The following is a 115343-nucleotide window of genomic DNA, read 5'->3' on the forward strand; positions in this document are numbered from 1 at the left end:
GAGGCAAAAAGAATAAGTGGAGCGGTAGTTCAGTTGGTTAGAATACCTGCCTGTCACGCAGGGGGTCGCGGGTTCGAGTCCCGTCCGTTCCGCCACTTATCAAAGCCCCGTGATGAAAATCACGGGGCTTTTTTATATTATTAATATTATTGGGTTTTATGGATAATGAGCCATAATAGGTGGCTTGAAGCGTTATTTGAGGAAAACACAGTCTTACGTCTGCTTTAATTGGTTCTACAAGTATATTACTAAATCGTTTTAGGATAGAAAGTAACTGTTCACTATTTGGGGGGAGAATTTAAGCTATATTAATATCAAATATACGCTTTAAGGCTTTCTTGCCATTGGAAGTAAAAGTAACGTCTCTATAGCCTTTTGTTTTATCTATCCATTTGTTTTCTTCAAAGAATTGTAGCAGTAATGATCCTGCGAGCCCTCCTAAGTGCATACGTCTTTCACTCCAATCTAAACAAGCACATGCTATTTTCCGTTTTGTATGAGGAACAATATCTATCCCCAATTTTTTGAATTGCTCGGCACCAATTATGGATAATTTATTCTCTTTAGCCATAAACCAGCCATTTTTATCCATAAATTCATATATTTTAACAGCAATTTCTCCTGCCAAGTGGTCATAGCAGGTGCGTGCTTTTCGTAGATGTATAGGCGTTGTTATTGGGAGGGTATACTCCAATTTCATAGATACCCCCATTAATGTTTCTAATAATTCGGCAATGTCTGAGCCTGCAAGTCGATAATAGCGGTGCCTTCCTTGAGATAGACAACTAATTAAGTGGCTATTTAAAAGCTTAGCTAGATGTGCACTTGTTGTTGATGGCGCTATGTCTGCAACTGCGCTTAATTCTGTTGCTGTCCATGCTCTGCCATCCATTAATGCACACAAAATGCTGACCCTTGAAGGATCAGCAATTGCAGAAGCAACTTTTGCGATGGATTGTTCTAATGGTTCTTTTTCTTCAATGAGAATGCTATTTTTGCTGGGTATCATGGTTGGCTTTCCCATTGTTTCGTCACTTCAGCGGCTAACATATCATTGTCTGTTATTAATATTAGCCTATTATTATGGTCGCTATATTGAACTAAGATATTAATTTGGTGAAGTGCGAGTTGAGAAACAATTTCGCCGAGTTCACCTGGACGCTCTTGTTTCAATTTGCGGATAACCGGTTGTATAGTACTTTCAATCTGTAAACCCACAGTTGCTAAGGCACTACGCGCTTTTTCTGGCTGGGTAACAAGAAAGTGAGTGTGGCTTTTTCCTCCGATAGAAAAAACGCCACCGCCTTCAAGACCAACACCATGTTTCCCTAATGTTGTTGCTAACAGAGCTAGAGCACCTACTTGATTTTCAAGAATAACATGAATGTCATACATCAGAGCTATCCTCTTTATTGAATGAGTAATCCTTTAGTGTATGAGCAATTCGAATTCGATAATGGGAAAAAATGGCTTGTTGCCCTTCAACTTGCGCATTGATATGCATGAAATGGTTTTTCCATTTTTTTATAGCTTCCTCTGTTTCCCACCATGAAAGTGAGAGGATTTTTCCTTCCGTTGTGACAGATTGAAAACGCTCGACAGCAATGAACCCTTCAATATTCATAAGTTCAGATTTAAGTTTGGCTGCCAATTCGAAATAACGGTCTTTTTGCGCAGGTATTGGGGTGGCTTCAAAAATGACGGCAATCATAAAATACTCCTTAGTGTATAAAGCTCAACTATAAGGATTTAATTTATAGATACTTCGATGGTGAGCGAAATATTGAAAATAGGAATTTAAAAGATAGGGAAAAGAAGGCGGGTCATTTTAAGGACTGATATAAACTGTAACCCGCTATTGACCCTGCTACATCATAGACAAAATCATGCCAACTCCAACCGGTGCCCGCAGGCCTGCTATCATAAAGCTCTTTTGCTGTGCCAAGAGATACTGAAAACAGAATACCGAATATGGCCGCATCACGGTGTTGTATGTTTTGTTTATCTGCATAAGCATTGCCAGCTGCAGCCATAGCCGCTGAAAATGCAAAATGCTGAGCTTTATCTTTGCCTTGCCAATTATCATTAGCCCAATGGAAACCCTGACATCCTGTCAAAACGAGCATAAATAAGCTAATGATTAGTGACTTGGACATATTTGCTGGGATACCTAGAAAATTAAAGTAGCAAAATAAAAGCGCCACTGGTGTGACGCTTATTGTTTAAAATCTAAAGAATGCGGCTAATTAAGCGGTCGACTCGTATTCGACGTAGTCTTCGGATTAATTTCTTCACTTTAACTGGATAGGTTTGAATGCTGTCTAGTTCACGATAATGGCTAACAACTTTTGTATGCGTTCGGATACACGCTAGTTCGTGGCTACGTTGCTCTTGCAATTGTTGTTTTGGATCGTGAATTAATACTGCATTTTCAAGATCTAAGCCCCATGCGCGAGGGTTTAAGTTATTACCGGTGATCAACTGCCACTGATTATCAACCCACATACCTTTTAAGTGATAGGTATTATCGCCATCTTTCCAGAGCCTAACTGTTAATTGTTGGCTGTCAATAAAGCGTTGTAAGCGGCTGACAAAGCGACGTAGATTGATTTCGTAAAGATAGGGCAATGCACCTATAATTTTAAATGGTTCTTCGGGGGGGATATAAAAATCATTGGCGGTTTTGTCACCAATGATAATTTCGACCTCTTTACCATCACGCAGTAACCTGTTGATGATTCGGACTAAAACTGCGGGCAGATTAAAATAAGGTGTACAGATAGTTAATTTATTACTGGTCGAGCCCATTAAGTGGGTGATGACTCGGTTTAAATCATTTTTCTTACCAAGCCCGACAAAAGGGGTAACCGATAATGCGTCATTTGATGCATTTCCTGTAAATTGGTAAGAAGCGCCCCTTAAGCTTAAGCGAAATTGTTTGATTAAATGCTTAAACTCTGCTGTTTTAGGACGAGTTTCAGTATTGAGCAAATGAACCGCTTCGGCAGGCAATAATGATGCATCAATAAATTTTTTCATTGATGCAGTGAGTTGCCCATTTTTAATCAGGTGGTATCTGTCATAACGGTATCTATCATGACGTTGTAAATACACGTCATTAATACTCGCTCCGCTATATAGCAAGGTATCATCAAATAAAAAGCCTTTGAGGTGTAGTACACCAAGGGCTTCCCGTGTATTGACAGGAATACCATAGATAGGAATTTCGATATCAGGGTAATGCTGAGCAACATCATAATACCAATCGGCATTAGTTGCATTTGCAGCAACTCCTATACGCCCTCGTTGAGCACGGTGCCAGTCTACGAGAATTTTGATATCCAATGATGTATTAGCTTGTTTTGCAGCATATAGAGCATGAAGTACGTCTTTGCCTGCATCGTCTTTCTCTAAATACAAAGCCGTTATGTAGATAGTATTTTGAGCTTGAGAGATTTGCTTAAGCAGTTCATCACGAAAATCTTCTGTCTTATATAGCGTTTTTACATCAGCAACTTCTTGAGAGAGTTTTGGTAAACTTAACAAATATTGTTGATGTTTTGCTTGTTTTAATTTTGACAACATCACAGTGTAAATTTTCTCTTATTAGTCTAATAGCAACTCGCTTTGCGCACATTTTTAAGCGAATGATCTATGGATGATAGCATATTTAGCTAAACCATTTAGTATAAATTGACGACTTGTTTAATTACTATACAAGTTAAGCCGTGTCCTTAGATATTTCTATAAGTGAAGTGTCAGATTAACGACTCCGTCTTCAAATTGAACGTCAATCTCAAAGCCCAGTTTTTTCGCTAGGCTTATCATATTACGGTTTTCAGGCATGGTTATTGCTGTTAGTTTTTTAATGCCGTGGCTCCGAGTATAGTTAAGTAGCTTTTGCATGAGTTGATAACCGAGCGTTTGCCCCTTCATATCGGAGCGAACCAGTACTGCAAATTCGGCTTCTTGGTTATCAGGATCAGCCATTGCTCGCGTGACGCCAATAATTTCAGGCGTAGTATTTGGGTTTTTTACCGCAACGAAAGCCATTTCTCGGTCATAATCAATTTGTGTCATATTGGCGAGGTCATCGTGTGTGAATTCGCTGATCTCGCTAAAATAGCGATAATAAAGATCCTCTTTTGTCACTTGTTCTATAAAGGATTTTAGCAACGGTTCATCTTCAGGAAGGATCGGACGTAGCAAGCACGTAAGATCTTCTTTTAAATGGATTGTTTCTTCTAGTTCACTAGGGTAAGGGCGGATCGCTAGCCTTGATGTGGTCGCATCATCTGTTGGGCTTAATGTCATTGAGACATCAAGTAAAGTAAATTCATCTCCTGAAGCGAGCAATGGGTGGATGTCTAACCTTGTAATATTTGGGCAATCTATAATTAAATTTGAAACTCGCACTAATAAAGCTGACAGCCCTATAATATTTAAGGGTTCTAAAGCGCTTCGAGATTTGATTTTATAACTTTTGATAGCATTAATAACGAGGTAGCGAGCTAAAGCCATATTTAATGGTGGAAGAGCGACGGCAGCTTGGCTCTCTTGTTGCCACTCAATACCACCTTCTCCTAGCATGATGAGAGGACCAAAAACAGGGTCTAGCTCAACAGCAATTCTGAGTTCTTGGGCACCTGCTCGATTAGCCATACTTTGGACTAATAGCCCTTCAATTCGTGCATTAGGGAAATTTGTTGAAACACGCTCCATAATCGCTTTGGCGGCATCTTCTACTTCTTTAGCATTGCGCAAATAGAGCATGACCCCTTGTACTTCTGACTTGTGTACAATATCAGGAGAACGCAGTTTTAAAGCAACGGGGTAACCAATTTTTTCTGCAATTTCAATGGCTTCATTGCTAGAGTGCGCTATCCATGTGGGTAAACTATTTAACCCGTAGGCTTTTAAAATAGGTTGAACTTCATGCGTATCTAGGTGCAACTTATTATTTTCCAATGCTTGCTGAATATATTCATGAGCCTGTTGTGTATTAGCGGTGATACCTACTGGAAGGGCTGGCGTTTCTTTTAATTGTTTTTGGTTACGGCGATATTCCACCATATGCATGTAAGCGGTTATTGCCCCTTCTGGAGTACGGTAGGTTGGGATCCCCGCTTCACTAAATAGGCGACGAGATTCTTGAGATGAATATTCTCCACACCAGTTGGTTAAGATAGTTAGCCATTTTCCGCGTGGATGTTGCTTTATGGTTTTAATGATTTTTTCTGCCATGGTTTTGCTTTCAGTTATCGCACTGGGTGTGTGGATAAGCAATAAAGCGTCATGGTCGTGGCTGTCGAGCATTTTGTTCAATACATTGATATAGCGCTCAACGGTGGAGTCATCCCCTAGGTCAATCGGGTTTTTCGTCGATAAATCAAGTGGTAGCAGTGAACTTAATTCATTTTCTGTTTCAACACTTAACGTTGCAAGTTTGCCACTACGCAAGAGAAGTTCGTCTAGCGCCATCGCGGCAGGGGCAGAGCCATTGCTCATGATTGAAAGACGCTCACCACGTAATGGCGTCATATAGCTTAATGTTTCAACCGCAGAAAACATTTCGTGAGTATCCTGCACGCGAAGTAGCCCTGCACGCTGGATAGCAGCGTCATAAGCGGCATCTAGGCTCGGTTTATCGCCCAGAAGCTCTTGTGCTTTACGGGTTCGACCGCTTTTTATCACCAATATAGGTTTATTGCGTGAGGCGCTGCGAGATGACGATAAGAAGCGTCGTGCATCACTAATGCTTTCGAGGTACAACAAAATGGCACTGGTTTTGCTGTCACGCGCTAAATAATCGAGTAAATCGTCAATATCAATATCGATGCTATCACCCAAGGCAATAAAATAAGAAAAACCGATGTCTCGGTGCCTTGCCCAATCCAGAACGGTATTTGATACCGCAGCAGATTGAGAGATAAAAGCGAGTTTTCCTTTTAAGATTGGAATTGGTGAAAAACTCGCATTCAATCCCTGCCAAGGGGCTAAAAAACCTAGGCTATTCGGGCCTAATAAGCGAATTTGATATTGCTGTGCGACTTTTTTTAATTCATTAAACTGAATTGAAGGGGACGATAAAATAATCACCACCTTACAGCCTGCTTCCCCTAATTGCTGTAAACAGGTGATATTACGTGAGTAATGAGTGCAGATAACGGCAAGGTCAGGTTTGAGCGGTAATTTATCTATAGACGGATAGGCAAGCACGCCAAGGACAGAGTCTCGGTTTGGGTTAACAGGCAGAATAGGGCCTTTAAAGCCACTGGTAAGCAGGTTTTTCATCATAACCGAACCTGCACGGCCCGGATTTTCAGATGCGCCAATGACAACGATAGACTTTGGCCGGAATAAAGATTCTAACTGACTGACTAAACCCATGGTTGATAACCCTTTGCTTTGCTGAACGAGATAAGCGTCCAATAGATAAAAATTGGCTGAGTAATACTTATGAATACTATGCCTTATCTTTGCGATTGCGCTAGTTTATCTAGTGAGTTTAATTAATTTATACAAGCACGTTCACGTTTTATTAGCACGACGATCTAAAAGTTGTCATTTAATGGTACTGGGCTCGAAAAGAAAGCGGAAAACAGTACCAATAAATAGTTAGAGGTGGGATTCGGTAAGTAGCTTCTGTGCAATAGGGTGATGTGGTTTTCCTTCAAGATATTTTTGACGGAAAAGATTGAAATGGCTAAATAGTTGTTTTGACGCGTTTAAATCTCCCGCTAGTTCTAAAACGGTAGCAGCTACCTCAGCGGTACAATGTTGTTCTTCCCTTGATGGCGTACGTAGTAAATAATCCGTTCTTGCTTTGGTATTAATTGAAAGCATTGGAATATCATTAAGATAAGGACTTTTACGAAACATTTTACGTGCTTCTGGCCAGGTCCCATCGAGTAAAATAAATAAAGCGGGTTTATCCGACAAAGTAGGTTCATTGACCACGACACGTTCATTTTGAGCGTAGCTTTCTGGAAAAATAAGGTAAGGTTGCCTTGTAGTGTCTTGCAATGCCGCCAGTAGTTGCGCATCAGGCTCTGTTCTTGACCATTGAAAGGCCAAAGTGTCGGGTAAAACATCCGCAATCAATTTTCCTGTATTACTTGGCTTGAATACTTCGCCATCAAACATAATTAAGCAGAATTGGCTTTTTGCTTGTGACGATACGGTGTCTTGGCACAGGCACTGTGGAATAGGTAACAAGCAATATTGGCAACGTTTTACTCGGCAGCCCCGCGCTTTAAACGGTTTAGTCGATAATGCGAGGCGCTGTTGACGCAGGTGATAAACGGCATTCGGAGTCATGTTGAGTTATATTTTTAGGCCTAAAATGAAGGCGCATATTGTACGCAAAACGATTTCTATACGATAGAAGTATATTCAATAACTTTTAGATGAGATAATAGAGTGAATCGGTAGCGTAGCCATGCAACATCATGTAATCTTCGCGCCATAGCTTAGTAGGGGATAGTGATGAACGACTCGAATGATTTTAGTGGTAAAAACGGCAAAGTAAAAGTGATGTATGTCCGCAGTGAAGAGCAGGACAACAATACAGGTAATGATAAACGCCGAGGCGGTGGCCGTGACGATAGGCGTGGTAATGACAAACGTGGTGGCGATAGACGAGATGGTGCTCGCCAAGATCGTGGTGGTCGCTCAAATCGCCCTGAAGGCGGTCGTGAAGGTCGTCGCTCCGATAACCGTAATGATGCACCTCGTGAGCGTTCACCTTGGCGCACTGTTTCTAAGCCAGATAGCGAAGAGTTAGCGAATGACCATGGCGGAATTGTTGGTAAGAGTCAAATTGACCCGGAACAGTTGCGTAAGCAGCGCCAAGAAGAAACCCGTATCTATGGTGAGAATGCATGCCAAGCCATGTTTAAAAACCGCCCTGATGCGATTGTTCGCGCGTGGTTCTTGCAATCTGTCACGCCGCGTTTTCGTGATGCGCTAAAATGGATGGCTGCAAATCGCAAGGCTTACCATGTTGTCGATGACGAAGAGTTATCGAAAGCATCGGGAACTGAACATCATGGTGGCGTCTGTTTTATCATCAAAAAACGCGGTGGTATGAGTGCAGATGCTTACTTGCAGCAAGCGACAGGTAATGACTGCGTCTTAGCTCTGGAAGATGTGGGAAATCCACATAATCTGGGCGGTATTATGCGTAGTTGTGCGCACTTTGGTATCAAAGGTGTGATTTTGCAGGATGCTGGCATGCTGGAGTCTGGTGCGGCAATTCGTACCGCAGAAGGTGGTGCTGAGCACATTAAAGCGATTGATGCCGATGGGTTAACGGATACTTTGGATAAATTCCGCAAAGCGGGTTATACCATTGTGACGACTTCCAGCCATAAAGGCAGCCAAGATCTCGCAAAAGCGAAGTTACCTGCCAAAATGGTATTAGTTTTAGGCCAAGAAAGTGATGGTTTAAGTGATAGCACGTGGGACCAAGGTGATATGAGCCTGTATATCGGTGGAACAGGTAAAGTGGAAAGCTTGAACGTGTCTGTTGCAACGGGAATTATGTTGGCGCAGTGGTGGCAACAAAACCAAGTTAAATAATACTTTTCCGTTATAAGATATCTAAAGCCATACATAAAAGGATGTGTTTCCTGCTATGTATGGCTTTTTGATATCTGTCATCAAGACGACTTAGTGGGATGGGCTCATTAATGAGCGCCACCGTCTTTTGACCCCGCCCCAAATGGTGGCTTAGCGAACCAGACAATCACCATCAGTAGGATAAAAATTCCAGCTGAGAGCCAAAATATCTCATTGGCTGACATAATCAGCCCTTGGTCAGTAATGGTTTTAGCAAGGTAGGCTGCACTTTGCTGCTCATTCATGCCAATTTTCGCCAGCTCACTGTACATCTGTTGGGCATTTGGGTTGTATGGGTTAACAAACTCAGCAAGGTTTTCATGGTGCATTGACTCTCTTTGGGTCCACATAGTTGTGGTAATCGATGTCCCAATTGCTCCAGCTAAGGTTCGAGTAAAGTTGGACAAACTAGATGCAGAGGCCATTTTTTCTGGTGGTAGGCCAGATAATGTAATGGTTGTCAAAGGCATAAAGAAACAAGCGATAGCTAAGCCCTGCACAAATTGCGGCCATGCGGCTTCGGCAAAACTCATTCCAGGTTCGAAAGTATAAGCACGCCAATAGTAACAAACGGCATAGATAATAAAGCTGAATGTAACTAAGTAACGCATATCAATTCGGTTACCAAAGCGCCCTATAATTGGCGTAATCAGTAGCGGTAATAACCCTACAGGAGCAGAGGCTAGCCCAGCCCAGGTCGCCGTATAGCCATAAACCTCTTGCAGCAATTGCGGCAGTAAGACAATCGTCCCAAAATAGAGCATGTAAGCGAGACTTAAGGACAAACAGCCAATGGTAAAATTGCGTTCTTTAAACAGGGACAAGTCGATGACAGGATGGTCGTCTGTGAGCTCCCAAACAATTAAAAAGGCAATTGCGACAACGGCAATAACGGTTAGGACGATAATTTCAGTCGAGTTAAACCAATCCAACTCTTTGCCTTGGTCAAGCATGATTTGTAAAGCACCAATACCGACAACCAATAGTACCAAACCAATAGTATCAATACGCTGAATGGATATTTTAGTTTCACGGCCTTTTAAGGTACGCATGATGGCAAAAATAATCGCAATACTAAATGGCACATTGATAAAGAATATCCAGCCCCAATGGTAGTTATCACTAATATAACCACCAAGAATCGGTCCGCAAATAGGAGCAATAACGATAGTCATTGACCAAAGGGCGAGGGCCATGTTGCGTTTGGCGGGAGGATAATTATTAAGCAGCAAGCTTTGAGACAAAGGAATGAGCGGCCCTGCAACTAAACCTTGTAAAACACGGAATAAGATCAGCATTTCTAAGCTGCCAGAAATACCGCACAGCCATGAAGTTAAAGCGAATAAGCCTGTAGACCATAAAAATAGCCTGACTTCACCAATCCTACGCGCTAGCCAACCAGTGACAGGGATGGAGATGGCATTGGCAACACCGAAAGAGGTTATTACCCATGTCCCTTGTGAGTTGGATGCCCCTAAGTTTCCAGCAATGGTTGGAATAGCTACGTTAGCAATTGTGGAATCAAGAACTTGCATAAATGTTGCCAACGAAAGGGCAATCGTCATCCAGGCGAGTTTTGATCCCGTTAAAGGTGCTGTCGTCACGATTGCACCTCCACCTATTGATTTCCTAGGTTATTATTAATTATCTCAGTAACTATTTTGTCTGCAGGAGACATATCCACAGCTAATGCAGCGGTATGGTAAGCTGGTGTATCACGCATCCCTTTAGAAAGCACTTTGCCGTTTTTATCTAACGTATCAACTGTTACTTCGGTGGATAAACCGATACGTAGTGGATGCTCTTCAAGCTGAGTTTTATCTAAGGAAATGCGCACAGGAAGGCGCTGGACTACTTTGATCCAGTTACCACTGGCATTTTGTGCAGGTAATAAAGAGAATGCGCTACCTGTTCCCATATCAAGTCCCACAACAGTGCCGCTGAATACGATATCTTTACCGTAAAAGTCAGTCGTGACCTTCGCTGGCTGGCCGATACGCATATCTGCAAGTTGTGTTTCTTTAAAGTTCGCATCAATCCACATCCCCTCGGAAGGGACAATAGCCATTAACGGTGTTGAAGGGGTGATTTGTGAGCCTACTTGTACACTGCGACGAGAAACATAGCCATCAACAGGGCTGACAATTTTCGTTCGTTGTAAAGTCAGCCAAGCATTTCTAACTTGGGTCGCTGCTTGCTCTACAGCTGGCTGTTTTTCAATTGAGGTATTTAGAACGATGGCTTGATTCGCATTATATTGTTCTATTGCCACGTCTAATGCCGCTTTAGCACTGACAACGGCTTCTCTAGCGTGCTGCAGTTCTTCTTTACCAATAACATGGCTGCTGCCTAACACTTCTCGACGTTTTAAATCATTCTGTAAGCGGTTTAATTCAGAACGTTTTACCTGAATATTGGCTTGGAGCTGGCGGCTATTAACCATGTGCTGGCGGGTCTGACGGACGCTGTTTGCTAATTCTGTTTTTGCTTTATCTAGAGTTAGCTCTGCATCACGTGGGTCGAGTTCAACCAAAACGGTGCCACTTGTCACAAAATCGGTATTATCCACATTGACCGTCATGACGCTCCCGGAAACTTGGGATTGTATTTGTACTTGATTTCCTGCGACATAAGCGTTGTCTGTTGACTCATAGTGGCGAAGAACGAGATACCAGTAGACCGCCCAGCCAACGCCTATAATAATAAATAATAGTGTCAAAAAGATAAGCGCACTTTTGCGTTGTCTTTTTTTATTTCGTTGGGGAGTTTGCGTTTGTTGCATTTCCTCAGGGGAACTCATACTCGTATTTCTCCATTTCTATGGATAAGGATCACGGTTGTTTCCAGTAGTTAGGTGTTAACCACTGGAAACTGAGACTACAAATGATTTTGCTGTTTGATGGGATATCGTAAAGCATAAGGGTGAAAGGATAATGATATATTATTGGCTGAAAAGTTTTTTTTCACCGTTGAGCTTAAGAATGGCTCAAATACATTAACCTTACAAAAGTTATGGTCAATCTTTTATAGTATCCAGTTTTGTCAGTAATTTACGCATTAGCGTATTAAGTTGTTGTTTTTCATCAATATCTAAAACAGACCAAATATCAATTAATGCGCTGTGCTGAGGTGGTAATAGACCATTTAAAAATTCAGTCCCTTTTTCTGTGAGGTGTAGATGAAGGCAACGTCTATCATTGTGACTCTCTTTGCGTTCAATCCAACCATTTTTTTCCAGTTCATCTGCAATGCGTGTCGCATTGGTTCGTGAGGAACCAAGGGCAGCACTGAGTTCAGATGGCTGAATACTGCGGGAGTCTTTTGTATCAAGGATCATGAGCGCCATAAATAGTGTTTCATTAATACCTTGGGACCTTAACATATTATTTCGCGCTTCAAGTAATTTCCCATGAACATGCATGCATAGGCGTGTTAGGAGAATTTCTTGATACGGAATAGGGCTTTCACGTGAATCTTGCTGTTCTACACGAGTATTGAGTAACTCTTCAGTAGGTGTAAATGAACTTTCCATTATTGGGATACCTTATTAGTTTCAGTTGGTAAGATTACAACTGTCATCAACCATCTAAATGGTATATTAAAAGATAGAATTAGCAATTGTACTTAATTAATATCGCCGATTTTATTTTGATAATGATACATGATTCATAAATTTTATGAATGTAATTTACCTATTTTAGTATAGCGTACTAACTATTTTATACTGATAGTGTCACTTTTGGTTGCGAAATAACCAATTCAACACTTAATTAAAGGCTAATTTCAATCATATGAAACAATATATAATCACATGACATTAACTCAATACCATTTTTTTTGTTACCCAATAATTACAACTTAGATAGATACACTTATATCATAAGTATAACTACCTATTTTTGTATAATTAAAACATTATTTGACGTAACAGTAATTTGAGATTTTAACAGTTATACTACCTTCTTAAAGAGTCATTGTATTTGTTTAACTGTGTCATTCACTAATATTTACTTTGTTTATTATTACAGTTGATAACTATTGGTTCTATGATAAACGGTCTACTACTTCAACATATTGGTAGATAAGATTGAGGCACATAACTTCAATGTATTATGATTTTTTATCTATTTATGAGACCTCAAAAATCGTTCTCTCAAAATGCATTGATGCCAGTATGAGTAATAACTAGTCATCAGTTATGGTGATGATGGGATCAAAACGAATGCCAATAGCCCAAATGATTAAACTTAGGGTCGTCAAAATTGCTCCTGCAACTGCTACGCCTTCCCAACCTGCATGTTCATAGGCATAACCTGAAAGCAGGGAACCGAGTGCTCCACCTATGAAATAACTCGTCATATAGCCGGCCGTTAGGCGATTACGCGCTTCAGGTAATATACGATATAACGTACTCTGGCTCGTGACATGAACGGCTTGCACCGCAAGGTCTAGCACCAAAATCCCGATGATAAACGCGACGAGAGAATATTTAGCTAAACCGATGGGGATCCAGGACAATAGTAATAAAACCAATCCGATTGTTGTGATGATTTTTCCTTTACCTTTATCGACAAGATGCCCTGCTTGGGAGGCCATCAGTGCGCCTGCGGCACCGACTAAGCCAAATAAGCCAATAGTCCCTTCGGAGTAATTGAATGGCGGGCTGGCTAACAAAAAAGCCATTGCGGTCCATAATAAACCAAAGTTGGCAAATGATAATGCACCTAGGGAAGCTCGTACCGCAAGCACTGGGGTCCCAAAAAATAGTCGGCCAATAGAGCAAATAAGCTGAAAATAGTTTAAGTTGGTTTTTTGATGGTAACGAGGGAGTTTAATTGCTAGAACAATCATTAACAGCATTAATAATGCAAAAGCCACCCAATAGATAGCGCGCCAGCCACCGACCATAGCAACAGCGCCTGAAACCGTTCTTGCAAGTAGAATTCCCAGTAATAGCCCACTCATGATCATCCCCACCGCTTTACCGCGTTTATGTGGTTTAGCAATAGATGCAGCGAGTGGGATCAGGACTTGTGCAACAACCGAAAATAGCCCTGTCAGGGCAGTGCCTAAAAGGATTTGCCAAATATTATTTGAAAGCGCTGTAATTAATAACCCTAATGCCGAAAGAAAGGTCATGGTTAAAATTAAACGCTTGCGTTCAAACAAATCTCCCAGCGGGACTAAAAAAAGTAAACCTGCCGCATAGCCCAGTTGGGCCGCGGTGACAATAAACCCAGCCATATTAGTGGTTAAATTAAACTGCCCCGCAATGGTGTCTAAAAGCGGTTGAGCATAGTAATTACTGGCAACGACGAGACCTGTGGCAATGGCCATTAAAATAGTGAGGCCTGTTGTTAGCTCTGCAGTTTGGGTCTGTTTCATGAGGATTACCTATTATTAGCTAGGCGACTACTATAAACAAAATTTATTACCTTGGTTTATTTCTTTTTGTCATTGATGCAAAAAAGCCACCGGTTAGGGTGGCTAAGGTTATAATCGGGTTGTTTGTTCTTACTTAGCGGCTGCTTGCGCTTCCTTTACCCAACCGTCAAAAGTGGATTGGTGAGCTTTGATCCAAGCATTTGTATGGCGCTGAATGTCTGATTGTGATGCCTCACCGTTATGCATTCTTAAATTCTGCGCATTAATATCGGCAATAGGCAGCTTCATTACTTCAAATAATTTTGCTGCAGCAGGGTTATCCGCTGCCCATTTTTTATTGGCGACAATATGCATGGTATTTGGTGGGAAACCATAGTTTTTTCCGTTAGGTAATGCTGTATCTGTTTTTTCACCATTTGGCATTGATGAGAATGGCACTTCTAACCAGACCACGTCACGACCCGGCTTGAGGACATCACTTATCCAGTAAGGCGTCCACGTATAATATAAAATAGGCTTACCTTCTTTATATCGGGTAATGGTATCCGCCATCATCGCGGCGTAGTTACCTTGGTTATGGTCGACGGTTTTTTCTAGGTCATAAGCTTTTAAATGGTTATTAATAGCAGCTTCACAGCCCCAACCTGGGTTACATCCCGTTAAATCCGCTTTACCATTACCATTTGAATCGAAGAGTTTAGCAATTTTAGGGTCTTTGAGTTGTTCAACATTGGTAATGTTGTATTTCTCAGCCGTTTTTTTGTCGATAAGGTAGCCTTGAGCCGCATTGACAACATAGTTGCCTTGACGATAGAACACATTATCACCGCCAGCGGCGTCATATTGCGCATTATGTAAAGGAACCCAGCTGGTGGCTAAGTAAGTCGCATCACCGTTCGCAATAGATGCGTAAGCCACGTTATAGTCGACCTCTTTGATAGGCTGAACATCATAGCCGAGCTCTTCAAGGGCTTTCGCCACAATCAGTGTTTGGAACGTTTCCTCACTGATCGTACTTTGTACAGGGTTAATTTTTATCCCTTTGCCCGGAAGGTCGTCCGCACTTGCTAATGGGACGGTAAATATGGCTGTTAGTGCAGATGCAAGAATGATTTTATGTTTCATTATATTGTTCCCTCTGTTTTTTCGCAGCGAGCTTGGCTTTATAGTTAAGAGCCAAGTTAGGTGCCACGTGAATGGCACTCAGGTGAATGGAGGATATTTTGATTAATGGTTTTTTTTACAAAATGGGCGCATAACTAACCCAATAGGGCCTTTTTGATACCAACGACATGATGTTTTGCCGCGCGTATCTTGCCCCAAAGATTGGGTGAAACGGTCTAAAATGATAGCTAGAATAACAATACCGACCCCTCCGACAGACGCGAGACCCATATCAAGGCGACCAATACCCCGTAAGACCATTTGGCCTAAGCCCCCGACGGCGATCATTGATGCGATAACAACCATCGACAGCGCTAACATCAAGGTTTGGTTTACCCCGGCCATAATAGTTGGCATCGCCAATGGCAATTGCACTTTAAATAGCATTTGGCGGGGACTTGCACCGAATGATTCAGCGGCTTCAATTAAGTCAGCTGGGACTTGTTTGATCCCTAAAATGGTCAAACGAATGATTGGCGGTAGAGCAAATATTATGGTGACGACGACACCAGGTACATTACCGATACCAAATAACATAACAATCGGGACTAAATAGACGAATGCGGGTGTGGTTTGCATCGCATCAAGTAATGGGCGAATAACTTTAGCCGCTCTATCACTACGCGCTAGCCAAATACCTAGCGGTAGTCCTATCACAATACAAAATAGTAAAGACGTGAGGACCAGAGAGAGTGTCACCATGGCTTCCGACCAAGCCCCAATTGCTCCGATGGCTATCATCGAAATAAATGTGGCCACACCCATTGCACGTCCCGCTAATTGCCAAGCGAGTAACGCGAAAATGATAATGGCAACGGGGGACGGGAGTGAGGTAAGAAATTGTTCAAACCCACTCAAAATGAAATCAATAGGAGCACGTATTCCTTGGAATACAGGACGAAAGTTGAGGACAACCCAGTCAATTGCATGTGCAACCCATGAATCAAGGGGGATCAGCGTGTGCTGGAAGGGATCCATAATATTAAACTGGTCGGGTATGATGCTATCTGTTGGGGCGGCATCAAGCCAATCACTCGAACTGGTATCAGCAGGTGTTGTTGTGTCTGATGCATTGCCCCAAGGATCATCCGCAGACGTATTTATCTCGCTAGAGCTTGTCGCTGCCCATGGGTCATCAGCTGGTATATTTTCAGTACCTTGTGTTGGTGTATCAGTGACTTCAGTGTCAGCCCATGGATCTTGCTGGTTAGTGGTTGTTTCTTGATTTTGCTTACTCATTTGGTGTCTCCTTATCCAGCGCTTGTAACAGCATTCCTTTTGAAATCACGCCCAAATACCGGTTTTTTTCGTTAATAACCGGAACGGCGCAAGGGGCCTGTGCTACTGTAGAAATAACTTCATTTAAGGATGTATCACCTTGAATTGGTTCGATATCAGTTAAAATTGCGGCTTCAATACCTGCTTTTTCATGAAGCGCTTTTTCTAAGGATTCAACAGAAACCACACCGGCAAAGGTATGTCCTCGAGAGATTAAATAACCGTGATAGCGATCTTCATCGTTAAGGACTTTTAGCGCGGAGCGAGGACCAAAACCCGGTGCGATGTGCAATAGTGCATTTGGTCGTCTGCGTGCGATGTCCTTAGCACTGAAAACTTGGCTGATATTCACACCGCGGAAAAAGGTCTTAACGTAGTCATTCGCAGGGTTATTGAGTATCTCATCAGGTGTGCCGACTTGAACGACAACGCCTCCTTGCATAATGGCAATGCGGTCACCAATTCTCATGGCTTCATCAAGATCATGGGAAATAAAGACAATCGTGCGTTGTTTGTCCCCTTGCAAGGAGAGCAGTTCATCTTGCATTTCTGTACGAATTAGTGGGTCGAGGGCTGAGAATGCTTCATCCATTAACAGAATATCTGGGTCATTGGCGAGTGCTCTGGCTAACCCGATACGTTGGCGCATCCCGCCAGATAGCTCATCTGGATATGAATTTGCCCATTTTTCAAGGTTAACTTGCTCAAGCGCATTCATGGCTTTCTTATGGCGCTCTTCTTTTGGGATACCAGAAAGTTCCATGCCAAAAGCGGTGTTATCGATGACGTTCATATGTGGCATCAACGCAAAGGATTGAAACACCATACTAATTTTTGTTCGCCTAACTTCGCGCAGTGCTTTGTCAGAGATATTGGAAATATCTTCTCCGTCTATCATGACTTGCCCGCTAGTTGGTTCTATCAGGCGATTGAGGAGGCGCACCAAGGTCGATTTCCCTGAGCCAGAAAGTCCCATGACAACAAAGATTTCGCCTTCTTCAATCGTCAGATTAACATCTTGAACACCTACGGTAAGGCCTGTTTTTTCAAAGATATCATCTTTATTCATACCTGATTCTAATAGCTTAAATGCTTGATCAGGATTATCCCCAAATATTTTATATAAATTTTTAACTTGTAATTTTATTGCCATATATTATTTACCCAATTTTCAATCAACATGGAAGATAAATTACCTATATTGAATGTGATGAATTCTATAGTGATAGTTAACACTATGTTTCCTAACTATGCTTCCTAACTATGATTATCCTTTGAAAATTATTAGGGCAGAGATTCCTATATTTAGTTTAATGGGCTAGTTAATTATGGATTAAATTTAAATTCCTCCGTTTGAGTTATTAGTAAAATTTGCAAGCAATAAACCCTAGCATAATAAAATCAGCTGACAACCCTAGGTTAAGTATAATTAATCAAAAAATTAGAGAGGAATAATGATTTTATTAGTGTAAATAAAATCGATATCTAAGCTATATACTAATAACCTCTATAATATTCATGTTAGTGTTAACTCGCTGGTGAGATTGAATTTATTTAAAAATAATTTACTTTTAATTTATCAATGTGGGGATTACATGCTCTGTTCTATTTTTAGGTGAAACAGATGCTGGATTGATGGGTGAAAAAAAAGAAATTAACAGTGAATGCATTAATTAAATTTATATAAAATAAAGTGAAACTTGATTGAATTTAGAAATAAGGCCAGATTAACTCATTAAAAATGAATAATTGAACAGATATACATATAAAAAACGAACCTAATTGTTCGTTTGTTGAGCCAAAAAATACCATGACAAATAATTTTGTTATAATTCATCATGGTATGATTTTTATTGTGAGCTGTTTCTATTGATAAACTAAATTAACGATTTAGTTAAAAGTCCCAGTCATCATCTTCGGTACTGACTGCTTTACCAATAATATAAGATGAACCTGAGCCTGAAAAGAAATCATGATTTTCATTTGCATCAGGAGATAATGCCGATAATATCGCGGCACTCACATCGGTGACAGTATCTGGAAATAAGGCTTCATAACCTAAGTTCATTAATGCTTTATTTGCATTGTAATGAAGGAACTTTTTGACATCTTCTGACCAACCAACTGTGTCATAAAGTTCTTGGGTATATTTCACTTCATTTTCATATAAATCGAATAATAATGAAAATGTGAAATCCTTAATTTCTTTTTGAGCATTTTCATCGTATTGTGTTAATGATTTTTGGAATTTATAACCAATATAATAGCCATGTATAGCTTCATCACGAATAATTAAACGTATAAGATCGGCGGTATTAGTTAGCTTCCCTCTACTTGACCAATACATTGGTAAATAGAAACCTGAATAAAATAGAAATGATTCTAAAAAGACGCTAGCGACCTTTTTCTTTAAAGGGTGTGAATCACAATAGTAAGATAGGATGATCTTCGCTTTATTTTGTAATGCAATGTTTTCTTCACTCCAGCGGTATGCATCATCGACATCAGTCGTAGAGCAAAGTGTTGAAAATATTGAGCTATAAGAGCGTGCATGTACGGCTTCCATAAAGCTAATATTTGATAAAACCGCTTCTTCATGAGGTGTTTGAGCATCTGGCATTAAACAAGGCGCACCAACCGTATTTTGAATGGTATCTAGTAGCGTGAGGCCGGTAAATACGCGTATCGTTAGCTGTTTCTCTGCAGCAGTTAGGGTATTCCAAGAAGGAATATCATTAGATAATGGCACTTTTTCTGGAAGCCAAAAGTTACTGGTTAATCGGTTCCATACTTCTAAGTCTTTATCATCCTGAATGCGGTTCCAGTTAATGGCTTTTACTGGTGTGTTAGATGTGCTGGTGGTCATAAATATTTTCCTATTACAAAGTGCAAGATACGCAGCCTTCGACCTCTGTTCCTTCGAGGGCAGTTTGGCGTAATCGGATGTAATACAATGTCTTGATTCCTTTTCGCCAGGCATATATTTGCGCTCGGTTAATATCTCGTGTGGTGGCATCATCTTTAAAAAAGAGAGTCAAAGATAAACCTTGGTCAACGTGCTGAGTTGCCATGGCATAAGTATCAATAATTTTTTCAGAACCGATTTGGTAAGCATCTTGGTAATATTCTAAGTTTTCATTCGTCATAAAAGGAGCTGGATAGTAAACACGGCCAATTTTACCTTCTTTACGAATCTCAATTCGTGAAACAATGGGGTGGATGCTTGATGTTGAATTATTGATGTAAGAGATAGACCCTGTAGGCGGGATCGCTTGCAAGTTCTGGTTATAAATCCCATAGGTAATGACAGACTGCTTTAAGGCTTGCCAATCTTCACGAGTTGGAATTTCGATACCCGAACGTCGGAATAATTCCTGAACGGTTTGTGTTTTTGGTAGCCAAATATTGTTGATATATTTATCAAAATAATCACCAGAGGCATAAGTTGAATGTTCAAAACCAACAAATGCAGTTTTTCTTTCAATGGCTAATTGGTTTGACGTTTTTAATGCGTAATAGGTGACCGTATAAAAATAGATATTGGTGAAATCGAGCGCTTCTTCTGAGCCGTAATAGATATGCTCTCTTGCTAGGTAGCCATGTAAATTCATTTGCCCTAATCCAATCGCATGTGATTGCCGGTTACCTTCAGCAATGGAAGGGACAGAACGAATATCACTCATATCTGAGACCGCGCTCAGTGCTCTAACGGCAGCAGCTATTGATTGAGCGAAATTCGGTGAGTCCATCGTTTTAGCGATATTCATGGAGCCTAAATTACAGCTAATATCTTTACCAATTTGTTGATAGCTTAAATCGTCTTCATAAAGACTAGGGCGATTAACTTGCAGTATTTCTGAGCACAGATTGCTCATATTAATACGCCCTGCGATAGGATTAGCTCGGTTAGCCGTATCTTCAAATAAAATATACGGATATCCAGATTCAAACTGGATCTCAGCTAAAGTTTGGAAAAATTCCCGAGCATTAATTTTGTATTTTTTTATCGCTTTGTTATTGACCATTTCATGGTATTTGTCTGTAACACTAATCTCAGACATAGGGACACCATAGATGCGCTCAATATCATAAGGAGAGAACAAATACATGTCCTGGTTATCTTTCGCTAGTTGGAAAGTGATATCAGGGATCACGACCCCTAAAGAAAGTGTTTTAATCCGTATTTTTTCATCTGCATTTTCACGCTTAGTGTCAAGAAAACGCATAATATCAGGGTGATGAGCGTTCAAATAGACTGCGCCAGCGCCTTGCCTAGCACCGAGTTGGTTGGCATAAGAAAATGCATCTTCTAACATTTTCATGACAGGAACAACCCCAGAGGATTGGTTTTCAATCAATTTTATTGGGGCGCCTTGCTCCCGTAAGTTAGTCATCAGAAAGGCGACACCGCCCCCTCGTTTGGATAACTGCAAAGCTGAATTTACTGAGCGGCCAATGGATTCCATGTTGTCTTCGATTCTTAAAAGAAAACAAGAAATTAGCTCACCGCGTTGTTTTTTACCGCAGTTAAGAAAAGTGGGAGTGGCGGGTTGAAAACGCCCTGTAATGATTTCATCAACATATAATCTAGCGAGGGACTCATTCCCTTGTGCAAGTGTTAAGGCAACCATACAGACGCGATCTTCATAGCGTTCGAGATAGCGTTTGCCATCAAAAGTTTTCAGTGTATAGCTAGTGTAATATTTAAAGGCACCTAGGAATGTTTGAAAACGGAATTTGTGAGCGTATGCCTGTTTAAATAATGCTTTTATAAATTCAAAGTTATATTGTTCTAATACACTATTTTCGTAATAATTTTCTTGTACTAAAAAGTCTAATTTTTCTTTTAAATCATGGAAAAATACGGTGTTCTGGTTCACATGCTGTCGAAAATAGTGGTGAGCCGCTTCTTTGTCTTTATCAAATTGAATACGGCCTTCGTTATCATATAAATTCAACATCGCATTGAGTGCATGATAATCGACATCTGATGTATTTTGCATTTTATCCATTTGAAATAACTCTAGTTGTTTGTACGTTGCCAAAACGTTTTTAGGCCTCGTTGAACGGACTGAACATCTTTATCAGTACCAAGAAGTTCAAAACGATATAGGTAGGGGACATGGCATTTTTGCGCGATGATATTCCCAGCTATCGCATAGGCATCGCCAAAATTGGTATTACCCGCAGCAATAACACCACGGATAAGTGCGCGATTGACTTCAATATTAAGAAATTGGATCACTTCTTTTGGAACCGCACCTTTTGTTCCACCGCCACCGTAAGTCGGCAGTAGTAAAACATAAGGTTTTGTCGCAATTAGGCTACTTTTGTGATTGCCAATAGGTAACCGTGTTGCAGGGATATCTAGTTTTTCAATAAAGCGATGGCAATTTTCTGAGCGACTTGAAAAATAGATGAGTGATTCCGTTTCCATGACATCACCTAAGCGGCTAATAGGCTAATCATGTCTGGCCGAAAACCCGCCCAATGTTTGTCGCCCGCAATAACGACAGGAACTTGTTGGTAGCCTAATTTTTTTACAAGTTCAAGAGCTTGGCTATCTTCAGTGAGGTCAATAATTTGGTAAGAAATCGCTTTGCGATCTAAGGCTTGATAAGTAGCATTACACTGAACGCAGTTAGGTTTACTATAAATGGTAATCTCAGTCATGTTATTTACCTTTTGAATGTTTAATAGCATTAGAAATAAGGTACGTGATACCTAAATACTATATATAGATTTTTGTTTTATCAACCGCACAATATGTAGTGAATATGAAATGTTGAATGATAATTATTCTAATTGTTGGCTAGGTGGTTATTAACATTGAAAATAAAAAAATATCGTATTAGATGATTCAAAGAGACACTCTAAGAAAAAAGATCATTGCAAAGTGGAAATAATTTACTCTATAACTGTATATACAATCAGGTAATTGAGTCCTTTTGAGGAGATACTATGTACCATCAATATTTAGCAACCCCGGATAAATTTCCTAAACCGTGGATCCATATTACGGCTGATGATGACGGAGTAACTAGCCTCTATTTTGTTGATGAAAAAACAGAAAAAGAAACGAAGAATGAACATTCCAAGCTTTGCGTAAAAGAATTAAAGGAATATTTTAATCACAAAAGAACCGCGTTTACGGTTGAATTAAACCCACAAGGAACAGAATTTCAGAAAAAAGTATGGAAACACCTTTGTGGGATCCCTTATGGGGAGCGATGGAGTTATAAAGATTTGGCATTAAAGCTAGGATCCGTCAATTATTGCCGCGCAGTCGGTATGGCAAACTCACGTAATCCAATCTCATTAATTGTTCCTTGTCATCGCGTTCTTGGACACGATGGAAAACTAGTGGGATATACAGGGGGCTTAGATATTAAAGATTGGTTACTTTTGCATGAGAAGTAAAAGCTAAATAATTAGCTATAAGTAATACTATTAGTTGTAATAATTACTATTGTTAAGAATTATTATCGAAATCAGAGCCCATTCTATCGATAAATAATATTTTTTTATCTTTTTAGTCCATTTTCGTGATCTAGGTTGTAGACAAGTAACTGAGAAATCTGATGTACTGAGCTTGATACAGATGGTGTGTCTATTTTATTTTAAAGGTAATATTTGATGTCTAAAGTTAAAGGTAACGTTAAGTGGTTCAACGAATCTAAAGGTTTTGGTTTTATCACTCCAGAAGATGGTAGCAAAGATGTATTTGTTCACTTTTCTGCGATTATGGGCGATGGTTTCAAAACCTTAGCTGAAGGCCAAAAAGTGGAATTTGAAATTACTGAAGGTGCTAAAGGCCCATCTGCTGCTAACGTTATTCCTCTGTAATTTTTATAATTAAGATTAAAACGAACAGCTGAAAACTCGCCCTAGCTATCTAGGGCGAGTTTTTTTATCTATAAAAAATAAAAAAGGCCTGATATAAACCAGACCTTTTCATCTATAAATTAAACAGTTGAGACTATTTAACTTCTTCGCCTTTAGCTTGTAAATCGGCATGGTAAGAAGAGCGAACGAATGGGCCACAGGCTGCGTGAGTGAAGCCCATTGCCATGGCTTCATCTTTCATTTCATCAAACTCAGCAGGGCTAACATAGCGTTTGACGGGTAAGTGATGACGGCTTGGCTGCAAGTATTGGCCAAGTGTGAGCATCGTGACACCATGGCGACGTAAATCGCGCATAACTTCGATAATCTCTTCATTGGTTTCACCAAGACCGACCATTAACCCAGATTTAGTTGGGATATCGGGGTGCGCTTCTTTAAATTTTTCGAGTAATTTTAAAGACCATTCATAATTAGCGCCTGGACGAACTTGGCGGTAAACACGCGGCACGTTTTCAAGGTTATGGTTGAACACATCTGGTGGTGTTGCGGTTAAAATCTCTAATGCGCGATCCATACGGCCGCGGAAATCAGGAACCAGTGTTTCAATTTTAATTGATGGGCTTTTTTCACGAATAGCACGAATACAATCAGCAAAATGTTGTGCTCCGCCATCACGTAGGTCATCACGGTCAACTGACGTGATGACGACATAGCGTAGCGCCATATCTTTAATAGTTTGTGCTAATTTTTCAGGTTCGTTTGCATCCGGTGCATTAGGTCGACCATGAGCAACATCGCAGAAAGGACAGCGGCGGGTACAAATAGCGCCCAAAATCATAAAGGTCGCAGTACCGTGGTTAAAACACTCAGAAAGGTTAGGGCACGAAGCCTCTTCACATACAGAGTGTAAGCCATTTTTACGCATGGCGGCTTTAATGCCTTGAATACGAGTGGAGTCAGCAGGAAGCCTAATTTTCATCCAGTCAGGTTTACGTAGAATTTCTTCTCGTTCAGTCACAACGTTTTTGACAGGGATCAGCGCCATTTTGTCGGCGTCACGATATTTAATTCCGCGTTCTATCTGAATTGGTTTACTCATAATATGACGGTTCCAGTTATCTTTTATGCTGATGGATAAGTGATAATTCTAAATAAAACTAAATGGAGGCTGTTATCCATTCATTAAAATATTTTTTAAAATTGTTAAAAATTATAGCATTATTATTGAGCGATATGAAATCCCAGTGTGTCACAGAATTGGCGAATTAGCACAGGCTGAACATCAGAAACTGACACTTTGGGAGCAAGGTCACTCACTTGGGTCATTTTTAATTCACTGTAACCACAAGGGTTAATGCGGTTAAAGGGTTCAAGATCCATATCAATATTTAATGCGAGACCATGAAAAGAACAGCCTTGCCGTATGCGTAATCCGAGGGAGCAAATTTTATCGCCATTAACATAGACACCAGGAGCATCAGGGCGAGGATACGCTGCAATATTAAAATGGGCAAGGGTATTAACGACGGTATTTTCTAGTGCGCTGACGAGTTCTCTGACACCAATTTTATTACGTTTTAAGTCGAGCATCACGTACATCACTTGCTGCCCAGGGCCATGGTAGGTGACTTGGCCACCTCTATCACTTTGAACGACAGGAATATCACCAGGGGCAAGAACGTGTTCTGCTTTTCCGGCTTGGCCTTGGGTAAATACGCGAGGATGTTCAACCAGCCATATTTCATCACACGTATTTTGGGTACGCTCTTCAGTGAATTGATGCATCGCATCAGAAACAGTTTGATAAGGAGCAAGGCCGAGTTGGCGTATGGTTATACATCTATCTGACAAAATTTAGGTGTCCACGTTGTCTTTATCGTTGCGGGCAGTATAACGCCTATGTTTGCCATACTTCAAGCTAACATCGTATCTGGTACTTGCATAAAATGTGATTCAAATTGGAATCAAATGTTATTTAGGTGTAAATGTAATCCACGCTAAAGTAGAGGAACAAAACGAAAAAGGCCGAATAGCAACAGACTATTCGGCCTTTGATGTGGATCTTTAATACAGTTTTGATTAAAGCACTACTTTCACTAACTCTAATGCACCTAACTCAGTGTACAAGGTTTCAACTTGTTCAATATGAGTTGCATTAATAGTAATAGAAACTGAGTGATAATTGCCTTTGCTACTTGGTTTTACGTCTGGGCTATAGTCACCTGGCGCATGGCGCTGTACCACTTCAATCACTTGATCAACCAGTTCAGGCTGTGCCAAGCCCATTACTTTGTAGGTTAATGGACATGGGAACTCAAGCAGTTCACCTAATTTCGTTTTCATGGGCACTCCTAATTTTTAAATTGGGCTGCTGGCTGAAAAAGATTGGCTGGTATTAAACCAGCCAATGAGAAGTATTCATCCAACAAACATTTCGATACTTATCTATTTCAATACTTATCTATTTCAATGCTTACTATATGGGGACGACTTGTTTTAGTTTCAAGTCTTAACCAAACCAGCGATGAAAGAGTAATTTGATGTAGTCAATTAACCGGCTGAAGAAACCACCTTCTTCAACATCTTTTAACACCGCTAGAGGGTGTTGTTCGATGATTTTGCCATCAAGCTGAAAACTAATTGTCCCGACTTGTTGGCCTTTGGTTAACGGGGCTTCGAGCTCAGTGGTTGATAACTCATAGCTCGCTTTTAAATCTTTTAAGCGACCACGTGGGATTGTGAGGTACAAATCTTCTGTGACACCTAATTTTACTTCATTTTCATCACCAAGCCAGACTGGCACACTGGCAAAGTCAACATTGGCTTGTAATGGCTTAACGGTTTCATAAAAGCGGAAGCCATAAGTGAGTAATTTTTTGCTCTCTGCATCACGGCCTTTGCTGCTTTTACCGCCCATAACAACCGAGATCAGGCGCATGTCGCCTTCGGTTGCTGATGCGACAAGGTTGTAGCCCGCGGCATTAGTATGGCCTGTTTTGATACCGTCAACCGCAAGGCTTTTATCCCACAATAGGCCATTACGGTTTGTTTGGCGGATATTGTTAAAGGTAAATTCTTTTTCTTTATAGATAGCGTATTCTTCAGGGACATCACGCACTAGCGCTTGGCCAATAAGGGCCATATCACGGGCTGAGCTGTACTGACCATCCGCATCTAAACCATGAACGGTTTCAAAATGTGTGTTTTTTAGCCCTAATTTGTTCACGTAGCCATTCATTAATTGAACAAAGTTGGTTTGGTCACCTGCGATATAGTCGGCCATTGCAACACAAGCATCGTTACCTGATTGCAAATTAATACCACGAGTTAACTGTGATACGCTAACGCGATCGCCAGGTTTTAAGAACATCAATGATGAGCCTTTAAATATTGGATTACCCGTCGCCCATGCATCATTTCCGACCGTGACAATATCATTTTCACCAATTTTACCTGACTTAATTGCTTGACCAATAACATAGCTGGTCATCATTTTGGTCAAACTCGCAGGGTCGCGGCGCTGGTCAGCATTACTTTCAGCAAGAACTTTGCCTGAATTATAATCAATTAATATATAAGCTTCTGCATCAATCGCGGGTGCAGCAGGAATTGATGTATTCGGGAAGGTTTCATTAGCATTTGCAATATTAGCAGTCATAAGAAGGAGTGCGGAGCCCAGCACTGTATGACGCACGATGCGTGATGGAGCGACATTATTCATGGTTTTACCATTACATCCGAAATTCGGTTAACACAAGGAGGCGCAGTTTAGCAAAAGAAAGGGGTAAGAAAAAAGTGACTTTTGCGCTGTACCAATGATTTTTTTGTCAGTTCAATATTGCCTGAATTTAGGTTGCTCCAAATAGACGTGAGCAACCTAAGTTGGCATCGCTTTATGGCGCAACGACCATTGACGATTGATTTTTTTCAGACTGTAAACGGCCTTGAACCTCAACAGCTTGCTGTCTTGTACTAAATGGCCCTAACTGTACTCGGTAAATACCATTGTAGGGTTGTAGGCGCCCAGGGACATTAAACTGCGTTTTCAATTCATTCAGCATGTTTTGAGCATTGGTTTGGCTACTAATTGCACCAGCTTGAACGAGAAAACCGCGTTCTGGCACCGATTCTTCAGCTGTAGTTGCTGCTGGTGGCGGTGTTGGTGTTTGCAGGTTCATATCTGGCATAGTAGGCTGCATCGGTTCTTTTGGCTGCTGAACGGGCAATGTATTTTCTGGCGTAGGCAAGTTCTCCATTACAGGGGTACCCATTGGGCCAGAACCTAATTGTGGGCGTCCCGGTAATGCATAACTTTGTTTCACAAAATTAGAACCCACGGTCCCTGTTCCTGACAAGCTACCATCTTGAGCAACTTGAATGGCATCAATTTTAATTTTTGTTGTAGGCATTAAATTCAGGCGGTCAGCGGTTGCTCTTGATACCGCAATACTTTTGCCCGGGACATAAGGCCCACGGTCATTAACACGGACGACCATCATGCGGCCATTCATCATGTTAGTGATACGAACATAACTTGGAATTGGCAAAGTAGGGTGAGCGGCAGTTAATTCCACTGGGTTAATACGTTCACCAATCGCTGTCATATTGCCTGCAGACTCTGCACCATAAATGGATGCATAGCCTACTTGGCTAAATTGTGATGGGTCACGTACGATTTGGTATTGTTGGCCATTACGTGAGTAATCATTATTTGCAGTTGGATGATACGGCTCATAATGAGGCTCTGCACCTAATACATCTTGAGTGGGTACATTGGCTGGCACTTGGGCAGGTTGTTTAACTTCATCTGTCACACAGCCACTGAGTAGCGCGGCTGTGACGCCAAGCATTATCCATTGTAAACGCATACTAAGCCTCATTTTATAAACTTTTAGAAAGGAATTTTCGGTGTGTATGTATCGACATGATAATACCGAATCCAGCCATTAAAACAATCAAAGCGGAGCCCCCGTAGCTCACTAAAGGGAGAGGGACACCAACGACAGGTAATATACCACTGACCATACCGATGTTCACAAATACATAGACAAAAAGGATTAAGATCAAACCACCAACCATAACCCGACCAAATGTATTCTGTGCGCTAGCAGCAATATAAAGCCCGCGAATAATCAGTAAAAGGTATAAGCCAAGTAAAATAAGCACCCCGACTAAGCCAAGTTCCTCTGCTAACACGGCAAAAATAAAGTCGGTATGTCTTTCTGGCAAAAACTCAAGCTGTGATTGTGTGCCATGGAGCCAACCTTTCCCCATTAACCCACCAGAACCAATCGCAATTTTTGATTGGATAATATGGTAACCAGCCCCTAATGGGTCTGTTTCTGGGTCTAATAACATCATAACGCGGGCTCTTTGGTAGCCATGCATTAAAAAGAACCACAGCAATGGAATAAAGGCTGCGAGAGCAATGGCTGCGACAGCAATGAGCCGCCAGCTCATCCCGGCAAGGAACAAAACAAACAAGCCGGAAGCGGCAACTAAAATTGAGGTACCAAGGTCTGGCTGCGCTGCCACTAATAATGTCGGTACAAAAATCAAGACGAGCGCGATTAAGGTGTTTTTGAATGAAGGAGGGCACAGGTCTCTATTCATGAAACGAGCGACCATTAAAGGAACGGCAATTTTTGCAATTTCAGAAGGCTGAAACCGAATGAAACCCAAGTCTAACCAGCGCTGAGCCCCTTTACTTATTTGCCCAAACACATCAACAAAAACCAGTAAGATAACGCAAAAAATAAACAGGTGAGGAGCCCAGTTTTCATACATTCTAGGGGGGATCTGCGCCATCACTATCATGACAACGAAACCTGACGCAATCTGCCCCAATTTGCGTTCCATCATTTCAGGATCTTGGCCGCTAGCGCTCCACATTATAAATGCGCTGTATGCAAGCAACGCGATGATAATCAGTAGCATAGGCACATCTATATGCAGACGCATGGATAACGAATTTTTTTTCTTATCGTCTGTCATATTCTTTATAGCCCATTGTTATTCGTTGGATTGTGCATCAGCGATCTTCTCCTGCATTGGTTGCTGACACCGCGACTTCGGTACGGTTATCACCAAGAAGAACGTGGTCAAATATTTGCCGCACAATGTCACCGACTGCAGGGCCCACGCCCCCATTTTCTAAAATAATCGCAACAGCGATAGTGGGTTTATCATACGGAGCGTAAGCAATCATCAATTTATGGTCGCGTAAGTGTTCAGCGAGTTTACTGGCATTATAGGTTTCATAACTGAAGACTTGAGCGGTACCCGACTTGGCAGCCGCTTTATATGGTGTACCAATGAAACTGCGGCGCCCTGTACCATTTGGTGCGTTGGCAACACCGTACATTCCATGCTTAGCGAGCTCCCAAAAACCTGAATTCACATCGCCAATTTGTTTGGTCTCTTTGTCTTCATAAGGCACCATGGCATTACCCAATTTTGTACCGTAGAGCAAATGAGGTGTTTTAACTTGGCCATCATTAATTAGTGTCATCAATGCTTTTGACATTTGAATTGGCGTTGCGGTCCAATAGCCTTGTCCAATACCAACAGGAATGGTATCACCTTGATACCAAGGTTTTTTATAGCGTTTTTGTTTCCATTCACGGGTCGGCATGATCCCTGAGCGTTCTTCAGCAAGGTCAATCCCCGTATAATCGCCAAAGCCAAACCGGCTCATCCACTCAGAAATACGGTCAATCCCCATGTCATAGGCGACTTGATAGAAGAAAGTATCAGCCGATTCAATAATAGATTTTGATACGTTGAGTTTGCCGTGCCCCCAGCGCTTCCAGTCACGATAACGTTTTTCTGAACCGGGTAATTGCCACCAACCAGGGTCAAAAATGGTGGTATTGGGGGTGATCACTTTTTCACTTAACGCAGCGACAGAAATAAACGGTTTTACTGTCGATGCAGGGGGGTATAGCCCTTGAGTTGTTCGGTTAATCAATGGCCTGTCAGGGTTATTCAATAGCGCTTGATAATCTTTATTGGAGATACCGTTAACAAACAAGTTAGAGTCATAACTTGGATTCGATACCAGAGCCAAAATTTCCCCATTACGCGGATCAGTGACGACGACGGCTGCACGGCTAGTGGTTAACAGCTTTTCGATATAAATTTGCAATTCGAGGTCAATGGTGAGGTAGATATCTCGACCCGCTTGCGGTGGTTGCTCATGAAGCTGGCGAATAACGCGACCACGACTATTCACTTCAACTTCTTCATAGCCTGTTTTACCGTGTAAAATGTCTTCATAATAGCGTTCAATACCTAATTTCCCGATATCATGACTAGCGGCATAGTTGGGTAATAAGCCTTCTTTATCAAGACGTTCGACATCTTTGTCATTGATTTTCGCCACATAGCCAATCACATGGGTTAATGCAGAGCCGTATGGGTAAGAGCGTCGTTGATAGCTTTTGACTTCTAAACCGGAAAAACGGTATTGATTAACGGCAAAACGAGCGACTTGGACTTCATTGAGCTGCGTTTTTAGTGCAATTGAGGTAAAGCGGCGTGAACGTTTACGCTCTTTTTCAAAATTAGCGATGTCTTCGTCAGTTAAATCGACCACATTGCGAAGGTTATCTAAGGTTTCTTGTAGGTTGCTGACTTTTTCAGGCACGATTTCTAACTGATAAAACGTGCTATTAAGTGCGAGTTGAGTTCCTCGGCGGTCATAAATAATCCCACGGCTTGGTGCAATAGGCACTAATTTGATTCTGTTATCATTTGACCGCGTTTGGTAATCTTCATGACGAACAATTTGCAAGTGATACAAATTCGTCACAAGAATAGACGTTAAAATGACAATCACACCGAAGGCAATGAGCGCTCGGCGGATAAACAAAACTGACTCAGCGGTATGGTCGCGAAAAGGGGTGCGTTGTGTTTTCATCCCATTGCCATTTTGAACATATTTAAACCTGACTATTCCCTGTGGTAAGGGTGATTAGTCGTAATACTCCATGCGCGATACAGACTTTCGGCAACAAGGACACGAACCAGTGGATGGGGGAGCGTAAGTGGTGAAAGTGACCAGCTTTGCTCTGCCGCTGCTTTACACGCAGGTGCAAGGCCTTCGGGGCCACCGATTAATAAACTGACATTACGGCCATCTTGCTTCCATTTATCGAGTTGTACGGCAAGTTTCGGGGTGTCCCAACGATCGCCTGGAATATCCAAAGTGACGATGCGATTTCCTTTACCTACAGCTGCGAGCATTAATTCGCCTTCTTTTTCTAGAATGCGTTTTATATCTGCATTTTTCCCACGTTTTCCGGCTGGAATTTCCGTTAATTCAAAGGGCATATCTTTAGGAAAACGGTGGAGGTAATCCATAAAGCCGGTCTGGACCCAGTCCGGCATTTTTGTTCCAACGGCGATGAGCTGTAATTTCAAACTCAGCTCCAGAGCTTTTCTAATTCATACATACGACGACTTTCATCTTGCATAATATGAACAATGGCATCGCCAAGGTCGACGACAATCCAATCAGAAATACCTTGCCCTTCAACACCTAATGGCATTAAACCATTTTTGCGGCAAGCGTCGATTAACCTGTCAGCAACAGACATCAAATGGCGGCTTGATGTCCCTGTACAGATGATCATCTGATCGGTAATACTTGATTTCCCTTGAACATCGATAGTAATGATATCTTCTGCTTTAGCATCATCAAGCTGATCGATAATAAATTGTTGGAGTTCAGTTCCTTGCAAAAGGTTCACCTTTTATTCAAATAAACAGAATATCACGTTAAACACTGTTTGTAGTTTGTAGATAAAATAATCGCTGATAATGAATCAAACACATTAACAGCCTTGCTATTTTACCCTAGATTTTAAGAAAAATCGGCTAAATTCTTTTTTATTCATTGTGGAGTGAAATTTATAGGGATATCCGTACATTTGAGCAAGAAGTTTGTGCTAACTTTACAAAATAACGCTAAAAACTGTTCCCCTGATAAATATTTTAGGATGAGATACGTATTGTGCAAATAATTAAACCAAAAGTTTTTATATTTGAAGGGATTAATCACCTGCCTGCTAGTATTCATCAGCAAGTGAGTTCTATGATTGAATTTGTAACGAATTTCTCCCATGAGGACATGCAAGACAAGGTTAATGGTATTATCAGCTCTAAACAGCAATTCTCTGAATTACAGGGACTATTCCCTGCGAGCATTCCGATATTAACAGATGACAAGCTACAAAATGTCGTGTTCTGGGACTGCTTTTTGACGAAATTGTATACGATACAACGATTAAATGACTTACATCACGCGTTAACACATCACAATATTATTCAATTTCATAGCTGCCATAAATATCTCATTATGGCGTATTCTCCAGTTGGCTATCAGTATACTGGGCGTTTAGTGGCGAGTATTAAAAGCAGCACCGATCTTGAGTGTTTTTTTAATCAATATAAATCCTGTTTAATGGAAATATTGGCAACGGTGCCTGCAAGAAACATTGAAGTTAATGCGCTGAGTCATATGCAAGGTTATTTTAAACACAAAGCTACGAAGGATGAGAAAAAACGCTTATTGTGGCTGATTAATGACTATTTAGCGGGGAATTTACCGTTAAACCGGCCATTAGCGATGATGCGACAGTTGCTTGTTCAATACCCAGACAACTATTTAATAGAGCAAGTTATTTTTGAACCATACCCTAATTGTAATTCAATAAGAGAGATCCCTTATTGCTGGTAAAGGTGTTGTTGATGAATATATTGCAGAACCGCATCTGGAATTAAATCCTGACACGAGTCACCGGAGCTTAATTTTTCGCGGATTTCGGTTGCAGAGATATTTACCAGTGGGGTATCCCCAATAAAAATATACCCATTCGCTACTTGGTTTAAGGCAATAGGGTCTGTTGTTTGATGTTCTAACAGCCAATTTTGCATTTTAGGGTCGGTAAACTGTGTGGCATACCCCGGTCGGGAACAAACCAATAAATGGCAGTTATCAAGTATGTGATCCCAGCCGTGCCATTTATTAATCGACAATAAGGAATCTTGACCAATAATAAACGCCAGGGGTTTTTCTGGCCCAATTTCTTGGCGTAATTCAACCAGTGTTTCTATCGTGTAAGAAGGGCTATTTTTTTCTAGTTCACGCGTATCGATAGCAAATAAAGGTGAATTTTGAATCGCGAGTTTCACCATTTCTAAACGTTGTGATGGAGTCGCTTCTGGCTGTGGGCGATGGGGGGGAACGTGGTTAGGTAACAAGATAACTTTTTCGAGACCAACTTGTTGGGCAAGGGCTTGCACCGGACGTAAATGACCAAAGTGAATGGGGTCGAACGTCCCACCGAATAATGCTAGCAAGTTATGTTGTTTTGAAAAGGAATTACTCATGAATAAAATTCTCTGCAAATGCTTTACCACATAATAGCATAGACAGTGACTGCAGGTCAGGCCATGGAGAATGGCTAAAATCTTGTTTAATATTGATTTCTGCTTGCGTTAATAACATTAATGCAGATTGTAATTGATGCAATGTTAAACGTTGTAAAGCTTCCGTGAGCACACCTCGGCGGTTTTGCCACACTTTGTGTTGATCAAATAATGTCTTTAATGGGGTTGTTGCAGATTGGCGTTTCAATGTAATAAGCAACATGAGATCACGTTGGATTGAACGCAATAAAATAACAGGCTCGACATCTTCTTGTTGCAGTTGCTCTAAAATATGCCATGAACGGCGGGACTTACCAGCCAATAGGGCATCAACCCAATGGTAGGGGGTAAAATGCGCAGAATCATTAACGGCACTTTCGACCCGAGGGTAGGTGAGTTTACCATCTGGATAAAGAAGAGACAGCCGCTCAAGTGCTTGTGCCAAACCAAGTAAATTCCCTTCATAGCAGTAACAAAGTAGCTGGTTAGCTTCGGTTTCTAACGAAAGCCGCATACTGTAGGCGCGTTTAGAAACCCATTGTGGCAACCGCTGATATTCAGGAGTTAGGCAGCTGATATAAATAGCATCTTGGCTAATTGCTTTAAACCAAGCACTGTTTTCTTGTGCTTTAGTGAGCTTATGACCGCGTAACACAAGAAGGAGATCTGAATGCAGTAGTTGTGCCAGTTGGTTCAGCTTTTCAGCCATGGCTGCGTTAGGGCCATTTTCAGGCAATAACAGCGTCAGAGTTTGACGGCTTGCAAATAGGCTGAGAGCTTGGCAGAGGCTAAAAATCTCATCCCAATCGGTATTTTGCTCAAGAGAAAACGAAAAATGCTCTTCAAAGCCTTGCTCTTGTGCGGCTTTTCGGATGGCATCTTGGCTTTCTTGAAGAAGAAGGGGCTCATTGCCCCAAATTAAATAGCGGCCTCTTAGAGACTCTTGTAACGAAGAGGCCAGCTGTTCAGGGTAAATACGCGTCATTATGGTTGAGTATTCGTATCAGCCGCTTGGTTTTTTGCTTTTTCAAGCTCTGCTGAATGAACAAGCAATAATTTACGCACGATATTACGTGCAGCTTGTTCTTGCATTTCTTGTCTAACAATTTCTTTCTCTGCATCTTTTGCAAGTGCTTCTAAAGGGTTGTCGAAGAAAGTGCGTTCAACACGGCTTTGTAATGGATATATTGCACCATCAGGCATTAAAACCTGCGCATTCATCACCAGTGTTAATTGTTTCTCTGCGGCTTTACCATCTTGATAAACGGATACAGTTTCTGTGTTTTCAGTCGAACCAATGACTTTCAAAATAGGAATGTTCGGACTTCCAGTTTCGAGAACCTTCACGTTACTGAGCCGTAGTTGCTCCCTGAGCGCTCTTGTGAGGTAGCCATATGGGTCACTTGAACTTAGCTGCAAAGTTCTCAGTTCCTCAGGAATTTGAGTTGTTCCTTGAAGACGAAAACCGCAACCTGCGGTGACTAGCACCGCCAGGCTCAAAAATAAAGTTATCAGATAACGCACCTGGCCTCCTTATCAGCCAACAACCTAATATTAACCTACAACAAGGTTTAGCAATTTGCCTGGGACATAGATTACTTTGCGGATGCTAACACCTTCAAGGTATTTCGCTACGCTTGGCTCATTTTTTGCCATGTCTAGGACAAACTCTTGGGTTGCATCAGCCGGAACGGTGATACGGCCACGCACCTTACCATTAACTTGAACAACAACCAGTTTGGTATCGTCAATCATGGCTTTTTCATCAGCAACAGGCCACTGTGCAAAGTCGATGTCCGTTTGGTGACCGAGTGCTTTCCACATCTCAAAGCAAGCGTGTGGAATGATTGGTGATAACATCAGCGTGATAGCCTCGAGAGACTCTTGGACTAATGCACGGTCTTGCTCAGTTTCTTGTGGTGCACGAACTAATTTGTTTAAGAATTCCATGACGGCTGCAATCGCGGTATTAAATGCATAACGACGACTGAAATCATCAGAGACTTTAGCAATTGTTTTGTGCAGATCACGACGTAAGTCTTTCTGTTCTGGTGTCAGTGCGCTGATATCTAAAGGCGAAGTGGCGCCTTTTTGAGAATGTTCATGCACTAAACGCCAAACACGACGAACGAAGCGGTTAGCGCCTTCAACGCTAGACTCTTGCCACTCAAGGGTTAACTCAGGTGGAGCCGCAAACATCATAAACAGACGAACAGTATCGGCACCGTATTTTTCGACCATCAATTGTGGATCAATACCGTTGTTTTTCGACTTAGACATTTTGCTCATACCGGTATACACCAGTTCATGGCCTTCACTGTCTACGGCTTTAGTAATACGGTTTTTGTCGTCACGTTCAACAATGGTATCTGCTGGGGATACCCAAACACGTTGGCCATCGCTGCCGGTGTAATAGAATGCATCAGCAAGCACCATGCCTTGGCACAGTAGACGTTTTGCTGGTTCATCAGAGTTAACTAACCCTGCATCACGCATCAACTTATGGAAGAAGCGGAAATACATTAAGTGCATGATGGCGTGTTCGATACCACCAATATATTGGTCAACCGGTAACCAGTAGTTTGCTGCCTCTGGGTTTAACATGCCTTCGTCATATTGTGGGCAGGTATAACGTGCATAGTACCAAGAAGATTCCATAAAGGTATCGAAGGTATCCGTTTCACGTAACGCAGGTTGACCATTAATGGTCATTTTTGCCCACTCAGGATCAGCTTTAATTGGGCTAGTAATGCCGTTCATCACGACATCTTCCGGCAGAATGACAGGTAATTGGTCTTCAGGAACAGGCACGACAGTACCATCTTCCAATGTTGCCATTGGGATTGGTGCGCCCCAGTAACGTTGACGTGAAACGCCCCAGTCACGTAAGCGGTAGTTTACTTTGCGTTGGCCTGCGCCCAGAGAAACGAGTTTATCTGAAATCGCATTAAAACCAGCTTGGTGGTCTAATCCATTGAACTCACCTGAGTTAATCAGGGAATTCTTCTCAGTCATCGCTTCTTGGGATAAATCAGGCTCATTGCCATCAGCATCAGCAATAACAGCCTTGATGGGTAAGTTATATTTGTGAGCGAATTCCCAGTCACGTTGGTCATGGGCAGGAACGGCCATAACCGCACCAGTACCGTATTCCATTAAGACAAAGTTAGCGACCCAAATTGGCAGCTTTTCTTGGGTTAATGGATGAATAACGAATAAGCCGGTAGCCATACCTTTTTTATCCATGGTTGCCATATCTGCTTCTGCAGTTTTGGTGTTACGGCACTCATCAATAAATTGGGCTAATTCTGGGTTATTTGTCGCAGCTTCTTTCGCCAGAGGGTGTCCTGCTGCAACAGCCACATAAGTTGCCCCCATAAAAGTATCAGGGCGAGTGGTATAAACTGTTAAGGTTTCATCACGGTCTGCAACATTGAATGTGATCTCAGTTCCTTCGGAACGGCCGATCCAGTTGCGCTGCATGGTTTTGACTTGCTCTGGCCAGTCATCTAATTTGTCGAGGTCGTTGAGCAGTTCTTCCGCGTAGTCGGTAATTTTAATAAACCATTGTGGGATTTCTTTGCGCTCAACAGGGGTGTCACAACGCCAGCAGCAGCCATCAACCACTTGTTCATTCGCCAAAACGGTTAAATCATGTGGGCACCAGTTTACCGCAGAGGTTTTTTTGTACACTAAACCTTTTTCATACAATTTAGTGAAGAACCATTGTTCCCAACGGTAATATTCAGGAGTACAAGTGGTGACTTCACGATCCCAATCATAACCGAAACCGAGCATTTTCAGCTGGTTTTTCATGTAGTCGATATTGGCGTAAGTCCATGGCGCAGGAGCTGTATTATTTTTAACTGCAGCACCTTCAGCAGGCAGACCAAACGCATCCCAACCAATTGGTTGGAGAACGTTTTTCCCCAACAAACGTTGGTAACGAGAGATAACGTCACCCATGGTGTAGTTACGTACGTGGCCCATGTGTAGTCGACCAGAAGGGTAAGGTAGCATGGACAGGCAGTAGTATTTTTCTTTGCTGTTGTCTTCAGTCACTTTGAAAGTTGCTTTTTCATCCCAGTGACGCTGTACTTTAGGCTCTATATCTTCTGGACGATATTGTTCTTGCATGGCACCGATAATCCTATGGTGAATAAATGCTACATCTGTAGCGTGAATGTCTTTCTTAAATTGAGATCCGCATAGCATAGCGGATCTACACCGAAAACAACAATAGTTGATTAGCTGAACCTACGGGGGAAGCTGGATATTGCTTTTCGGGGAACGGATCAGGATATTTTACGCTGATAACCAAACAACTTAACTAAAAAACCAGTGAAATGGTAGTGGTTTGTTGAACTATTTCGGATCTGGGGCGTTGTTGTTGATTTATTTGTTAATAATATAGTGATAAGAGGAGGGAGCTAATAAGCTCCCTCTCTAATATTAATGAAGAATTTTTGCGAGGAAATCTTTTGCACGATCAGATTGTGGGTTAGCAAAAAAGTCTTCTTTTTTACTGTCTTCAACAATCTTCCCTTCATCCATAAAAATCACGCGATTAGCCACTTTTTTGGCGAAGCCCATTTCATGGGTAACCACCATCATGGTCATACCTTCATTAGCTAATTCAACCATAACATCAAGAACTTCGTTGATCATTTCTGGGTCTAGCGCTGAAGTAGGTTCATCAAATAGCATTGCTATTGGGTCCATACACAGTGCTCGAGCGATAGCGACACGTTGTTGTTGTCCGCCTGAAAGCTGAGCTGGAAATTTATTGGCATGGCTGGATAAACCTACGCGCTCCAATAATTTCAAACCTTTTGCTTCCGCTTCTTTTTTATCGCGGTTTAATACCTTAACTTGCGCTAATGTCAGATTTTCAATGATTGATAAATGAGGAAATAGCTCGAAGTGCTGGAACACCATTCCTACTTTAGAGCGTAATTTGGCAAGGTCAGTTTTTTTGTTATTTACTTGAATATCATTCACAAAAATCTCACCCTGCTGAATAGGTTCTAAACCATTCACTGTTTTTATTAATGTGGATTTACCAGAACCAGATGGCCCGCACACAACCACAACCTCACCTTTTTTAACTTCAGTTGTGCAGTCTGTAAGCACCTGAAATTGGCCATACCATTTGGATACATTTTTCAGGGTTATCATGAAACAGTCCTTTTCTTAAGATAATTCACTAACATAGAAGCGCCAAAACTAACAATAAAGTACACCAGACCCGCAAACAGTACCATCTCTACTTGTGTCCCATCACGCTCACCTATATTGGTGGCGGTACGGAAAAAGTCTGTCAAACTGAGCACATACACGAGGGATGAGTCCTGAAACAGTACAATCCCTTGAGTTAACAACAACGGCACCATGGCTTTGAAGGCTTGCGGTAATACGACGAGCCGCATGGTTTGCATATTTGTCATTCCCAATGCTAACGCAGCAGAGGCTTGCCCTCGAGAAATACTTTGAATACCAGCACGAATGATTTCAGAGTAATAGGCCGCTTCAAAAAGAGAGAAGGCTATCATTGCCGAAATTAAACGAATATCATTTTTTGGTGATAAGCCTAGAACATTTTGTAATAAGCTAGGCACAATTAAGTAGAACCACAGCAAAACCATGACTAGTGGAATGGAGCGAAATGTATTCACATACAAGGCAGCAAACCAGCTAATGGGTTTGAATGTGGATAACCGCATCACAGCAAGGACAGTACCCCACAAAATCCCCACCACTATCGCGGTCAGTGTAATTTTCGCGGTGACAATAAAGCCATCGATTAAGAAGGGCATACTCGGAGCAATTGAGCTCCAATCAAATTCATACATCATTTTACCGCCCTCCAATGGTGCCAGGTAAGCGAACTTTGCGCTCTAATAACGTCATCAAAATCATAATAATGACGTTAATTCCGACATAAGCTAACGTAATTGCGGTAAAGGATTCCCATGCGTGAGCAGAATAGTCCAATAGCTTTCCTGCTTGTGCCGCCATATCGACTAAACCAATGGTTGATGCAATGGCTGAGTTTTTGACCAAGTTCAGCATTTCAGACGTCATTGGTGGCAAAATTACCCGATAGGCGTTGGGTAATAAAACGTAGCGATAGGTTTGTGGCAAAGTGAGCCCCATTGCGAGAGCAGCGCTTTTTTGCCCTCTAGGTAGTGACTGAATGGCTGCACGTACTTGCTCGGTCATTCGTGCTGCGGTGAATAACCCAAGGCAAAGCATTGAGGAAATAAAGAATTGATAGTTAGGATCTAAGTCCATTTTAAACCAATCCCCGATTGAGCGAGGGAGAAGTTCTGGAATAACCAAATACCAAGTAAAAAATTGCACAATAAGTGGTACGTTGCGGAATAACTCTACGTAAGCAGTTCCTAAAAAGGCTAAAAAACGGTTAGGTACGGTACGTAAAATACCGAAAAATGAGCCGACTAAGAATGCGATGATCCAGGCACAAATAGAAAGTGTTACGGTGACTTCGAGGCCAGATATTAACCACCCTAAATAGGTGGTATTCCCAAACGGGGCTTCCTGAAGGAAAATCCCCCAATTCCAGTTAATAGACATGATGTTGACTTCCTGTGGGCAATGAAATTCCCGAATACTGTCGTAAAAGAGGATGCAAGGCGGGGAACGGCCACCTTGCAATTCTTACTTCAGTAATACCCTGTTTGTCTTTTTATTAGTTTAATGCTTTGTCATTCGGTTCTTTAAATAAGGCTTTCATTTCATCGGATAACGTAAATTTCAGGTTCAGATTTTTTGGTGGAATAGGTTGATTGAACCAGCGGTCAAAGGATTTCTCAGCGACACCCGAGGTTTGTGCATTCGCAATGGTTTCATCGATAAGCACTTTAAATTGAGGGTCGTCTTTACGTAACATACAGCCGTAAGCTTCTTCAGTTTGTGGTTTGCCGACGATTTCCCAGATCTCTGGTTTTTTCGCTTTTGCTCGCTCACCTGCTAACAATGCGTCATCCATCATAAAGGCGACAGCACGGCCAGACTCTAAGGTACGGAACGAGTCACCATGGTCTTTCGCGCTGATAATGCGCATTTTCATGTTTTTTTCATCATTTAACTGATTCAACAGAATTTCAGAAGTTGTACCTGAGGTCACAACGACATTTTTACCTGCTAAGTCAGCAAAGTCTTTTACACCAGAGTCACCTTTGGTGAGCAAGCGTGTCCCGACCACAAAGATCGTGTTAGAGAAAGCGGCTTGTTTTTGTCTTTCTACGTTATTGGTTGTTGAGCCACACTCAAAATCAAATGTGCCATTTTGCAGTAGTGGAATACGGTTTTGTGATGTAATTGGAATGAGTTTGACTTGCAGATCAGGCATGTTTAATTTTTTCTTCACTGCATCAACAATAGCATTTGAATAATCCTGCGAGTAACCCACCACTTTCTGGCTATTATCATAGTAAGAGAAAGGGACGGAAGATTCACGATGACCAACAACTATTACACCGTTGTCTTTGATTTTTTTCAGAGTGCCGTTTAACTCTTCTGCTTGGACTGCACAGGTTGCACCTAAAATCATCATCGATAATACAAGTTTACTTATACGCATAGTTACAACTCCTTTAGAACATCGGTGTAAACCCGTTGTAATTTTAAGGAGGTATCGTGAGATAACGCCTAAATTACTGTGGTTTTGTAGTGTTGTGTTTGCAAATGTTTCGCAGATTTAGATAATCCCGCGATTATTCGCTATATGTTTTATTGTTGTTAAAAAGTAATTAAATTTGTTAATTAATGAAAACGAATTGTTTCAATTTCGGGAGCTGTCTCGCATATTATTTGGGTAATTTTTGAATTACCGCACTAACATGGTGATTAGCCACTTAATATTGTCTTAAATTGATAATCACGCACTGTTAAGGTGCAAACTATCTTCGTATCATGCCATATATTGGATAAAGCAATTTACGTGCCGAGTTTTGATGGAACTGCATGTTTGTTTGTGGGAAAGGAAATAATATTTGTAAAGTTAGCTGATGGTACTTGTACGGAATGTTTTGCTGTGTAAGATGTAACCTCTATTTAACTTATAGATGGGGTAACGGTATTAGTCAAAGACTGGTTTTTATCGTTATGGTTATCAAAGTCGCATAATTAGTGTTATTTCAGGAAGTTATACCAAGATGCGCATGAACAGGCATTTAAAATTAGGTAAAGGATTAGTGATATTCGCCTGTCTGATGGTATTGATTTGTATGAATCAACGTGCCGTCGGAGAGCGTCTGCTCGCCAATTTTTTTGTGCCAGATGTCTTAGCTCAAGTGCAAATTAATACTGGGGCTAACCTTTCCTATATCGAACAATCACAAGTAAAACAAGCTGATAGCAGTAGTTCGCATCTTTCTAGTTGTGAACTGAGCGCCAAGTCATTAATGACTTTGTTACCTGTTGTGCTTGAACCATTCTTCTTTATGTTCCTTACTTTGGCTGCGCTAACTTTATTTTGTACTAATCTATTTATATCTAGAGCAAATAATGAAGAGAAGCATGCCCCTCCAAGAGTCAGAAGACACTTACAGTTTTGTAATCTTCGGAATTAACACACAACGAATAGGGACTGGTTTGTGTAATTTATTCTGGAGGAAACAATGCGTTTTTTAATTAATTCATTTTTTATATTTTTTGCACTATTTTCGAGCAGTTTATATGCTGCGGATACGGGGTGGTTGCAACCTGCGAATACGGGGTGGATGAATGACAACACTCCACGACATGCGCAGGTTAGGTTATTAAGTTCGGCGCAGGAAAATGGCAAAGTCGACATTTTGCTCGATGTAAAGCTTGATGAGGGCTGGAAAACCTATTGGCGTTCACCTGGTGAAGGGGGCGTTGCGCCTGAAATTGTGTGGTCATCACCTGTTGAAGCAACGGATTGGCAATGGCCAACACCAGGGCGCTTTGATGTCGCAGGTGTTTCAACTCAAGGTTACATGGGGGATATTGCCTTCCCCATTACAGTAACAAGTCATGAAAAGTTGGATAAACTTGAAGGTACGTTAACATTATCAACGTGTAGTAATGTTTGTATTTTAACCGATTATCCGTTTGAGCTCGATTTAACAGAGCCTGTTCCTGCTGACTTTACTTGGGCGTTTAATCAAGCCAAAGGTGCAGTTCCACCATCAAGTGGTTTAGTTGAGCAAACCAAAGTTGGTTTTGCGAATGATAAGCTAATCATTGAATTGCAGAAAAGCACAGGCAACGCGTGGGAACAACCGAATATTTTCACTGATGTGGTTGAAGGGGCGGCACTAGGCGTTCCTGTTATAGAAACATCAGGTGACCATTTAACAGCAACAATAGATGTCGGTGATGATTGGGGGGGCGATTCTCCCGATTTAACCGGAAAAACCCTCTCTTTTGTTGTTGCAGATGGTGATATTTCACAGCAAGTTAGCCATCAAGTTAGCCCATTTACTGGCACGATAGCGTCTAAAGTGAGCAGTGCTTCTTTATGGCAGGTGATGCTATTTGCCCTTTTAGGGGGGCTGATCCTTAATCTAATGCCGTGCGTACTTCCGGTGTTAGCAATGAAACTTGGCTCTGTATTGATGGTACCTAATGGTGAGCAAAAGACCATTCGCCGTCAGTTTTTATTGTCCTCTCTCGGTATTCTAGTTTCCTTTTGGTTACTGGCGCTCTTGATGACGTTATTACGAGTCGGTCAACAAGCTGTCGGTTGGGGAATTCAGTTCCAAAACCCGTGGTTTATCGGCTTTATGGTGCTGGTAACGGCGTTATTTACTGCGAATTTATTTGGCTTATTTGAAATCAACCTCGGTAGTAAGGCCAATACACGCTTGGCGACAGCTGGTGGTCATGGTAACAGTGGCCATTTTTGGCAAGGGGTATTTGCGACATTACTGGCAACGCCTTGTTCTGCACCATTTTTGGGCACCGCAGTGGCCTTTGCACTGGCAGCGCCAATGGAAGAGTTGTGGCTGATCTTCACGGCATTAGGTGCCGGTATGAGTTTGCCATGGCTACTTATAGCGGCTTTCCCAGTTATTTCTCGCTTACTACCAAAGCCTGGTATGTGGATGCTGAAGCTGCGTGCCGTTCTTGGGTTAATGATGCTGGTATCCAGTTTATGGTTAATTAGCTTATTAATACCACATTTTGGTGTCACTACCTCGACCGTGATTGCTGTCGTTTTCTTAGTGTTATTAGTGGTCTTTATCGCGATAAAACGCGGTGTAAGGGCGGCTATCTTACCATTTATATTATTTGCCGCTTTTGCTGGTGGGTTTGTTTGGATGACACAAGAACAGCATTCCGGTAGCCGTTCTCTTGTTAAAGATACCGTAAATTGGCAACCTTTGACTGAACAAGCGATTACGGCTGCACTGGCGGATAACAAACGTGTATTTATTGATGTCACCGCGGAATGGTGCGTAACCTGTAAGGCAAATAAATACAATGTACTGCTAAGGGATGATATCCAACAGCTGCTTAGTGAACCCGATGTTGTTGCTTTACGTGGTGATTGGACCAAACCTTCACCTGAAATTACGGCATTTTTACAAAAACGTGGGCAGGTTGCTGTTCCATTTAATCAAATTTATGGCCCTAACTTGGCCGAAGGCGAAGTACTGTCAACAATACTTGACCGTGAATCGCTAATATCCGTTATGAATCAGGCCAAAGGAGCCACAAAATGAAAAAAACAATTTTAGCTGTTTTATTTTCGTCACTAATGATTGGGTCAGTAGCACAAGCAGCACCTTTGAGTGCGGACCAAGAAGCACAAGTGCGTAAATTAGTGCGTGATACTTTGGTTGAAAACCCAGAAATTTTGGAAGAAGCGATTGTTGCCCTGCAAGCAAAACAAGGGGAAAAACAGCAAGCTCAAATGAAAGAAACCTTAAAAGCAGAGCAGGACGCTCTGTTTAATGACCCAACCAGTCCACGTATCGGTAAAAAAGATGCCAAGTTAGTTTTGGTTAACTTTACTGATTTTAACTGCCCATTCTGTAAGCGTTTCGACCCTCAACTGATGGATATTGTGAAAAAATATCCAAATGATGTGGCAGTGGTAATCAAATATTTACCATTTAAAGGCCAAACATCAATGGATTCAGCACAGTTAACAATGACACTGTGGCAAGAAGATCCGAAAGCATTTGAAGCTTTACATCACAAGTTTATGCAAAAACAGGGCATGCTATCAGATGCAAATATCAAAGATGCTCTCAAAGCTACTGGCAACGATAAATTGAAAGCGAGTGATAAGAGCCGTGATGGTATTCGCACTAATATGATATTGGCAGAAAAATTGGGCGTGAATGGAACACCAGCAACATTGGTGGGTGATGAGCTGATCCCAGGCGCTATTGATGCACAGCAGTTTGAGGCGGTAGTGAAGGAGCAGCTCGCTAAGCTCAAATAATCCTCGTTATCCTCGTCATACTTCGCGCTGTGGCGTTGTTGGCTGCTCTCGACTACGTGGGTCACATACTTGTGTATGCTCCCCACGATAGTTTCGTTTGCTGCCTAGCCACAACGCGAATTATTTAGAGGATAGATTGCGCCTCGTCATACTTCGCGCTGTGGCGTTGTTGGCTGCTCTCGACTACGTGGGTCACATACTTGTGTATGCTCCCCACGATAGTCTCGTTTGCCGCCTAGCCACAACACGAATTATTTAGAGGATAAAGTTAAGCTTAAGATTTACTTAGAAAAGTATTAGCGAATTAGGAAAGAATGCATTTTAACTTAATAACAAAGCATTAATTTCGATTAAATGCTTTGTTTTCCTATACGTTAATTTGGGCTATTTGAAAACTAAGTGGTTAAAAACGTATGTCTAGACTAAAAAAGTGGTCTAAAGAAATTATTGTTTTGGCAATTATTTTATTTATTGCCTTTACGGTGATGGATTTATGGCGCAAGCCACAAACCCTTGCGCCCGTATTATTGGAACAGCACACGCTAGTGAATGGTGAGAGCGTTTCTCTAGCTGAGTTAAGCAAAGAAAAACCAATACTGGTTTATTTCTGGGCGACGTGGTGTGGGGTATGTAATTTGACTTCGCCAACGGTATCAGAATTAAGCCAATCAGGTATGCCAATTATTTCAGTAGCGATACGCTCAGGTGAAACATCTCGCTTAATCAAGGGAATGGAAAACAAGGAATTAACGTTTCCTGTGATTAACGATACCAGTGGTCAGCTTTCCAATGCGGTTGGGGTCAGCGCAACTCCCACATTTATGGTGATTGATAACGGTGAATTAGTTAGCTTTACATCGGGTTGGACTAGCTCTTATGGTCTAAAAATGCGTATGTGGTTGGCATCCTTTTAACTTTCTACCATCCCCTTTGACCTAAAAAGGGGACTTTTCTGCCTATAAGTTTAATTTATCATTATGGTAAACTCATTCGGCTATATAAATAATAAAAATAGGTGAATGGGATGGTTATGTTTAAAAAAGTGGTTGGATTATTTCTAGGTGCGGTATTAATTACGGGATGCTCCCCTGAGGTGGAAGAAAAAACAACAACGAAACAGCCGTCAGAAACGATAAAAAATTCAAAAATAGAACAGCGTTATGATGAAATAAAAGCCAATTCGACAGAAGATAAAATCAATGCTTTTAATGCAAAAGGGGATGATGACCCAACGATGTTACGGGGTATTTTTCTGTCTGATATGGCTAAATCCTTACCTATGTTAATCGACGATGTAACACTATTGACGGAAGTGATTGCTAAAAATGGCATGTTATTTTACCAATATACTATCAAAGGGATCCCTGACAACATATTGGAAGGTGATAGCTGGCAGCAAAATATGCGTGAGATTTTAAACCGCAACTACTGTGATAAAAATGCAGGCATGGATATATTGCATGAAATGTTCCCCGAAGGTATTACGCATAATTATCATAAGTCTAACAAACTCATTTTTACCTATATTGTGACCCCTGCGATTTGCCAATAGCATTCATTAGAGCGCCTGATAATATTTATCAGGCATATCAATTACTAAAATTCTAAATTACGAATAAAACGGTAATCCGCGGATTGTGGTTTTAAACGATACAAATTAGCGGGTCGGCCGCGCTCGTGGCGTTTTTCTCCGGTATCAATCAACAAATCCGCTTGTTCGAGTCGGCGCCTAAACGATTTATTTTGCAAAGGCTTACCAATCAAAACTTCATGGACATGTTGTAGCTCAGCTAAGGTAAAAACGTCAGGGAGTGCGAAACCTGGAACGATTGAGTAGAGTGATTTTTGCTTCAGACGTTCTCTCGCTTGTTGATAGAGTTTGAAGTGGTCGAATGCAAGAGAAAGTTGATCAATTTCATCAATAGAGACCCATTTTACAGAATCCACTGTATCAATATGCGCTTCGCAGGCTTGGTAAGCAATTAGAGCAGTATAGCAAACAGTGACAGACCAGCCTCGAGGGTCTCGTTGGTGGTTTCCTTCTGTACAAAGTTGCTCAACATAGGGGGGAATAACCCCCGTTTTTTCTTTCAGCTTACGTAAAACAGTCTCTTCTAAATTTTTATCATTTGTTTCATCAATAAAACCACCCGGCAGCCCCCACTTTCCTTTTTCAGGAAAATTAGCGCGCTCGACAAGTAATACTTTCAGCGTGTTTTCATGATAGGTAAATACTACAGCGTCGACAGTGATAAGCGGTGATAGAAATTTTTTTCTATCGTAGTGAGCTAAAAATTCTTTTTCATTCATTTGGTTATCACTCAAAGTCTGATTGGCATTGATGAATAAACTATACGCTAAAAAATAATTAATGTCATTAAGACAATTATTGCTTGACTAATTAATGTCTATAGGACAATAATTAATTAAGGTCATAAAGACAATAATGAGGGATCCACTATGATTAACTTTAAATATTTCAAAGCAGACTCATCGACTTTTGTTATTCAATCAGTGAATGGGAAAGTGCGTAAGCAAGGTAAGGGGCTCAGTTTTTGGTATAACTCCGATAAAACGTCCATTGCGGCGCTTCCATTGAATGCACAAGAAGCCCCATTTATTTTTAATTTACAAACAGCTGATTTCCAAAGTTTACGTATTCAGGGGCAAATTTCTTTTCAGGTAAAACAGCCCGAAAAAACAGCGGATGTCTTAAATTTTAACTTATCTAAGGACGGGAAAAGTTACGCTTCAGAAGACCCCCTTAAATTAAATGATCGAGTTGTGCGAGCGGCTCAAACCGTGATCCAAGCCAAAATACAAACCACTTCACTGCGGGACGCATTATTAATTAGCCAATCATTAGTTGTTTTGGTGAGCCAGCAACTCGCTGTGCAGGCGGTCATAGAGTCTCTAGGTATTGAAATCTTGGATGTTTCTATCTCAGCCATTGCACCGTTACCTGAAACGCTTAAAGCATTAGAAGCACAAGCGAGAGAATCCATACTGAAAGAGGCTGATGATGCCATTTATGCAAGACGCAAATTTTCTGTCGAACAAGAGCGCACAATCAAAGAAGCGGAATTAGAAACCGACTTATCTGTTCAAGCCAAAGAACAACAAATTGAAGAGGCGCGCCTTGATAATGAGCGGAAAATATTGCGAGAGCGAGCAGAAATCGAGCAAGAGGAGTTAATCGCACAAGTGAATGCAGAAGCAAAACGCAATGAATTGGTTGCGCTTAGTGTTGAAAACCAACGCATACAGTCGGATGCAGATGCTTACTCTATTGAATCTAAAATGAAAGCCTATAGCCAATTACCGGTGGAAAACTTAAAAGCATTAGCGTTAGCGAAAATGGGACCAGAACAATTGATGGCGATGGCATTTGAATCATTAGCACAAAATGCCGGTAAGATTGGTGAGCTCAATATATCGCCTGATTTATTTGGCCAGCTAATGAAGAAAGGGGGTAAATAATGCAAAGGAATAATGACGTACGTTTTGTCTTAGTGATGCGTAAAACACGTTTGCAGGAATTGATTGAGCGCTTTAATACTTGGCCTCAAGCTAAATTTTACTTGGAACACAACCATGTTGAGGTGAGTGACTACTTAAATGAACATGACTTATATCAACGCCAATTAATACAAGCCGAATCGATATTGAAATCATCAGGTAGATTTCAATTATTGGAACGAAAATTATTACCTAGTTACCAATTTTCTAAACACGATATTGTTATCGTGATTGGCCAAGATGGTTTAGTGGCGAACACCTTGAAGTACTTAAACGGACAACCCGTTATCGCTATTAATCCAGATCCTGAACGGTGGGATGGTCAGTTGCTTCCTTTTGAAATAGGCCAATTGCAGGAAGTGGTGATGAATACCTTAAAAGGAAAAATAGAGCAAAAAATGGTGACTTTCGCCCAGGCAACGACCAATGACGGGCAATCGCTACTCGCGGTGAACGATTTATTTATTGGTCCGAAAAGCCACACATCGGCACGTTATTTATTAAATTGGAATGGGGAGCAAGAGTTTCAATCATCCTCTGGCATTATTATATCGACAGGACTTGGGTCAACAGGTTGGTTTCAATCTATTTTAGCGGGTGCGCAGGCAATTATGGGGGGAAATAATCATCCGTTGGCAAAAGGATTTGGCTGGGGAGAAAGTAAATTACAGTTTAGTGTTAGGGAGCCATTTTTAAGTAAAACAACAGGAACGAGATGGGTATTTGGTACGATTGAGCCGGGTAGCCCGTTAGCTGTTGAATCATTAATGCCCCATAACGGTGTTATTTTTTCCGATGGCATTGAAGATGATTTCTTACAATTCAATTCAGGTTGTATTGTGACAGTGAAAATTGCGGATCTACAAGGGTTACTGGTTGCATAGTCAATTACCCCACCTCATTGATAGGTACTGAGGTGGGGCCAATATCGTTATTTTTGGCGCCTATTCATAGCAAAACCGAGAATACCAAATATAACGACCACTCCCCACATCGGATAATGACTCCAACGTGCGTAAGGTGTTAGTCCAGTTGTTGGTGTGACTTCAGTGGCAAGCGCCGCTGTTTTAAATTGCGGTAGCATATCTTGTATTGAGCCATCTGCACTGATCACCGCAGTTATCCCGTTATTGGTGGAACGTAATAATGGGCGTCCCAATTCTAATGAACGCATGCGCGCCATTTGGAAATGCTGCCATGGGCCGATAGACTGACCAAACCATGCATCATTGGAGACGGTAAGTAAGTAATCGCTATCAGGTTTAAAGTTATCCCTGACCTGTGTACCTAAAATAATTTCATAGCAAATAGCGGCAGTTAGATGAATATTACCAACCGCTAATTGCGCTTGCTCATAATCGCCACGGCTAAAACCTGACATCGGCAAATTAAAGAATGGTGCGATAGGGCGCAGCAAATCTTCTAAAGGTACATATTCACCAAATGGCACTAAATGGTGTTTGTTATAGCGGTTTTTAGATGGATATAAATACGGGTTTTTATCGCCTAATACAATGATTGTATTATAAAAAGTATATTCACCATCCATAGGGCGTGCATCCACAATACCCGTAATTAACTGAGTGTTCGACTCTGCCAGTAATTGGTCGAGAGATTTAAGCCACGTTTGGTTGTCGAGCTCAACAGAAGGCACCGCTGATTCAGGCCAAACAATCAAAGACGCTTTACCGATATAAGGGCGAGAGAGCTCCATATAGGTGTCTTTGGTTTGTTGTAAAAAGCTGGCTTCCCACTTCATTGATTGGGGAATGTTGCCTTGAACCAATGCCACTTCCATTTTCTTGCCTTCAAGGGGGGTAAACCACTGTACATTTTTGGCGATTAATGGGGCAAAAATTAAGGCAGCTGCAACGGCGAGCGAGATAAAGCTGCGACGTAGGATAGCGAGTACTAACAGACCACTAATGCTAAATAAAAGCAATGTGATCATTTCTACCCCAAATATAGGGGCGAGAGCTTTCATCGGCCCATCAATTTGGCTATAACCAAATTGTAGCCATGGGAAGCCAGTTAATACCCAACCACGCAGAAATTCAGTGACTTGCCAGAGAGCTGGCGCCATAAAAACGAAACGCCAAATATTGGCTTTAGGAGCAAGCTTAGCCAGTAAACCACCAAATAGGCCAGTATAAAGCGCAAGGTAAGCGGCTAATAAAATAACAATAAATACGTTTACAGGGCCCGGCATGCCACCAAAATCGGCAATACTTACGTAAACCCAGTTAACACCACTACCGAATAAGCCAAATCCCCAAGCAAAGCCGATAGCAAAAGATTGCTTGACCGTGCGCTGCAAGGTCAGTAGTTGGAGGAAAAGGATAGAAAGTAGTGCGGCAGGCCAGATGTCAAAAGGCGAAAAAGCCAGCGTTCCACTGGCTCCGAAAATTAAAGCCAGCAGTAACCGCAACCGCTGGCTTTGATAAATAAACGTTGAGTTCATTAAGTCTGTTCTTCTTCCAAAGTTGGAACCGGAGCGTCGTCTGGAATTTTCACGTGAAGCAGAAGGATCCTGCGGCTGTCAGCCATAGCAACTTTAAATTGGTAGTTATCTATCGTGATGACTTCACCACGGGAAGGCAGGTGTCCAAAGGCTTGCATAACGAGGCCACCGACGGTATCGACTTCATCGTCACTAAAATGAGTCCCAAAGGCTTCATTGAAATCTTCAATCTGTGTAAGGGCTCGGACAGAATATGAATGACGGCTGAGTTGACGAATATCAACATCGTCTTGGTCGTCATATTCGTCTTCAATTTCGCCTACGATGAGCTCTAAAATATCTTCAATGGTCACTAGACCAGAAACGCCACCAAACTCATCGATCACGATAGCCATATGATAGCGTTGAGAGCGGAATTCTTTGAGTAGTCTGTCTACTCGCTTACTTTCAGGGACAACAACCGCTTGGCGTAATACCTTATCGATGCTAAAAGGCTCTGCGTCGGTACGCATAAATGGCAGTAAATCTTTTGCCATCAATAACCCTTCGATATGGTCTTTGTCTTCACTAATAACAGGGAAGCGTGAGTGAGCAGAGTCAATAATGACATCAAGGCACTCATCAAGCGTTTGATTACGTTTTAAGGTAACAATTTGGGAACGCGGGATCATAATGTCGCGTACGCGCTGATCCGCGATATCCATTACCCCTTCAAGCATTTCGCGGGTATCAGGATCGATCAAATCGTTCTGTTCAGAGTCGCGGATTAATTCGACTAAATCATCACGATTTTTAGGTTCACCATGGAATAGGTGATTTAACAGTGCAAAGAACCCTTTCTTAGGACCAGGGTTATCGCTACTCGAAGAGTTATCGTCGCTCATGGCGGTTAATTTAATATTCCTCAAAAAAATACTCGTCATACTTCGAACCGCAGCGTTGTTGGCTGCACTCACTTACCCTAGTCACATACTTGTGTATGCTCCTAGGGATAAGCCTCGCTGGCCGCCTAGCTGCAATTCGAATTATTTAGAGTATTCACTCGTCGTATTTCGAACCGCAGCATTGTTGGCTGCACTTGGCGCAAAAGTAGCCCAAGTTAAAGTATTTGGAGCTTAGGTTAGTTAATAAAAACAGCTTACTGGATTCTTTTTTAGCATAAAATTGAAGGTTTATCTGCAAAATAACCGTCAATTTTTTGTAAAGTAATGCTTTCTATAAGAAAGACATCTCAGAAAATTATAGTTAGGTCACTCTTTTTCTGCAAGGTATGGGTCTTCATAGCCCAATTCAGCGAGAATTTCGGTTTCTAAACCTTCCATTTCTTCAGCTTCATCATCTTCAATATGATCATAGCCTAAAAGATGAAGGCAACCATGAACAACCATGTGCGCCCAGTGTTCTTCTGCCGTTTTTTGTTGCTCAATAGCTTCTTGTTCAACGACTTGGCGACAAATAATTAAATCACCGAGCAAAGGCAGCTCAATTTCTGGCGGAGCTTCAAAGGGGAATGACAACACGTTAGTCGGTTTGTCTTTGCCACGATAGGTTAAGTTCAAGTGATGGCTTTCAGGCTCATCAACTACCCGAATAGTGACTTCACTTTGCGCTTGGAATTTAGGTAAAACAGCGGTTAACCAACGCTGAAACTCGGCTTCCGAAGGTAAACCATCAGGGTTTTCACACGCAATTTGTAAATCGAGAATGATGTCAATGCCACTCATTTATAGGTTTTCCTGCTTTTCAAATTGCTTTTGTTGTTCTTTTTCTTCACGTAATTGTTGGCGACGTTTATTGTCTTGTTCTTCCCATGCTTCATAAGCCATGACGACTTTTGCAACGACGGGATGGCGAACCACGTCTTCGCTGTGGAAGAAATTAAAGCTTAAATCATCCACTTCAGAAAGCACTTCAATGGCATGACGTAACCCTGATTTACTACCGCGAGGTAAGTCAACCTGAGTAATATCACCCGTCACAACCGCTTTGGAATTAAAGCCAATACGTGTTAAAAACATTTTCATCTGTTCGATGGTGGTGTTTTGGCTCTCATCTAAAATAATAAAAGCATCATTCAACGTACGGCCACGCATATAGGCCAGCGGCGCGACTTCAATAACATTACGCTCAATCAGTTTTTCAACTTTTTCAAAGCCTAACATTTCAAATAGCGCATCATAAAGTGGACGTAGGTAAGGGTCGACTTTTTGGCTGAGATCTCCCGGTAAAAAACCCAGTTTCTCGCCTGCTTCAACCGCTGGACGGGTGAGCAAAATACGACGAACCTCTTGGCGCTCTAACGCATCTACAGCCGCTGCGACCGCTAAGTAGGTTTTCCCTGTACCCGCAGGGCCAATGCCAAACGTTATATCATGGTCTAAAATATTAGCGATATATTGCGCTTGATTTGGGGTGCGTGGTTTGATCACACCACGTTTAGTTTTAATATTCACCGCTTTACCGTAGTCAGGAACGCTATCGGCAGATTGCTCTAAAACGCGGCTATCCATAATGGCTAAGTGAATGTTTTCAGGGTCGATATCAGGGATCACACCGCGCACGGGCGCGGTATCGACATACAGTTGACGCAAAATTTTGCTTGCCGCTTGAACATTCAGTGGCTTACCCGATAACTTAAAACGGTTATCACGGCGATTAATTTCGATAGCAAGACGGCGTTCTAGCTGCTTGATATTATCGTCAAATGGCCCGCAGAGGCTCATTAAACGCTGGTTATCTGCGGGTTCTAGAAAGATCTCTTGTGTTGCGATTTGCAAATTTTTTGTCTCGGTCACTGAATATCCTATGGTTGCGGCTTAGGGTTGAAAGCTACCAACACCTAGCTCATCTTCTTTACGGGTACGTGCAATAACAGACTCTGGCGATTCATGAACGCGAAGACCCATTTGGTCTTCTGTACGAATGACTTTACCGCGTAATGAGTTGGTATAGACATCCACAATTTCGACATCCACAAATTTACCGATCATATCCGGTGTGCCTTCAAAGTTTACCACACGGTTATTTTCAGTACGTCCAGACAGCTCCATGACGTTTTTACGTGATGTTCCTTCAACTAAGATACGTTGAACGGTTCCCACCATTTGTCGGCTGAAGCTTAACGCCTGCTGATTAATACGCTGTTGCAGTAAGTATAGACGCTGTTTTTTCTCATCTTCAGTTACATCGTCAGGTAAATCTGCTGCTGGCGTGCCAGGACGTGCGGAATAGACAAAGCTGTAGCTCATATCAAAATTCACGTCTGCAATCAGTTTCATGGTTTTTTCGAAGTCATCGGTTGTTTCACCGGGGAAGCCCACGATAAAGTCTGAACTGATTAGAATACCAGGGCGTGCTTCACGCAGTTTGCGAATAATGGCTTTATATTCGAGTGCGGTGTGTGCACGTTTCATCATGGTCAGGACGCGGTCTGAGCCACTTTGCACTGGGAGGTGCAAGAAGCTGACTAATTCAGGGGTATCGCGGTAGACTTCGATGATATCGTCAGTAAATTCAATTGGGTGGCTAGTGGTAAAGCGCACACGGTCGATACCATCGATAGCCGCGACTAAACGCAGTAATTCTGCAAATGAGCAAATTTCACCATCAAAGGTTTCACCGCGGTAGGCATTCACGTTTTGACCTAGCAAGTTAACTTCACGTACACCTTGTGCAGCTAACTGCGCGATTTCAAATAGAATATCATCACAAGGGCGGCTAACTTCTTCACCACGGGTGTAAGGCACTACGCAGAAAGTACAATACTTGTTACAGCCTTCCATAATCGAAACGAATGCGGTTGGGCCTTCAGCACGAGGTTCTGGCAACCGATCAAATTTTTCAATTTCAGGGAAGCTGATATCGATAACTGGGCTGCGCGTACCTTGAACTTGGTTTATCATCTCAGGCAAACGGTGCAATGTTTGCGGGCCGAAAACGATGTCAACGCTTGGCGCACGTTGGCGAATAAAATCCCCTTCTTGTGAAGCGACACAGCCGCCTACACCAATAATAATGTCAGGGTTTTTGTCTTTAAAGAATTTCCAACGACCAAGTTGATGGAAGACTTTTTCTTGTGCTTTTTCACGAATTGAACAGGTATTAAGCAGTAATAAATCTGCTTCTTCTGCAACTTCAGTGAGTTGATAACCATGGGTATTTTCTAATAAAGAAACCATTTTGGATGAGTCATACTCATTCATCTGGCAACCCCAAGTTTTAATGTATAGCTTTTTATTCGTCGACATGTCGTATATCCGGTGTTTTCGAAGCGGCTAGTGTAATGGACTCCGAAACGCGTTGTAAATCCAAAGTCCTACCCTTTATATTTGGGAAGTCGCATGCATTTTGATTAAGGACATCATTGTATGATGGGATAAATGCAAAGATATTTAAAATAATATCACTACACGAAATCTAAGGGCAGGCAATTTGCCTATTGTTTTAAAATTAGCACGTATTGTATTCATTTGCGGCATCAGTGACCAGAGGATGTTGCAAAATTGTGGTTGTTTTTTGTGCAAATTAAAGTGTTTTCAGTAAAATACACTATTTGTAAGGTTATAAAGAAGAGGGAAACCAATGACCTCTAAGTCTTCAATGCCTATATTTCCTGTGAGAATCATCATTTTTCGGTACAATACCTTTATCAACGTGGTCACTGTTATCAAATAATAATCTTTATTAAACAGAGACCTTTATTAAACAGTAAATAGTAGCGAACGTATGAATAAATTAATCGAATCTTATGATGTTGTCGTCGTTGGCGCAGGTATGACTGGCGCGGCAGCAGCATTGGGCTTTGCTCAAGAAGGCATGCGAGTCGCTTTGCTTGAAAAAGCACAACCTGCGGCCTTTGACTCACAAAGTGCTCCTGATGTTCGTATTTCTGCGATTAGCCGCGCTTCTGTTGAATTGTTGGAACAATTAGGTGCTTGGCAACATGTGAAAGCAATGCGGAGTGCGCCATATCGCCAGTTAGAAACATGGGAAGAGCCCGATAGCAATGTGGTTTTCGATGCTCAGAGCCTTGGGTTGCCTGAACTCGGTTTTATGGTAGAAAACCGTGTGTTACAACTTGCATTGTGGCAAGAATGTGAAAAATACAGCAATCTAGACCTTGTCTGTCCTGCGAGACTTATCAATTTATATCAATCTAAGCAGCAAAAAGAGTGGATGTTAGCATTAGATGATGGCCGAACTTTGCAGGCTAAGCTTGTCGTCGGCGCCGATGGTGCGAACTCGCAAGTCCGCAAAATGGCAGGGATTGGCAGCCGAGGCTGGCAGTATCGCCAATCATGCATGTTAATTAGCATTCAAACACAGCAGCCTCAGCAAGATAAAACATGGCAGCAGTTTTTCCCTTCAGGGCCTAGGGCATTTTTACCTCTGTATGATAATTGGGCTTCATTAGTCTGGTATGACAGTCCCGCAAAGATTAGGCGTTTACAAGGTATGTCAATGGAACAGTTAACTGGAGCGGTTTCTGAAGCCTTTCCTGAACGTTTAGGGCCGATTACGGCGATAGCTTCCGGGGCATTTCCACTGACCCGCCACCATGCAAGTCGATATGTGATGGACGGATTAGCACTGATTGGCGATGCAGCCCATACCATCAACCCATTAGCGGGGCAGGGGGTGAATTTAGGCTACCGAGATGTTGATGCTCTGCTGAAAGAAGTGGTTTACGCGCGTGAATACATACAGCCTTGGCATTCCCTTGATGTATTAAAACGTTATCAACGCCGTCGTTTGCCTGATAATTTAATTATGCAAGCTGGAATGGATGTGTTTTATATGGCATTTAGTGAAAAGTTACCGGGATTGAAAATAGTTAGGAATCTTGGGTTGATGGCGGCACAGCGCGCCGGAGAAGCAAAAAAACTGGCGCTGAAGTATGCGTTAGGGTTATAGAACTTATCTTAGATATATAAATAGGCCGCAAATTAGCGGCCTATTTATTATTAAATGGAGAAGTTAGCGCTATTTATTATTGGCTAAATCAATCGGCTGAATGTTGCTTGTATCTGTATTGATGTTGTCATCTTCAGTAATCACTGAATCTAAAGTTTCATTTTTTGCTGAAAATGCATGAGCCAGCTTTTCTGTGTCGAGTTCTTTTTCCCAACGTGCAACAACGATACACGCACATGCGTTGCCGACTAAGTTAGTTAAAGCGCGGCACTCAGACATAAATCGGTCGATACCTAAAATAAGCGCCATACCTGCAACAGGAACGCTTGGTACCACCATCAAAGTGGCTGCTAAGGTAATAAAACCTGCACCCGTTACACCAGCTGCCCCCTTCGAGCTTATCATGGCAACTAGCAGCAATGAAATTTGTTCCCAAATAGTCAGTTCAATATTGGTGGCTTGGGCAATAAATAATGCGGCCATCGTCATGTAGATGTTGGTGCCATCAAGGTTGAATGAATAACCAGTAGGGATCACTAAGCCTACAACAGATTTTTCACACCCCGCATGCTCCATTTTTCGCATTAAACTTGGTAATGCGGCCTCAGAAGAAGAAGTTCCTAATACTAACCAGAGTTCATCTTTGATGTACTTAATCAGTTCAATGATTGAGAAACCGTTATATTTGGCTACCGCCCCCAACACCAGTAAGACAAATAGCAGTGATGTTATATAGAAAGTCATAATCAGCATCATTAAGTTGCCGATAGAGGATATTCCATATTTACCAATGGTAAATGCCATTGCACCGAATGCCCCGATAGGGGCGAGTTTCATTAGCATCGCCACCATCTTGAATACAGGTTCTGAGAAGTTTTGTAGCAGTTTTACTATTGGCTCACCGTGTTTACCTGTTGCTGCGAGTGCTAATCCGAAAATGATAGAAATAAACAGAACTTGTAGGATGTTACCGTTGACCAATGGACTAATGACGGTATCAGGGATGATATTCATCAAAAAGCTGACAATCGAGGATTCGTGTGCTTTTTCAACGTAGGTGGCAACTTTGCTGCTATCCAAAGTCGCAGGGTCAATATTAAGCCCCGAGCCTGGACGAATGATATTCGCGACGATAAGACCGATGATGAGAGCAATTGTCGAGAAAGTGATGAAGTAGAGCATTGCTTTACCTGCGACACTTCCCACGGCCTTCATGTTTGACATCCCTGATATACCAGTGACAACAGTTAAGAAGATAACTGGTGCGATAATCATTTTAACGATTTTGATGAATGCATCACCAAGCGGTTTTAATGACTCTCCAATGTCTGGAAAAAAGTGACCAAGTGCTATACCCAGAACGATGGCTACTATCACTTGAACATATAATATTTTATATATTGGTTGCTTTATCATGTTTCGCATAAATTTTCTCTGTAAAAATGTTGCGTTTGGTAATTTATAATTATTAGGTTTAAAACTTTTATTAGAGTTTTTGAGAGCTAATTTAGTTGGAATGGAGGAAGGGGCTGAATTCATTAGTACCAGGGGGTGATAATAATTTGACTGGTAATAATCATACCTAACTACAATTCTAGGGAAGGTTACCACTTTAAATGGTTACATAGAAATGATTGAAGTCACATATTTGATATAAAAGTTACCCAAACGTAAATTTTATAGGGTAAATGTTGCCCTAAGATCACTTTTAGCGATTAAGTTGCTACTTATTTAGTGGTGTTGGGATTAAATAAATAAAGATATCGCCAAAAAATAATCAGTTAAGCTAAAAAACAGAGGTGAAAATATAGAAAACAGTGGAAATGAATCCCCTGTTTATTAAAAAACGAACGTGTCTGCTGTTTTTTTATTTTTTATTTCATTTATCAATAAAAGTGATAAGAGAGATTAGAGGTAGGGTTTTGTACATAAATACGTTATGCCTAAATGCACTGCGGGGTATTAAGGGAAATCTAATTTATGGGGGATTAAAGAGAGAATGGCTGGGGTACCAGGATTCGAACCTGGGGATGCCAGGATCAAAACCTGGTGCCTTACCGCTTGGCGATACCCCAACAAAAAGAAATGGTAGCTACGACGGGATTCGAACCTGTGACCCCAACATTATGAGTGTTGTGCTCTAACCAGCTGAGCTACATAGCCATTATAATTTCTTTGAAATGATTGTTTGCAACAAGAAGGGAAAGTAGATGGCTGGGGTACCAGGATTCGAACCTGGGAATGCCAGGATCAAAACCTGGTGCCTTACCGCTTGGCGATACCCCATCCGGGAAATTCTACTATTGATTGTATTAAGATGGCTGGGGTACCAGGATTCGAACCTGGGAATGCCAGGATCAAAACCTGGTGCCTTACCGCTTGGCGATACCCCAATCTTAAAATCAATACTACCGAGAAGGAAATGGTGCGGGAGACAAGACTTGAACTTGCACACCTTGCGGCGCCAGAACCTAAATCTGGTGCGTCTACCAATTTCGCCACTCCCGCAAAATAATGGTGGCTATGACGGGATTCGAACCTGTGACCCCAACATTATGAGTGTTGTGCTCTAACCAGCTGAGCTACATAGCCATCTTTTTTTGCATAACCTTCGTCGGCGTTGCGGGGCGCATTATGCTAATTACAGACACGACAGTCAACAGCTTTTTGCACTATTTTTCAGAAAATGCGTCTGTTTGTTTGATGAATAATCATTTTGTCGATAAAGCCAGCAAAAAACAAGCCCATATTTGAAAAAAATCACTTTTTATCTTACCTGTTAGATAAATGTAATTTTGGTGACGCGTGAAGTAATACAGTGAAAGAACGCAAAAATTTGTAACAGGAACAAAGCAGGAAGAAGACGAAGCGATTGAAAAATAGCCTATGAAACGAAACGTTCAAATTGTTGCTAATAAAAAAGCAGGTATCTCGACCTGCTTTAAAGAAAACAACGGTAAAATTAGCTTTCAAACAGTTTTTGTAATAATTCACCATTGAGCATCGCGCGTTTTGTGAGAGCGAAAGCGCCTATTGCCGAGTTGTGAACCAACTGTGATGTCACGATAGGGAGATTTTCCCGAAACCCTTTTAAGGCTTGTGTGTCAATGCAGCTTTGAATCGCGGGTAATAGAATTTGTTCCGCTTCCGTGATATCCCCCGCAATAACAACTTTTTCAGGGTTAAATAAGTTGATTGTGATAGCAATCGCTTTACCAATTTGACGACCAACGTGTTGAATAACTTCCGTGGCAAGCGGGTCTCCTTTATTGGCGGCTTGGCAAATATGGGAGATCGTGCAAGTTTCTAGTGTAAGGGCGCTTGAATAGCCTTGTTCTAAACGTTGTTTTACGCGAGCTTCAATTGCTTGGTTTGAGGCAATGGTTTCTAAACAACCAAAATTGCCACAGTGGCAAAGCTCACCAAGTGGGTCAACTTGGATATGGCCGATTTCTCCGAGATTACCTCTATGGTTGAGCAATATCTCTTTATTGATGACTAAACCAGCTCCTGCGCCTCTGTGGATACGTACGAGAAGTGAGTCTTCGCAATCACGAGTTGCCCCAAAATAGCTCTCAGCGAGCGCTAGGCTGCGAATATCATGCCCTGCATAACACGTTATTCTAAAGTGTGCTTGTAAATTGTCGATGAGATGCCAATTGTCGACTTTAATATGCGGCATGTAGTAGACAATTCCACTATTTGGGTTAACTAACCCAGGGAGAATAATTGAAATTGCGATCAACTCTTTTAAGCGTTTTTGGTTGTGTTCGATAAAATCTTCAAGGGCGGCAATCAGCTTTTGTTCCACCGCTTGCTGAGAGGGTTCAGTGATAGGGTAATGAGCATCGATAATCATTTTGCCACCTAAGTCGTACAAGGCGATGGTGGCATCATAGCGGCCTAAGCGGACGCCAATCGTATGAAAATTTTTGTGCTCAGAAACAATAGATATGGCACGACGGCCCCCAGTGGAGGCCTGTTGGTCAACTTCTTTAATTAAACCACGTTCGAGTAGCTGGCGAGTGATTTTAGTTACACTGGCTGGGGCAAGTTGGCTTTGCTCCGCGATTTGAATTCTTGATATCGGGCCATGTTGGTCAATTAAACTATAGACAACAGCGCTATTTAGTTGTTTGACGAGATCAATATTACCAATTTGCTTCAGCGAGTGGCTTTGATTCATTAGCTAGTTACTCATTTTTTGTAGACTTCTGCTCCGTTAACATAGGTTGCGAGGACGTCGAAGTCGTGGTTAAACGCGGTTAAATTCGCAATTTTACCCGGAGCGATAGACCCTAAAGTCTCATCAACTCCTATGGCTCTTGCGGGGTAGAGCGTTGCCATTCTCAGTGTTTCATCTAATGGAATACCCACGTACTCTACACTGTTTCTCACTGCTTCTATCATGGTGAGTGATGAGCCGCTGAGTGTGCCATTTTCATCTACACATAATCCATCGCGGTAGTATATGGTTTTACCTGCGAAGATAAAATGATCCATTTCACCAGTTTGAGGATCTATTCCTGCGGGCGCGGTGGCATCAGTCACTAAAATTAATTTATCACCTTTTAAGTGTTTGCTATTACGGATATTTGCCCATTGGACATGTAAGCCATCAGCGATAATTCCTGCATACACTTCAGGGGTGTCATAAATAGCCCCGACTAAACCCGGACCACGGCCTGAAATATATGGCATGGCATTGAAAAGGTGCGTTGAAAAGCGAATTCCGGCTTTAAAACCCAGTTTGGCTTCTTCATATGTCGCATTTGAATGTCCAGCTGAAATAACAATGCCGGAGTCTTTCAGTTGATGAATGTAATCAAGCTCAACCATTTCAGGCGCTAATGTGATCTTCGTAATCGCATCTGCATGAGCGGTTAAATAATCAATCATCTGCCCGGATGGTTGACGGATAAATTCAGGGTTATGTGTGCCTTTTTTAATAACATTAATATATGGGCCTTCTAAATGAAGCCCGAGAGCTTGGTTCTTATGGTCTTTTAAGTACTCGGTCATGACCTCAATACCATGCTTCATTAATTCGTCAGAGCACGTAATTAACGTTGGCAGGTAACTGGTACATCCCGTACGCTCATTGGCTTTTTGCATGATATCCAAATTCTTTAATGTGACATTTTCTTTATTATCATTGAATTGGACACCACCACAGCCATTGACTTGCAAGTCAATAAAACCAGCAGATAGGGTTGCACCTTGTAGGTCATGTTGTGGAATATCGGAAGGTACTTCAGAGACAGGACAAACATCTTTGATGATTTCACCATCGATGATGACCGCATGGTTATCCAGTCTTTCATGACCTGTATAAATAATGCAATTTGTTAATGCATACATGGCTTAAACTCCTGACCTCTGTAAGGTGGGTCACCGATCAGCCTTCGCTGATCGGGTGATTGATAAACATAATATTAGTTAAACTTTTCAATAATTTCAGATTCTAGCTGTTTGAAATATTTAAGCGTTTTGACTTTTAATTCGAGTGTTGCGGGTTCATCACAGACGATCAGTGCTTTTGGGTGCATTTGCACGCAGCTTACTGTCCACATATGGTTGATTGAACCTTCTACCGCAGCATGAACTGCATTCGCTTTATTCGCACCAGTCGCGAGTACCATTAACTCTTCAGCGTCCATTAATGTGGCAACCCCCACAGTTAAAGCGAATTTTGGTACTTGGTTGATATCATTATCAAAGAAGCGTGAGTTCGCTTGGCGTGTTTCGGGTGTTAATGTCTTAATACGGGTACGAGAGTTCAGTGAAGAACCGGGTTCATTAAAAGCAATATGGCCGTCGTTACCTACGCCGCCCATAAATAAATTAATTTTGCCGTAAGATTTAATTTTATCTTCATAGCGTTGGCACTCTGCATCAACATCTGGGGCATTGCCATTCAGTAAATTGATATTTTGCGCTTGAATATCGATGTGGTTAAAGAAATTCTCATGCATAAATGTGTGATAGCTTTGAGGATGATTAGCTGGAATACCAATATATTCATCCATATTAAATGTGACCACATGCTTAAAACTGACTTTTCCTGCGTTATATAAAGCAATCAGAGCTTTATAAGTAGCAAGAGGGGTACCGCCTGTTGGTAACCCAAGAACGAAAGGGCGCTCAGCAGTAGGGTTGAATGCGTTGATTTTATCAGCGATATACTGTGCGGACCAAATGCCGACATCATGCGCATTGTTAAGTGGAATTAGCCTCATGTCTCAATTACCTCTAATAAGTCTGTGAAATCTTTCATATATATATGTATCCCTGATGTTATTCATTAGATATAGGAATACTCGTTATACTACAAATTTATTACGCGCTGGTGTTGGTATACAGTGCCGTTTTAACGGCGACACCTGCATTTTAAACGCGCTGAGAATATACAGGTTAATAGTATAAAAAAGTTATTTTTAATCATAAAATAAGTTTTCAATAATAGCTAGTAATTTAGTCATATCGGTAACTCTTTCGTTGACATTTATCACAAATCGAACCTATTTATTTTGCATCGCGAAACAATTAATTTAGACTATAAAATTGATACTCTCAATAACCTAAATTATGATTTAGGTGTGTGAACAATAAGATCCCGTAAATGGGGCAAAAATAGGGCTATAAAGGGGGAGTTTGTGAATATTCTTAGCTACTTACAGCGGATTGGTAGGGCACTTATGGTGCCAGTTGCAGTACTACCAGCCGCAGCAATCCTGATGGGGATTGGCTATTGGATTGACCCAGATGGTTGGGGAGCCAATAGTGCAATCGCGGCGTTACTGATTAAATCGGGCGCGGCTATTATTGATAATATGTCCGTGCTATTTGCTATTGGTGTTGCTTATGGGATGTCAAAAGATAAGGACGGTGCGGCTGCACTGACCGGTTTTGTCGGCTTTTTAGTGGTGACAACACTGTGTTCTCCTGCATCTTATTCCATGATCATGAATGTTCCGTTGGAAAGCGTTCCTGCGGCATTCGGTAAAATAAATAACCAGTTCGTGGGTATTCTAGTTGGGGTTTTGTCTGCGGAATTGTACAACCGTTATAGTGGCGTAGAGCTACCAAAAGCGTTGTCTTTCTTTAGCGGCCGTCGCCTTGTACCAATTCTGACATCATTCTTAATGATCATCTTAGCCTTCATACTGATGTATGTGTGGCCAGTGGTCTATAACGGTTTAGTGTCTTTCGGTGAAAGCATTAAAGACTTAGGCTCAGTGGGTGCGGGTATTTACGCATTCTTCAACCGTTTATTAATTCCTGTTGGTCTTCACCATGCACTTAACTCAGTGTTCTGGTTTGACGTTGCAGGGATCAATGATATTCCAAATTTCTTAGGCGGTGCTAAGTCAATTGATGCAGGCCTGGCAACGGTGGGGATCACGGGTCGTTATCAAGCTGGTTTCTTCCCAATTATGATGTTTGGTCTACCTGGTGCGGCATTAGCGATTTACCACTGCGCACGTCCAGAAAATAAGGCAAAAGTTGCTGGTATTATGATTGCTGGTGCGTTTGCTGCATTCTTCACCGGGATCACTGAACCGCTCGAATTCTCTTTCATGTTCGTGGCACCGATTCTGTATGTAGTCCACGCATTGTTAACCGGTATTTCGGTTTATATCGCAGCAACAATGGAATGGATCTCAGGATTTGGTTTCAGTGCTGGTTTAGTCGATATGCTATTGCAATCACGTAACCCACTAGCTGTTCAGTGGTATATGTTGATTGTCCAAGGCTTAGTCTTCTTCTGCATCTACTATGTCATTTTCCGCTTCATGATCCGCAAATTCAACCTGTTAACACCAGGCCGTGAAGAGAGCGCAGGTGATGAAACGATTGATGGTTATGACGAAAGCATTAGCCCTGCTGATAGCAGTGACAGCGATATTCAAAAAGAAGCTCGCCAATATGTTGCAGCGGTGGGTGGTAGCGACAACATCGTCAGTATTGATGCCTGTATCACTCGTTTACGTTTAGGTGTTAAAGATTCAGCGGTTGTTAACGACGCCATGACAAAACGTTTAGGGGCTTCAGGTGTTATCCGCTTAAGCAAACAAAATGTTCAAGTGATTGTCGGTACACGTGCTGAATTGGTGGCAAAAGCAATGACTGAAGTGATTGCAAAAGGCCCAATTGCAGGCTCTGCTCCAGTTGCAGTAGCTGAAGAGAAAAAAGCCGCAGAGCCTGCAAAAGCAAAAGGTAATGTGATTTTATCTCTGGTTGCGCCAGTGAGTGGTCAAGTTTTCTCTCTTGATGATGTGCCAGATGAAGCGTTCTCTAGCCGTATTGTGGGTGATGGTATTGCCATCAAACCAACAAGTAGTGAAGTGTTAGCCCCTGCATCAGGTACGGTAGTGAAAATTTTCGAAACTAACCATGCATTCTGCCTTGAAACAGAAAATGGCGTCGAACTCATTGTCCATATGGGTATTGATACCGTTGCACTGAAAGGCGAAGGTTGTGCACGTTTAGTGGAAGAAGGAGCTGAAGTAACTGCGGGTACGCCTATCCTAAAATTAGATTTACCGTTCCTTGAAGCGAATGCTAAATCAATGATTAGCCCAGTTATCATTAGTAATATCGATGACTTCGCTGGCGTTGAGATCTTAGTTGAAGGCGACGTGAAAGCAGGCGAAACGGTTATTTATAATGTTCTGAAATAATTCAGCTTAATATTATAAGTGAGTAAGAGGGTGGCTTAGGCCACCCTCTTTATTTATGTAGTTTAAATAAGAAAAAGATAATCATATAGGGCATAACAAATAATGATAATCAGTATAAATTGAGTTTGGTTTATAAATTAAATATAATTAATTGTTAGCTTTGTGGAGAGGCTGAAATACGAGAGTAATTAAAATAAAAGTGCCTAAAAGCAATATAACAAAGAATCTATACGGAGAAAAATGGGATTTAAAATTCATTTGGTTTGATAAACAAACCAAATGAATATGTTGGTGAAGAGTATTCTCTTGACTTAGGGGATGATGGTAGCATTATAGAAAAAACTATTAACCCTGAATAAAATATTATTATAATGGTTGTTTTGATGTACTTTCTGATTGGGTCTCTAATCTTCAAAAGCATATAAAACATAAAGTTAAATTTAATAAATATGATTATCAAGTTTCATTAGATTATCGAGAAGAATGGTAATTATTTATATTTATAAATTATTAGTAAATCATTTAATTTGCTTGTTTTTATGCAGGTTAATATTTCCCCATAAAAATGGGGGCTATTTAAAATAATTGGTAATTTATTTATTTAAAATAAAGATAAAAATCTGTGGAAATATTAGGGATTTATTCAAAGTAATAACATAAGGAATATGTATTATGACAGAGTCAATAAAGCACCTACAGATCCATAAACTAGAAGATATGAATATACATAGAAACTTAGGCGCAGGTCATGACCCGATGCAGATAGGGCCACCCAGCATAACCATTCATGTGGCGCCTAAAGGTAGTCCAATTTACAATCAGTTAGGAGAAGACACGGGGAATACATCACAATGGGGACATACCTATATTAGTATTCGAGGCATTAATCCTGTGACACATAGTTATGAACAAATTAGCATGGGACTTAGTCCAGGAGAAGATTGGGGGTCATCAAAAGATAATTTGTCTTTTAATGATCATGTTCGTTATAAAAGTGCTTCCACATTGACGATAACATCAAATAATCAACAGTTTTTTAGTCATTTCAATAATCTGTATACGGCTATGCATGATTATAAAACAGGAAAAACGCAGCCTCCGAATTATAATCCATTTAGTTTAACTGGGGAAAAAACGTGCGGTAAATTTGTTCAGTCAGAGCTAGAAAAAGCAGGCATGCAAGGCATTAATATCCCTTTTTGGCCTGATGATGTTTATGAGAACTTAGACAATTTGGCTGATGATTACGAAACACCATTAGTAATTGACTTAGGTGGTAATGGTGTACAAACTTTAGTAGAAAGTTTTGGCGTTGAATTCGATTTTAAAGGAAATGCAATTAAGTCGCGAACAGGCTGGGTACACCCAGATGATGGATTACTGGTGTGGGATAAAAATAAAGATGGCATGATTAATTCAGGTAACGAATTGTTTGGTAACAATAGCCTACAGATTAGTAATACACAACTGAAAGATGGCTTTTCTGCTTTATCTGAATTGGACAGTAATACTGATAGAACTATTAATTCAAGTGATAAGTTTTGGTTGGAGTTAAAAGTCTGGCAAGATAAAAATTCGGATGGTATTAGTCAATTCCATGAATTAACAAATTTAAGTAATATGGGCATTAACGCAATTGAGTTGAATGCAAATGAGCTCAATTTTTATGATGAGAATGGTAATTTCCATAAATTAATGGCTAAGGTAAGTTGGGATAATAATAAGCAAACTGAAATCGTTGATGTATTATTTCACCAGCGAACGAATACGATTAATTTACAACAAAATTTTAATCAACTTATTGATAATATCGTTGGTTTTTCATTCCCCTCAAATGATGACTGTATCTTTTTAATTGCAGACACCATAACAAGCTATCCTCATGCAACTTCACTTTCTACCAATGATTTAGGAAAAATCTCGTGAGGTTGCTTTCATGGTCTATCGTTATAGGAGCGTTCATGATAGGGACTCCAACTTGGGGAGGAAATACAAATCCTCCTTTAATTCCAACTGTAAGAGATCGTCTATATACCATTGGGTATAATGAAACAGAACTACGTTATGACCCAGACCTACCTAAAAAAGTTTCTTATCCTGCAAACCAACAGCAAGTGCTTGAGTTATATCATCGGGCATTAAAAAATAATAATGAAGATGATAATTATGTTTTGTTTTCTTTTTTCAGAATTGGTTGCACCGATTTTAAGCATTTACATAATGTGAAAGCTGCAAAAGAAGAGTGTGCACTGGCAAATTTCTTTTTGAAGAGAGTATTAAAAATTAATTCTAACAATGGGTTAGCTCTGTTATTTACAGGGGTAAACTATCAGCATGGTAATGGGGGGGAAATAAATATGCCAGAAGCAATTTCATATTATGAACGAGCTTACCACCTTCATGGTAATAAGGTACTTGTCGCAGGAAAAAATCTTTCGACGATTTATTTACATGGACTCGGCGGGATCCCTCAGGACTTTAATAAAGCTAAATACTATTTAGAAATGGCCGCAAGAGATAACCCAAAGGGGCAAGATGCATATTACCTCAAGAATTTTGATACATATGTTGATTTACTCAAAATATCAAATGAAGGTGATAAATGTAAGCAACAAAACCCGAATAACCGTATCTGGGTAAAAGAATGTAATGATAAAGTAGAAAAGAAAATAGAAGCGTACTTAAAAAAACATAGAGGAAATCAGAAAGAGAAAGATGCGATTGGTTAATTTATCAAAATTTTATTTTATGACTAATATGAAAGGTAGTTATGAATAATACGTTAAAAGTTGCATTTATTAATAACATTGGCGAAATCTCAAACTAAGTTGTCAAGTTTGCATAAGCAAGGGGCTTTTTTCATCGATAAAATATTTTCTCAATAACTTGAGAGGGTTTATCTGTGGAACTGCTTTTGTGTTTATTTGGCTTTATTTCGGGGATCACCACCGCACTATTCGGCTTCGGTGGCGGTTTTATTACGGTTCCACTGTTATATGCCTTGATTACCTTAGTGTGGGGGCCGCAAAGCGATGCAGGCAGTGTGGCAATGCAAATTGCGGTGGCAACATCAACCTGTGTGATGATCTTTTCATCGACGCTTTCGAGTCGTGCTCATTACCTTAAAGGCAACCTGAGTTGGCCAATTATTCGCCCTTTTATTATCCCTATTTCAATTGGCGGAATTCTAGGGGCAATAGTGGCGTTATCCGTAGATAGTGCATTAATTCGTTGGATATTTATTGGTTATCTCGTCATCACTATTTTAGATTGTTTTATTCGTCCCGGCTTTATGAATACAGGATCTACAGGTATACAAGACTCCCGTGGCGGTATTTTTGCCGATACGCCTATTGGTGTGGTGATTGGTGCTGTCGCGGCATTTCTTGGAGTTGGTGGCAGTGTGATGACAGTCCCTTTAATGCGACGTAGAGGCGCGAGTATGATCCAAGCTGCTGCATTTGCGAACCCATTGACATTACCAATGGCAATCACGGGTACATTAACTTATTTTTATTTCGCCATTGATAAACATATTGACCTTGGAGCGGGTTTTCTGGGGATGATCTATATCAAAGGGGCGTTAATTTTAATTGCGACATCGTGGTTAGGGATCCGCTTTGCTTCTTTATTAATGCCTTACCTGAGCGATAAACGACATGCCCAAAGCTATCCGCTACTGTTACTCGTGGTTTTAGCTGTCATGATACTGGCTTAGGATCGCGTATATTGGTGGGTAAAGATGAGGTTTTTGTCCTAAATTCCTACTGATCATCGCTTTTGCTGCACTTGGCGCAATCAAACGGTTGTTTCCTGATTGATTATGGTAGAATATATTTAATTACCACACGCTTTTAGCGCGCTTTTGGCATTGAGGAATGATGACAATGAATGAGGCAGATGCTCGCCCAACAAATTTTATCCGTCAGATCATAGATGAAGATCTGGCGACCGGAAAACACACGTCAGTGCATACGCGTTTTCCACCTGAACCGAATGGCTATTTACATATTGGTCATGCGAAATCAATCTGCTTGAATTTTGGCATTGCCAAGGATTATCAGGGCCAATGTAACTTACGTTTTGATGACACTAACCCGGTAAAAGAAGATGTCGAATACGTTAACTCCATTCAAGAAGACGTTAAATGGCTTGGTTTTGAGTGGAGCGGTGATGTCCGTTATTCCTCTGATTACTTTGATACCTTGTATCAGTACGCGATCGAGCTGATCAAAAAAGGCTTAGCTTATGTTGACGAACTCAGCCCAGACGAAATTCGCGAATACCGTGGGACACTCAAAGAGCCGGGTAAAAATAGCCCATACCGTGAGCGCCTAATTGAAGACAACTTAGCATTATTCGAAAAAATGCGTGAAGGTGGTTTCGAAGAAGGAAAAGCGTGTTTGCGCGCGAAAATCGATATGGCATCCCCATTTATGGTGATGCGTGACCCAGTTTTATATCGTATTAAGTTTGCGGAACATCACCAATCTGGCAACAAATGGTGTATTTATCCAATGTATGACTTCACGCATTGTATTTCTGATGCATTAGAAGGCATTACGCATTCTTTATGTACGCTAGAGTTCCAAGATAACCGTCGTTTATATGATTGGGTTCTAGACAATATCACGATTGATTGCCATCCACGTCAGTACGAGTTTTCTCGTCTGAATTTGGAATACACGGTGATGTCTAAGCGTAAACTGAACCAATTAGTCACTGAAAAACATGTAAATGGTTGGGATGACCCACGTATGTTAACCATTTCAGGTTTACGTCGTCGTGGCTATACCGCAGCCTCTATTCGTGAATTTTGCCAACGTATTGGTGTTACTAAACAAGACAACAACGTTGAAATGGCCTCTTTAGAGTCTTGTATCCGTGATGACCTGAATGAGTCAGCACCGCGTGCAATGGCGGTTATCGACCCAGTTCGTGTGGTGATTGAAAACATGCCTGCTGGTGAAGAGATTTTAACAGCGCCAAACCATCCAAATAAACCGGAGATGGGTACGCGCCAAGTACCATTTAGCAATGAAATCTATATTGACCGCGCGGACTTCCGTGAAGAAGCGAATCGTCAATATAAACGTTTAGTCTTAGGTAAAGAAGTTCGTTTGCGTAATGCATACATCATTAAGGCAGAGCGTGTTGAAAAAGACGCTGATGGTAATATCACAACAATTTACTGTACTTATGATGCAGGCACATTGAATAAAGATCCAGCAGATGGCCGTAAAGTCAAAGGCGTTATTCATTGGGTTAGCGTCGCTCATGCATTACCGGCAGAAATTCGTCTGTATGACCGTTTGTTTACAGTACCAAACCCAGGTGCAGAAGACGATTTCTTATCGGTTATCAACCCTGAGTCGCTGGTTATTCGCCAAGGCTTTGTTGAGCCGAGCCTGAAAGGTGCTGTGGCAGAAAAGGCGTACCAATTTGAACGTGAAGGCTATTTCTGTGCTGACAACCGTTTAAGCAGCGCAGATCATTTAGTGTTTAATCGGACTGTGGGGTTGCGTGATACTTGGGCGAAGCTCGAGTCTAACTAAAATCCTCGTTATCCTTCGCGCTGTAGGTGTGTTAGCTTCACCCACTAGCCCTAGTCACATACTTATGTATGCTCCTAGGGTCTAGCGGTTTTGCTGCCTTCCTACAACACGAATGATTTAGAGGATTGCCCCTGACAAATAAATTATTTAGAGGGCTGTTCGAGAGCATTAGAACAAAAAAAGCCGTGATATTTCTAGTTAATATCACGGCTTTTTCTATGGATAATACGACTTACTGAGGTTTGTTATCCACTTTTTCTTTTAATAATTCATGCAGATATTCATTCGCGGAAGTCACATTTCCTTGTGCATCTTTGACTTGATACTCTTCACCCGTAACTGATGACTTTGAAGCAACGTTATCAATAAATTGTTCTGCAGTATTGAGGCGTTTCTCTGTTTTGCGTAATTTTAATCTCAAGTGAGACTCTGCATCGACAGCGGAATGTTCAGTACCATTACGGGTAAATGTAAGATTTTGCTGTTTACCAAGTGCTGCTAATAATGATTCAGTACGCATTTTTTCTTCAGGGCTTAATGCAAGGGCTTGAGTGGTAACAAAAACACTTAAAAAAAGTACTAATGCAGATGAAAAACGGTTTGATAGCTGGGTAGTAAGCATTTGCACGAATTTCTCTCCATAGAAATAAAGGTGAGAAAATTATAAGCAGACTTTTAATTTAAACTATCGGTAAGATTCTTAGAATTCAATTATTGATAGTTGATTAAGGCATAAAGCGATAACCAATCCCTGTTTCGGTTAATAAGTGAATAGGGCGAGCAGGGTCATTCTCCAGTTTTTGTCGTAGATGACCCATATAGATACGTAGGTAATGATTATGTTCCACATAATTAGGCCCCCACACTTGTAGTAACAAATGCCGTTGAGTCAATACTTTGCCACTGTTAGCCACCAGTTCACTGAGTAAACGAAACTCAATTGGGGTAAGGTGGAGCTCTTCACCTTGTTTGGTAACAATTCGATTAATAAAATCGATAGTGATATCCCCAAACTGGCATTTTGAGTTTTCTTGAGTAACTTTACCAAAACGCCGTAAAGCGACCCTAACACGAGCCAGTAATTCACTAATACCAAAGGGTTTTGTCAGGTAATCATCAGCGCCTGCATCCAATGCAGCCACCTTTTGTGATTCTTCTTCACGAGCGGATAAAACAATGATAGGAATACTACTCCACTGGCGTAGTTCACGAATCAAATTGAGTCCATCGCCATCAGGTAAGCCAAGGTCTAAAATCAATAAATCAGGTTGCCGCGTACCGGACTCAATGAGCCCGCGTTGGTAATTTTCCGCCTCAAAGACCTTCCAGCCTTCACCTTCCAGCGCCAAGCGAACAAAGCGACGGATTTCTTTTTCATCTTCAACAACTAGAATTTGATGGCTAGTACTCACAATATTGCTAATCCTTTATGTTTCTACTTCGATATCAGGTAGTTGCTTTAGGGGTAAGACAAAGTGGAAGCTGGCTCCACCTTTATTATTATTCTGCGCCCAAATTTCCCCTTCATGTAATTGAATTATAGCACGGCAAATAGCGAGCCCTAAGCCAACCCCTGGGATCGCTGACTCTTTTTGCGCTCGAGAAAATTTGTCGAAAATATTTTTTTCTTGCCCGTTTGGGATCCCATTGCTGGCATCCCATACTTCGATGTGAATTTTCTGACCTTCAACGGCAGCTCGAATACCAATCGGGGTATCGTTATGGCTGTATTTTACAGCATTTTCTAATAGATTGATTAGAACCCGTTCAATCAAATTAGCATCACAATAAAGTAATAAATCGGCTGGAATATCAATTTCTAAAGGGTGACTGTGTAAGGTGTAATCCAAAGTTCTAACGGCACTACTGGTAATTTCTTGCAGCGATTCCCACGCTAAATTGGGCTGAATACTACCAGATTGCAAGCGAGCCATATCCAATAAATTATTCACTAAACGCGAGGTGCTAAGCACTTGCTGGCGCATTTGGTTAACTTGCTCTGTAAGTGGTGAGTTTTCCGCAGATAAATTCAACATTAAAATTTCAGTTTGACCGAATAAAACGGTAAGCGGTGTTTTTAGGTCATGAGAAAGTGCAGCAAGTAACGAGTTTCTCAGTTGTTCACGTTCAATATCTAATTTGGCAGACTCAGCTTGTTTGGTCAGTTGTAGACGAGCAAGAGCACTAGCAATCAACCCCGTGAAGGTTTGCAGCATGCGTTGCTGCTCTGGGATCAATAACTGGCGCATATTTCTTGGCTCAATGGCAAGAACGGCAAGAGTTTGATCTGCTGTAGTGATCGGTTGTAATTGATAAGGAACACTTGGCAAAGTATCCGTACCAGCACCGGCTGGCTGGCGTTTATCAAAACTCCACTTAGCAATGGCTTTATCAATTTGCATTGCAGTGTAGCCATCACATTGTAACGGTGTTAATTGGCCATCCTCATCAGGTAATAATAAGCAACTTTTGGCTTGGAAGGCATTATTAAGGAAATGGTACCCTGTTTTACCGATATCATCTGTGGTGATAGCTTGTCCTAATTCTTTTGTCATTTCATATAGATGACGTGTCCGTTGTTCGCGATACCGAGCGATACGTGCTTGGTATCGCATACCCGCAGTTAGATTTCCCACAACAACCCCAACAATTAGCATCACCGTAAAAGTGACTAAATATTGCATGTCCATGATAGCAAGGGAAAAATGGGGTTGAACAAAGAACAGATCAAAACTGATCACGTTGACCAGCGCTGCAAAGACAGAGGGGCGTCGGCCATAAAATAATGCAATTAACACGACACCTAATAGATAGAGTGTCACGAGGTTGGCTTTGTCGAGAGCCAATAAAAAAGTGCGAGAAAATAAAGTGATAGTGGCGCACATTACAATAGCCATTAAATAGCCATTCATATCTGATCGCCATTTTTCAGAGAACGGCTTTCTTTCCGGCTCTTTATCCCACTCACTTTTCTCTTCAAGTGCGACGATCACTAAATCCAGATCAGGGCCGAGCTTACCAAGGCGATCGGCAAAGCCGGGGCGCCAATTGAGCTTAAACCATTTGTTTGATTTATCACGTCGGCCAATTAATATCTTTCCTAAATTATGTTCTCGTGCATAACGTAATATCGCTTTTTCTTCTGAAGGGTCGGATAACGTTGCCGTCTCTGCCCCTAAGTCTTGAGCAAGGCGTAACGCTTTTAAGATAGCTCTGCGCTGGGTTTCAGGTAGCTGATGAAGTGCAGGGGTTTCAACATAAACAGCATGCCAGACACTACCGAATTTTGCAGCAAGCCGAGCAGCTGTACGAACTAACTTTTCATTTCCCCTATTATGGCCGATGCATAGCAATAGCCCATCGCGGGTATGCCAAACAGGTGCTTGGCCTTTACCGCCGCGAAATTCACGCATTTGGTCATCAACTCGGTCAGCTGTACGGCGAAGTGCGAGCTCACGAAGTGCAATTAAATTTTCTTTGCGGAAAAAATGTTCAATGGCGCGTTCGGCTTGCCCTGGTATGTACACTTTGCCTTCTTTAAGGCGCTGTCGTAGATCGTCAGGAGGAAGGTCAACTAATACCACCTCGTCAGCAGCATCAAAAATATGATCTGGAACCGTTTCACGTACACGAATACCTGTAATGCTTCCAACAATATCATTCAGACTTTCAATGTGTTGAACGTTAATGGTTGTCAACACATCAATTCCGGCATCAAGCAATTCTTCGACATCTTGCCAGCGTTTAGGATGGCGGCTGCCATTGGGGTTACTAAATGCTAACTCATCCATTAAAATTATGGCTGGATGTCTAGCAATTGCAGCATCAATATCGAAGCCATTTAGGCGACGACCGTGATGAATAATGCGTCTGGGTGGCAATAGAGAAAGGCCGTCAAGTAGCGCGGCCGTTTCTTCTCTTTCATGGGTTTCTACTACGCCAATCAGCACATCTAGCCCTTGTGCTCTGAGTCTTTGTGCTTCTTGGAGCATGGCATACGTTTTTCCAACGCCTGCACAGGCCCCGAAAAAAATCTTTAATTTGCCTCGTCCAATTTCATTGGCTTTGGCCAAGAGTTCATCGGGGTTAGGGCGGAGAGGTTCCTGATTGTTCATCATAGCCCCTAGTGAGTTTGACTATTTATTTGTTGTTGATATTCATCAAGTGCTAAGTTCAGTTTTAGCACATTAATGACTGGTTCGCCTAAAAAGGGTAACAGTGCCTGTTCAGTATGTGTTTCTATCAATGATTTTACCGCATTCAATGGAATTTGCCTGCTTTTTGCAATGCGTGGCGCTTGGTATAACGCTGCATCAATAGCAATATTGGGGTCTAAGCCACTGGCAGACGTTGTGAGTAAATCCACGGGAATTGCACGACTGGCATCGGGATTTTCTGCGCGCAGTTGTTCACTGCGTTCAGTCATAACTTGTTGTAATAATGGATTGCTGACCGCTAAATTACTTCCACCAGAAGCTAATGCATTGTAGGGGCTATCAATAGTTGAGGAGGGGCGACCGTGAAAGTAGCGGACGTTACTCACATTTTGCCCGACCAAAGCTGAGCCAACAATACGCTCATCTTGAGTGAGCAAAGAGCCATTAGCCTGCCATGGAAAGAAAACATGAGCGAGGCCCGTTACCATTAATGGGTAGGCTATACCGGTAAAAAGAGTGAGTATTAATAGCATAATAATCGATGAACGGATCATATTCATAATCAATACCTTAAATCCCAAAGAGACTAATAAATAGATCAATGAGCTTGATCCCAATAAATGGCACAATCAGCCCGCCTAAACCATAAATACCTAAGTTACGTTGCAATAATGATTGTGAGCTCATTGGGCGATAATTAACCCCTTTAATTGCTAGAGGGATCAGGAAAATAATAATTAATGCATTAAAGATCACTGCGGAAAGAATTGCAGAGGCAGGTGAGTGCAAATGCATTACATTTAATGCGTTAAGTTGTGGCCATGTTACGGCGAAGGCCGCAGGAATAATCGCAAAGTATTTAGCAATATCATTGGCAATACTGAACGTCGTTAATGAACCACGGGTCATCAGCATTTGTTTACCAATATGCACCACTTCAATCAGCTTGGTTGGGTTAGAATCTAAATCCACCATATTACCGGCTTCTTTTGCTGCTTGGGTACCAGAGTTCATTGCCACTGCGACATCCGCTTGCGCCAGTGCTGGCGCATCGTTGGTGCCGTCACCTGTCATGGCAACCAAACGGCCTTCAGTTTGATATTGGCGGATCAACGCGAGTTTGGCTTCCGGTGTAGCCTCTGCAAGGAAATCATCCACTCCTGCTTCAGCTGCAATTGCCGCGGCTGTTAAATGGTTATCCCCTGTGATCATCACAGTTTTGATACCCATACTGCGCATTTGGGCAAAGCGTTCTTTCATACCCCCTTTGACGATATCTTTTAATGCAACAACACCTAAAACCGTCTTATTATCAACCACCACAAGTGGAGTTCCACCTAAATGGGCTACTTTTTCGACCAGTTGATCCGCTTCAACAGGGAATTTACCTTGGTTAGCTTCAATATAACGGCGGATCGCATCAGCAGAACCTTTGCGGATCATCCGTTCGCCAATATTGACTCCACTCATACGTGTCATCGCGGAGAAAGGAACAAAGGTTGCATTCAGGGCATGAATGTCTCTTTCGCGTAAATTGAACTTTTGTTTCGCTAGCACCACAATGCTGCGCCCTTCAGGTGTCTCATCAGCTAAAGAAGACAATTGTGCGGCATCAGCCAGTTGCTGTTCAGTGATACCCGTTAGCGGTAAAAATTCGGAGGCTTGGCGGTTTCCCAGTGTAATTGTCCCCGTTTTATCGAGTAATAGAACGTCAACGTCTCCTGCTGCTTCCACTGCGCGACCGCTGGTGGCAATCACATTTGCCCCTAACATGCGGCTCATCCCTGCCACGCCGATAGATGAAAGCAAGCCGCCAATGGTGGTTGGAATTAAACAGACTAATAGGGCAATCAATACTAAAATAGAAACCGCATCGCCAGCACCTGCATAATCTGCGGCAAAAAGGGTAAAAGGGTACAAAGTTGCACAAACGAGGACGAAAATTATCGTGAGTGCAGTTAACAAAATAGTGAGTGCGATTTCATTGGGTGTTTTACGGCGTTGCGCACCTTCAACCATGGAAATCATTCTATCTAAGAAGGTTTCACCGGGGTTAACGGTACATTCCACGATCAGCCAATCGGAAAGTACGCGAGTTCCCCCTGTTACAGAGGAAAAATCTCCACCGGATTCACGGATCACAGGGGCGGACTCCCCAGTGATTGCGCTTTCGTCCACCGAAGCACCGCCTTCGATGACTTCACCGTCACATGGAATGGTTTCTCCTGCACGGATCAACACTATATCGCCTTTACGTAACTGGTCTGAACTCACTATTTCTTGGCTCGCATCCAGTGAGGGCAAAGCTAAACGCGTTGCGCTACTTTGTTGTTTAACGCCTTTTAAGCTTTGGGCTTGTGCTTTACTTCGCCCTTCAGCAAGTGCTTCTGCAAAGTTGGCAAAAATAACTGTAAACCATAGCCAAAAGGTGATCATTCCACTGAACCAAGCACTGCCTTGTGTGTAATCCATTACCATGGCTAACCAGAGAAACGTAGTGATAATACTGCCAATAAAAACTATAAACATCACCGGGTTACGCCATTGTGCTTGTGGTGTACATTTTTTGATAGACTCAAAAATAGACTGCTTGATTAGCTTATTATCGAATAATTTAATATTTTTATTGTTCATATTTTCCTCCTCATCAACCCGCAAAACCAATGTGTAATTGTTCAGCAATTGGACCTAAAGCAAGGGCTGGTACAAAGGTTAGGGCACCAATGAGAAGCACAGTGAAAATCAGTAACCCAATGAATAAAGGGCCTGTCGTTGGTAAAGTGGCGTGGCTTTGGGCTTGTGGTTTTTTATTGGCCATAGACCCCGCGATTGCTAGAACAGGAAGAATGACACCAAAGCGACCGATAAACATAGCTATTGCAAGTAGCACATTGTAGTACGGGGTATTTGTGCTGAGACCTGCAAAAGCGCTACCATTATTATTGGCAGCAGAAGAAAAAGCATATAACACTTCACTAAACCCATGAGCGCCTGGATTTAAAATCCCTGCCCGCCCAGCTTCGCTCATTAATGAAATAGTTGTACCTAGCAGCACTAAGGTTGGGGTGACCAAAATTGCCAGTGCAACCATTTTCATTTCACGCACTTCGATTTTTTTACCGAGGTATTCAGGGGTTCGGCCAATCATCAGGCCAGCAAGGAATACAGCAAGTAGCACAAATAGCAACATACCGTATAAACCTGAACCGACACCACCAAATACGACTTCACCAATTTGCATTAACCACATTGGTACCATCCCGCCCATTGCGGTAAAGGAGTCATGCATTGCGTTAACCGCACCACAAGATGCCGCGGTGGTAACGACGGCAAATAAAGCGGAGCCAACAATACCGAAGCGACTCTCTTTTCCTTCCATATTGGCGGAGCTCGTTGCGTGTAGTTCGGTTAAAAATGGGTTTCCCACATATTCCGCTTTAACCACGACGATGGCAGCAACTACAAAAATGATCCCCATAACCCAGAGTAAAGTGTGGCCTTGTTTGTTGTTACCAACAACACGGCCAAAAGCAAAGCAAAGCGCGGTAGGAATGAGGAAAATCGCTAACATCTGTACAAAATTACTGAGTGCCGTTGGGTTTTCAAAAGGATGTGATGAGTTAGAGCCAAAAAATCCACCGCCATTTGTGCCGAGCAATTTTATCGCTTCCTGTGATGCAACGGGCCCCATAGGGAGTAGCTGTTCACTGCTATCTAAAGGATGAATAAGTAAATAACTGGAAAAATTTTGAATAACACCTTGGCTGACAAAAAAGAGCGCCAAAATAACCGCTAAAGGGAAGAGTAAATACACCGTAATTCGGTAAATATCTAACCACGCATTGCCGACAGTTTTACTGCCATGGCGTGAAAAAGCACGAATAATTGCGAAGGCAACGGCAAGCCCTGTGGCAGCAGACAGGAAGTTTTGGACTGTCAGCCCTGCCATTTGGCTTAAATAGCTTAATGTATTTTCGCCACTATAGGCTTGCCAGTTTGTATTAGTAATAAAACTAACCGCGGTATTGAAGGCTAAGTCCCAGCTCATTCCCCCAAAATGTTGTGGATTAAGCGGTAAATAGCCTTGATTCATTAAAATAGCGAATAATAGAATAAAACCTAAAAAATTAAATAATACAATCGCTAAGGCATATTGCTGCCAATTCATCTCAGCCATGTGTCTTCCCGGCTGTTTGACACCTGTTAAACGCCAAAGTAGGGATTCACTGGCTTCTAATCGACGGGGTATGTCATTGTCGATTAACCGAGCAATACCATTACCTAAAGGTTTTGCTAAGATGAATAGGATCAGTAAAAAGCTACCTAAAAATAGCAATGTGGTAGTCGCCATATCAGAAATCCTCCGCGTTAAGCAGGGCATAAATCAGATACGCTAGCAGTAAAACGACGAGAACTGCCCCAGTAATGGAAAGTAATGACACAGTGTTTTCTCCTTATTATTTCCATGTGATAAGGCTAAAGGGTTCACTGTAAAGAAGCTGATAAAAAGCACGGGCTGGGTGTAAAAAAAGTATAAAAATGACGATTTATTTGCTTGAAAGAGTACGTGGTTATCTCTGAAGGGAATTGCCAATTGTTATGTGATTGTGATTTTTATGTTTATATAAAACATAATTCGGTTAAATTATGTAGTAAAAATACGGAATGGTCCGTTTTTTTAGTCATATTTACATTTAAAGTGGTCAGATGAGTGGTTTTATTACACAATTTGCGATATTCTATTCACAGTCAATATTTTTCATATTATCTGCTCGGTTTTAGTCGCTCTTTACTACTGTGTTAATGGGAAATGTGTGTTAATGGGGAATGATAGAGCAACGCTGGGATCGACAAATAAAGTGGCAACTGAAGGAGGATATCGATGTCCACATATCGCGAATATTCCCGTAATCAGGTACTTGCACGCCGCACTGCTGCTGTAACAGCTGGCATTATTGCGTTTCCGGTTATGGTTTTTTATCCAAAAAGAGCAAAATTTTATAGCCATTTACATAAGGTTTGGGCTAAGACTAGCGATAAACCCGTTTGGTTAGAACGCTCAGAGACAACACTGGAAAGTCATCGCTAATTTAGAGTTGAGTCCCCGGTAATAACCCCTACAATGTTGAATTGTGGGGGTTTTGTTTTTTTATCTTCCATTCTTTATTTTATGATCAGTTATTTTCCATGGGGCAATACCTGCGATTTGCTCTAAATAACACAGAAAAAAATCATGTTTCCGTTTATGCTTATTGATTATCAGTTAATTACGTTCAAACTGGTGGGTAAACAGTTTAGCTGTGCAGTAAAAAGGACAATATAATGCATAACTTAAGATTAGAAGAAATCATTAATGATGAATTGAAAGTTAGTGAGTTCCAAGATTTTGCACCGAATGGATTGCAAGTTGAAGGGCGGCCACATGTACATAAAATCATCACCGGTGTGACAGCTTGCCAAGCATTGCTAGATGCCGCTGTTGAAAAGAAAGCCGATGCCATCATTGTTCACCATGGCTATTTTTGGAAAAATGAGCCAGCCATTATCAAAGGGATGAAAAAAAATCGCTTAAAAACATTATTAGCGAATGATATCAACCTATATGGTTATCACCTCCCATTAGATGCGCACCACAAATTAGGTAATAATACCCAGCTTGCTTATATTATGGGGGTGCAGGTGAATGGCCAAATCGACCCATTAATGCCATTTGGTTTTTTTGACCAACCCATTACGCCTTCAGAGTTAACGTCTCGTTTAGAAACTCGTCTTGGCCGTAAAGTCCTGCATTGTGGTGATAATGCAAAAGAAGAAATTCGCCAAATCGCATGGTGTACAGGGGGAGGGCAAGGCTTCATCCTACAAGCAGCTGAATTTGGTGTAGATGCTTTTGTAACAGGGGAAGTTTCTGAGCAAACCATTCATATAGCAAGGGAAATGGGGATCCATTTCTACAGCGCAGGGCATCACGCAACGGAGCGTTATGGGATCAAGGCGTTGACTAAGTGGCTCGTAGATGAACATGGGTTAGATGCCGAATTTATCGATATCGATAACCCTGCCTAATCTTCTTCGTCTTTCAAACCACAGCGTTGTTGGCTGCATTCGTGAACCCTAGTCACATACTTGTGTATGTTCCTAGGGCTTCACTCTTTTGCCGCCTAGCTGTGATTCGAAATACTTAGAAGATTGATAATCTATTGAAAATAAAAATAAAAATAGCTATTGGGTTCGGTATTTTAACGATGCGAAAACTAATACTGCACTTGAAATAGTTAACACTAAACCTAAGTGTTGGCTCCAGCCAGCGACCATTAGACCGATGGCGAGTCCGATGTAGTAAAATAAACCTAAAATTGCGCCAGCGGTGCCTTTTCTGTCACCATAACGGTTTAATGCATGGGCAAGTATGTTCGGGATCGCAATTCCGTAACCAATAACGACTCCGATAACGGGTAAAACGAACCAAATTGAATCCATTAGCACAAAAACCAAACAGCCACTCACCAAGGAAATCACGCTAGACAGTTTTACAAGCTGCTCAGATGTGTGTTTTTTAGCCAATAAATAGCGATTTGATATCGAACCTAAACCAACCCCAAGCGCTAATAATATCCCTGTTAATCCAAACTGTTGTTGAGTGAGCATTAATTGTTCAAAACTGAATGGAGCCAGCTGATAATAGCTAAATAAATTAATATTGAAAAATGCTATCAAGATCACATTTCTAGCAATTTCTTTATCAGCGATCATGCGTAAAAATGTCTCAATAAATGAGACTTGCGTCACGTTTTCAGGCTTGGTCTCAGGTAAACGACAGGCTGACCAGAGAAAAAGCACCACAGCTAAAATAGCTAAGCCGATAAAAACGGTTCGATAACCGCCAAAACTGACGAGTCCAGCACCAGATAACATTCCCAACGCAGGGCTGATTGCTAAAGCAACACCCATGATAGAAAAAACTTTCGCTAATTCATGGCCTTGGTAGCTATCACGCATAGCGGTTTGTGTACCGATTGAACCGACGGCAGCGCCAAATGCAGACAACATTCTCATTAATAATAATAAATAAAAATGTGTGACAAATAATGCACCAACAGACGCAATACCGTAAATCAATAAACCCGCCAAAATAGTCGGGCGACGCCCTAAGGTGTCACACATACGTCCCCAAAACACCACGCCTAATGCAAAAGCAAAGAAATAAAGCGACAGTGTTTGTGAAGCTTGTTCCGCATTTACTGAGAAAGCGCTGGCAATATCAGTGAGAGCGGGGCTGTATATGGTTTCCACAATTTGAGGAAACATCATTAAGGCAACAGCAAGCCATAATGAAAGAGGGTGTTTCATACTTTTTCCTACCAATCGACTAAAAATAAAGGGTCTAATTAGATACAACGATTTAATAGCAGGTAGTTTAGTGTTATTTTCATTGTCTTATTACAATAATAAAGACTATAAATATCAAAAAAGAGACATTATGGCTTGGCTAAATCAAACAGATAAATTTCAAACTCATTGGTATCGTGCGCCAGTATTGGGGATCGCGGCAAAAATGGGGCAGCATGACTCTGGTTTTCATAAACATGAAATGGGGCAGCTTTTGTTTACACAACAAGGGTGTATACGAATTTCACTGGAAAATCGCCTGTCTTTGCTTCCCCCTGGTAGAGTGGCTTGGATCCCTCCATTTGTTCTTCATCGGGCACAAATGCAGGCATCCGTGGGGTATCGATCGGTTTATTTATCAGAAGAATATGCCAAAAAAATCGGGAACGATGTGGTTATTTTGAATATTTCCCCATTACTAAGGGAAGTGCTAGAACGTATTGCTATTGCTCCGTTTGAGAGTGATTGGCAGCAGGGGCGTTTGGCCAACTTATTACCGGTATTTATCGATGAGCTACAAAGTGCAGCTTTAGAGCCAACACTGTTGCCATTACCGCAAGATAGACGCTTTAAAGGGATTGATATCGAGCAATTACCACCGAATTTAAACCAGTTAGCGCAGACTATCGGTGCGAGTGAGAAAACAATCACGCGTATTTTCTTGAAAGAAACAGGCATGACATTTCAAACATGGCGACAACAATGGCGGTTTATTAAAGCGATTGAGTTGCTTGCACAAGAAAAACCTTATCACTATATTATTCAAGAGCTTGGTCTAACAAGTGATAGCGCGTTTATCAGTTTTTTCCGCAAAATGAGCGGGATGACACCAAGGGAATATCAACAGCAGTAAGCTAAATGACATCAGTAAAAAAGAAAAAAGCCCCGAAAATTCGAGGCCTTAGCATATGTAGGGTTCAGATTTAATTAAATATTATTTTTTTGCTAATTCAGAGTTGAATTCACGTTTGTCATAGCCGGTATATAGCTGGCGAGGACGAGCAATTTTCAGGCCGTCATCGTGCATTTCATTCCAATGTGCAATCCAGCCAATGGTACGTGCAATGGCAAAAATAACAGTAAACATTGAAGATGGAATACCCATTGCTTTCAAGATGATACCTGAGTAGAAGTCAACGTTCGGGTACAGTTTTTTCTCAATGAAATACGGGTCGTTCAATGCGATACGTTCCAGCTCCATAGCGACTTCCAGCAAGCTGTCATTCAAGCCAAGTTCATTTAGAACTTCATGGCAAGTTTCACGCATTACCGTTGCACGTGGATCATGGTTTTTATAAACACGGTGACCGAAGCCCATCAAGCGGAAAGAGTCATTTTTGTCTTTAGCGCGCTCGATAAATGCAGGAATGTGCTCAACAGTTTGGATCTCTTCCAACATACGTAAGCAAGCTTCGTTAGCACCGCCGTGAGCAGGCCCCCACAGTGAAGCGATACCTGCCGCGATACAAGCAAATGGGTTTGCACCGGATGAACCCGCAGTACGTACAGTCGAGGTTGAAGCGTTTTGTTCGTGGTCAGCGTGTAGGATTAAGATACGATCCATTGCGCGTTCTAAAACAGGATTAACTGTGTATTCTTCACATGGTGTCGAGAACATCATATGCAAGAAATTACCCGCGTATGACAGGTCATTACGTGGATAAACAAAAGGTTGGCCAATTGAATATTTGTAACACATCGCTGCGACTGTTGGCATTTTCGACAGCAGACGATAAGCCGTAATTTCACGGTGGCGTGGGTTGTTAACATCTAATGCATCGTGATAGAAAGCTGCTAGTGCGCCAGTAACACCGCATAATACAGCCATTGGGTGTGAGTCACGGCGGAAACCATTAAGCATGCGAGTAATTTGCTCATGGATCATGGTATGGCGAGTCACCGTATTTTTAAATACGTCATATTGTTCTTGAGTTGGTGCTTCACCGTATAGCAGGATATAACAAACTTCGAGATAAGAGGCTTCAGTGGCGAGTTGATCGATAGGGAAACCACGGTGCAACAGGATGCCTTGATCACCATCGATATAGGTGATTTTTGATTCACAGGATGCAGTAGAAGTAAAACCAGGGTCGTAGGTAAAAAACCCTTTAGAACCTAAAGTTCGGACATCGATAACGTCTTGACCAATCGTTGGGCTTAAAATATCTAGGTCAATATCACCCTTACTACCAGTCGTTAGCTTAGCTTTGTTATCAGCCATTACGGTCTCCTTAGCGCTTGATAATCGACACCCAACAACCCAGAAGCTCAGCGTTATACTGTGTCTTCATGCATTGTTCTACCGGTATGCTTTGGAAATCAGCTCGCTATCACATAAAACCTGAAATCTGAGACCGACGACAATGTAATTAGGTTGTTTATGAGTGTGTAGATGTTATGTTCTTTTTGTTGTTTTCCCTACAATATCATTATTTGTGGTAAGGGGAACAACTTTCATAACTTTTGTTATTAATACCCATCATAGTTCAAATTGAAGAGTACTTAACATTGCAACATTCACGTTTTTTTCTTTTTACGATGAAGTGTCAACAGCACCGTTAAGATAATTCTGCCAGACCTATATGTAAGATAAATGTTGAATCATTGTCAAATAAGATAAGCACATTTATACAAAATGTTTAAATCGTGATCCCTCTCACTGTTCGGGCTAAATGTCTCCAAACATTTTGTGTGGGAATTGTAATGGCATTGTGAAGACTTTATACTAGCGGCAGGTCTCCGGATTACCCTGTAGTAGGAGTTCCCAGCGTGATCAGTATGCAACTTTATTTAAACATGATGGATTAGAGTTTGTGTTAAGTTGCATTTTGTACCCCTGTCGCTGTCTGATTTCCACCCCAGGTCCGGAGGATGGAAAATAATAAAGAGCTGTGTGGGCAAAATTGTGAAAAAACAAAGACCTGTCAACCTTGATTTGCAGACGATTCACTTCCCGATCACTGCAATATCTTCGATCTTGCACCGTGTCTCTGGCGTCATTACTCTCATCGCAGTTGGTATTCTGCTTTGGTTGTTAGGGACATCTCTCTCCTCTCCAGAAGGTTTTCAATACGCGTCTGAAATAATGACTGGCTTTTTTGCTAAGTTCATTCTTTGGGGCATCTTGACAGCTTTGGCTTACCACATTTGTGGTGGTATTCGTCATATGCTAATGGATTTCGGTTGTGTTGATGAAACGCTTGCTGCTGGTAACTCATCTGCAAAAATTACATTTGTCATTACCGTGATTTTAGCAATTCTGGCGGGGATTTTAGTATGGTAAGTAATGCTTCAGCTTTAGGCCGTACTGGTATCCAGGACTGGCTATTAATCCGTGGTTCTGCGATTGTCATCGCGCTCTACGTACTCTACATTGTTGGTTTTGTTGCTATTAATGACATTACCTATGACGTCTGGCGTGGCTTTTTTGCCTCTTCTGTGACGAAAGTATTCACTATCCTCACGTTGTTCTCGATTCTTGTTCATGCGTGGATTGGCATGTGGCAAGTGCTGACTGACTACGTTAAACCTTTAGCAATTCGTTTAGTATTGCAACTGGCTATCGTTGTAGGTCTGTTGGCTTATTTAATTTACGGAACAATTGTTGTGTGGGGTGCATAAATGAATCTGCCAATCAGAGAGTTTGACGCTATCGTTATCGGTGCGGGTGGCGCAGGTATGCGCGCAGCACTTCAAATTTCACAGATGGGCCTATCTTGTGCGCTTCTGTCAAAAGTTTTTCCAACTCGTTCTCATACTGTATCAGCGCAAGGTGGTATCACGGTTGCTTTAGGTAACACGCATCCTGATAACTGGGAATGGCATATGTATGACACCGTTAAAGGTTCCGACTACATCGGTGACCAAGACGCTATCGAATACATGTGTAAAACAGGGCCAGAGGCTATCCTCGAATTAGAACATATGGGGTTACCGTTCTCGCGCCTTGATGATGGAAGTATTTATCAACGTCCATTTGGTGGTCAGTCTAAAAACTTCGGTGGTGAGCAAGCTGCGCGTACTGCAGCTGCAGCTGACCGTACTGGCCATGCACTGTTACATACCTTGTATCAGCAGAACTTAAAAAACCACACAACCATTTTTTCTGAATGGTATGCCCTTGATTTAGTTAAAAACCAAGACGGCGATGTTGTAGGTTGTACTGCAATTTGTATGGAAACAGGCGAACTGGTTTATTTCAAAGCGAAAGCAACTATTTTAGCAACGGGTGGTGCGGGTCGTATTTACCAATCAACCACTAACGCACACATCAATACGGGTGATGGCGTGGGAATGGCTGCTCGTGCAGGTGTTCCACTGCAAGATATGGAAATGTGGCAATTCCACCCTACGGGGATCGCTGGCGCGGGTGTTCTCGTGACAGAAGGTTGTCGTGGTGAAGGTGGTTACTTGTTGAATAAAGACGGCGAGCGTTTCATGGAGCGCTATGCGCCGAACGCGAAAGACCTTGCGGGTCGTGACGTTGTTGCGCGCTCAATCATGATTGAAATTCGTGAAGGTCGTGGTTGTGATGGCCCATGGGGTCCACACGCCAAGCTGAAACTGGATCACTTAGGAAAAGATGTTCTGGAATCTCGTTTACCGGGTATCCTTGAATTATCTCGTACCTTTGCTCACGTTGACCCAATCAAAGAGCCAATCCCTGTTATTCCTACCTGTCATTACATGATGGGCGGTATTCCAACGAAAGTGACGGGTCAAGCTCTGCGTTATAACGAAAAAGGCGAAGATGAAGTCATTCCTGGTCTGTTTGCGGTCGGTGAAATTGCCTGTGTATCAGTACATGGTGCTAACCGCTTAGGGGGTAACTCACTTCTCGACTTAGTGGTATTTGGTCGCTCAGCGGGTCTGCACTTGAAAGAATCCATCATGGAGCAAGGTTCAATGCGTGATGCATCTGAATCTGATATTGATGCAGCGATGACACGTTTTAACCGTTGGGAAGGTGCACGCACGGGTGAAGACCCAACTGAAATCCGTAAAGCACTGCAAACCTGTATGCAGCATAACTTCTCGGTATTCCGTGAAGGTGATGCAATGGCGAAAGGTTTAGAAGAGCTGAAAGTGATCCGTGAGCGTCTGCAAAATGCACGCCTTGATGATACTTCGACTGAATTTAATACTCAGCGTATCGAATGTTTAGAACTGGATAACCTGATGGAAACGGCTTATGCAACGGCACAAGCTGCAAACTTCCGTACAGAAAGTCGTGGTGCGCATAGCCGCTTTGACTACCCAGAACGAGATGATGCGAATTGGTTATGTCACTCATTATATTTACCGCAATCTGAAACGATGACGCGTCGTGAAGTCAACATGCAGCCAAAACTGCGTGAAGCCTTCCCACCGAAAATTCGTACCTACTAATGCGTGGTGTTAATCCAGTTGCGGAGAAATAAACTATGAAATTACAATTTTCGATTTATCGCTACAATCCTGATGTGGACAACGCACCACGTATGCAAGATTACACGCTAGAAGTTCCTGAAGGGCGTGACATGATGTTGCTGGATGCGTTAATCCAAATCAAAGAGCAAGACCCAACACTCTCTTTCCGTCGTTCTTGTCGTGAAGGGGTATGTGGTTCCGATGGCCTGAACATGAACGGTAAAAACGGGTTGGCGTGTATTACGCCATTATCTGCTTTAATCCGTGGTGGGAAGAAAATTGTCATTCGTCCATTACCGGGTCTGCCTGTTGTGCGTGACCTGATTATCGATATGACTCAGTTCTATACCCAATACGAAAAAATTCGTCCATATCTGATTAATGATAACAAGAACCCACCAGCGCGTGAGAATTTACAAACTCCTGCACAACGTGAAAAACTCGATGGTTTATATGAGTGTATTTTGTGTGCTTGTTGTTCGACTTCTTGCCCATCGTTTTGGTGGAATCCAGACAAGTTTATCGGGCCTGCAGGCTTGTTGGCAGCGTATCGCTTCTTAATTGATAGCCGTGATACTGAAACCGATTCACGATTAGATGATCTGAACGACGCTTTTAGTGTCTTCCGCTGTCATAGCATCATGAATTGTGTCAATGTATGCCCTAAAGGGCTAAATCCAACGAAAGCTATCGGTCATATTAAATCTATGTTACTAAAACATAGCGCTTAATTATGCATATTTAACCCACAGTGCTCAGGTGCTGTGGGTTAAAAGAGAAATAGCACAAAATAAAAACATAAGTAAAAAGAAACGCGTAAAGTAAAAGCAGTAATAGGTTTTTAATGCGCGGAAGCTCACAAAAGCACGAAAACGAAATACCAACAAAGGGCGTCAGAAAGTAACATTGTCACCCATAAAAAGTAGTACTTATTAAAACGTTGTCATTACAAAAGCGTAAAAAAGTGAAAGCAAAGAAAGTAACAGTAAAAAGTAGAAAAAATAGCCAACTGCAAAAGATGAAGACGACAGCCCAAGCATAGGGGCCTTTAAAAACCGCAGCCAGTTTTTAAAGGTTCCTTAAAAGGGAAACCCTTACTGATAAAGGGCCTCCCAAAGAGAGAACATGCATAAAGCACGTCCAAGAGAACCTTTATCGAGGTCGCTTAAATGCGGCAATTAGTTAACCACGGCGAAAACTAAAGCTTTAAAAGCTTAAGGGATCACAATGCAGAACGGCGTAATGAAGGACTGGCTGGATTCAAGCTTTCTGGCAGGCGCGAACCAGACTTATATAGAACAGCTCTATGAAGATTATCTGACTGACCCTAACTCTGTCGATGCCGAGTGGAAAGCAATTTTTGAGCAACTTCCTGGTGCAGCACTAGGCACTAGCGGTGAACAATTCCACTCCCAAGCGCGCGATTACTTCCGCCGCTTAGCAAAAGACTCTACACGTTATCACACCTCTGTTAGCGATCCAGCTATCGACGCAAAACAAGTTAAAGTTTTGCAATTAATCAATGCGTTCCGCTTCCGCGGGCACCAAAATGCGAATCTTGATCCGTTAGGTCTTTGGAAACGTGAATCTGTTCCAGATTTAGACCCAGCATTCCACAACCTGACGAAAGAAGACTTCAACGAAACCTTCAACGTGGGTTCATTTGCGATTGGCAAAGAAACCATGAAGCTGAGTGAGCTATATGACCACCTGAAACGTATTTATTGCGGTTCTATTGGTGCAGAATATATGCATATCACGAATACAGAAGAAAAACGTTGGATCCAACAGCGTCTTGAGTCTGTTGATGTTTCTAAAATTTTCTCAGTAGAAGAGAAAAAACGCTTCTTAGCTGAATTAACGGCAGCTGAAGGGCTTGAGCGTTACATCGGGGCTAAATTCCCAGGTGCAAAACGTTTCTCATTGGAAGGTGGTGATTCACTGATCCCAATGCTGAAAGATTTAATCCACCACGCAGGCAAGCAAGATACCCGTGAAGTTGTTTTGGGTATGGCTCACCGTGGTCGTTTAAACGTTCTAGTTAATATCTTAGGTAAAAAACCGGGCGAATTATTTGATGAGTTCGCGGGTAAACATAAAGACCACTCAAGCGCGGGTGATGTTAAATATCACCAAGGTTTCTCCTCTGACTTTGAAACCGCAGGCTCTCGTGTTCACTTAGCGCTAGCATTTAACCCGTCTCACCTTGAGATTGTTAGTCCAGTGGTTATCGGCTCAGTGCGCGCACGTCGTGACCGTCTGGATGAAGGCCGCAGCAACATGGTTCTGCCAATTACCATTCATGGTGACTCAGCAGTAACTGGCCAAGGTGTTGTACAAGAAACACTGAACATGTCTCAAGCTCGTGGTTATGAAGTTGGCGGTACGATGCGTATCGTGATTAACAACCAAATTGGTTTCACGACTTCAAATCCAAAAGATACACGTTCAACAGAATACTGCACAGATATCGTGAAGATGGTGCAGGCACCAATTTTCCACGTGAATGCGGATGACCCAGAAGCAGTGTCTTTCGTGACTCGTTTAGCGCTTGATTTCCGTAACACGTTCAAACGCGATGTTATGATTGATTTAGTCTGTTATCGCCGCCATGGCCATAACGAAGCGGATGAGCCAAGTGCAACTCAGCCTGTGATGTATCAAAAAATCAAACAGCACCCAACACCACGTAAAATTTATGCAGATCGTTTAATTGCAGAAAACGTATTAAGTGCTAATGATGTTACTGAAATGGTTAATCTGTATCGCGATGCGTTAGATGCAGGTAACTGTGTGGTTGAAGAGTACCGTGAAATGGGGCTGAACTCATATACATGGGCTCCATATTTAAACCATGAATGGGATGCATCCTATAAATCAACAGTTGATATTAAACGCTTAACGGATCTGGCTGTTAAAGTCAGCACTATCCCAGAAGGCGTGGTTGCGCAATCTCGTGTTGAGAAAATTTATACCGACCGTGCCGAAATGGCAAAAGGTGAGAAATTACTCGACTGGGGCGCGGCTGAAACTTTAGCGTACGCAACGTTAGTTGATGAAGGTATTCCTGTGCGTTTGTCCGGTGAAGACGCAGGCCGTGGTACATTCTTCCACCGTCATGCAGTTATTCACAACCAAACAAATGGTTCAGTTTACGTTCCACTGCAAAATATCCATAACGGACAAGGCGTCTTTAATGTTTGGGACTCTGTTCTGACTGAAAACGCGGTATTAGCATTCGAATATGGCTATGCCACTACTGAGCCTCGTGCGCTGACTATTTGGGAAGCCCAATTTGGTGACTTTGCTAACTGTGCTCAAGTGGTTATCGACCAATTTATTAGCTCTGGTGAGCAAAAATGGGGTCGTATGTGTGGTCTGGTAATGCTACTGCCTCATGGTTATGAAGGTCAGGGGCCAGAGCACTCATCTGCACGTTTAGAACGTTACCTGCAACTGTGTGCTGACCAAAACATGCAAGTGTGTGTGCCGTCAACACCTGCTCAGGTTTATCACATGTTGCGTCGCCAAGCCTTACGTGGCATGCGCCGTCCTCTGATTGTGATGTCACCAAAATCTCTGTTACGTCACCCATTAGCGGTCTCTAGCATGGAAGAATTGGCAAACGGTACATTCGAGCCAGTTATCGGTGAAATAGATGATATCAATCCGAAAAATGTGAAACGCGTCGTTATGTGTTCAGGTAAAGTCTATTACGATCTGTTAGAACAACGTCGTAAAAATGAACAAACTGACGTGGCTATCGTGCGTATCGAACAGTTATATCCGTTCCCACACGAAGATATCCAAAAAGCGTTGGCGCAATTTACTGATGTAAAAGACTTTGTATGGTGTCAAGAAGAGCCATTAAACCAAGGTGCTTGGTATTGCAGTCAACATAACTTCCGTGAAGCTATCCCAACAGGGGCAACTTTACGTTATGCAGGTCGAGCTGCTTCTTCATCTCCAGCAGTTGGCTATACGTCCGTACACCAGGAACAACAGAAAGCCCTGGTTAATGACGCTTTGAACATTGAATAATTAAAGGATAGAAAATGAGTAGCGTAGAAATTCTTGTTCCCGATCTTCCTGAGTCCGTTGCAGATGCTACGGTTGCCACATGGCATAAAAAACCAGGTGACAGTGTTCAGCGTGACGAAGTACTGGTTGAGATCGAAACAGATAAAGTCGTATTAGAAGTTCCTGCAAGTGAAGCTGGTGTATTAGAAGCTATCGTTGAAGATGAAGGTGCAACGGTATTGTCTAAGCAATTACTGGGTCGCATTCGTTTAGGCGATAGCACAGGTATTCCTGCTGAAGTGAAAGAAGCACAAGAGTCAACACCTGCACAGCGTCAAACGGCAAGTTTAGAAACTGAAAGCAATGATGCTCTGACCCCTGCGATCCGTCGTTTGATTGCAGAGCACGACTTAAACCCAGCTGACATCAAAGGTACGGGTGTTGGTGGTCGTTTAACGCGTGAAGATGTTGAAAAACATTTAGCTGCAAATAAATCTGCGGCACCTGCGGCGAAAGCCCCAGCGGCTCCACAAGCGCCTTTAGCACACCGTAGCGAAAAACGTGTTCCAATGACGCGTTTACGTAAACGTATTGCTGAGCGCTTGTTAGAAGCGAAAAACACGACCGCCATGTTGACGACCTTTAACGAAGTCAATATGCAACCAATCAAAGACTTACGTAAACAATATGGCGAAGTATTCGAAAAACGTCATGGTGTTCGTTTAGGCTTTATGTCTTTCTATGTGAAAGCTGCGGTTGAAGCACTGAAACGCTACCCAGAAGTGAATGCTTCTATTGATGGCGATGATGTGGTTTACCATAACTATTTCGATATCAGTATTGCGGTTTCAACACCACGTGGTTTGGTAACACCAGTTCTGCGTGATGTCGATGCAATGAGCATGGCAGATATCGAGAAGAAAATTAAAGAACTGGCTGTTAAAGGTCGTGACGGTAAATTAACTGTCGAAGACTTAAGTGGTGGTAACTTCACTATCACTAACGGTGGCGTATTTGGTTCTCTGATGTCTACACCTATCATTAACCCACCACAGAGCGCGATTTTAGGCATGCATGCCATTAAAGACCGCCCTATGGCTGTAAATGATAAGGTAGAGATTCTTCCTATGATGTATTTAGCACTGTCTTATGACCACCGTTTAATCGATGGTAGTGAGTCAGTTGGCTTCTTAGTCGCTATCAAAGATATGCTGGAAGATCCAACTCGTTTACTGCTGGACGTATAGCAACATAACAGGGCAGGGTACAACTTGCCCGGTCTGAAGTAACCGATGCAACCCGTTCGCGGGTTGCTAAATCAGTAACAATTGCAGGAGGCGAATAAACGCCTCTTCAGACTCAATTATGGATAGAACATCATGAATTTACACGAGTACCAGGCAAAACAGTTGTTTGCACGTTATGGGATGCCTGCACCGACAGGTTATGCCTGTTCATCAGTCGCTGAAACCGTCGATGCTGCTAAAAAAATTGGTGACGGCCCTTGGGTAATTAAATGCCAAGTTCACGCAGGTGGACGTGGTAAAGCTGGCGGCGTAAAAGTCACTAGTGATATCAACGAAGTGAAAGCATTTGCAGAACACTGGTTAGGTAAAAACTTAGTTACCTATCAAACAGATGCAAACGGCCAGCCTGTTAACCAAATTCTGGTTGAAACGGCAACTGATATTGCTAAAGAACTCTATTTAGGTGCGGTTGTAGACCGTAGTACTCGCCGCGTTGTATTCATGGCATCTACCGAAGGTGGCGTGGAAATCGAGAAAGTCGCAGAAGAGACTCCAGAGTTAATTCACAAAGCGATTATCGACCCACTGACTGGCCCAATGCCTTTCCAAGGCCGTGAGTTAGCATTTAAATTAGGCTTAACTGGCAAACAAGTTAGTCAATTCGCGAAAATTTTCATGGGGCTGGCTACATTATTCCTAGAACGCGATTTAGCATTAGCGGAAATCAACCCACTGGTTATCAGCACTGCGGGTGATTTAGTTTGCTTAGATGGTAAATTAGGTATCGATAGCAACGCGTTATATCGTCAACCAGAGATCCGTGAACTACGTGATGAATCACAAGAAGATGCACGTGAAGCACAAGCCGCTCAGTGGGAACTGAACTACGTTGCGTTAGACGGCAACATCGGCTGTATGGTTAACGGTGCGGGCCTTGCAATGGGTACTATGGATATCGTTAAGCTGCACGGTGGTGCACCGGCTAACTTCTTAGATGTTGGCGGCGGCGCGACAAAAGAGCGTGTAACTGAAGCATTTAAAATCATTCTTTCTGATGAAAACGTGAAAGCCGTTTTTGTTAACATCTTTGGTGGTATCGTTCGCTGCGACCTGATTGCAGACGGCATCATTGGTGCAGTAGAAGAAGTTGGCGTAAATGTACCAGTCGTTGTGCGTTTAGAAGGTAACAATGCAGAGTTAGGTGCTAAAAAACTGGCAGATAGCGGCTTGAATATTATCGCTGCAAACAGCCTGACTGATGCAGCTAAGAAAGCAGTAGCAGCAGCGGAGGCTAAATAATGTCTATTTTAATCGATAAAAACACCAAAGTAATTTGCCAAGGTTTCACTGGTGGCCAAGGTACATTCCACTCAGAACAAGCGATTGCTTATGGCACGCAAATGGTCGGTGGTGTGACGCCAGGTAAAGGTGGCACTGTTCACTTAGGTCTGCCTGTATTTAACACTGTTCGTGAAGCTGTAGAAGCAACGGGCGCAACAGCCTCTGTTATCTATGTTCCAGCACCATTTTGTAAAGATTCTATTTTAGAAGCTATCGATGCTGGCATTAAGCTGATCATCACTATCACTGAAGGTATTCCAACTCTGGATATGCTGACAGTTAAAGTGAAATTAGACGAAGCAGGCGTTCGTATGATTGGCCCTAACTGCCCTGGTGTTATCACGCCGGGTGAATGTAAGATTGGTATCCAACCTGGCCATATCCATATGCCAGGTAAAGTCGGTATCGTTTCACGTTCAGGTACGTTGACTTATGAAGCAGTTAAACAAACAACAGATGCAGGCTTAGGCCAATCGACTTGTGTAGGTATCGGTGGTGACCCAATTCCAGGTTCAAACTTCATTGATATCCTGAAGTTATTCCAAGCAGATCCACAAACTGAAGCTATCGTGATGATCGGTGAAATCGGTGGTAACGCAGAAGAAGAAGCAGCTGAATATATTAAAAAGCATGTTACTAAGCCTGTTGTAGGCTATATCGCAGGTGTAACTGCACCAAAAGGCAAACGTATGGGCCACGCAGGTGCAATCATCGCAGGCGGTAAAGGGACTGCTGATGAGAAATTTGCTGCACTAGAAGCTGCTGGCGTGAAAACCGTTCGTAGCCTTGCAGACATCGGTGATGCAGTCAAATCTCTGCTGAATAAATAAGTAATTCGCTAGGCAACTAGCAAGAGTAAGAGACGAAAGCCCGTGCTCATGTGAGCACGGGTTTTTTTATGCCTTTTAAATATTTTTATAGGGTTATGCGGTTTTTTGAAATGTGTGTCTATACTTAAAAGTGCGTTCTATAGGCTTATATGAAGGAAAATTGATAATAAAAAGGCAATTTAGGTGAGCAGGGTAGTGCTAATAGCACTTTATGCAAAAAAAAACGAAATTGCGGTATATCAATTTTATAATATTGACGGTAATTCAATTAAGCCAATATAACAGTTTAGTTGAGAAAACGGCTATATTAATAAAATTCATAATAAGTTTAAAATAAGATACTATTACAAATTAAATATTCTTTTTTCGAGTCGTTAATTCAATGATTATATTTTTTGTTAATCTTTGGAAAAATTAAGAACATTTATATCATTATCAATAACAGCAATTTAACAAGTAAATAACCATTAATTGACTGACAGGTATAGCAATTAACAATAGGAAAAAAATTGACGCAAATCAATTCATTGCCTCTGGCTTTATTTGTTCAAATTGCTTAAATTGGTGCTCGATCAAATACTCGATTTTCTATTAAAGGGTATAATTATTGATGTAAATTCAGAATTCAAATCTGAGTCACGTAAAAGAAGTTTATTGTGTGTGAAGATAAGCGTACTATTATTATGGTAACGTTTGTTCTTTTAATTTTGTTAATTTTTTGTTGTTTTGAGGCATTTTTTGCTGGTAGTTAAGAGGCTTTCTAAGTATTTAAAACTGGAAGCTGGGTTGCCGCAAGTCGGTGTCTTCCTGCTAGGAGCAAGGAGTCAAGATGTTTGATATTGTCGAACTGTCACGATTACAGTTTGCCTTAACTGCGATGTATCACTTCCTGTTCGTACCATTAACGCTAGGTATGGCGTTTTTGCTTGCGATCATGGAAACGGTATATGTACTGTCAGGCAAGCAAATTTATAAAGATATGACTAAGTTCTGGGGTAAGTTATTTGGTATTAACTTTGCTCTGGGTGTTGCAACGGGTCTGACCATGGAGTTCCAATTCGGTACTAACTGGTCTTACTACGCGCACTATGTTGGAGATATCTTCGGTGCACCTCTTGCAATCGAAGGTCTGATGGCGTTCTTCTTAGAATCAACGTTTGTCGGTTTATTCTTCTTTGGTTGGGATCGTTTAAGCAAAAAACAACACCTAGCTGTAACATGGTTAGTTGCTTTAGGTTCTAACTTCTCTGCTTTGTGGATCTTGGTTGCGAACGGTTGGATGCAAAACCCAATCGCTGCTGATTTCAACTTCGAAACAATGCGTATGGAAATGGTTAGCTTCTCTGAGCTAGTCTTAAACCCAGTTGCGCAGGTTAAGTTCGTCCACACAGTTGCTGCGGGTTATTGTACCGGTGCAATGTTTGTCCTTGGTATTAGCTCTTACTACCTGCTTAAAGGTCGTGATGTTGCTTTTGCTAAACGTTCTTTTGCTATTGCTGCAAGCTTTGGTATTGCTGCTGTTCTATCTGTTATCGTTCTTGGTGATGAATCAGGTTACGAAATGGGTGACGTTCAGAAAACCAAACTGGCTGCTGTTGAAGCAGAGTGGGAAACCCATGCTCCACCAGCTGCGTTTAACTTAATCGCTTGGCCGGATACTGAAAAGCAAGAAAATAAATTTGCTATCTCGATTCCTTGGGCGATGGGTATTATTGCAACCCGTTCAATCGATACGCCTGTATTAGGTCTGAAAGACTTAATGAAACAGCACGAAGTTCGTATTCGTAACGGTATGATTGCATACGGTCAGTTACAAGAGCTTCTTGCAGGTAATAAAGATCCTGAACTGCGTTCGGCATTTGAAGTAAACAAAAAAGATCTCGGATATGGCCTTCTGTTAAAACAATATGCACCAAATGTTGTTGATGCAACTGAAGCTCAAATCCAAAAAGCAGTGAAAGATAGTATTCCTAACGTTGGGCCGCTGTTCTGGGCATTCCGTATCATGGTTGGTGTTGGCTTCCTATTACTGTTGATTATTGGCTGGGCATTCCTGTCAGTAGTTCGTAACCGTATTGGTCAAAATAAACTATTGCTGCGTATTGCACTATTCGGTATTCCACTACCATGGATTGCAATTGAATCAGGTTGGTTCGTTGCGGAGTATGGTCGTCAGCCATGGGCAATCGGTGAAGTGTTACCTGTTTCGGTTGCACACTCCAACTTGACGACTCATGACCTGATCTTCTCTATGGTATTGATCTGTGGTCTGTACACACTGTTCTTAATTGCTGAAATGTTCTTAATGTTCAAATTCGCTCGTAAAGGGCCAAGCAGCCTGAAAACTGGCCGCTATCACTTTGAACAGAAAAACCCTTCTGCACACGACGTTCAGTAAATAGGAGCCACTTATGTTTGATTATGAAGTTCTTCGGTTTGTGTGGTGGATCCTTATCGGTGTATTACTGATTGGATTTGCTGTCACAGATGGCTTTGACATGGGCGTTGGCTTCTTATTACCTATTTTAGGTAAAACGGATACTGAACGCCGTATCATGATTAACGCTGTTGCACCTCACTGGGATGGTAACCAAGTTTGGTTAATCACAGCTGGTGGTGCGATGTTTGCTGCCTGGCCACAGGTCTATGCTGCATCATTCTCCGGTTTCTATATCGCGATGATTTTAGTGCTAGCAGCATTGTTCTTCCGTCCGGTTGGTTTCGACTACCGTTCAAAACTGGAGAACCAAAAATGGCGCAATATGTGGGACTGGGGTCTGTTCATCGGTGGTTTCGTTCCACCATTAGTTATCGGTGTTGCGTTTGGTAACCTGTTATTAGGTGTTCCACTGCAAATTGATAACCAACAGTATTTGACCTACACGGGTAACCTGTTTGGTCTGCTAAACCCATATGGTCTGTTGGCGGGTGTCGTTGGCTTAATGATGATTGTTACCCAAGGTGCAACTTATCTGCAAATGCGTACCACTGGCGAACTGTACTTACGTGTGCGTAAAGCAACCTATATCTGTGCGTTAGTTACATTGTTAGCGTTTGCGGGTGCAGGTGTTTGGTTAGTCATGGGCATTGATGGTTATGTTATCACTTCAACTATTGATACTCTGGCGGTGTCAAACCCACTGAACAAAACAGTTGCAGTTGAATCAGGTGCTTGGTTGACTAATTTCAATACTTACCCAATCCTGTGGGCATTGCCTGCTCTGGGTGTAGGATTGCCGTTAATAACAATGCTGTTTAGTAAAGCAGACAAAAATGGTTGGGCGTTTGTGAGTTCTTCATTAACTATCGCTTGTATCATTTTAACCTGTGGTGTAGCAATGTTCCCATTCATCATGCCTTCAAGCATCATGCCAAACGCAAGTTTGACCATGTGGGATGCAACATCTAGCCTGTTTACTCTGCAAGTGATGACTGTTGTTGCTATTATCTTTGTACCAATCGTACTGGCATACACCGCATGGTGTTACTACAAAATGTTCGGTCGTTTGGACAAAAACTTCATCGAAGGCAACAAGCACTCACTGTATTAAGGAGCATAACTATGTGGTATTTCGCCTGGATCCTCGGCACGCTGTTAGCTTGTAGTTTTGCAGTGATTGCAGCATTAGCGTTAGAGCACTCTGAAGACTCTAAAGCCGCTAAAGATGGTGAGTAATAAAAATGCTGGTGGATAAAACCTATCAGCTATTGGATAAGGGGCCGATAAGGGCCCTTATCCTTATTTTAGCTTTAGTCACAGCAGGTGCAGTCATGTGGGATCCAACCCTATTTGCTGCTAAGACCAGTTCATTTCAAATATGGCAAGGGTTATTATTAATATGGGCAACGTGTACCGCGATGATTTTTGGTGTTGGTTTTAAACCCCAAAAAGTTATCTTTCGTGCAATTTTTCACCCATTACCTGCTGCCATCATTCTTATTTGGGGACTTTTTCAGGTCTTTAGATAATTCTAATTGCTAATTATGGGTCAATGGACCCATAATTATTTTTGATATCTTTACTTTCAAAGTGATTCCAAACTGGCACTGTCTTGCGTATAGTGGCACCGTTAATTAATTTAACCTAAGACGGAGTGATTGTTATGTTATTTCGCTGGCCTGTTCGCGTGTATTATGAAGATACAGATGCGGGCGGTGTTGTTTATCATGCACGCTATTTAGCCTTTTTTGAGCGAGCAAGAACCGAAATGCTGCGAAATAAAGGTATCAATCAACAAAGTATGCTTGCTGAGAACCTTGGCTTCGTTGTGCGAAGCATGACAATTGATTTTGTCAAAGGGGCGAAGCTGGATGACCTGCTGGAAGTTGAAACACAAATTATTGAAATGAAACGTGCTTCACTCACTTTTCAGCAAAGGTTAGTTGATTCGCAAGGTAACCTGCTTTGTGGGGCAAATGCCCTTATTGCTTGTGTGGACACATCAAAAATGAAGCCGATTGCGCTTCCTAAGTCTATTGTCGCGGAGTTTAAACAGTGACTGACATGAATATCCTGGATTTATTCCTTAAAGCGAGCCTTTTGGTTCAGCTCATTATGTTCGTTTTGATCGGTTTTTCTATCGCATCATGGGCGATCATTATTCAAAGAACGAAAATTTTAAATGCGGCAACGCGTGAGGCGGAAGCATTTGAAGATAAGTTCTGGTCAGGTATCGAGCTATCGCGCTTATATAAAGAAAGCCAAGCTCGCCGTGATGAATTGAGTGGTGCCGAACAAATTTTCCATTCTGGTTTTAAAGAGTTTGTTCGTTTACACCAAGCGAATATTCATGCACCAGATGCGGTCGTGACAGGTGCTTCTCGAGCAATGCGTATTTCAATGAATCGTGAGCTTGAATCAGTTGAAGCGCATATCCCATTTTTAGGTACTGTTGGTTCAATTAGCCCATATATTGGTTTATTTGGTACCGTTTGGGGGATTATGCATGCGTTTATTGCATTGGGAGCGGTAAAACAAGCAACATTACAAATGGTTGCACCGGGTATTGCCGAAGCACTTATTGCAACCGCAATTGGCTTATTTGCAGCGATCCCTGCCGTTATGGCATTCAACCGTTTGAACTTACGTGTTAGCAAATTAGAGCAAAATTACGATAACTTTATGGAAGAGTTTTTGGCCATCTTGCATCGTCAAGCCTTCTCTGCTGATAAGAAATAAGACGGGGAGATAAGCGAATGGCGCGCACAAGTCGCAGACGTGAGCTGAAATCCGAAATCAACATAGTTCCATTACTGGACGTATTGTTGGTACTGTTGCTGATATTTATGGCAACAGCACCGATTATTTCTCAAAGTGTGGAAGTTGAGCTGCCGGATGCAACAGATACACAAACCGTATCATCAAGTGATAACCCACCGATTATTTTAGAAGTGTCGGGGGTTGGCCAATATAACATGCGCCTTGATGGTGAGGTTTTAGAATTGCTACCACCAGAGCAAATTGCTGCAGAGGCAAAATCTCAATTAGAGAAAAACCCCAAAGCAGTTTTCTTGATTGGTGGAGCAAAAGAAGTCCCTTATGAAGAAGTGATTAAAGCGCTGAACATATTACACAGCGCAGGGATAAAATCAGTTGGCTTGATGACTCAGCCTATATAGGCTGGGTTATTGTCGTTTGAATAAGTCACAATTCTTTTTTTGGATACCAGAGTGGGAAAGACAAAAGAGAAAAAAGATAACTTAAATCGCTCGTTAGTGATGTCAATCGTATTGCACATCCTATTGATTGGGTTGATTGTTATAGGCTCTTTAGTTTCCGTCGTCAAACTTGGTGGTGGCGGGGAAGAGGGAACTGTCATCGATGCGGTGATGGTTGACCCGGGCGTGGTTGTTGAGCAGTATGAAGAAATGCAAAGGCAGCAAAATAACGTCAGACAAGCGGCGAAAGAGCGCAAAGAGCAAGAACAAAAGCAAGAGGCTGAGCTCAGAGAGCAGCAAGAAAAGGAACAAAAGCGTCTTCAGCAACTTGAAGAAGAGCGTATAAAGACTGAACGTGCAACGGCGGAACAACAAAAGCAAGCCGAAGAACAACAGAAAAAAGCATTAGAAGCGGCTAAAAAAGCGAAGGAAGAGCAAAAAATAGCCGAAGAAGCTGCCGCGAAAGCGAAAGCAGAAAAAGAAAAATTAATTAAAGAGCAGGCTGCTGAAAAGGCGAAAGCTGAGGCGCAAGCTCAGAAAGAAGCGGAAGCAGCGAAAGCCAAAGCAGAAAAAGAAGCTAAAGAAAAAGCAGAAAAGGACGCGAAAGTAAAAGCTGAAAAAGAAGCTAAAGCTAAAGCCGATAAAGAAGCCAAAGAAAAGGCTGACAAAGAAGCGAAAGCAAAAGCAGCAAAAGCCAAAGCTGAGGCAGCAAAAAATGCCGCTTCTGTTGACGATTTACTCGGCGATTTAACGGCATCAGGCCCTAGCAAGCAAGGTGGTGAAGCCGCAGCTGGAAAAGGTGGCGGTAAAAAATCGGGCGCATCGAATGCTGATGTAGACAGCTATGCTGGTAAGGTGAAAGCGGCTATCCAAAGTAAGTTTTATGATTCAGATACTTTTCGTGGGCGTACTTGTGAACTTCAATTGAAGCTCGCACCTGATGGGCTATTAGTGAGTATTACACCAAAAAATAGCCCAGCCAATGACGCAGCGCTTTGTGACGCCGCAATCCGAGCAGCAAAACTTGCAACGATGCCTAAACCACCTAGCAGAGAAGTCTATGATACATTTAATAAAGCAGGTAGCACAGTTGTGTTTAAACCTTAATTTTCAATAACTCAGACCAGTCTGTATTGATATTATTAAGGCAATAGAATAAATAGTTTGTGTGGTATCTAGTTTTGTTATTATACCTTTGTTAAAATTCAGCGAATTATTGCGGTAGTAAATAATCCGCAGTAAGGGAGATAAGAATGAAGCAGGCTTTTAAAGTAGTTTTAGGGTTCCTAATGCTATGGGCGACAGTGGCTCAGGCTGAAATACGTATTGAGATCACTGAAGGTGTTAACTCAGCTCAACCTATTGGTGTTGTGCCGTTTAAATGGTCAGGTGCGGGTGCTCCACCACAAGAAGTTGGCCAAATAGTAGGCGCTGATTTACGCAATAGCGGAAAATTTAACCCTATTGAGCCAAGCCGTATGCCTCAACAACCGGGTACCGCTTCTGAAGTGATCCCTGAAGCGTGGACAGCGTTAGGTATTAACGCAGTGGTTGTGGGCCAGGTGCAGCCTGCCGCTGATGGCAGCTTTGTCGTTAGCTATCAGTTAGTTGATGTCGCGGCTAACCCAGGTGCTGTTTTATCTCAGAACCAATATAAAGTAACAAAAGAATGGTTACGCTATGCAGCGCATACTGCAAGTGATGAAGTCTTTGAAAAATTGACAGGTATTCGTGGCGCATTCCGTACACGTATTGCTTATATTGTTGTCAACAAAGGCGGTCAGTATCCATATGAATTACGTGTTTCTGACTATGACGGTTTTAACCAATTTACGGTTCACCGTTCACCAGAACCTTTGATGTCGCCAGCTTGGTCACCAGATGGTGAAAAACTGGCTTACGTTACATTTGAAAGCGGTAGTTCAGCACTTGTCATTCAAACCTTATCGACAGGAGCAGTTCGTCAGGTAGCATCATTCCCACGTCACAATGGGGCACCTGCATTCTCTCCTGATGGGACTAAACTGGCATTTGCATTGTCTAAAACAGGCAGCTTGAACTTATATATAATGGACTTAGCGAGTGGGCAAATTCGTCAGGTAACCGATGGTCGTAGTAACAATACCGAGCCAAGTTGGATGCCAGATAGCCAAACTTTAGTCTATACTTCAGATCAGGCGGGACGTCCGCAGATTTATAAAATCAATATTAATGGTGGCAGTCCTGAACGTGTTTCTTGGGAAGGAACACAAAATCAGGACGCTGATGTTAGCCCGGATGGTACTTTCTTAGTGATGGTCAGCTCCGGCGGCGGTCAGCAACATGTCGCCAAACAAGATCTGGCAACGAATAACGTTGAGTTTTTAACGAAAACGTTCCTAGATGAAACGCCGAGTATCGCACCTAACGGCACTATGGTAATTTATAGCTCCTCTCAAGGCTTGGGGACTATATTGCAGCTAGTTTCGACCGACGGGCGTTTCAAAGCGCGTCTTCCGGCTACCGATGGACAGGTTAAATTCCCTGCCTGGTCGCCGTATCTGTGATGCATAATAATAATGTGTGGCAAAAAATATTAAGGATCAAAACGATGCAACTGAATAAAGTGCTTAAAGGGCTGATGATCGCGTTACCAATCATGGCAGTCGCAGCTTGTAGCTCTAACAAAAACAATGACCAAGATGGCGTAGATACTTCTACTAACCAAACTAACACTGGTCTGTCTGCGGAAGAGCTGGCACGTCAGCAAATGGAACAGCTGCAACAAAACAACACTGTTTACTTTGGCTTTGACAAATACAACGTATCTCCAGAGTACGCTGAAATGTTAGATGCACACGCAGCATTCCTGCGTAGCAACCCATCTGTACGTGTTGTTGTTGAAGGTCATGCGGATGAGCGTGGTACTCCAGAATACAACATCGCGCTGGGCGAGCGTCGTGCTAATGCAGTTAAAATGTACCTGCAAAGCAAAGGTGTTTCTGGTGACCAAGTTTCACTGGTTTCTTACGGTAAAGAAAAACCAGCTGTGTTAGGTCACACTGAAGCAGACTACGCGAAAAACCGTCGTGCAGTCATTGCATACTAATAGATAAGCGAAATTATCTATTATGAACAGTAACTTCAGACACTTACTAGTCGGTCTGTCGTTATTGGTTGGCGTAGCGGCCCCTTGGGCCGCTATTGCCCAAGCGCCAATCAACAATGTCGGATCTGGTTCAACAACAGACCGCCTTACCCAACTTGAGACAGCAGTTAGCTCTCAAGGTCAAATTATGTATCAAATCCAACAGCAACTCGCTGACAACCAACGCGACATCGATATGTTACGTGGCCAGATTCAAGAAAGTGAATACAAATTGAATCAAGTCATTGAGCGTCAGAAAGATTTATACATGCAATTAGACAATGCAGGCGGTGGTAATTCAGCAACCTCAGGCGATACAGCAACACCTGACACTAGCGCATCAAATGGAACATCTTCCTCTACGACACCTACGGCAGCGGCCAATACGGGTGGAAATGAGAAAGATGATTACAATGCGGCAGTCAAATTAGCAATGGAAAGCAAATCCAAAGCTCAAATTGACCAAGCAATCGGTGCATTACAAGGTTTTATTAAAGCCTACCCTAAGTCTGGGTATCAATCTAATGCCAACTATTGGTTGGGGCAGTTAAACTACAACAAAGGTAGCAAAGACGATGCTGCTTTTTATTTTGCCACTGTAGTTAAGCAGTATCCTAAATCCCAAAAAAGCAGCGAAGCCTTATATAAAGTTGGGCTGATCATGCAAGATAAGGGACAAAAAGATAAAGCAAAAGCTGTTTACCAACAGGTATTGAAACAATATCCAAACAGTGCTGGTTCAAAATTAGCCGAAAAAAAGCTGAGTACACTTTAATTTATAGCCCCGAAGCAATATTACCGAATATTTCGGGGTTATCAGTATGATAAGTGTGCATTTAAACTTTTTTTTAAAAAAAATCGTTGCACCCTCGTCAGAAATCAGTAATATAGGCCGCCGTTGAGACGAGAATGTGGTTAGCCAAAAATCTCGAGATACAAAAAGAAATTTAGTTAGAAATGTTGTTTTAGATGGGTCGTTAGCTCAGTCGGTAGAGCAGTTGACTTTTAATCAATTGGTCGCAGGTTCGAATCCTGCACGACCCACCATCTAAAGTCTCTAGTAGTAAAAAGAAGTAATCCAGATGGGTCGTTAGCTCAGTCGGTAGAGCAGTTGACTTTTAATCAATTGGTCGCAGGTTCGAATCCTGCACGACCCACCATCTCAAAGCCATTCCCAAACAAGTAATCCAATTCAGTAAACACTCAGTTGCCAAGCCATACCTCGACAAGCTGGTTGCAGGTTCAGCCCGTAGGGTCAGTCCGAAGGATTTAAATCCTGCACGACCCACCATCTCAAAGCCATTCCCAAACAAGTAATCCAATTCAGTAAACACTCAGTTGCCAAGCCATACCTCGGCAAGCTGGTTGCAGGTTCAGCCCGTAGGGTCAATCCGAAGGATTTAAATCCTGCACGACCCACCATCTTAAAGCCATTCCCAAACAAGTAATTCAATTCAGTAAACACTCAGTTGCCAAGCCATACCTCGACAAGCTGGTTGCAGGTTCAGCCCGTAGGGTCAATCCGAAGAATTTAAATCCTTTAAGTCAATAATATATATTCGATTGGTCGTACTTCGGCAATAAAAGCACTACGTTCCTTCGTTGTGCTTTAGTTACCTTATTTTACAGTATTTCAGGGAGTAGGGCGTTATCCTGTAAAATACCAATAAGCAATTCTTGCATTTGCTCTGCCATCAGCTGCATATCATCGAAGCCTTGCAGGCTAGCGAGCTCGGTAGTGGCCTCATTAAAGCAACGCATTAAGCATTGAAGAGACAATGCTGCGCTATGTGCGGTTCCACAATTAAAGATAATTTCTAGCGCTTTGATATATTTCTTAGGCATCCATTCATGGTAGTTACGTCCTTTATACCAAACATCATCATTTTGCATGGCGACTAGACGTTCTATCATGGTCAAAAAATACTGTTTCATATCAGCACTTCTTGACCATGCGACCCATAATTCATCTCGAGTTAAAGCTACCGTGACCTGATGAGCTTCATGCCAAAAGTCAGAGACAACTTCAGTAAATTGCTCCGCAGTGAATTGAGGTGGTGTGAGTACTTGTTGATTAATACTTTCAGGTAAGCCTTCGGTGATCCCGGTTTTATCGAGTAATACTGCAAAGCCGCGAGAAAAAGTGGCATCTAAACCTTCCTGCTTCATCTTAGATAATCGCTCAGGTTCGGCAAAGGTGAAATCCACTTTACGACCCTCTTTAAAAATGACCAAACAGGTTGGCCAATCAGGCGCATCTTCTTCAAGATTTAGCAAATGAAGAGCAACTAAAGGTTCACCAAACTGATTAATCCAAGACTTCTGCTTAAATATTTCAGTTGTACCATGGCCAATCAACTCAATATCAATATCTGAATAGCTATCAATGTCTTGCTCCCGAGCACGAGATCCCGTCAATATGACCGCTTCAATTCTTGGATCGAGTAATGAAATAGAGATAATTTTATTTATTAAAGATGCAGGTGATTCCATAACTTGCCTATTAAGTATAACAATGGCTGCTACGATACCGATAAAGGCATATAAAAGCGAAGGTTCAAACGTAAAAAGTGTAAAAAAGCCAAAATGTGAGCTCAAAAGGTCATTCGATAGGTAAAAAGAAAGGAGACTTATTAAGCTAAGTGGGGTATCTTGTTTAGTATATAAAACAAAATGTGCGTAAACTTGCGGTTTTAAACTTATACAAGGTGATAAAATCGCTTTTTGCTAAACAGAGGCAACCAATGAGCGTGTTTATCGATTTTGACCAGTCAGTTTATCCATTCCCAGCAAAACCAGCACGATTAAGCTCGGATGAAAAAGCCTTTTATCGGCAGAAGATTAAGTCGCTTTTGGTGGATAAAAATGCGGTAATCGTTGCACATTACTATACCGACCCTGAAATTCAAGCATTGGCTGAAGAAACGGGAGGTTGCGTTGCAGACTCATTGGAAATGGCGCGTTTTGGTGCTAAGCATTCGGCTTCAACTTTGGTTGTTGCTGGCGTGAAATTTATGGGGGAAACTGCAAAGATCCTCAGTCCAGAAAAGCAAGTTTTAATGCCAACATTAGAAGCCCAATGTTCTCTGGATATAGGCTGCCCTGAAGAGGCGTTTATCCGTTTTTGTGATGAGCACCCTGATAGGACTGTTGTGGTATATGCGAATACATCAGCAGCAGTAAAAGCGCGGGCTGATTGGGTGGTGACATCCAGTATTGCTGTCGAGTTAATCGAACACCTTGACAGCTTGGGTGAGAAAATTATTTGGGCTCCTGACCGCCATCTCGGACGCTATGTTCAACAGCAAACAGGCGCTGATATTCTTTGTTGGGAAGGGGCTTGTATTGTTCATGATGAATTTAAAACCCAATCATTAGAAAAAATGAAAGCGTTGTACCCCGAGGCAGCGGTATTGGTTCACCCCGAGTCACCACAAGCGATTGTCGACCTTGCAGATGCGGTGGGTTCTACAAGCCAGTTAATTAAAGCGGCACAAAATTTACCTAACCCATCAATGATAGTGGCGACGGATAAAGGTATTTTTTACAAAATGCAGCAAGCTTGCCCGGATAAGACGCTTTACATTGCTCCTACAGCGGGTGAGGGCGCTACATGCCGCACTTGTGCACATTGCCCTTGGATGGCAATGAATGGCTTAAAAGCGATTGCTGATGCTTTAGAAGGGAGTACCCAAGGCCATCAAATTCAAGTTAGTGAAATATTACGAGAAAAAGCATTACGACCATTAAATAAGATGCTAGATTTTGCAGAGAGTCTAAAATAATAAAATACAATTTGAATGAAGTACTGAGCAATACAACATTAACGATCACTTATAAAGGATTTTGGGATGGATTTCTTTAGTACAGCCAATACGTTAGTGCAGATCCCACTCTGGGGTTCAGTTTATGATTTATCTTACATTGAAGCCGTGGGGACGATTGCCGGCTTACTTTGCATTTTGCTTGCTAGCCTAGAAAAAACGATTAATTACCTGTTTGGGTTAATTAATGTTTCTCTATTCGCGGTTATTTTCTTTCAAATTCAGCTATATGCAAATTTATTGCTACAGATATTTTTCTTTGTTGCTAATATCTATGGCTGGTACGCATGGAGCCGAGTGACTAGTTCACAGCAAGCAGAACTAAAAATTCGTTGGTTGAGCTTACCAAAAGCCGCTATCACACTCGTTATTTCAATCATCGCTATTATTTATCTGACATTTAATATTGATGCGGTATTTGGTGTGCTTGCGAGATGGGCTGTCGAGTTATTAAACCTATTTGGTGCCAACCTTGCGATGCCTACGATAGAACCTGACGCATTCCCATTCTGGGATTCAGCAATGACCATTCTTTCTGTTGTCGCAATGATTTTAATGACGCGTAAGTATGTTGAAAACTGGTTATTGTGGGTCATTATTAACGTCATCAGTATTGTGATTTTCTTTATTCAAGGCGTTTATGCCATGTCATTAGAATACTTAATTTTATTAGGTATCGCCCTAAATGGCTCTAGACTTTGGATAAAATCAGCAAAAGAAAACGGCTCTTTGCCTATTTCCCGCACTTAGAGAGAAAAAATCGACTAAAACAGCGAAAGTGACATTATCGTCATTTAGCTGTTTTAGCTATTATTTGCTCTGTAAAATGCTATTTTCGCTGACTTATTGTGCTAAATTTCAACATTTCACCTCATTTTATAATTGGCGGCTAATAAAGTCCTAGTTTTATCGTGCGCTTGCCTGTTTACAGATGTCTGTTGAACGGTTAGATTAAAATTTCGATGCTAATTCTCTTTTATCCTTTGGGTACAGCGAGGAAATTCAGCTGTCTACTCTGCGCTTTGTTCGAGCGAAACTAACGTGGATAAATTTGGCATGTAAATCAACTACAGTAAAAAATAATAAACATTGGATATACGGGTATGAATTATCAGAACGATGACGTCAGAATAAAACAAATTAAAGAATTATTACCACCAATTGCTCTGCTCGAAAAATTTCCAGCAACCGACAAAGCTGCGTTTACCGTTCATGAAGCACGCCTGGCAATCCACAATATTTTAGCCGGTAAAGATGACCGTTTAGTGGTCGTCATTGGCCCTTGCTCAATTCATGATACTAAAGCGGCTTTAGAGTACGCTGAGCGCTTGGGTAAATTACGTGAGGAATTAAAAGGCTCATTGGAAATCGTGATGCGTGTGTATTTTGAAAAGCCGCGCACAACAGTAGGCTGGAAAGGGCTAATTAATGACCCTAAAATGGATTGTAGCTTTGATATTAATGAAGGTTTACGTATTGCACGTGAATTGCTGTTAACAATCAATAACCAAGGCTTACCGACTGCGGGTGAATTCTTAGATGTCATCAGCCCACAGTATGTGGCAGACTTGATGAGTTGGGGGGCAATCGGTGCTCGTACGACTGAATCACAAATTCACCGTGAGTTAGCGTCAGGCTTATCTTGCCCTGTCGGTTTTAAAAATGGTACTGATGGTACGATTAAAATTGCAATTGATGCAATTAATTCAGCACGTTCAGCTCATTGTTTCTTATCGGTAACTAAGTGGGGACATTCTGCTATTGTGAACACTAGCGGAAACCCAGATTGCCATATTATTTTACGTGGTGGTAAAGAGCCGAATTACAGTGCTAAGCATGTGCAAGAAGTACGTGAAGGGCTAGAGAAAGCAGGGCTTGTGCCGAGTATCATGATTGATTTTAGTCATGCGAATAGCTGTAAAAAATTCGAAAAACAGATGGAAGTGGCAACAGATGTTAGCGAGCAAATCAGCCAAGGTGACCGCTCAATTACAGGAATTATGATTGAAAGTAATCTTGTGGAAGGTAACCAAAATCTCGAATCTGATGAGCCACTAGTTTACGGTAAAAGTGTGACAGATGCGTGTATCGGTTGGAGTGATACTGAAAAAGTGTTACGTCAATTATCGGATGCAGTGATTGCCCGCCGCAATCGATAAAACTTAGTTATAAAAAGCCAGTGATAGCGATGAAAGAACATCGTTAACTGGCTTTTTTATGGTATTTTATTTTTGAATTCTATTTAATAATTCTTCCAGCTTAGCTTGCTCTTCCGGTGTTGCATTCGCTGGCGTTGCCGTTAATTGCAGTACTTCATTATCGACTTGAACATCAAAGTGTACTTTGCCTTTCTCGCCTTTAACATATTTCACCTCTTTTAATGGAATACGATAGCAGTAGGCGAAAATATTTGGGCGAATATAGAAATATGAATCTTTAATCGCTAAATAGATACTGTCACTCGCTTTTTTGCCAAAGTAACCAAGGAAAATTGTGAAAACAAATAGAAACATCCCCAAGCTTTGGCTCAATATAATAAAAGTAACACTAATTAAACCAAGTGCAACGACTAAAATACGGTTATTGCGTTTGTTGAACTCAACGCGCTGGTCAAATTGAACATTTAATGAGGTATCAAATTGGTTTAGTTGATGGTAACGCCAACGGATCGCAGAGAAAATCATTCCCATGGTAAACACAATGGTGATTGGCATTAATGCGAGGCTACTTAATACCGCAAGAACAATGGATAACCGAGGTTTATAAGTCATCACCATCATACTAATAATTTGTACTGGAAAGCTGACACAAGCAATGATCATTAAGGTTTTCATCAGTTCGGCATTAGCTGCACCATTTGAACCATCAACGACTAATTCACCGCCTTGGATCATATACAGCAGAGAACCTAAAATACTGGCGCTAAGTACAAGACCAACCCAAACATACATATTAAATTTGTTCATTTTATTGTTTTATCAACCTTTCAATCTGTTTTCCCTATGATAGTCGGTTATTGTGATTTCTTACACCTTGAGTTAATGAATTTTGCGGAAAAGAAAGATAATTATGACAAAAAAAGGGCTAAGCTTTCGCTTAACCCTCTATCGATAGCAATCGTAAATGCTTACTTCGCTTTACCTTGGTTTGCTACTGCAGCTTGTTTAGCTGCGATTTCATCTTGGTTACCTAAATAGTAACGTTTGATTGGCTTCATGTTTTCATCGAATTCATAAACCATTGGGACCGCAGTTGGGATATTCAGGTTCAGAATTTCATCTTCACCCATGTTATCCAAGTATTTAACTAAGGCACGTAAAGAGTTACCGTGAGCCGCAATGATGACTTTTTCACCGCTAGCAACGCGAGGCTTAATCACTTCTTCCCAATAAGGGACAACACGCTCGATAGTGGTTGCTAAGCTTTCAGTGACAGGCAGTTCTTTTTCTGACAGTTTCGCATAGCGAGGGTCATGGCCAGGGAAACGCTCATCATCTTTAGTCAGATCTGGAGGAGTGATGGCAAAGCCACGACGCCATAATTTAACTTGTTCGTCACCGTATTTTGCAGCGGTTTCTGATTTGTCCAAACCTTGCAGTGCACCGTAATGGCGTTCGTTCAGTTTCCAGCTTTTTTCAACAGGTAACCATTGCTGTTCAACTTGATCAAGGATATTCCATAAAGTATGGATAGCGCGTTTCAGAACGGAAGTGTAAGCAAAATCAAAAACAAAACCTTCGTCTTTTAGCAGTTGGCCTGCAATTTTTGCTTCTTCGCGGCCTTTATCAGACAGTTCTACGTCAGTCCAACCTGTGAAGCGGTTCTCTTTGTTCCACTCACTTTCACCGTGTCTTACTAAAACCAGTTTAGTTACAGCCATAGCTAAAACTCCTATCAGTACACTCAAATTAAAAATGAATTATTGCTGACCTACATTATAGGGATAGTCAACTCGAACGCCAGTAGCAACTTACGTTTTATCTAAACCAAATCAAAAAAGTCACGATCAAAGAAATTTTCATGTGAAACTTAGTTTAAAATTCGTTGCCTTGCCTTTTTATTGACTCACCACCATTTTTACAGGATAAGTAAAAAATAACAGATGTCCCAAATTTAACCCGAAGTGAATCGATACAGCAAGCCATAATTTACCACTCCACATCCAAGCTAGGCCATAAATCAAACCCGCTAACGTAGCAAAGAGAATTAACAGTGGTCCACCAGCAAAATGTACAGCACCAAATAACAGCGAAGCAATCACTAATGCGAGGTATGGGGATTTTAACCAAAGGGTTAAACGTTGCTGTAAATATCCTCGAAATAGCGCTTCTTCCGCTAAGGAAACAAAAAATAGATTACAGAGCACAAAGGCCGGTAGCCAACTAGGGAAATGCGATTCAAAGGCTAATCCACCGGCGGCAGTAGCGATTAACAATAAAAGTGGGACAGAAATAACCAGCAGTGCCCACTGAACTTTAGTTGCATGTTTGGCTGGCCGGCAGACAAATAACGTTGGTAAGCAGGCAAATAAAATAAAAGGGACGAGTGCCTTATCAAAATTAAAATACATTGTGAAAGGGGCGCTATGTGCGCCTACGGAAACTTTATCGAGATATTTTAGGTTATTAAACCCGGGAAATAAGTGAATAAAGAGGCCAACTGCACAAACGAATAAGATGATTTCACTGATAATTTTTATGGATAAATAGTGTTGGAAACGCAAACGAATAATGACAATTATTGTAATACCAACCAATAGCAGAACTGCTTGCCAATCAATAACCTGTGTAAGTGCTGCGGTAATAATTGTGCAAGCGAGTAAAAAAAGTGCAATTAAACGATGTGTTGCAAGCGCTGTAAGTGAAGAGGCTAACATTAACCAAGCCATAAAGAATATCCATTAAGATGTCTAAATTATTAGAAGGGGCGCAGTGTAATGGTTTTGTGTGAATTTTCTAATTTAAAATAATCAACAAAATAATAAGTTAAGTAAAATCAATAGATTGTGTTCGTGTGATTTCGTCACTATTTATTAAACAGTAGATTAAATTTGCCAATAGTTTTATCGCATCTATTGGCAAATAAGTTAAAAATTAAAGCTCTTCAATATCGTAACGGTATTTACCCTTGTCAGGGACAAAAGTGAGCCGATGTGTAATACAAGCAGGGGCGTCTTCTTGATGATGGCTGACAAACAAGAGCTGTGTGTTACCTTGGCTTAGCATGACATCAATAAACCGCAGAACTAACAACCTATTAAGACCATCTAGACCTTGCAATGGCTCATCTAAGATCAGCATAGCAGGGTGTTTAACTAGCGCGCGAGCAATTAAAACTAAGCGTTGTTGCCCCCATGAAAGACTATGGAAAGGTTGTTGAGCTATTTGCGTTGAAAAACCTAACAAAGCTAACCATTCATACGCTAATTGTATTTGGCGGTCGGAAGGGGTTTGGTACAAGCCAATAGAATCATGAAAACCGGAAATGATGACATTGAGTACACTGGTGGCGACACGGTATTCTTGGTGAATGCTATTGCTGACGTAACCAATATGGCGCTTGATATCCCATATGGTTTCTCCTGTTCCACGACGGTGACCAAATAACGTTAGGTCATTACTGTATCCCTGAGGGTGATCCCCTGTGATCAGGCTCAGTAACGTTGATTTTCCAGCCCCATTTTCACCGATAATTTGCCAGTGTTCGTTTGGGTTTACCTGCCAATTTAACCCGTGCAATATCGGTTCGTCATTGTAGCTAACGATACCATTTCTCAAAATAATACGGGGTGTCGTGTCATCCAGTTTTTCGTCTGTGGTGGGGTCCTCTGTTTCAGGGATGGAAAGCTGCTTAATTTTCTCGCTGTGTTGTAATTGCGTTATTAGCGTGTTAGCGAGTACTGACTCTCTATCTCCTGCCATCGTTAACTTGCAGTCAGCGACGACACCGATGTTTTCAATAAAGTCTGGGAGCTCATCGAAGCGGTTTAGCACTAATACTAAAGTTAAGCCTTTTTCAGACAAACTTGATAGCAGCTCGCTAAGATGACTTCTGGAATAGACATCTAGGCCATCAAATGGCTCATCAAGGATTAGCAGGTCGGGGTTACCCATTAATGTTTGGCATAACAGTACCTTGCGAGTTTCTCCTGTGGAAAGGTACTTAAACCGACGAGACAGCAGGTCACTGATACCGAAGCGAGCGGCAAGCTCAAGGCAATATTCATTGTCTTTATGGTTAAATTGGATGATTTCAGCGGCTGTATACCCTGTGTCATCTTCATCATCACTGAGCATATCTGTGTTATTGCGCTGCCATTCTTCATTGATAATTTTTTGTAATTGTTCAAATGATAGACGAACTGGAGAGGTGAATGTATTTTTTACAACGCCAGAAAGTGGGGGAAGTTCATTAGAAAGTACCCGAGCAAGTGAAGATTTACCGCTACCATTGGCACCAATAAAAGCCCAATTATCCCCTTTTTCGATATTAAGTTGTTGAATGTCTAAAGTTTGTATTTCGCTGAGCTTAAAGTTGCCATGTTGTATTGTTATTGTGCCCATCAAGCTTCCTTATCATGATTATTTACCTTGTCATCTATCACAAATAATCAGGATTGAAGATAAAGTCAACAGCTGAACAGCATGGTAAGAGAAAAAAGGTGAATGCTTACTCACTTATGATAGCAAGTAAGCTTAGTGAGCACACTAACAGAGGGTGGCGATAATCACTTGGTCCGCATTGAATAATGCGGTAACGCTATTATTCACTTTCAATGATTGACTATCAATTTCACTGTTTGGCATGGTTGAACATAACGTTTCACCGCCTGTAAGTGTCACAATGACTTCACTGTTCTCATTACCTCGCTCTAACGTGGTAATTTTCCCTTCAAGATGGTTATCAAAGCCAGTTGGGGCGGGTTGTTTAGTAATTTTTACCCAAGGCGCTTTAATCAATGCGAGTACTTCTTTACCTTCAGTTAACCCTAAACGGTTAGCACTTTGCTCTGTTAGTGCGGCATTAATCACAGT

Annotated in this window: 104 protein-coding genes and 9 tRNA genes (1 of these 113 running past the window's edge); 47 read left to right on the forward strand and 66 right to left on the reverse strand. The window is 41.7% G+C overall.

From position 1 onward, the window contains the following. Nucleotides 1-18 precede the first annotated feature (18 nt). Nucleotides 19-95: transfer RNA gene (locus tag G6Q48_RS10130), tRNA-Asp, on the forward strand. A gap of 203 nt (nucleotides 96-298) precedes the next feature. Here G6Q48_RS10130 and G6Q48_RS10135 read toward each other — a convergent pair. From G6Q48_RS10135 to G6Q48_RS10165, 7 genes are all read right to left on the reverse strand, one after another. Next, nucleotides 299-1024: an ArsR/SmtB family transcription factor gene (locus tag G6Q48_RS10135; RefSeq protein WP_231068684.1), complete on the reverse strand. Its 726-nt coding sequence runs from the start codon at nucleotides 1022-1024 to the stop codon at nucleotides 299-301. Beyond that, on the reverse strand, nucleotides 1006-1395 hold the full coding sequence (locus G6Q48_RS10140) for an amino acid-binding protein (protein WP_166266242.1): 390 nt from the start codon (nucleotides 1393-1395) through the stop codon (nucleotides 1006-1008). Before G6Q48_RS10140 ends, G6Q48_RS10135 begins: the two co-directional genes overlap by 19 nt. After that, the gene (locus tag G6Q48_RS10145; RefSeq protein ID WP_166266245.1) at nucleotides 1388-1711 is read right to left on the reverse strand and encodes an antibiotic biosynthesis monooxygenase family protein; all 324 of its coding nucleotides are present in this window, start codon (nucleotides 1709-1711) and stop codon (nucleotides 1388-1390) included. The genes G6Q48_RS10140 and G6Q48_RS10145 overlap by 8 nt, the downstream gene beginning before the upstream one ends. 112 nt (nucleotides 1712-1823) lie before the next feature. Then, nucleotides 1824-2156, reverse strand: coding sequence for a YfiM family lipoprotein (locus G6Q48_RS10150; protein ID WP_166266248.1), 333 nt, complete (start codon nucleotides 2154-2156; stop codon nucleotides 1824-1826). 73 nt (nucleotides 2157-2229) lie between these two features. After that, a complete protein-coding gene (gene pssA / locus G6Q48_RS10155) occupies nucleotides 2230-3585 on the reverse strand; it encodes a CDP-diacylglycerol--serine O-phosphatidyltransferase (protein ID WP_102138274.1) in 1356 nt (451 codons plus the stop codon). Nucleotides 3586-3744: 159 nt separating this feature from the next. After that, a complete protein-coding gene (locus G6Q48_RS10160; RefSeq protein WP_166266251.1) occupies nucleotides 3745-6390 on the reverse strand; it encodes a bifunctional acetate--CoA ligase family protein/GNAT family N-acetyltransferase in 2646 nt (881 codons plus the stop codon). A gap of 228 nt (nucleotides 6391-6618) precedes the next feature. Further along, the gene (locus tag G6Q48_RS10165; RefSeq protein ID WP_102138276.1) at nucleotides 6619-7320 is read right to left on the reverse strand and encodes a tRNA-uridine aminocarboxypropyltransferase; all 702 of its coding nucleotides are present in this window, start codon (nucleotides 7318-7320) and stop codon (nucleotides 6619-6621) included. 168 nt (nucleotides 7321-7488) lie between these two features. Here G6Q48_RS10165 and G6Q48_RS10170 point away from each other — a divergent pair, with 168 nt between their 5' ends. Continuing rightward, nucleotides 7489-8583 carry a tRNA/rRNA methyltransferase gene (locus tag G6Q48_RS10170; RefSeq protein ID WP_166266254.1) on the forward strand — a complete coding sequence of 365 codons (1095 nt, stop codon included), beginning with the start codon at nucleotides 7489-7491 and terminating at the stop codon, nucleotides 8581-8583. 107 nt (nucleotides 8584-8690) lie between these two features. Here G6Q48_RS10170 and emrB read toward each other — a convergent pair whose 3' ends face one another. The 11 genes from emrB to nrdH form a co-directional block, all read right to left on the reverse strand. Beyond that, nucleotides 8691-10226 (reverse strand): multidrug efflux MFS transporter permease subunit EmrB, encoded by a 1536-nt coding sequence (gene emrB, locus G6Q48_RS10175; protein WP_166266257.1) that lies wholly within the window; start codon nucleotides 10224-10226, stop codon nucleotides 8691-8693. Nucleotides 10227-10240: 14 nt separating this feature from the next. Continuing rightward, nucleotides 10241-11422 (reverse strand): multidrug efflux MFS transporter periplasmic adaptor subunit EmrA, encoded by a 1182-nt coding sequence (gene emrA, locus G6Q48_RS10180; RefSeq protein ID WP_102138279.1) that lies wholly within the window; start codon nucleotides 11420-11422, stop codon nucleotides 10241-10243. A gap of 216 nt (nucleotides 11423-11638) precedes the next feature. Next, a complete protein-coding gene (mprA, locus tag G6Q48_RS10185) occupies nucleotides 11639-12154 on the reverse strand; it encodes a transcriptional repressor MprA (protein ID WP_166266260.1) in 516 nt (171 codons plus the stop codon). A 653-nt stretch (nucleotides 12155-12807) separates the two neighbouring features. Continuing rightward, a complete protein-coding gene (locus tag G6Q48_RS10190; RefSeq protein WP_166266263.1) occupies nucleotides 12808-14007 on the reverse strand; it encodes an MFS transporter in 1200 nt (399 codons plus the stop codon). Nucleotides 14008-14136: 129 nt separating this feature from the next. Then, entirely contained in the window at nucleotides 14137-15132 is a 996-nt protein-coding gene (proX, locus tag G6Q48_RS10195; protein WP_102138282.1) for a glycine betaine/L-proline ABC transporter substrate-binding protein ProX, read from the reverse strand. A 102-nt stretch (nucleotides 15133-15234) separates the two neighbouring features. Then, complete coding sequence (gene proW, locus G6Q48_RS10200; protein WP_242685801.1) at nucleotides 15235-16410, reverse strand: glycine betaine/L-proline ABC transporter permease ProW; 1176 nt, start codon at nucleotides 16408-16410, stop codon at nucleotides 15235-15237. Continuing rightward, nucleotides 16403-17602: a glycine betaine/L-proline ABC transporter ATP-binding protein ProV gene (gene proV / locus G6Q48_RS10205; protein ID WP_166266266.1), complete on the reverse strand. Its 1200-nt coding sequence runs from the start codon at nucleotides 17600-17602 to the stop codon at nucleotides 16403-16405. The genes proW and proV overlap by 8 nt, the downstream gene beginning before the upstream one ends. Nucleotides 17603-18343: 741 nt before the next feature. After that, entirely contained in the window at nucleotides 18344-19315 is a 972-nt protein-coding gene (gene nrdF / locus G6Q48_RS10210; RefSeq protein WP_166266268.1) for a class 1b ribonucleoside-diphosphate reductase subunit beta, read from the reverse strand. A 13-nt stretch (nucleotides 19316-19328) separates the two neighbouring features. Beyond that, nucleotides 19329-21461: a class 1b ribonucleoside-diphosphate reductase subunit alpha gene (gene nrdE / locus G6Q48_RS10215; RefSeq protein WP_166266271.1), complete on the reverse strand. Its 2133-nt coding sequence runs from the start codon at nucleotides 21459-21461 to the stop codon at nucleotides 19329-19331. Nucleotides 21462-21472: 11 nt separating this feature from the next. After that, a complete protein-coding gene (gene nrdI, locus G6Q48_RS10220) occupies nucleotides 21473-21886 on the reverse strand; it encodes a class Ib ribonucleoside-diphosphate reductase assembly flavoprotein NrdI (protein ID WP_166266274.1) in 414 nt (137 codons plus the stop codon). Between the two features lie 8 nt (nucleotides 21887-21894). Then, a complete protein-coding gene (nrdH, locus tag G6Q48_RS10225; protein WP_102138287.1) occupies nucleotides 21895-22122 on the reverse strand; it encodes a glutaredoxin-like protein NrdH in 228 nt (75 codons plus the stop codon). A gap of 288 nt (nucleotides 22123-22410) precedes the next feature. Between nrdH and G6Q48_RS10230 the strand changes: the two genes are divergently transcribed. Further along, complete coding sequence (locus G6Q48_RS10230) at nucleotides 22411-22869, forward strand: methylated-DNA--[protein]-cysteine S-methyltransferase (RefSeq protein ID WP_102138288.1); 459 nt, start codon at nucleotides 22411-22413, stop codon at nucleotides 22867-22869. A gap of 216 nt (nucleotides 22870-23085) precedes the next feature. Continuing rightward, complete coding sequence (gene cspE / locus G6Q48_RS10235) at nucleotides 23086-23295, forward strand: transcription antiterminator/RNA stability regulator CspE (RefSeq protein ID WP_004257099.1); 210 nt, start codon at nucleotides 23086-23088, stop codon at nucleotides 23293-23295. A gap of 133 nt (nucleotides 23296-23428) precedes the next feature. Here cspE and lipA read toward each other — a convergent pair whose 3' ends face one another. The 9 genes from lipA to rsfS all read right to left on the reverse strand — a co-directional run bounded on the left by lipA (nucleotide 23429) and on the right by rsfS (nucleotide 32048). Further along, nucleotides 23429-24394 carry a lipoyl synthase gene (gene lipA / locus G6Q48_RS10240; protein ID WP_102138289.1) on the reverse strand — a complete coding sequence of 322 codons (966 nt, stop codon included), beginning with the start codon at nucleotides 24392-24394 and terminating at the stop codon, nucleotides 23429-23431. A 122-nt stretch (nucleotides 24395-24516) separates the two neighbouring features. Further along, the gene (gene lipB / locus G6Q48_RS10245; protein ID WP_375373116.1) at nucleotides 24517-25131 is read right to left on the reverse strand and encodes a lipoyl(octanoyl) transferase LipB; all 615 of its coding nucleotides are present in this window, start codon (nucleotides 25129-25131) and stop codon (nucleotides 24517-24519) included. Nucleotides 25132-25374: 243 nt separating this feature from the next. Further along, complete coding sequence (ybeD, locus tag G6Q48_RS10250; protein WP_004257083.1) at nucleotides 25375-25638, reverse strand: DUF493 family protein YbeD; 264 nt, start codon at nucleotides 25636-25638, stop codon at nucleotides 25375-25377. A gap of 166 nt (nucleotides 25639-25804) precedes the next feature. After that, the gene (gene dacA / locus G6Q48_RS10255) at nucleotides 25805-27016 is read right to left on the reverse strand and encodes a D-alanyl-D-alanine carboxypeptidase DacA (RefSeq protein ID WP_166266277.1); all 1212 of its coding nucleotides are present in this window, start codon (nucleotides 27014-27016) and stop codon (nucleotides 25805-25807) included. Nucleotides 27017-27188: 172 nt separating this feature from the next. After that, nucleotides 27189-28163 (reverse strand): endolytic peptidoglycan transglycosylase RlpA, encoded by a 975-nt coding sequence (rlpA, locus tag G6Q48_RS10260; RefSeq protein ID WP_102138292.1) that lies wholly within the window; start codon nucleotides 28161-28163, stop codon nucleotides 27189-27191. Nucleotides 28164-28176: 13 nt separating this feature from the next. Then, a complete protein-coding gene (mrdB, locus tag G6Q48_RS10265) occupies nucleotides 28177-29289 on the reverse strand; it encodes a peptidoglycan glycosyltransferase MrdB (protein ID WP_102138293.1) in 1113 nt (370 codons plus the stop codon). Nucleotides 29290-29326: 37 nt separating this feature from the next. Continuing rightward, nucleotides 29327-31216 (reverse strand): peptidoglycan DD-transpeptidase MrdA, encoded by a 1890-nt coding sequence (gene mrdA, locus G6Q48_RS10270; protein WP_102138294.1) that lies wholly within the window; start codon nucleotides 31214-31216, stop codon nucleotides 29327-29329. 32 nt (nucleotides 31217-31248) lie between these two features. Beyond that, nucleotides 31249-31719 carry a 23S rRNA (pseudouridine(1915)-N(3))-methyltransferase RlmH gene (gene rlmH / locus G6Q48_RS10275; RefSeq protein ID WP_004908925.1) on the reverse strand — a complete coding sequence of 157 codons (471 nt, stop codon included), beginning with the start codon at nucleotides 31717-31719 and terminating at the stop codon, nucleotides 31249-31251. Nucleotides 31720-31721: 2 nt separating this feature from the next. Then, entirely contained in the window at nucleotides 31722-32048 is a 327-nt protein-coding gene (gene rsfS, locus G6Q48_RS10280) for a ribosome silencing factor (protein ID WP_080750930.1), read from the reverse strand. 344 nt (nucleotides 32049-32392) lie between these two features. On the opposite strand from rsfS, the gene G6Q48_RS10285 reads away from it, so the two are divergent. After that, on the forward strand, nucleotides 32393-33037 hold the full coding sequence (locus G6Q48_RS10285) for a YbgA family protein (RefSeq protein ID WP_242685802.1): 645 nt from the start codon (nucleotides 32393-32395) through the stop codon (nucleotides 33035-33037). Here G6Q48_RS10285 and nadD read toward each other — a convergent pair. The 8 genes from nadD to G6Q48_RS10325 form a co-directional block, all read right to left on the reverse strand. Beyond that, a complete protein-coding gene (gene nadD / locus G6Q48_RS10290) occupies nucleotides 33025-33690 on the reverse strand; it encodes a nicotinate-nucleotide adenylyltransferase (protein ID WP_166266283.1) in 666 nt (221 codons plus the stop codon). The two genes, G6Q48_RS10285 and nadD, sit on opposite strands and share 13 nt — an antisense overlap. Further along, on the reverse strand, nucleotides 33683-34714 hold the full coding sequence (gene holA / locus G6Q48_RS10295) for a DNA polymerase III subunit delta (RefSeq protein ID WP_102138297.1): 1032 nt from the start codon (nucleotides 34712-34714) through the stop codon (nucleotides 33683-33685). Before holA ends, nadD begins: the two co-directional genes overlap by 8 nt. Continuing rightward, the gene (lptE, locus tag G6Q48_RS10300; RefSeq protein WP_102138298.1) at nucleotides 34714-35253 is read right to left on the reverse strand and encodes an LPS assembly lipoprotein LptE; all 540 of its coding nucleotides are present in this window, start codon (nucleotides 35251-35253) and stop codon (nucleotides 34714-34716) included. The genes holA and lptE overlap by 1 nt, the downstream gene beginning before the upstream one ends. A gap of 30 nt (nucleotides 35254-35283) precedes the next feature. Further along, nucleotides 35284-37866 (reverse strand): leucine--tRNA ligase, encoded by a 2583-nt coding sequence (gene leuS / locus G6Q48_RS10305; RefSeq protein WP_166266286.1) that lies wholly within the window; start codon nucleotides 37864-37866, stop codon nucleotides 35284-35286. A gap of 315 nt (nucleotides 37867-38181) precedes the next feature. Further along, nucleotides 38182-38907, reverse strand: a complete 726-nt coding sequence (locus tag G6Q48_RS10310; RefSeq protein ID WP_004257041.1) for an amino acid ABC transporter ATP-binding protein — start codon at nucleotides 38905-38907, stop codon at nucleotides 38182-38184. Beyond that, complete coding sequence (gene gltK, locus G6Q48_RS10315; RefSeq protein WP_036958176.1) at nucleotides 38904-39581, reverse strand: glutamate/aspartate ABC transporter permease GltK; 678 nt, start codon at nucleotides 39579-39581, stop codon at nucleotides 38904-38906. The genes G6Q48_RS10310 and gltK overlap by 4 nt, the downstream gene beginning before the upstream one ends. Before the next feature lie 4 nt (nucleotides 39582-39585). Beyond that, nucleotides 39586-40326, reverse strand: coding sequence for an amino acid ABC transporter permease (locus G6Q48_RS10320; protein WP_102138300.1), 741 nt, complete (start codon nucleotides 40324-40326; stop codon nucleotides 39586-39588). A 115-nt stretch (nucleotides 40327-40441) separates the two neighbouring features. Next, nucleotides 40442-41335 (reverse strand): amino acid ABC transporter substrate-binding protein, encoded by an 894-nt coding sequence (locus tag G6Q48_RS10325; protein WP_102138301.1) that lies wholly within the window; start codon nucleotides 41333-41335, stop codon nucleotides 40442-40444. 580 nt (nucleotides 41336-41915) lie between these two features. Between G6Q48_RS10325 and G6Q48_RS10330 the strand changes: the two genes are divergently transcribed. From G6Q48_RS10330 to G6Q48_RS10350, 5 genes are all read left to right on the forward strand, one after another. Further along, nucleotides 41916-42326: a metal resistance protein gene (locus G6Q48_RS10330; RefSeq protein WP_102138528.1), complete on the forward strand. Its 411-nt coding sequence runs from the start codon at nucleotides 41916-41918 to the stop codon at nucleotides 42324-42326. A gap of 48 nt (nucleotides 42327-42374) precedes the next feature. Then, nucleotides 42375-44447 (forward strand): protein-disulfide reductase DsbD family protein, encoded by a 2073-nt coding sequence (locus tag G6Q48_RS10335; RefSeq protein WP_166266289.1) that lies wholly within the window; start codon nucleotides 42375-42377, stop codon nucleotides 44445-44447. Continuing rightward, nucleotides 44444-45175, forward strand: coding sequence for a DsbA family protein (locus G6Q48_RS10340; RefSeq protein ID WP_102138303.1), 732 nt, complete (start codon nucleotides 44444-44446; stop codon nucleotides 45173-45175). Before G6Q48_RS10335 ends, G6Q48_RS10340 begins: the two co-directional genes overlap by 4 nt. A gap of 413 nt (nucleotides 45176-45588) precedes the next feature. Continuing rightward, nucleotides 45589-46089, forward strand: coding sequence for a protein disulfide oxidoreductase (locus G6Q48_RS10345; RefSeq protein WP_166266292.1), 501 nt, complete (start codon nucleotides 45589-45591; stop codon nucleotides 46087-46089). 110 nt (nucleotides 46090-46199) lie between these two features. Then, nucleotides 46200-46727 (forward strand): protein K, encoded by a 528-nt coding sequence (locus tag G6Q48_RS10350; protein WP_166266295.1) that lies wholly within the window; start codon nucleotides 46200-46202, stop codon nucleotides 46725-46727. A 44-nt stretch (nucleotides 46728-46771) separates the two neighbouring features. Here G6Q48_RS10350 and G6Q48_RS10355 read toward each other — a convergent pair whose 3' ends face one another. Further along, nucleotides 46772-47485: an NUDIX hydrolase gene (locus G6Q48_RS10355; protein WP_166266298.1), complete on the reverse strand. Its 714-nt coding sequence runs from the start codon at nucleotides 47483-47485 to the stop codon at nucleotides 46772-46774. 150 nt (nucleotides 47486-47635) lie between these two features. Here G6Q48_RS10355 and G6Q48_RS10360 point away from each other — a divergent pair, with 150 nt between their 5' ends. Further along, nucleotides 47636-48655, forward strand: coding sequence for an SPFH domain-containing protein (locus tag G6Q48_RS10360; protein ID WP_166266301.1), 1020 nt, complete (start codon nucleotides 47636-47638; stop codon nucleotides 48653-48655). Then, nucleotides 48655-49578, forward strand: a complete 924-nt coding sequence (locus G6Q48_RS10365) for a sugar kinase (RefSeq protein WP_166266304.1) — start codon at nucleotides 48655-48657, stop codon at nucleotides 49576-49578. The genes G6Q48_RS10360 and G6Q48_RS10365 overlap by 1 nt, the downstream gene beginning before the upstream one ends. A 47-nt stretch (nucleotides 49579-49625) precedes the next feature. Here G6Q48_RS10365 and lnt read toward each other — a convergent pair whose 3' ends face one another. The 5 genes from lnt to miaB all read right to left on the reverse strand — a co-directional run bounded on the left by lnt (nucleotide 49626) and on the right by miaB (nucleotide 55402). Beyond that, on the reverse strand, nucleotides 49626-51155 hold the full coding sequence (gene lnt, locus G6Q48_RS10370; protein WP_166266307.1) for an apolipoprotein N-acyltransferase: 1530 nt from the start codon (nucleotides 51153-51155) through the stop codon (nucleotides 49626-49628). Then, nucleotides 51155-52039: a CNNM family magnesium/cobalt transport protein CorC gene (gene corC / locus G6Q48_RS10375; protein WP_102138309.1), complete on the reverse strand. Its 885-nt coding sequence runs from the start codon at nucleotides 52037-52039 to the stop codon at nucleotides 51155-51157. Before corC ends, lnt begins: the two co-directional genes overlap by 1 nt. A gap of 366 nt (nucleotides 52040-52405) precedes the next feature. Beyond that, entirely contained in the window at nucleotides 52406-52879 is a 474-nt protein-coding gene (gene ybeY, locus G6Q48_RS10380; RefSeq protein WP_094961810.1) for an rRNA maturation RNase YbeY, read from the reverse strand. Further along, the gene (locus tag G6Q48_RS10385) at nucleotides 52880-53932 is read right to left on the reverse strand and encodes a PhoH family protein (RefSeq protein WP_166266537.1); all 1053 of its coding nucleotides are present in this window, start codon (nucleotides 53930-53932) and stop codon (nucleotides 52880-52882) included. Nucleotides 53933-53971: 39 nt separating this feature from the next. Then, nucleotides 53972-55402, reverse strand: coding sequence for a tRNA (N6-isopentenyl adenosine(37)-C2)-methylthiotransferase MiaB (gene miaB, locus G6Q48_RS10390; RefSeq protein WP_094961811.1), 1431 nt, complete (start codon nucleotides 55400-55402; stop codon nucleotides 53972-53974). A gap of 478 nt (nucleotides 55403-55880) precedes the next feature. On the opposite strand from miaB, the gene ubiF reads away from it, so the two are divergent. Next, nucleotides 55881-57068, forward strand: coding sequence for a 3-demethoxyubiquinol 3-hydroxylase (gene ubiF / locus G6Q48_RS10395; protein ID WP_102138310.1), 1188 nt, complete (start codon nucleotides 55881-55883; stop codon nucleotides 57066-57068). A 69-nt stretch (nucleotides 57069-57137) separates the two neighbouring features. On the opposite strand, the gene G6Q48_RS10400 is transcribed toward ubiF, so the two are convergent. The 10 genes from G6Q48_RS10400 to nagB all read right to left on the reverse strand — a co-directional run bounded on the left by G6Q48_RS10400 (nucleotide 57138) and on the right by nagB (nucleotide 63307). Further along, nucleotides 57138-58481, reverse strand: coding sequence for a dicarboxylate/amino acid:cation symporter (locus tag G6Q48_RS10400; protein WP_242685803.1), 1344 nt, complete (start codon nucleotides 58479-58481; stop codon nucleotides 57138-57140). A 587-nt stretch (nucleotides 58482-59068) separates the two neighbouring features. Beyond that, a tRNA-Gln gene (locus tag G6Q48_RS10405) sits at nucleotides 59069-59143 on the reverse strand. A gap of 11 nt (nucleotides 59144-59154) precedes the next feature. Beyond that, nucleotides 59155-59231 (reverse strand) — tRNA-Met (locus G6Q48_RS10410). A gap of 48 nt (nucleotides 59232-59279) precedes the next feature. After that, nucleotides 59280-59354, reverse strand: a tRNA-Gln gene (locus G6Q48_RS10415). Between the two features lie 32 nt (nucleotides 59355-59386). After that, a tRNA-Gln gene (locus tag G6Q48_RS10420) sits at nucleotides 59387-59461 on the reverse strand. A 30-nt stretch (nucleotides 59462-59491) separates the two neighbouring features. Beyond that, nucleotides 59492-59576 (reverse strand) — tRNA-Leu (locus tag G6Q48_RS10425). A gap of 7 nt (nucleotides 59577-59583) precedes the next feature. Next, a tRNA-Met gene (locus G6Q48_RS10430) sits at nucleotides 59584-59660 on the reverse strand. A gap of 370 nt (nucleotides 59661-60030) precedes the next feature. Beyond that, nucleotides 60031-61254, reverse strand: coding sequence for a DNA-binding transcriptional regulator NagC (gene nagC, locus G6Q48_RS10435; RefSeq protein ID WP_102138312.1), 1224 nt, complete (start codon nucleotides 61252-61254; stop codon nucleotides 60031-60033). A gap of 11 nt (nucleotides 61255-61265) precedes the next feature. Next, nucleotides 61266-62429 carry an N-acetylglucosamine-6-phosphate deacetylase gene (nagA, locus tag G6Q48_RS10440; protein ID WP_102138313.1) on the reverse strand — a complete coding sequence of 388 codons (1164 nt, stop codon included), beginning with the start codon at nucleotides 62427-62429 and terminating at the stop codon, nucleotides 61266-61268. Between the two features lie 74 nt (nucleotides 62430-62503). Beyond that, nucleotides 62504-63307, reverse strand: a complete 804-nt coding sequence (gene nagB, locus G6Q48_RS10445; protein ID WP_102138314.1) for a glucosamine-6-phosphate deaminase — start codon at nucleotides 63305-63307, stop codon at nucleotides 62504-62506. Between the two features lie 417 nt (nucleotides 63308-63724). On the opposite strand from nagB, the gene nagE reads away from it, so the two are divergent. The 7 genes from nagE to glnS all read left to right on the forward strand — a co-directional run bounded on the left by nagE (nucleotide 63725) and on the right by glnS (nucleotide 71307). Beyond that, nucleotides 63725-65752 (forward strand): N-acetylglucosamine-specific PTS transporter subunit IIBC, encoded by a 2028-nt coding sequence (gene nagE, locus G6Q48_RS10450; RefSeq protein ID WP_166266310.1) that lies wholly within the window; start codon nucleotides 63725-63727, stop codon nucleotides 65750-65752. A gap of 263 nt (nucleotides 65753-66015) precedes the next feature. Next, on the forward strand, nucleotides 66016-66111 hold the full coding sequence (locus tag G6Q48_RS22795) for a colicin E3-like toxin immunity protein (protein WP_256372928.1): 96 nt from the start codon (nucleotides 66016-66018) through the stop codon (nucleotides 66109-66111). Further along, the gene (locus G6Q48_RS22800) at nucleotides 66108-66242 is read left to right on the forward strand and encodes a colicin E3-like toxin immunity protein (RefSeq protein ID WP_256372929.1); all 135 of its coding nucleotides are present in this window, start codon (nucleotides 66108-66110) and stop codon (nucleotides 66240-66242) included. The genes G6Q48_RS22795 and G6Q48_RS22800 overlap by 4 nt, the downstream gene beginning before the upstream one ends. Nucleotides 66243-66424: 182 nt before the next feature. Next, entirely contained in the window at nucleotides 66425-67678 is a 1254-nt protein-coding gene (locus tag G6Q48_RS10460) for a hypothetical protein (protein WP_166266313.1), read from the forward strand. 35 nt (nucleotides 67679-67713) lie between these two features. Next, nucleotides 67714-68481, forward strand: a complete 768-nt coding sequence (locus G6Q48_RS10465) for an SEL1-like repeat protein (RefSeq protein ID WP_166266316.1) — start codon at nucleotides 67714-67716, stop codon at nucleotides 68479-68481. Between the two features lie 173 nt (nucleotides 68482-68654). After that, the gene (locus tag G6Q48_RS10470; RefSeq protein WP_102138317.1) at nucleotides 68655-69470 is read left to right on the forward strand and encodes a sulfite exporter TauE/SafE family protein; all 816 of its coding nucleotides are present in this window, start codon (nucleotides 68655-68657) and stop codon (nucleotides 69468-69470) included. A 169-nt stretch (nucleotides 69471-69639) separates the two neighbouring features. Beyond that, nucleotides 69640-71307, forward strand: a complete 1668-nt coding sequence (glnS, locus tag G6Q48_RS10475; protein ID WP_148241592.1) for a glutamine--tRNA ligase — start codon at nucleotides 69640-69642, stop codon at nucleotides 71305-71307. A 232-nt stretch (nucleotides 71308-71539) separates the two neighbouring features. Here glnS and G6Q48_RS10480 read toward each other — a convergent pair whose 3' ends face one another. The 7 genes from G6Q48_RS10480 to kdpF form a co-directional block, all read right to left on the reverse strand. After that, the gene (locus G6Q48_RS10480; protein WP_102138530.1) at nucleotides 71540-71929 is read right to left on the reverse strand and encodes a DUF5329 family protein; all 390 of its coding nucleotides are present in this window, start codon (nucleotides 71927-71929) and stop codon (nucleotides 71540-71542) included. A 103-nt stretch (nucleotides 71930-72032) separates the two neighbouring features. Further along, complete coding sequence (gene kdpE, locus G6Q48_RS10485; RefSeq protein WP_102138319.1) at nucleotides 72033-72719, reverse strand: two-component system response regulator KdpE; 687 nt, start codon at nucleotides 72717-72719, stop codon at nucleotides 72033-72035. Nucleotides 72720-72734: 15 nt separating this feature from the next. Next, nucleotides 72735-75422, reverse strand: a complete 2688-nt coding sequence (kdpD, locus tag G6Q48_RS10490) for a two-component system sensor histidine kinase KdpD (protein WP_166266539.1) — start codon at nucleotides 75420-75422, stop codon at nucleotides 72735-72737. A gap of 8 nt (nucleotides 75423-75430) precedes the next feature. After that, nucleotides 75431-76024: a potassium-transporting ATPase subunit KdpC gene (gene kdpC, locus G6Q48_RS10495; RefSeq protein WP_166266319.1), complete on the reverse strand. Its 594-nt coding sequence runs from the start codon at nucleotides 76022-76024 to the stop codon at nucleotides 75431-75433. A 10-nt stretch (nucleotides 76025-76034) separates the two neighbouring features. Continuing rightward, the gene (gene kdpB, locus G6Q48_RS10500) at nucleotides 76035-78098 is read right to left on the reverse strand and encodes a potassium-transporting ATPase subunit KdpB (RefSeq protein WP_166266322.1); all 2064 of its coding nucleotides are present in this window, start codon (nucleotides 78096-78098) and stop codon (nucleotides 76035-76037) included. A 13-nt stretch (nucleotides 78099-78111) separates the two neighbouring features. Further along, entirely contained in the window at nucleotides 78112-79815 is a 1704-nt protein-coding gene (kdpA, locus tag G6Q48_RS10505; RefSeq protein WP_166266325.1) for a potassium-transporting ATPase subunit KdpA, read from the reverse strand. A 1-nt stretch (nucleotide 79816) separates the two neighbouring features. Then, on the reverse strand, nucleotides 79817-79906 hold the full coding sequence (gene kdpF, locus G6Q48_RS23195; RefSeq protein WP_102138324.1) for a K(+)-transporting ATPase subunit F: 90 nt from the start codon (nucleotides 79904-79906) through the stop codon (nucleotides 79817-79819). A 440-nt stretch (nucleotides 79907-80346) separates the two neighbouring features. Between kdpF and G6Q48_RS10515 the strand changes: the two genes are divergently transcribed. Next, nucleotides 80347-80553: a YbfA family protein gene (locus tag G6Q48_RS10515; RefSeq protein WP_036957942.1), complete on the forward strand. Its 207-nt coding sequence runs from the start codon at nucleotides 80347-80349 to the stop codon at nucleotides 80551-80553. A 233-nt stretch (nucleotides 80554-80786) separates the two neighbouring features. Further along, nucleotides 80787-81530 (forward strand): type 2 GTP cyclohydrolase I, encoded by a 744-nt coding sequence (locus G6Q48_RS10520; protein ID WP_102138325.1) that lies wholly within the window; start codon nucleotides 80787-80789, stop codon nucleotides 81528-81530. Between the two features lie 156 nt (nucleotides 81531-81686). Here the strand turns inward: G6Q48_RS10520 and G6Q48_RS10525 are convergent, their stop codons facing one another. Then, on the reverse strand, nucleotides 81687-82814 hold the full coding sequence (locus G6Q48_RS10525; RefSeq protein ID WP_166266328.1) for a multidrug effflux MFS transporter: 1128 nt from the start codon (nucleotides 82812-82814) through the stop codon (nucleotides 81687-81689). Nucleotides 82815-82944: 130 nt separating this feature from the next. Between G6Q48_RS10525 and G6Q48_RS10530 the strand changes: the two genes are divergently transcribed. Then, nucleotides 82945-83706, forward strand: coding sequence for an AraC family transcriptional regulator (locus tag G6Q48_RS10530; protein ID WP_102138327.1), 762 nt, complete (start codon nucleotides 82945-82947; stop codon nucleotides 83704-83706). A gap of 81 nt (nucleotides 83707-83787) precedes the next feature. Here the strand turns inward: G6Q48_RS10530 and G6Q48_RS10535 are convergent, their stop codons facing one another. Then, nucleotides 83788-85074, reverse strand: a complete 1287-nt coding sequence (locus G6Q48_RS10535; RefSeq protein WP_004909058.1) for a citrate synthase — start codon at nucleotides 85072-85074, stop codon at nucleotides 83788-83790. 672 nt (nucleotides 85075-85746) lie between these two features. Here G6Q48_RS10535 and sdhC point away from each other — a divergent pair. The 21 genes from sdhC (at nucleotide 85747) to G6Q48_RS10640 (ending at nucleotide 105645) form a co-directional block, all read left to right on the forward strand. After that, a complete protein-coding gene (gene sdhC, locus G6Q48_RS10540) occupies nucleotides 85747-86136 on the forward strand; it encodes a succinate dehydrogenase cytochrome b556 subunit (RefSeq protein WP_004909059.1) in 390 nt (129 codons plus the stop codon). Continuing rightward, nucleotides 86130-86474: a succinate dehydrogenase membrane anchor subunit gene (gene sdhD, locus G6Q48_RS10545; RefSeq protein WP_004256832.1), complete on the forward strand. Its 345-nt coding sequence runs from the start codon at nucleotides 86130-86132 to the stop codon at nucleotides 86472-86474. The genes sdhC and sdhD overlap by 7 nt, the downstream gene beginning before the upstream one ends. Beyond that, nucleotides 86475-88241 carry a succinate dehydrogenase flavoprotein subunit gene (gene sdhA, locus G6Q48_RS10550; RefSeq protein ID WP_102138328.1) on the forward strand — a complete coding sequence of 589 codons (1767 nt, stop codon included), beginning with the start codon at nucleotides 86475-86477 and terminating at the stop codon, nucleotides 88239-88241. A gap of 35 nt (nucleotides 88242-88276) precedes the next feature. Beyond that, complete coding sequence (locus G6Q48_RS10555) at nucleotides 88277-88993, forward strand: succinate dehydrogenase iron-sulfur subunit (protein ID WP_004256824.1); 717 nt, start codon at nucleotides 88277-88279, stop codon at nucleotides 88991-88993. Between the two features lie 496 nt (nucleotides 88994-89489). After that, nucleotides 89490-92303, forward strand: a complete 2814-nt coding sequence (gene sucA / locus G6Q48_RS10560; protein ID WP_102138329.1) for a 2-oxoglutarate dehydrogenase E1 component — start codon at nucleotides 89490-89492, stop codon at nucleotides 92301-92303. Between the two features lie 14 nt (nucleotides 92304-92317). Next, a complete protein-coding gene (gene odhB, locus G6Q48_RS10565) occupies nucleotides 92318-93529 on the forward strand; it encodes a 2-oxoglutarate dehydrogenase complex dihydrolipoyllysine-residue succinyltransferase (RefSeq protein WP_166266330.1) in 1212 nt (403 codons plus the stop codon). Nucleotides 93530-93661: 132 nt separating this feature from the next. Next, complete coding sequence (gene sucC, locus G6Q48_RS10570) at nucleotides 93662-94828, forward strand: ADP-forming succinate--CoA ligase subunit beta (protein ID WP_004909077.1); 1167 nt, start codon at nucleotides 93662-93664, stop codon at nucleotides 94826-94828. Beyond that, a complete protein-coding gene (gene sucD / locus G6Q48_RS10575) occupies nucleotides 94828-95700 on the forward strand; it encodes a succinate--CoA ligase subunit alpha (RefSeq protein ID WP_102138331.1) in 873 nt (290 codons plus the stop codon). The genes sucC and sucD overlap by 1 nt, the downstream gene beginning before the upstream one ends. An 829-nt stretch (nucleotides 95701-96529) precedes the next feature. Beyond that, on the forward strand, nucleotides 96530-98098 hold the full coding sequence (gene cydA / locus G6Q48_RS10580; protein ID WP_102138332.1) for a cytochrome ubiquinol oxidase subunit I: 1569 nt from the start codon (nucleotides 96530-96532) through the stop codon (nucleotides 98096-98098). Nucleotides 98099-98111: 13 nt separating this feature from the next. Further along, a complete protein-coding gene (cydB, locus tag G6Q48_RS10585) occupies nucleotides 98112-99251 on the forward strand; it encodes a cytochrome d ubiquinol oxidase subunit II (protein ID WP_102138333.1) in 1140 nt (379 codons plus the stop codon). Between the two features lie 11 nt (nucleotides 99252-99262). Next, nucleotides 99263-99376: a cytochrome bd-I oxidase subunit CydX gene (gene cydX, locus G6Q48_RS10590; protein ID WP_004909083.1), complete on the forward strand. Its 114-nt coding sequence runs from the start codon at nucleotides 99263-99265 to the stop codon at nucleotides 99374-99376. A 5-nt stretch (nucleotides 99377-99381) separates the two neighbouring features. Then, on the forward strand, nucleotides 99382-99669 hold the full coding sequence (ybgE, locus tag G6Q48_RS10595; RefSeq protein ID WP_102138334.1) for a cyd operon protein YbgE: 288 nt from the start codon (nucleotides 99382-99384) through the stop codon (nucleotides 99667-99669). Between the two features lie 134 nt (nucleotides 99670-99803). Next, a complete protein-coding gene (gene ybgC / locus G6Q48_RS10600) occupies nucleotides 99804-100199 on the forward strand; it encodes a tol-pal system-associated acyl-CoA thioesterase (RefSeq protein WP_004256789.1) in 396 nt (131 codons plus the stop codon). Continuing rightward, nucleotides 100196-100879 (forward strand): Tol-Pal system protein TolQ, encoded by a 684-nt coding sequence (tolQ, locus tag G6Q48_RS10605; RefSeq protein ID WP_004256787.1) that lies wholly within the window; start codon nucleotides 100196-100198, stop codon nucleotides 100877-100879. Before ybgC ends, tolQ begins: the two co-directional genes overlap by 4 nt. A gap of 17 nt (nucleotides 100880-100896) precedes the next feature. After that, nucleotides 100897-101319, forward strand: coding sequence for a colicin uptake protein TolR (tolR, locus tag G6Q48_RS10610; protein ID WP_102138335.1), 423 nt, complete (start codon nucleotides 100897-100899; stop codon nucleotides 101317-101319). A 51-nt stretch (nucleotides 101320-101370) separates the two neighbouring features. Continuing rightward, nucleotides 101371-102465: a cell envelope integrity protein TolA gene (gene tolA / locus G6Q48_RS10615; RefSeq protein WP_166266336.1), complete on the forward strand. Its 1095-nt coding sequence runs from the start codon at nucleotides 101371-101373 to the stop codon at nucleotides 102463-102465. 146 nt (nucleotides 102466-102611) lie between these two features. Beyond that, nucleotides 102612-103904 carry a Tol-Pal system beta propeller repeat protein TolB gene (gene tolB, locus G6Q48_RS10620; RefSeq protein ID WP_102138337.1) on the forward strand — a complete coding sequence of 431 codons (1293 nt, stop codon included), beginning with the start codon at nucleotides 102612-102614 and terminating at the stop codon, nucleotides 103902-103904. Between the two features lie 44 nt (nucleotides 103905-103948). Further along, nucleotides 103949-104446 carry a peptidoglycan-associated lipoprotein Pal gene (pal, locus tag G6Q48_RS10625; RefSeq protein ID WP_004909091.1) on the forward strand — a complete coding sequence of 166 codons (498 nt, stop codon included), beginning with the start codon at nucleotides 103949-103951 and terminating at the stop codon, nucleotides 104444-104446. Nucleotides 104447-104468: 22 nt separating this feature from the next. Continuing rightward, nucleotides 104469-105260: a cell division protein CpoB gene (gene cpoB, locus G6Q48_RS10630; RefSeq protein ID WP_166266340.1), complete on the forward strand. Its 792-nt coding sequence runs from the start codon at nucleotides 104469-104471 to the stop codon at nucleotides 105258-105260. A gap of 196 nt (nucleotides 105261-105456) precedes the next feature. Further along, a tRNA-Lys gene (locus G6Q48_RS10635) sits at nucleotides 105457-105532 on the forward strand. 37 nt (nucleotides 105533-105569) lie between these two features. Continuing rightward, nucleotides 105570-105645 (forward strand) — tRNA-Lys (locus G6Q48_RS10640). Nucleotides 105646-106108: 463 nt separating this feature from the next. On the opposite strand, the gene G6Q48_RS10645 is transcribed toward G6Q48_RS10640, so the two are convergent. Further along, nucleotides 106109-106978 carry an aminoglycoside 6-adenylyltransferase gene (locus G6Q48_RS10645; RefSeq protein ID WP_166266343.1) on the reverse strand — a complete coding sequence of 290 codons (870 nt, stop codon included), beginning with the start codon at nucleotides 106976-106978 and terminating at the stop codon, nucleotides 106109-106111. A 251-nt stretch (nucleotides 106979-107229) separates the two neighbouring features. Between G6Q48_RS10645 and nadA the strand changes: the two genes are divergently transcribed. The 3 genes from nadA to aroG all read left to right on the forward strand — a co-directional run bounded on the left by nadA (nucleotide 107230) and on the right by aroG (nucleotide 110468). After that, nucleotides 107230-108270: a quinolinate synthase NadA gene (gene nadA, locus G6Q48_RS10650; protein ID WP_102138340.1), complete on the forward strand. Its 1041-nt coding sequence runs from the start codon at nucleotides 107230-107232 to the stop codon at nucleotides 108268-108270. 66 nt (nucleotides 108271-108336) lie between these two features. Continuing rightward, entirely contained in the window at nucleotides 108337-109059 is a 723-nt protein-coding gene (gene pnuC / locus G6Q48_RS10655) for a nicotinamide riboside transporter PnuC (protein ID WP_102138341.1), read from the forward strand. A 353-nt stretch (nucleotides 109060-109412) separates the two neighbouring features. Beyond that, entirely contained in the window at nucleotides 109413-110468 is a 1056-nt protein-coding gene (aroG, locus tag G6Q48_RS10660; protein WP_102138342.1) for a 3-deoxy-7-phosphoheptulonate synthase AroG, read from the forward strand. 66 nt (nucleotides 110469-110534) lie between these two features. Here aroG and G6Q48_RS10665 read toward each other — a convergent pair whose 3' ends face one another. From G6Q48_RS10665 to modE, 5 genes are all read right to left on the reverse strand, one after another. Further along, nucleotides 110535-111275: a hypothetical protein gene (locus G6Q48_RS10665; protein WP_102138343.1), complete on the reverse strand. Its 741-nt coding sequence runs from the start codon at nucleotides 111273-111275 to the stop codon at nucleotides 110535-110537. A gap of 161 nt (nucleotides 111276-111436) precedes the next feature. Continuing rightward, nucleotides 111437-112189, reverse strand: coding sequence for a 2,3-diphosphoglycerate-dependent phosphoglycerate mutase (gene gpmA / locus G6Q48_RS10670; RefSeq protein ID WP_102138344.1), 753 nt, complete (start codon nucleotides 112187-112189; stop codon nucleotides 111437-111439). 177 nt (nucleotides 112190-112366) lie between these two features. Then, nucleotides 112367-113197 carry a CPBP family intramembrane glutamic endopeptidase gene (locus tag G6Q48_RS10675; RefSeq protein WP_166266346.1) on the reverse strand — a complete coding sequence of 277 codons (831 nt, stop codon included), beginning with the start codon at nucleotides 113195-113197 and terminating at the stop codon, nucleotides 112367-112369. 205 nt (nucleotides 113198-113402) lie between these two features. Further along, nucleotides 113403-114872 (reverse strand): molybdate ABC transporter ATP-binding protein ModF, encoded by a 1470-nt coding sequence (gene modF, locus G6Q48_RS10680; RefSeq protein WP_102138346.1) that lies wholly within the window; start codon nucleotides 114870-114872, stop codon nucleotides 113403-113405. A gap of 144 nt (nucleotides 114873-115016) precedes the next feature. Then, nucleotides 115017-115343, reverse strand: partial view of a molybdenum-dependent transcriptional regulator gene (gene modE, locus G6Q48_RS10685; RefSeq protein WP_166266349.1) — the 3' portion only. 462 nt of this gene lie beyond the right edge of the window; the window shows 327 of its 789 coding nt (coding positions 463-789); its start codon lies off the right edge, out of view; it ends in the stop codon at nucleotides 115017-115019.

This window comes from Providencia sp. M-27 (assembly GCF_011077905.1).
Classification (GTDB): Bacteria; Pseudomonadota; Gammaproteobacteria; order Enterobacterales; family Enterobacteriaceae; genus Providencia; species Providencia huaxiensis.

Coding starts and splice junctions, on each gene's coding strand:
- G6Q48_RS10135 (WP_231068684.1), bottom strand. CDS start 1,024: ATGGGAAAGCCAACCATGATACCCAGCAAAAATAGCATTCTCATTGAA.
- G6Q48_RS10140 (WP_166266242.1), bottom strand. CDS start 1,395: ATGTATGACATTCATGTTATTCTTGAAAATCAAGTAGGTGCTCTAGCT.
- G6Q48_RS10145 (WP_166266245.1), bottom strand. CDS start 1,711: ATGATTGCCGTCATTTTTGAAGCCACCCCAATACCTGCGCAAAAAGAC.
- G6Q48_RS10150 (WP_166266248.1), bottom strand. CDS start 2,156: ATGTCCAAGTCACTAATCATTAGCTTATTTATGCTCGTTTTGACAGGA.
- pssA (WP_102138274.1), bottom strand. CDS start 3,585: ATGTTGTCAAAATTAAAACAAGCAAAACATCAACAATATTTGTTAAGT.
- G6Q48_RS10160 (WP_166266251.1), bottom strand. CDS start 6,390: ATGGGTTTAGTCAGTCAGTTAGAATCTTTATTCCGGCCAAAGTCTATC.
- G6Q48_RS10165 (WP_102138276.1), bottom strand. CDS start 7,320: ATGACTCCGAATGCCGTTTATCACCTGCGTCAACAGCGCCTCGCATTA.
- G6Q48_RS10170 (WP_166266254.1), top strand. CDS start 7,489: ATGAACGACTCGAATGATTTTAGTGGTAAAAACGGCAAAGTAAAAGTG.
- emrA (WP_102138279.1), bottom strand. CDS start 11,422: ATGAGTTCCCCTGAGGAAATGCAACAAACGCAAACTCCCCAACGAAAT.
- mprA (WP_166266260.1), bottom strand. CDS start 12,154: ATGGAAAGTTCATTTACACCTACTGAAGAGTTACTCAATACTCGTGTA.
- G6Q48_RS10190 (WP_166266263.1), bottom strand. CDS start 14,007: ATGAAACAGACCCAAACTGCAGAGCTAACAACAGGCCTCACTATTTTA.
- proX (WP_102138282.1), bottom strand. CDS start 15,132: ATGAAACATAAAATCATTCTTGCATCTGCACTAACAGCCATATTTACC.
- proW (WP_242685801.1), bottom strand. CDS start 16,410: ATGAGTAAGCAAAATCAAGAAACAACCACTAACCAGCAAGATCCATGG.
- proV (WP_166266266.1), bottom strand. CDS start 17,602: ATGGCAATAAAATTACAAGTTAAAAATTTATATAAAATATTTGGGGAT.
- nrdF (WP_166266268.1), bottom strand. CDS start 19,315: ATGACCACCAGCACATCTAACACACCAGTAAAAGCCATTAACTGGAAC.
- nrdE (WP_166266271.1), bottom strand. CDS start 21,461: ATGGATAAAATGCAAAATACATCAGATGTCGATTATCATGCACTCAAT.
- nrdI (WP_166266274.1), bottom strand. CDS start 21,886: ATGGAAACGGAATCACTCATCTATTTTTCAAGTCGCTCAGAAAATTGC.
- nrdH (WP_102138287.1), bottom strand. CDS start 22,122: ATGACTGAGATTACCATTTATAGTAAACCTAACTGCGTTCAGTGTAAT.
- G6Q48_RS10230 (WP_102138288.1), top strand. CDS start 22,411: ATGTACCATCAATATTTAGCAACCCCGGATAAATTTCCTAAACCGTGG.
- cspE (WP_004257099.1), top strand. CDS start 23,086: ATGTCTAAAGTTAAAGGTAACGTTAAGTGGTTCAACGAATCTAAAGGT.
- lipA (WP_102138289.1), bottom strand. CDS start 24,394: ATGAGTAAACCAATTCAGATAGAACGCGGAATTAAATATCGTGACGCC.
- ybeD (WP_004257083.1), bottom strand. CDS start 25,638: ATGAAAACGAAATTAGGTGAACTGCTTGAGTTCCCATGTCCATTAACC.
- dacA (WP_166266277.1), bottom strand. CDS start 27,016: ATGAATAATGTCGCTCCATCACGCATCGTGCGTCATACAGTGCTGGGC.
- rlpA (WP_102138292.1), bottom strand. CDS start 28,163: ATGCGTTTACAATGGATAATGCTTGGCGTCACAGCCGCGCTACTCAGT.
- mrdB (WP_102138293.1), bottom strand. CDS start 29,289: ATGACAGACGATAAGAAAAAAAATTCGTTATCCATGCGTCTGCATATA.
- mrdA (WP_102138294.1), bottom strand. CDS start 31,216: ATGAAAACACAACGCACCCCTTTTCGCGACCATACCGCTGAGTCAGTT.
- G6Q48_RS10285 (WP_242685802.1), top strand. CDS start 32,393: ATGATTGAATTTGTAACGAATTTCTCCCATGAGGACATGCAAGACAAG.
- nadD (WP_166266283.1), bottom strand. CDS start 33,690: ATGAGTAATTCCTTTTCAAAACAACATAACTTGCTAGCATTATTCGGT.
- holA (WP_102138297.1), bottom strand. CDS start 34,714: ATGACGCGTATTTACCCTGAACAGCTGGCCTCTTCGTTACAAGAGTCT.
- leuS (WP_166266286.1), bottom strand. CDS start 37,866: ATGCAAGAACAATATCGTCCAGAAGATATAGAGCCTAAAGTACAGCGT.
- G6Q48_RS10310 (WP_004257041.1), bottom strand. CDS start 38,907: ATGATAACCCTGAAAAATGTATCCAAATGGTATGGCCAATTTCAGGTG.
- gltK (WP_036958176.1), bottom strand. CDS start 39,581: ATGTATGAATTTGATTGGAGCTCAATTGCTCCGAGTATGCCCTTCTTA.
- G6Q48_RS10320 (WP_102138300.1), bottom strand. CDS start 40,326: ATGTCTATTAACTGGAATTGGGGGATTTTCCTTCAGGAAGCCCCGTTT.
- G6Q48_RS10325 (WP_102138301.1), bottom strand. CDS start 41,335: ATGCGTATAAGTAAACTTGTATTATCGATGATGATTTTAGGTGCAACC.
- G6Q48_RS10330 (WP_102138528.1), top strand. CDS start 41,916: ATGAACAGGCATTTAAAATTAGGTAAAGGATTAGTGATATTCGCCTGT.
- G6Q48_RS10335 (WP_166266289.1), top strand. CDS start 42,375: ATGCGTTTTTTAATTAATTCATTTTTTATATTTTTTGCACTATTTTCG.
- G6Q48_RS10340 (WP_102138303.1), top strand. CDS start 44,444: ATGAAAAAAACAATTTTAGCTGTTTTATTTTCGTCACTAATGATTGGG.
- G6Q48_RS10345 (WP_166266292.1), top strand. CDS start 45,589: ATGTCTAGACTAAAAAAGTGGTCTAAAGAAATTATTGTTTTGGCAATT.
- G6Q48_RS10350 (WP_166266295.1), top strand. CDS start 46,200: ATGGTTATGTTTAAAAAAGTGGTTGGATTATTTCTAGGTGCGGTATTA.
- G6Q48_RS10355 (WP_166266298.1), bottom strand. CDS start 47,485: ATGAATGAAAAAGAATTTTTAGCTCACTACGATAGAAAAAAATTTCTA.
- G6Q48_RS10360 (WP_166266301.1), top strand. CDS start 47,636: ATGATTAACTTTAAATATTTCAAAGCAGACTCATCGACTTTTGTTATT.
- G6Q48_RS10365 (WP_166266304.1), top strand. CDS start 48,655: ATGCAAAGGAATAATGACGTACGTTTTGTCTTAGTGATGCGTAAAACA.
- lnt (WP_166266307.1), bottom strand. CDS start 51,155: ATGAACTCAACGTTTATTTATCAAAGCCAGCGGTTGCGGTTACTGCTG.
- corC (WP_102138309.1), bottom strand. CDS start 52,039: ATGAGCGACGATAACTCTTCGAGTAGCGATAACCCTGGTCCTAAGAAA.
- ybeY (WP_094961810.1), bottom strand. CDS start 52,879: ATGAGTGGCATTGACATCATTCTCGATTTACAAATTGCGTGTGAAAAC.
- miaB (WP_094961811.1), bottom strand. CDS start 55,402: ATGTCGACGAATAAAAAGCTATACATTAAAACTTGGGGTTGCCAGATG.
- ubiF (WP_102138310.1), top strand. CDS start 55,881: ATGAATAAATTAATCGAATCTTATGATGTTGTCGTCGTTGGCGCAGGT.
- nagC (WP_102138312.1), bottom strand. CDS start 61,254: ATGAATCAAAGCCACTCGCTGAAGCAAATTGGTAATATTGATCTCGTC.
- nagA (WP_102138313.1), bottom strand. CDS start 62,429: ATGTATGCATTAACAAATTGCATTATTTATACAGGTCATGAAAGACTG.
- nagB (WP_102138314.1), bottom strand. CDS start 63,307: ATGAGGCTAATTCCACTTAACAATGCGCATGATGTCGGCATTTGGTCC.
- G6Q48_RS10460 (WP_166266313.1), top strand. CDS start 66,425: ATGACAGAGTCAATAAAGCACCTACAGATCCATAAACTAGAAGATATG.
- G6Q48_RS10465 (WP_166266316.1), top strand. CDS start 67,714: ATGATAGGGACTCCAACTTGGGGAGGAAATACAAATCCTCCTTTAATT.
- glnS (WP_148241592.1), top strand. CDS start 69,640: ATGAATGAGGCAGATGCTCGCCCAACAAATTTTATCCGTCAGATCATA.
- G6Q48_RS10480 (WP_102138530.1), bottom strand. CDS start 71,929: ATGCTTACTACCCAGCTATCAAACCGTTTTTCATCTGCATTAGTACTT.
- kdpD (WP_166266539.1), bottom strand. CDS start 75,422: ATGAACAATCAGGAACCTCTCCGCCCTAACCCCGATGAACTCTTGGCC.
- kdpC (WP_166266319.1), bottom strand. CDS start 76,024: ATGAATATGATCCGTTCATCGATTATTATGCTATTAATACTCACTCTT.
- kdpB (WP_166266322.1), bottom strand. CDS start 78,098: ATGAACAATAAAAATATTAAATTATTCGATAATAAGCTAATCAAGCAG.
- kdpA (WP_166266325.1), bottom strand. CDS start 79,815: ATGGCGACTACCACATTGCTATTTTTAGGTAGCTTTTTACTGATCCTA.
- G6Q48_RS10515 (WP_036957942.1), top strand. CDS start 80,347: ATGTCCACATATCGCGAATATTCCCGTAATCAGGTACTTGCACGCCGC.
- G6Q48_RS10520 (WP_102138325.1), top strand. CDS start 80,787: ATGCATAACTTAAGATTAGAAGAAATCATTAATGATGAATTGAAAGTT.
- G6Q48_RS10525 (WP_166266328.1), bottom strand. CDS start 82,814: ATGAAACACCCTCTTTCATTATGGCTTGCTGTTGCCTTAATGATGTTT.
- G6Q48_RS10530 (WP_102138327.1), top strand. CDS start 82,945: ATGGCTTGGCTAAATCAAACAGATAAATTTCAAACTCATTGGTATCGT.
- G6Q48_RS10535 (WP_004909058.1), bottom strand. CDS start 85,074: ATGGCTGATAACAAAGCTAAGCTAACGACTGGTAGTAAGGGTGATATT.
- sdhD (WP_004256832.1), top strand. CDS start 86,130: ATGGTAAGTAATGCTTCAGCTTTAGGCCGTACTGGTATCCAGGACTGG.
- sdhA (WP_102138328.1), top strand. CDS start 86,475: ATGAATCTGCCAATCAGAGAGTTTGACGCTATCGTTATCGGTGCGGGT.
- G6Q48_RS10555 (WP_004256824.1), top strand. CDS start 88,277: ATGAAATTACAATTTTCGATTTATCGCTACAATCCTGATGTGGACAAC.
- sucA (WP_102138329.1), top strand. CDS start 89,490: ATGCAGAACGGCGTAATGAAGGACTGGCTGGATTCAAGCTTTCTGGCA.
- odhB (WP_166266330.1), top strand. CDS start 92,318: ATGAGTAGCGTAGAAATTCTTGTTCCCGATCTTCCTGAGTCCGTTGCA.
- sucC (WP_004909077.1), top strand. CDS start 93,662: ATGAATTTACACGAGTACCAGGCAAAACAGTTGTTTGCACGTTATGGG.
- sucD (WP_102138331.1), top strand. CDS start 94,828: ATGTCTATTTTAATCGATAAAAACACCAAAGTAATTTGCCAAGGTTTC.
- cydA (WP_102138332.1), top strand. CDS start 96,530: ATGTTTGATATTGTCGAACTGTCACGATTACAGTTTGCCTTAACTGCG.
- cydB (WP_102138333.1), top strand. CDS start 98,112: ATGTTTGATTATGAAGTTCTTCGGTTTGTGTGGTGGATCCTTATCGGT.
- cydX (WP_004909083.1), top strand. CDS start 99,263: ATGTGGTATTTCGCCTGGATCCTCGGCACGCTGTTAGCTTGTAGTTTT.
- ybgE (WP_102138334.1), top strand. CDS start 99,382: ATGCTGGTGGATAAAACCTATCAGCTATTGGATAAGGGGCCGATAAGG.
- ybgC (WP_004256789.1), top strand. CDS start 99,804: ATGTTATTTCGCTGGCCTGTTCGCGTGTATTATGAAGATACAGATGCG.
- tolR (WP_102138335.1), top strand. CDS start 100,897: ATGGCGCGCACAAGTCGCAGACGTGAGCTGAAATCCGAAATCAACATA.
- tolB (WP_102138337.1), top strand. CDS start 102,612: ATGAAGCAGGCTTTTAAAGTAGTTTTAGGGTTCCTAATGCTATGGGCG.
- pal (WP_004909091.1), top strand. CDS start 103,949: ATGCAACTGAATAAAGTGCTTAAAGGGCTGATGATCGCGTTACCAATC.
- cpoB (WP_166266340.1), top strand. CDS start 104,469: ATGAACAGTAACTTCAGACACTTACTAGTCGGTCTGTCGTTATTGGTT.
- G6Q48_RS10645 (WP_166266343.1), bottom strand. CDS start 106,978: ATGGAATCACCTGCATCTTTAATAAATAAAATTATCTCTATTTCATTA.
- nadA (WP_102138340.1), top strand. CDS start 107,230: ATGAGCGTGTTTATCGATTTTGACCAGTCAGTTTATCCATTCCCAGCA.
- pnuC (WP_102138341.1), top strand. CDS start 108,337: ATGGATTTCTTTAGTACAGCCAATACGTTAGTGCAGATCCCACTCTGG.
- aroG (WP_102138342.1), top strand. CDS start 109,413: ATGAATTATCAGAACGATGACGTCAGAATAAAACAAATTAAAGAATTA.
- G6Q48_RS10665 (WP_102138343.1), bottom strand. CDS start 111,275: ATGAACAAATTTAATATGTATGTTTGGGTTGGTCTTGTACTTAGCGCC.
- gpmA (WP_102138344.1), bottom strand. CDS start 112,189: ATGGCTGTAACTAAACTGGTTTTAGTAAGACACGGTGAAAGTGAGTGG.
- G6Q48_RS10675 (WP_166266346.1), bottom strand. CDS start 113,197: ATGGCTTGGTTAATGTTAGCCTCTTCACTTACAGCGCTTGCAACACAT.
- modF (WP_102138346.1), bottom strand. CDS start 114,872: ATGGGCACAATAACAATACAACATGGCAACTTTAAGCTCAGCGAAATA.